This window comes from Peribacillus sp. NPDC097224 (assembly GCF_044761985.1).
GTDB lineage: Bacteria > Bacillota > Bacilli > Bacillales > DSM-1321 > Peribacillus.
Window position 1 is genome coordinate 1 of record NZ_JBIWDK010000007.1, and the last position, 115,343, is coordinate 115,343.

Consider the following 115,343-nt stretch of genomic DNA (forward strand, 5'->3'; position numbering starts at 1 on the left):
GCCACCGGGGCAACAGGAGCAACGGGAGCAACAGGAGCAACAGGGGCAACCGGAGCGACAGGAGCGACAGGGGCAACAGGAGCCACCGGGGCAACAGGAGCAACGGGAGCAACAGGAGCAACAGGGGCAACCGGAGCGACAGGAGCGACAGGGGCAACAGGAGCCACCGGGGCAACCGGAGCCACGGGAGCAACCGGAGCAACAGGGGCAACCGGAGCGACAGGAGCAGGAGCCACCGGGGCAACAGGAGCGACAGGGGCAACAGGAACGATACCTGGCTTCGCTTTTATTTATGACACAACAGCTCAAACTCTTGCTGGAAATGATTCAGTGACGTTTAACACTAACGGAAGCATCGTACCTGCAGGGTTCGTTGATCATACTGAGGGGGACGCAGAGATCACGATTTCGCAAGCAGGCACGTACCTCATCACGTATGAAGTAAATCCACAACAAGGTACGTCAGCATTCGCCTTATTCGCTGGAGATGATCAAATAGCAGGTTCCAATTATGGCAGTGGATCTGGTAACCAAACGTATAGCGGACAAGTTATCGTGACATTGCCTGCGGGCACCGTTCTTACTTTACGTAATATTGACGGGGGTACTTCACTGAATAATACGATAAGCGGTCCGGCATCTGCAGCTGTCCTAAGTGCATCCATCGTGATTGAACAGCTGGCATAAAATCAGACCTTAGAAAAAAATTCTATTCTTTTTGAGGAACTGGAGACAGTTCCCTTTTTTTACATAGGAGAAAATTGTTTGGTGGTTACCCAGAGGTACGGTACATGAAAAGCAGGAGGGTTGGAAAAGCTATCAACGCATTCAGTTGGTTAAAAAACGTTTCCACTATTACTGTGAAACGAATCCTTAATAGGAGGGATAAATATGAAACTTCAAGATAAAGTAGCCGTGGTAACAGGTGCAGCATCGGGTATGGGGAAAGCGATTGCGGAATTGTATGCTAAAGAAGGCGCCAAAGTCATTCTCGCAGACCTTGATATGGATGGTGCGAAAAAGGTCGCAGATGCCATCGAAAGTAATGGCGGAACGGCTAAAGCGATAAAAGTAAATGTTGGGGAACAAGCAGATATTGATCATATGATCGATACGGCCGTATCTGAATACGGCACATTAGATATCCTGGTCAATAACGCAGGGATCATGGATGGTTTCGAACCAGCGGGTGATATCGATGATGATAAGTGGGATCGAATCTTTAACATCAACACAAAAGGGGTCATGCGTGCCACCCGTAAGGCCTTGCCGATCTTCTTGGAAAAAGGACAAGGTGTCATCGTCAATACGGCTTCTACAGGTGGACTGAACGGGGCGCATGCCGGCGCTGCATATACGGCTTCAAAGCATGCAGTGGTCGGATTCACAAAAAATACAGGCTTTATGTATGCCAATAAAGGGATTCGCTGTAATGCCATCGCACCCGGAGCCGTTATGACCAATATTACGGCCGGCATGAAAAATCTGAATGAATTTGGTTCAAGCCGTACGAAGATCCCACAATCTGTCATCCCTCGTGCAGGTCAATCTGAAGAAATTGCAAAAGTGGCCCTATTCCTGGGTTCAGACGACTCAAGCTTCGTAAATGGCACAGTCATAACCGCAGATGCAGGCTGGACCGCAGCTTTTTAGTTGGGGTTATAAAGATCATACAAAGAAGGCCGCCTATTGGCGGCCTTCTTAATCAAGATACAAAAAGTGTATTTATTTAAAGGTAACCAGCCAATTAAGCGTGTTGTCGCCAAAATCAGTTAGCGTATAAACAAACTTTTGTTTTTGCCACTTTGCAAGGCTGCCTGTATCGTTTGCATCGATATGCAATTGCCCATATTTCTTAGGAACAGGCATCATATGCGTTTCCAAAAATTCTACAGTTTCCTTCGCTGTCGCTAAGCTTTCTTCTGACTTTTCTGTTGTGGAACGGGCTATAATGGCCCAGCGTCCTTCATTCCAACTTGTAAATAATGAACCTGCTCCTGCATCCTGATACCCCGTTATGCCATGCCCTAAATCAACAGCTTCACCATCTGAGAAAACGGTTTGATCGATTTCTTCACTTGCTGCTTTTTCCGTTTCATATCGAGTAATGACCAACTTGCCAACTAATTGCCCCGTTTCTTTTATCTTTGGATCGTTGATCTCTAGTTGTTTGTCTGTGTTATAAAATGTAAAAGTCGCTTTATTCTGAGTTGAAGACGCGATAGCCGTTACATGTTTTCCTTTGGTCACAGGGAAATCTGTTGGTAGCTTAATGCCCCAGTCACTTGGAATGATACTTTGGAAATCGGCTTTTTCAGCTTTGCTATCACTTGCTACATTCGTATTTGGTTTATCCACTTCTTTTGTTTCTGTCTTTACCTCTTCCGTTTGCTCCTTATCTGTTTCAGTATTTGGCTCTTCTGTCTGGCTCTTATCTGTTTCAACATCCACCGTTTGTTCAGGATTTTGTTTTTGTACCGCTTCTTTCTCTTCATTTCCGCAAGCAGTCATCATCACCATCATAAAGGTTAGTACGATTAGATATTTCAGCGTCATCCCTCTTTTCATGATTATTGATGTTCTTTACGTAAACCTTACCATGAAATTACCCTTTATTCAGGAACTCTAATCCAACTACCCGGCCAAATAGAGGAAGAATGAAATGAAGTCACTCCCTTAGGTGATTCAGTTTCACATTCGTATGTAGCTGCCTGTGCAAACTCTAAACCTTAAGCGAGCCACGAAACCCTCTGGCAGCATAGTATGATTCAGCTCCATTGTGGTAAATGAAAACGTGCCCGAAACGAAAATCGCAAAAAAGGGCACCGCCAAGTTCTCTAATATCAGAGGGGGTTTGCACCCAACTCGACGTTTTCATATCGAAATTTCCGATTTTTTGCAACGCTCGATATTGTTCTTCTGTTAAAAGTTCAATGCCCATGGTAGTTGCCATATCAATCGCGTTATTTTCCGGTTTATATTTTTTTCTTGTCTCAAGCCCTTCACGATCGTAACAAACACTTCTGCGACCTTTAGGACTTTCCGTTGAACAATCGTAAAAAATGTATTCGTCCTTCTTTTTATCATGACCAACAACATCTGGTTCGCCGCCAGTTCTTTCCATCTCATTGAGCGACCACATCTTTTTAGTATTAGCCTCCAATTTTGCTTGAACGTTAGCCCATTCAAGACCTTTATGGCGGCTCATGTTTTTCTCAAAACGGACTTTCAATGCTTTGAGTAATTCTTCACGTTGTTCTAGTGACAACTCCAAAGCCATATTAGTTTCCCCCTTATTATTTTTACTAATAATGGTTTAAGTATATATAAAATTGCTTTATAACATTAAGTAAGTCGATTCCTCCACAATCTGGCCCATTAGTTGAACAAGGCTCAAAATATCACATGAATACTATATTAATTTCATATCTAGTTCACATAAAGCACCCTACTGAAGCCAAAACACGAGTCAACCCTTGAATTCAGCCGAGATCGGTCAAATCAGGGGTTCTAATGTTAATTAAGGACTTTTTACTTATATTAAATCTTTCTTTTTTTTTTTATGCTTACTTTTGTAAAAAAAAAGGGGAGTCCTTAAAATGATAAAGAAAATACTTACTGTTTTTTTTGTAAGCGTATTATTCATTAGTATATTTTTAACTGAAACATTGAATGTACAAGCTAGTGAATTAAAAGAAAATACAGTACAAGCTCAAAATAATGACGATATAAAAATAAAATTCAATAATTCCGAAAGAAAAAAAATTATTATTGATAGAGAAAATATTATTTCGGAAATCGAAGAAAAAACTAAAACGAGCAGTAAATCTGTTAATTCTATAATCTCGCAGACGTTAAAAGAAAATACTCAAGAAACGTTAAATAAAGGTATTGAAAAGAAATTAAAAACTATAAATCATGATTTACATAAGTCAATAGAATTAGAAACTAATATAGAACCTGAAACTTTTGAGATCAATGAAAATCTTAGTGTAACTTTCGACGATAATTTTGTTATAGTAGATGAATTTAAAGAATCAGCAGAAAGGGAAGTAGATGAAAATACTGACCTTAACTTATTTACATTTGTTGATAATCTATTTGTTGATAAAGCATACGCTGCAACTTCAAAGAAGAAAATAAAAAATGCTTCACACTCAAGAAGTATTTATGATACAGCTATAAAAAGTTTAAAACTAGTTACGGCATATATAGGTGCAGAATTTACTTATGATGGAAAAAAAGTGACTGCCAGAAGAACTGGGAACTATATGAAAACAGAAAATGTTGCAGGAATTCTTATTGATGTAGTTGAAAAGAAAAGTGCAATACAAAAGCCTAGTAGCTCAAGAAGAATTGCTTATCAAGAAGGTAGCGCAATTTTAGGTTTTACAGTTAAAGGGCATGGTCTTAAATTGCAAGAAAAATACTTAAGAGTTAATGTTGAATCGAATGCAAAAGGTAAAATAACCAAAAACTCAATTTTAAGATAGAAAGAAGGAACCTCTATGTCTTTTGTAGTAACAGCAGCGTTTACAGTAGTAATGATATTATTTATCATTTTAATGCTTGTAAAACTTTTTAAAAACTTTAAAAAGAAAAAGACGAACCTTAAATGAGTTCGTCTCAGGCTGTCGACAAAGTCGACAGCTGTTTTTTGTATAAAGCTTCATCAATATATTGTGTTCTTATTTCGAAAATACAACTAATATATGCGAAGGATTATATTCCCATCCTCCATTTTCATTCTCAGGTAACGTTATAACTAGGCGCTTAAGCGCCATTGTTTGGAACGGAATAACATCCTCAGGATTTCTGAATCTAGTGAGTAAGTGAAAAATCAATACAAATCCTTTATAAAGCTCTTCACATAAAAGAACTCCAAATCTTTATGAAGGTCTTTTATGTGAAGAGGGTTCCTTTGGTCCTCTACAGGTCCTTTTCCGGTCTAATGCATCTAAGCTACTATCAGAGAAACATACTGCCCATAATTTTCACTGGAGGTGGAATAATAAGACGATTATTTTAAGGGGGAGATACGTTTGGATCAATAACAAACGATTAATACACTGAACAAATTCTTACAGGTACAATACATGGGCATCCACGCCTATGAAAACTTTTAAAAAAAACTGCAAAATTCCTCCGATTGTAGCTCCTTTTTCTTATGTTAAAGGATTAGCATTCCTCTAAAGAATTCCTCTTCACCAATTCTTCTCCCGGGCATTAAATAATAGGGAGATGCCTGATTAAAAAAGGTTTGACACAGTGGGTCAATCCGACTATACTAGCTAGTAATTACAAAACACAGTAAACAAATAAGAATAATTAGCTGATTGGAAAACCAAAGGCATCGACCCATATCTATGGGTGATTTGCGTTTGGTTTTTTTTATTTTAAAAGGGGGATATAGGCATGGAGGTTTTTTGGTTTTTACCGACGGCGGGAGAAGGCAGGTATTTGGGTACGGAGCATGGAAAGCGTGAGGTCACGTTTGATTATATTGAGCAGGTGGCAAAGGCTGTCGACACGCTCGGATTTGACGGTGCACTGCTGCCTACGGGGGTTGCTTGTGAAGATTCATGGGTGATCGCGTCGAGTCTTGTCCCATTGACGAAACGGATGAAATTCCTGGTTGCGGTCCGCCCCGGATTCGTCGCTCCGCCCGTTGCTGCGCGGATGGCGGCAACTCTTAATAAAATTTCGGGAGGACGCCTCCTGCTGAATATCGTACAGGGTGGGGACCCCAAGGAATTGGCAGGGGACGGTCTCCATTTGACTCATGATGAACGCTATGAAATGAGCGGCGAGTTTTTATCTATATGGAATCAATTATTTAAGCAGGAATCCGTAACCTTTAAAGGGAATTATTTTAATATTGAGAATAGTCAACTCCATCCTTCCACTCCAAAGCAATCTCCGGCCTTATACATTGGCGGGACATCAGCTTCTGCTTATGAAGTGGCGGCGAAGCATGTCGATCATTATCTGACATGGGGTGAACCGGTCGATGTGGTCAAAACAAGAATCGACACGGTAAGGGAGTTGGCGAAACAACAAGGGCGAGAGGTGAAGTTTGGCATAAGGCTTCATGTGATCGTCAGGGAGACGGAGGAGGAAGCGTGGGCCGCAGCGGATGAACTAATCAAGTATGTAGATCAACATACAATTGATGAAATGAGAAAGAAGATGGCTGGCTTCGATTCCAATGCGCAGAACAGGATGAGCGATATCTCGTACAAAAACAGGGATTCGCTTGAAATCAGTCCTGGACTTTGGGCAGGAATCGGTTTGGCCCGGGAAGGGGCAGGAACGGCTTTGGTGGGAAATCCCGACCAAGTGGCTAGCAATATGAAAAAGTACCAGGAAGCGGGTGTAGACACTTTCATTCTATCTGGTTATCCACACCTGGAAGAATCATATAGGGTTGCGGAATTGCTTTTTCCAAAATTAAAGGATTGAAAAGAGAAGAAAGATAGGGGGGAATCACATGAAAAGAAAGTTTTCGGTTTTATTTATATGTATGATGATGGCGGTCCTTGTCATCGGATGTTCTTCGAAAAGCTCTACAGACGACGGCGAGAAAACGACAATCAGCTTCATCCACTGGCGTGGGGAAGACAACAAGGCCTTCAAGGAGCAAATTTCTAAATTCGAAAAAGAAAACCCGGATATCAAAGTCAATATGACGGTATACCCGTCCGAGGAATACCAATCTACTGCCCAGACCATCCTGAAGGACGGCTCGACAGGGGATGTCTTCACGGCGTTCCCGGGATCGCAATTTGAGATTCTGAAGAAAGCCGATCTATTCACGGATCTTAGCGGTGAAGAGTTTGTTGGGAAATTCAATGAAAGCCTGATTGAAGCCGGACAGGATGACGGGAAGCAATTGGCGCTTCCGCTTCAGCTTGTCTTCAACCAGCCCGTTTACAATGTCGGCCTTTTTGAAAAATTGGGACTAGAACCTGCCAAGGACTGGGATGGCTTCCTTGCCCTATGCGAAAAGTTGAAAAAGGCGGGCTACCTGCCCATCGCTTTCCCAGGAGCCGATATTGGCCCAGGTCAGCTGATCAACTCGATGGTCATGAACAATGCGCCGGACGAAGAAGTTTTCACAAAATTAGTTAATGGCGAGAATGAGCTGACTGAAGAATGGTGGGTCAAAACCCTGTCGCAATTTAAGGAGCTAGTTGATAAAGGATACATTTCAAAAGACTCCTTAAGCGTGAAGCATGACGGTGCCATTGCCTTGGTGGCACAGGAAAAAGCGGCGATGCTGGGGACTGGGTCCTTCGCGATGGCGAACATCCAGGCACTCAATCCGGATATCAAGCTGAAGATGCTGGCACCGATTACGGTTTCAGAGGATGAGGCAAAATTCGAAGGCGTCCATACGACAACCTTCATGCTGGCGGTGAACAGCAAATCGAAGAAACAAGAAGCAGCCAAGAAGTTCATCGACTTCTTAACAGAGCCTGAAAACGCGTCGGCCTATGCCAATGAAACGGGCCAGCTTTTAACACTGAACGATGTCGAGTATGAGTCCGATATTCTGAAGGATTCAACAGAATGGATGGATAAAAATACAAGATTCCAGCCAAGATATACCATCACCAACGCGAACGTGGAAAAAGCCGTCCTGTCTTCCATCCAGGCAGTCATCGGCGGCACGGAACCGGATAAAGCGGCAAGTGACGCCCAGAAAATCGTCAAACAAAATATCGATGAATGAAAAGCGTATGGAGGGAGAAGATCTTTCTCTCTCTCTTTCTTTTGTCTGTTAGGGGAGGTTGTGCATCGTGCTGAAGAAGAATAAACGATTGTTCCTGTTTATTGCACCAGGTTTACTTATGTATCTCATCTTTTTCATCTATCCTACGCTTAGCGCGCTTTTCTATTCCTTCACAAACTGGGATGGCATCACACCCGATTATCAGTTCGTCGGGTTCGATAACTATGTGAAGCTAGTGACCGAGGACAGCATTTTTGCGAAGGCCTTTACGAATAACATCAAGTTCATGCTGTTCGTCGTGATTTTCCAGACGATCCTGTCGCTGCTGTTCGCCTTATTTTTGATCAAAAACACGAAGGTCAATGTGTTTCTCCGGGCGTTATACTTTTTCCCGACGATCCTTTCCTCGGTATCGGTCGCGTTCATCTGGACCTTCATTTATGACCCGAACATGGGGTTATTATCAAGCCTGCTTTCTGGCCTGAACCTCGAGTCTCTTTCACAGAATTGGCTGGGGGATGAGGATATCGCCATCTTCTCGATTGCAGCCGTTCAAGTTTGGTTCCATACGGGGCAGATGCTGATCATCTTCGTCGCCGGACTTCAGGCGATTCCAAGCGAATTGTATGAGGTGGCAAAAATTGAAGGGGCCAACCGCTGGCAGACGTTCCTTACTGTCACCTGGCCGCTTGTCGCACCGGCAGCGACCATCGTCATTGCCTATACGACGATTCAGTCGTTCAAGGCGTTCGACTTGATCTTCGCGATGACCAAAGGGGGGCCAAACTACTCGACGGAAATTCTGGCAACCTTCATCTATACCACGGCGTTTCGTAGCTTCAAGTTCGGTTACGCTTCAGCTGAATCGGTCCTGTTCATGATTCTGATGGCAGTTATTACATATATACAATTCAAAGCCTTACGGGCCGATCGAGTAAACTATTAGGGGGGAGACCGCAGCTATGAAACTTTCAAAAACGGTACTGATGCTTCTCTATGCGTCATTGATCATCATTCCGATCCTGACGATCTTCCTGTCGACGTTCAAGCCAATGTCTGAAATGTACAGCAATGTGCTGGGGTTGCCGGAATCCTTTCAGTTCGATAATTATGTCAATGTGTTCATCGACCAGTCGATGGGAACCTACTTTAAGAACAGCTTGACCGTCACGTTGGTATCCGTCATCCTGACCTTGTTTTTTGCCAGCCTGATTGCCTTTTCAATTGTGAGGATGGGTGGCTGGGCCGGTGGACTATTGTTCAGTTTCTTCGCACTCGGAATGATGGTACCCGCCCAAACGAACATGATTCCGCTTTATCAGCTCATGTATGATTTAGGATTGACGAACAGCCTTGTCGGGTTGATGATTGTCAATATAGCGGTGACGATGCCAGTCGGGGTGTTCATCCTGACCGGATTCATGAAGTCCCTGCCGAAGACGATATTCGAGGCAGCCATCATGGACGGTGCTGGCAACTGGCAGATGTATACCCGCATTGTCTTGCCACTATCCCTGCCGTCCTTATCGGCAACGGCCATCTTCCTGTTCGTGATGCACTGGAACGATCTCTTATATCCGCTTCTGTTCATCACGCAAGACGAGTTCAAGACCCTGCCGCTTGCCTTACTGGAATTCCAGGGTGAATACATGACGAATTATCCGCTTCTGTTTACGGGAGTCATCATTGCTTCAGCGCCAATGGTCATTATCTATGTATTTTTGCAAAAGTACTTCATCGCCGGCATGACGGCCGGAGCGGTGAAAGGCTAATAAATAGGAAGAGGTGTCGGTTATGGAACGAGTTACACTGCAAGAAGGATTGTCTTTTTCAAGGATCGTCCACGGGCACTGGAGGGCGGCGGACTGGAATAAGTCCACACAGGAATTCTTAACTCTGACCGAGCAATGTCTCGAGTTGGGAATCACTACCTTCGATAACGCGAATATTTACGGTGATTACACATGCGAAGGGCTTTTCGGCAAGGTGCTGAAAGCGAAACCCGACCTTCGGGACCGAATGGAAATCGTGACGAAGTGCGGCATTAAGCTCGCCAATGGCAAAAATGGCTTCTCTCTCAATCACTATGATTCAAGCAAGGAGCATATCATCGAGTCGGCCGAGCGATCCTTAAAGGAACTGAACACGGACTATATTGATGTCCTCTTGTTGCACCGCCCGGATGTGCTCCTCGATCCCGATGAAGTAGCGGAAGCCTTTACACTTTTGAAGAAGCAAGGGAAAGTCAGGCATTTTGGCGTATCCAACTATCTTCCATCACAAGTGAACATGCTTCAGGCATCCTTGGACATGCCGCTTGTGACGAACCAGGTAGAGCTTTCCGTCATGTACCGAGACAACTTCGAGAATGGCGTACTGGACCAGTGCATCGAGAAGAAGATGCCGCCAATGGCCTGGTCGCCGCTCAATCAAGGACTTATCTTCACCAGTGAAACGGAAAAGGCAATCCGGGTGCGAGACGCGCTGAAGAAAACCGCGGCTGAAATCGGGGCGAACGATATGGACGAAGTCATGTACGCATGGTTGATGAAGCATCCGGCTGGCATCATGCCAATCGTGGGATCCGGACGGATTGAACGCATTCAATCAGCGGTTAATAGCCTATCGCTTAAGCTCGACAGGCAGCAATGGTATGAAATCTGGGTCAGCTCTCGTGGCCGGGATGTGGATTGATGCAAAAAAAGGCAGGCGCCTCAATCGGTGCCTGCCTTTTTATTATTGTTAAAATCTGGTCATCAAGAACCAAGTGCCGATAGCCACAACGACAATGGCTAGTAATAATAACCCGTAGCCGAGTGGAGCGGATTTAAACTGTTTAAGATTTCCTTTATATAAAGATATCTGGTTGATCGTTCCAGCCGGGTCACACTTGATGAATAAGGTTCTGGCCTCTTCCGATTCTTTCATATAGTATCTCAAATACTTCTTATCATCCGTCAACGTAACCTCTATGTCTTTGTAACCCAACGATTCTAGAAAAGAAAGGAGATACTGCTTATTATAAGGCTTGTTTTTAAATTCTTTCACGATTATTTCGCGTCTGTTCATGCTCACTCTTCTCCTATCTAGCTCAATCAAAATACGTATTGAATATATACCCAAGAATAATAGTAAAACTCTTGTTGCCGTTTTTCCATACTTTTTGCAAGAAGTTTGAAATTTTGAGTGTGAAGGTACAAAGAAGTCAGGCAGGAGTGGGGGAATGGTCTTGGTTTCGAGGAGGGACTAACATCCTAAAAAATTCCGTTGACAATCAGTTTTAGTGTATGTTAACTTTAGTACATTAGTAAACTAAAGCATAGAGAACAACAATCAGCCAAAGGTGGTTTTTCTGAAATGAAACGTTCAAGTATATTCATATTAACGATAATCGCAATGTTTTCACTTCTTGCAGCCTGTTCCTCCAATTCCGAGGAAAAAGAAGACAAGCTGGTGATTGGAATCGATGATAAATTTGCCCCGATGGGATTCCGTGATGAGGATAATGAAATTACTGGTTTTGACATCGATTATGCCAAAGCCGCCACTGAAAAAATGGGTGTAGAAGCTGAATTTCAACCAATTGACTGGAAAACGAAAGAATCCGAGTTAAGTAGTGGACGTATCGACCTTATCTGGAACGGGTACACCATTACGGATGAGCGTAAGGAAAAGGTCCTTTTCACAAAACCTTACTTGGAAAATGCACAGGTGGTCGTGACGCTTGAAGATTCCAAGTTGACTAAGCTTGATGATTTAGCAGGTAAAGTCGTCGGTCTTCAATCGCTTTCTTCCGCATCAGATGCATTGAATGCTAATCCGATTAAATCCGAGGTCAAGACGATCACGGAATACTCCGATAACGTCTTGGCCCTAAGTGATTTGAAGGCTGGCCGTTTGGATGCCGTAGTCATTGATGAAGTGGTCATTGATTATTATATGTCCAAAGAAGAAGCTACATTCAAGGTACTGGATGAATCACTTTCTCCGGAGCAATATGGAGTAGGCGTGAAAAAAGGAAAGGAAGATCTTCTGAAAGACCTTCAAAAAGCACTGGATGAAATGAATGAAGATGGCACAGCCGCTAAAATCTCTGAGAAATGGTTTGGCGAAAATAAGGTATTAAAATAAGAACGAACAAATATTAGGCAAACAGGATTTCCTTTTGGGAACCCTGTTTTGTTTTTGGGGGAATCGATTCATGTCTATAGATTATCTTACTTCCATACTGAAGCCCATGCTAGAAGGGGCCCAAATAACGGTCCTCTTGTTTTTGATTGCCATTGTCGTTTCCATTCCACTGGGCTTCCTGCTAACCCTTCTTGTCAGGAGTAAATTCAAGCCTGTCGCCTGGCTTGCTGAGGGTTACATATATTTGATGCGCGGTACGCCGCTATTGCTACAATTGTTATTTATCTGCTTTGGATTGCCGATGCTGCCCGTAATTGGTGAATACATGGTGTTGGATCGTTTCGTTGCGGCTTGTTTAGGTTTCATCTTGAACTACGCAGCTTATTACGCCGAAATCTTCCGCGGCGGTCTGTTGGCAGTTGAAAAAGGTCAATATGAAGCCGCCCAAGTGCTTGGATTGAATAAATGGCAAACGATGAGAAAAATCATCCTGCCGCAAATGTTCCGTGTCGCACTTCCTGCGGTCTCGAATGAATCGGTCACACTGGTCAAAGATACCGCGTTGCTCTATGCCGTGGCTGTACCGGAATTGCTACACTTTGCCCAGACTGCGGTGAACCGTGACTTTACGATCGTTCCGTTCTTCTTGGCAGGAATCATTTATCTGTTGATTACACTCGTATTAACGATGTTCTTTAAATGGCTCGAAAAACGCTACAAAATCGAATAGAAGGAGTGGTGAATGTGGCTATCCTTGAAGTGTCCAACCTCAAAAAGTCATATGGCAAGCTAGATGTACTAAAACGGATAACATTGGATGTGAATAAGAACGATGTCGTCGCCGTGATCGGTCCTTCGGGATCCGGGAAAAGCACGATGCTCCGCAGCCTCGTCCATCTTGAAGAAATAAATGGTGGCAGCATTGCTGTCTCCGGCGAATATATGGTGAAGGATGGGGTTTACTCGAATCCGAAAGAACTCAAGCAAATCACCTCCAAAATGGGGATGGTGTTCCAGCATTTCAACCTTTTCCCGCACTTAACGGTCAAAGAAAATCTTGAAATCGCTCCAAAAATGGCCAAAAAGGAATCTTATGACGTCATCCAGCAACGAAGCACCGAGTTATTGGGGAAAGTGGGGCTCTCGAATCGATCATCGGCACTTCCGGCCCAGCTTTCCGGTGGTCAAAAACAAAGGGTAGCGATTGCCCGGGCTCTGATGATGAATCCTGAAATCCTGCTGTTCGACGAACCGACTTCCGCCTTGGATCCGGAATTGACAGGCGAAGTGTTGAAAGTAATGAAGGACCTGGCTGAAGAGCACATGACGATGGTCGTCGTCACACATGAAATGGAATTCGCCAAAGAAGTGGCCAATCGGGTCATCTTCATGGACAATGGGGAAATCATCGAATCCGGACACCCGGACGACGTCTTGACGAACCCACAGCATGACCGGACGAAAGCCTTCCTGAAACGCAGTTTTAAATAATTCATAGTATCGATCAGGGGCGTTTCCAATGGGGAGCGCCTTTTTCATGAACAATTTGTCCATCTTTCACATGCGATTATGCAGGATTTCTTATTTTTGAGTCGAATGAAACACGGGACAAACATAATAAGGAGCTTTTGCCGATGATCAAAGGGTTATTTGAAGCACATTTACCCGTTCGAGATTTAAATCGTTCCATTGAATTTTATGAAGGACTTGGGTTGGAGTTCGACCATAGAGTCGAAGATAGCTTGGCTTTCTTATGGATCGAAAAGGATAAAAGCTGGTTGGGATTATGGGAAACCGAGAAGGTGGAAGTGGAGTATCATCCTTCCATAAGGCATATCGCTTTTGAGGTATCCTTAGATGGATTAAAAGGATCGGTTGCTTGGCTGAAGAATAAGGGATACGAGCCAAGGGAGGCTTTTGGGTTTGAACCCATCGAACCTTTTGTGATGCCTCATAAAGATTATGCTCATGCCAAAATCCATTTCAATGATCCGGATGGAAACAGCCTGGAGTTTATTTGTAAGATAGGCAATCCCCAAGGAATTATGAAGCGAATGTACCTAAGTGAATGGGAACGGCTAAATTTGAAATAGAAGTACCCCATTCTTTAGTGACGGAAATCATTTTTTGCACATTTCTACATTTTATCTTCCCATCTCGGACTTTTATCTTCGGTTTCTACGATTTATCTACGCAAACCGAACTTTTATCTGTGGATATCGGCAATATATCGATTTTTCGACAAAAAACGATCAACCAGAAGTGTCCTCATATAAGGAGCAGTCCAAACAAAAGGTCATATCAACGACAATGGTATCCACTTGTCGTTGACATGACCTTTCCTTATCCATTATTCCTTTCCTCCACTATCATACGCAATCCACTCTTCGCCCTGAGTGTTAGCAATGGCAGGGGTTTTACTTCATGATGGTCGGGCGCGAGCTTTATTCGATATCGTTGAGCGATGCAGGCCAGGACCAGAACAGCTTCCATAACAGCAAAGTGATTGCCAATACACACCCTCGGCCCTCCGCCAAATGGAAAGTAAGCAAACGGGGGAATCGTTTTCAAATAGTTGTTTTCAAAACGCTCAGGAATAAAGGATTCGGGTTGATCGAAATATTCTGGTTTATGATGCATCACATAGGAACTTAACAAAAACATCTCGCCTTTTTTAAAATGGTAGTTTCCGATGGACACATCTTCTGCAGCTTTCCGTGATATGACGTAGAGTGGTGGATAGATGCGAAGCGATTCCCAGATAATATTCTGAGTGTATGTTAATTTCATGAAATCATCAGGAGTGGGGGTGCGGTTTCCGATTACGGTATCTATTTCATGGAAAAGCTTAGCTTCCACTTCAGGATTCTGCGATAGTAAGTAGAGTGTCCAGGAAAGTAAGGTAGCGGTCGTATCGTGACCGGCAAGGAAGATCGTCATTACTTCATCGCGTACTTGCTGATCTGACATCCCTAAACCATCCACTTCATCTCGGGCTTCCATCAGGATTCCCAACATATCTTCATGACTCTTTGCATCTTCTCTACGTCCTTCAATTATGCTATATATCACGGTATCCAGTCGTTCGAGCACCTTTTTATATTCCCGGTTGCTTTTTGTTGGAATCCATAGAGGCAATTGAAAGAGATTCCTCATTCTTTTGACAGCAACCTTCATCACTTCATCTATCGGCTCCCCAATCAGGTTATATCCATCTTTGAGTTCCGTGCTGAACATGGTCTTGCTGACTATACCAAGAGCAAGGCTCATCGTGTCCTCGGTGATTATTCTTTCTTCCCCGTTTTTCCAGGTTGAGATATATTCCTTGGTTATATCAATCATATCTTGTGCGTAATTGCTAATATGGGTCTTTTTGAAAGATGGTTGAATAAGCCTTCTCTGGCGCATGTGAAAATCTTTATCACTCGTAATGAGCCCTTCTCCAATGAGCGGCTTTAAGCTATCGAAGTCTTTTGATTTCAAAAACGACTTTTGTTTGGTTACAAGGATTTGTTTAATTAAATCCGGATCTGAAATGAGGTAAACGTTTTGGAAAGGCCCCAACCGAAGTTTTGCAACGTCCCCATATTCTTTAGCTAGCCGTGTAAGAAAACCAATTGTGTCTGATTGAAACTCCTTTGTATGACCAGTTATTATTTTCCCTTTTGGGCCAGTGGGAGAATCATGAGCATCTTTATCCAACAATGATTTGTTTCATTCCTTTCTATATAAGTAGTTATAATCATTCTATGTGGATTGCGTATATTGGTTTGGACAAGTATGCGAGAGGGCTAGCGTTTTTTACATATTAATAGAAGGAAAACCGTTAAAAATCGCGATCATAGGCTCTTCATTCCTTTTTTTAAACTCTAATTGTTTAATATTGGTAAAATAAGGGTAAAAAGACTGGAAATTGAAATGAAATGAGTGCATCCATTTTCCTAACGGGAGCTATAAATAGCATACTTATCCCTATTTATCTCTCGGACTATATTCCTTATAATAAAAAAATATGAAAAATATGACAAATGGTAAAGCCGTTAACGAATGATGAGGTGATCCTGTTGGGACTTGTAGATGTAATAAGCGATTATAGCTCGGCATTTTCTAGTGGAATAGCTAATTTGGAAGAGCAAATTAGCCGATTGAAGCAGGCGAAAACGCAAATCAAAAATGAACAGGAAGCAAGCCTGGTGGAAATCAAAGAAATAAAAAAACCGGAGCTAGGAAAAAGTTGGACTGGAAATCGTGCAACGGATTTTAAAGAGTCAAGAAGTGGTGCATACAAGGTCATGCTGACAATCGTTCGGGATGAGTATGATGATTATCAAGCGAAAATTGAAGAGAAAATCAATTCCCTGGAGAGGCAAAAAGCCATACTGGAAGCAGCCGTAGCTGCTGCCCGTGAAGCGAGCAACCTGTTGAGTAAAGGGGAAGAATTCCTTGACCAAGTGGAAAGTAAAGTATCGGATTTAAAGAAGTGGGTGTTTTAAATGACGACAATTAAACTGAATCATGCAGTCGTGACAAAACAAGTAAGCCAGGTAAAAACGGCCGTGGATGGGACGACAATCGGAGCACTGCCGGCCGACCAGCTCGGCAATAACGATCTGAGCTTCACATCGAAATGGGAAGAACGGGAGACCAATCTGGAAAAGACCTTCAATCAATACCTGACGATCGTCAAAAAGAACCTGGAAGACACCCAGGCGAACGTGGATTTACTGAAAGAGCAGGATGAAGCCATCACCCATACTGCACAGGGGTATCAGCCATTATGACAATCTTCGAAGCCAAACCTCTGAAGTCAGCAGTCAAGTCACGGGCCAAGCAATATGAAGACCTATTGGGGCAAGTAGAGACACTGAAAAAGGAATTTCAGGGAATCGTCGATTTGGATGAAGAGCTGGCCGGAGCCGGGGCGACGGCTATCAAGAACTTTTATCGAGCACAAGTAGAGGTGGCCAATGCCTGGATCGAATTATTCACGACCCAAATCAGCTTTCTGAAAGGCATTCCGGCCATATTGGAAGACGCCGACCTATCCGGTGAAACCGTGGTCGAGGTGCCGTTTTTAGAGGGGGAAGTGACCCACGGTCTCTCCAACGCCAAATCGATGGTGAACCAGCAGTCCACCGATCTCCAAAAGATTTTCCAGAACATTGATGATATCCTCTCACTACAGGTGTTCGACCAAGGCGATTTCCATGAGAAAATGGAAAAGGCCGAAAAAGAAAAGAACGATACCATCAAGAAAGTGCACGAAGTAGATAATAAATTAGTAGAAGAATACCAAGTGACCGAAGCCCAGGAAAGTGTAGCCATTAGCCTTTTCCAGGCCTTACTTGAAGCCACCAGTCAGGATGGCACCGTTTCCCCGATGAACTTCAACCAAAGTGCCTTTCAAGCGAGCCAAGCTTATCAAGTGAAGGATGAAGTGGCCGAGAATATGCAAGGATACCGGGACTTCAAGAAGCAAGAAGAGGAAGCGCGGAAACTCGAACAGGAAATGGAAGAACTCGAGAACCGCCCATGGTATGAAAAAGCCTGGGACACGACAAAAACCTTTACAGGGGAAATCACGGGGTATTATGATTCAGTAAGAGCGACAACGGGAGTCGATCCCGTAACAGGTCGTAAACTTTCCGAAGCTGAACGAATCGCCGCGGGCGCGATGGCTGCCGCCGGATTCATCCCCATCGTCGGCTGGGCAGGGCGTGCGGTCAAGGGTGGAAGTGCCGTCTACAAAACCGTGAAGGGGCTCAACGCTGCAGACCATGCATTGGACGCCTATAAATCTAGTAAAGGGCTGGATGTCCTCAAGCAAACCGAATACGGATTATATGGATTAACCGCCGCCAACGGTCTCGGTGAAGCCGTGACCGGCAAGGACATGTTCGGAAACGAACTCACTGATGAACAGCGTCAAAACAGCCTGATGAACGCCCTTGGTATCGCCGGAGTTGCGGGGGCAGCCAAGGTCGCAGACAAAATGGCAAGCGGGACAAAGTTCATCCCCTACAGCAAGGAATTTGTGCAAAACCAAGTCCAGAAAGCCCAAGGCACAATCAAGGATATGGGCAAGGCCCTCGGGAAAGTGGAAGTGCCAACTGGAGTTAAGGTTAGGACAGTAGCGGATACGACTGGAAATACTTATAAAGCTATTGGTGTGGATAAGACGTCGATAAAGGATCTTGCGCAGAGGATTACGGCGAAGGGTGAAGGTAGTAAGGGTACGGGTAAAACTACTAAAAATGTAGATCAAATTGATTACGGAGCTTATTTGAAAAAGAATAAAGGAAATCCACCAAGTGATATGTATGATCCTCATGCACATCATATTGTTTTTAAGAAAGGAAATGGGGAAGCCCAAAAAGAACTAGTGAAAGAAGGTCAAGAAGTATTAAAAGAATATGATATTGACCCGATTTTGGGACTTGAAAACTTGGTTTGGGCTCCAAATAGAGTTAAAGGTCAACATGGTATTGAAGCACTTAGAAATGTTGTTGATAATATAAAAAAAGTAAGGGATGCTGGTGGAGACAGAGATGATATGGTGGAAATGCTTAATAAACTTGGGGATATTGCAAAAAGGAGGAAATAGTTGAGAGATGGAAAATAAACAAGTTGCAAAAGAAATTCGTACGGCTATAAAAAAAAGCGAGACTCAAAAAGTAGCTCAATTAATAGGAACTAATACAGAATTATTAAATATGATGACTCCATTTGGTACGTGGCTTCATGTCGCAGCTTCTAGAGGGGAGTTAAATATAGTTAAAAAATTAATAGAACTTGGTGCAAATATTAATAATCTTGGTGGAGTATACGGTGGTGGGGCATTGAACGAAGCTGCTTCTGCAGGACATATTGATATAGTAAGTTATTTATTATCTTGTGGAGCTGATATGGACATAAGTGAACCGGAAAGAAATCCATTATTTGGTGCAATTAGTAATGGCCATGTTGATATAGCAAAACGATTAATTGAAAGTGGTATAGATATAGATGTTAAATATAGTGGTGAATCTATGAAAGGAATGGACGCATTGGCTTTTGCAAGGGAACAAGGGCAAGAGGAAATCGTTAAGTTGATAGAAAATCAAAAAGGGGGGGTTACTAATGTAACTGAAACAAAAGATAGCAATCAAAACAATCATGATGTGATTTTAGAGCATGTGACTAGATCTTTTGGGCCTATTAAAAATACTATAAGTGAAACTGTTCCTGGTAGTAGAGTGTCGGTCAATGTTCACCTAATTCCTCCTTCAATGAATAATGATTTTGTAACTCTTGTAACTACAGGTATGAGTGATGAGCCTATGGAATATTCAGATAAAGAAAGTATGTTTAAATATGCAGAGTTATTACTAAAATTACCTTCAAGTTGGTTAGTTGAAGAAGAAAATATGAAAGATCAAAACCATTATTGGCCTCTTGGTTGGCTAAGGAAAGTAGCTCATATTCCACATATTTATGAAGGATGGATTGAAGAAGGAGTTATTCTTCCAAATGGAGAACCCCCTCAGCCATTTGCGTCAAATACAAAGCTATCAAGCATAATGGTATGTCGCTCCCAAGAATCTGGGCTGAATAACGTTCTTACTAAACAGGGAAACATACACATTTATACACTCGTTCCTATTTATGAAGAAGAAAGAAATCTAGCTTTGGAAAAAGGGCATGAGTATCTACTTAAAAGAATGAGTGAGAAAGGTATTTCAGATGTTTTAGACCTAGATAGGGAAAATGTTGGTATATAGTAACAGTTGCCAGTGGCTATACCACTTGAATTTTTGTTATAGGAAAATAACAAAATAAAGTGCTTCAATGTCTTGAACCATATCCCGAATAACGGACACTAATAAAAAAGTGCCTCGTTGTTCGGGATTTTTTATATTGGAAAATAATTTTATAAAAGTAGGCGACCACGCCTGCTTTCACAACGCTGCGGACCATGCGCTGGATGCCTTTAAATCGACAAAAGCCATGGACATCCTCAAGCAAACCGAAACCGGCCTCTATGGACTAACCGCCGCCAACGGTCTCGGCGAAGCGGTCACCGGCAAGGACATGTTTGGCAACGAACTCACAGAAGAACAGCGCCAAACCAGCCTGATGACAGCCCTTGGCATCACCGGTATAGCCGGGGCAGCCAAGGTCGCAGACAAAATGGCAAACGGGACAAAGTTCATCCCCTACAGCAAGGAATTTGTGCAAAACCAAGTCCAGAAAGCCCAAGGCACAATCAAGGATATGGGCAAGGCCCTCGGGAAAGTGGAAGTGCCAACAGGAGTTAAGGTTAGAGAAGTAGCCGATACGACTGGAAATACTTATAAATCTATTGGTGTGGATAAGACGACGATGAAGGATCTTGCGCAGAAGGTTACTGCGAAGGGTGACGGTAGTAGGGGTGCGGTTGAAAAAGATGATTACTTTATAGGGACATTAAAAGGAGAGAAAATTCATTTAAAAGGTGTCAAGGTAGAAGAAATTATTTACACTAAGAGACTTCCAGAAGAAACAGCTAAACTTAGAAAAGAATTTAATAGTTCTGTTAGGAAGAATTTTCTTAAAGAATTTGTTAACGACCCCGTAAGAGTAGAATATCTTAGTAAAGCTGGTTTAGGTGAAGGTGATATTGATAGAATGAAAGATGGGCTTAATCCTAAAGGGTGGCAGGTTCATCACAATTTACCCTTAGATGATGGTGGTACAAATGCTATCACTAACTTAGTATTGATAAATAATGACCCTTATCATAAAGCTGTTACTAACGAACAAAACTCTTTAACAAGAGGATTAGCTCCTAAACAAAGTAAAACAATTAATTGGCCCATGTTTGAGGATGATGTTTATCCACCAAAACCTTTTAAATGAAGGGAAGAGTTGATATGCCACAATGGAAAGACTTGTTGATAGAAATAGAAAAAATTGAAGGGAAATATGGTAGTTCACTTAGAAAACCAGCATCAGATACAGAAATTATAAAAGCGAATCATAAAATTCAGCAGACATTAGGAAACATTGAACTACCTAAATCGTATATTGAATTTCTCAAGAAAATAAATGGGTTAAACTTTAATGGATTAGTAATCTATGGAGTTGATGACGTACTACTTGATAAGGATGTAGATGAAGACATTCATGGGTTTATTGAGACGAATGAGCTTTGGTATGAAAATGAATGGCAAAAACAATATGTATTTTATGGTGATTCTGATACCGCATGGTATTGTTTTGATTTAAAAGAGAATGTATATGTAGAACTCGATAAACCCTCAGGAACACTAATTCAGTCATTTGAAAGTTTTGATTCGATGTTGAGTGATGCACTTGAAACATGTCTAATGTAATGAAGTTAGTAAGAAAATAACTATTAAAATGTAACCTTGATTGGCTAACTACCTTTCAAGGTTCTTTTTTTATAGTTACCTAGTGAAGAATCACGGGATATAATTACTATTTAATAGGGAAACAAGGCGAATCAGGTGACAGAGCCGCAAGCTTTCCAAAGCCGAACGAATCGCTGCGGCTGCGATGGCCGCCGGTATCATCCCCGTATTCGGTTGGGGAGTAAAAGCTGCTAAAGCAGGTGTCGTTGCCTACAAAGCAACAAAGGGGCTCAATGCTGCAGACCATGCATTGGATGCCTATAAATCAAGTAAAGGGCTGGATGTCCTCAAGCAAACCGAATACGGTCTATACGGATTAACAACCGCCAACGGACTCAGCGAAGCCGTCACCGGCAAAGATATGTTTGGAAACGAACTCACGGATGAACAGCGCCAAAACAGCCTGATGAACGCCCTTGGTATCGCCGGAGTTGCGGGGGCAGCCAAGGTCGCAGACAAAATGGCAAGCGGAACAAAACTCATCCCCTACAGCAAGGAATTTGTGCAAAATCAAGTCCAGAAAGCCCAAGACTCGATCAAGGATATGGGCAAGGCCATCGGGAAAGTGGAAGTGCCAACTGGAGTTAAGGTTAGGACAGTCGCGGATACAACTGGAAATACTTACAAAAATATCTCGGTTGATAAGACGACGATAAAGGATCTTGCGCAGAAGATAACGGCGAAGGGTGAAGGTAGTAAGGGTACGGGTAATATTGGTAAGATAACTGAAATAAAAGAGAAGGATCTTGGGAAGCAAATTATCAAAGGGAAAAATGGAAGGAAAGAACTTGCGCCCAACGTACGCTATGTTACAGAGGATGGTTATAAATATACAACAGATGAAATTGGTAGAATAGTAGATGTTGAGGCAGAAGGATTGATACTTCAAAAAGGTACACGAAATCCGGGAATGCAAGTGGCAGCAGGCCGGGAAGATAGGTTAATGGATGATGATGGTGGGCACTTGATTGGAACCCAATTTCATGGCTCTGGGGATATTGACAATTTAGTAGCTCAAAATAGACAAATTAATCGCTCGGGTGGAGAGTGGTATAAAATGGAGAATGAGTGGGCAACTGCTTTGAAAGAAATTCCACCGAAAAAAGTATCTGTAAAAATTGAGCCAATTTATTCAGGAGAGTCACTAAGACCAAGTTACTTTGAGATATTATATGAAATTGAAGGAAAAGGGATATTTGAGAAAACGATTAGAAATAGTGCTGGGAGTTGATTGAAAGTGGAAAAAGAAATGAATAAATTATATAGAGAAATAGCAGAAACAGTTAATGAAATGATTCCAGAAGAATGGGATAAATTTTATTTTTATTCACAGATATCAGAAACCGGTGGAGGAACTTATTTTTTTTATAATACTCCTGAAAATAAAGAATTTTTTAATTATAGTGTGGAAATTCCATTTAACTATTCTATTGATAAAGAAGAATTCAAAAAGAATAAACGAAAGCTGTTTGAGTTGTGCGATGAACTAAGGAATATCTTTAAAAATAATCAGCAAGAGCTTTGGTACTCTTTTACAATGTCTCTTGAGAATAGTGGGAAATTTAAAATGCATTATGATTATACAAATTGGTTCGATACTGAATATAGTTTTAGTGACCAAATGATTATTTGGAAAAATAAATACTTAGATGAGGTGCCAAATGATGAAAATTATAAAGCATTAATCGAGAAGTACCATAATGAATTTCCAGATAATCCGATTTAATTAGAGAAGGATAGTAATACATCAGGAAGAGAAATGGCAGAATTTAAAAAAGAAATTAATTGCAAGAAAATTAGCTTGAGATGATGAAATGCTTATAAGTTCTACTATCGATTCAAACAGGCATACAATTAATTGTAATTGTATGCCTGTTTAGAGTTAGGGAAGTACCGGATACGAAATACTTACAAACATATCTCGGTTGATAAGATGCCGATAAAGGATCTTGCGCAGAAGATTACGGCGAAGGGTGAAGGTAGTAAGGGTATTACAAAAGGTGAATATAAAAATTTGAGGAAAAAGACACCAAGTAACGAAATAAGAAAAATGGTTAATCCAGATGGTCCTAAAGTAGACCCAGTATACGGGTATGAAGTTGATAAGTTTGAAGCAGACCATATTGTTTCAATGAAAGAAATAACTGAAATGGATGGATTCAGTGGGTTAACTCGAGAACAACAAATAGAAATTCTAAATCTAAAAGATAATTTTGTTGGTCTTGGAAAATCTTCGAATGCATCTAAGGGGGCTCATAGTTGGGCTGAATGGAAAGGGCATTCTAAGATGGGAGAGGTTCCTGTTAATGTTAGAATGGAAATGATAGAAAAAGAGGAACAAGCTAGAGAAGCTCTAAAAGTAGCTATAGAAGAGAGGTTGAAGTAATGAACAAATTTGAAAAGATTATTATGGGTAAAATCATTATAGTGACTGCCGAAAAAGAATTAGAACCTCAAGTAGAAACTTTGTTTGCTATATTAGAACAGGTAGATCGTAATAAATTAATTCATGGTTTCTCTCTACAAGTAGGTTGGTCCGTCTTTTATTTACATGAGAGAGAAACCGGGAGTTTTATATTGACTTCTCCTGATTATACTAGAAATCCATTTGAAGATATAACAGAAGATTTAACTTTAGCATTGTGGGTACAACTAGAACAAGGTCATTTTTTGAGAAAGATAAATGTCGAAGGTTTATCAATAAAATTTAGTGATAAAATCATACTTTCTAAAGGTGTACTAGAACTCGAGAAAATATATTTACAAAGAAATGGAGATGTAGAAAAAGGAGATTCAGGTTGGTATATAGGTCCTGTAGAAGATAATAATAACACGGAGTTGTATGCTCTATATGCTTATCAACTACTAAAAATTAAACCAGAAATCATTCAAGTGCTTGCTTTACCAAATGACTATATGGTTGTTTTTGAAGGTAATGAAATAAAAGCAGTATTAAACGAAAACGATGTAGATGTTTTTTAAAGGCTCCATATAGATTTTATATACGAAAAGGTATCTCTGTTCCGTATGATTTCCTTCGCGATGAACGTGATATAAGAGTATCATTCGATTGTACGTGGGATGATAAAACTGGTTTAGGGGTTCGTCTCATAAATGAAAAAGTAAAAAGTAGGGTATCAAGATGTCGCAATTTAAATTCACTAGTTGTTAGGTGAAATTTCTATGAGTAACAGCAAAACAGCAGATTTAATATTGGAGATATATTGTATTAATATTTGAAAATATTAATCATAAAGTTTTTGGAGAATAAGAATAGATTTTTGATGAGCCAGAAAGAGAATGTAAGACCTTAATATCAGTTAAGGTCTTTTTGCCGTAAAGAAGATAGATGTAATGAGTTCGTAGGCGGGCAGCCAAGGCCGCAGACAAAATGGCAAACGGGACGAAATTCATCCCCTACAGCAAAGAATATGTACATAATAAAGTCCAGAAAGCCCAAGGCACAATCAAAGATATGGGCAAGTCCCTCGGGAAAGTGGAAGTGCCAACTGGAGTTAATGTTAGGACAGTAGCCGATACGACTGGAAATACTTATAAAGCTATTGGTGTGGATAAGACGACGATAAAGGATCTTGCGCAGAAGATAACGGCGAAGAGTGAAGGTAGTAAGGGTACGGGGAATGGTAAATCAGGAGAAAAGAGTTCTCTTGCACCTGGTGGAGGATTGGCTGCACATGAGGTAAAAGGTGGGCATTTGATTGAAAGACATGTTGGAAAAACTGATGAAGAGTTATTAGAGAGAATAAAGAATAATCCTAGAATTAATGGGTCTTCTACTTTTAAAGATAGGGCTATTGCTGAGAAAGTTGTTAGTACAGCCTTAAGCGAAATTAATAACAAAAATGCGATTAAATCTTGGATGAGTAATTCACAAAGTAAGTCAAACTTAGTTTTGACTTATGAAGGAACCGAAGTTATTGGGCGTGGAGTAAAAAGAGGTTCTACCACTGTTGAAAATATGTCAAATGCTAGAATTATTTTGAAAAAGGATGGAGAAGGAAATTACATTTTAACTGGCTATCCAAATTAATACTCAAGAGGTGAGATGTTATGTTGTCTTCTAACAAACTAGAAGAATCAGTTTTTCAGTTCTTGGCCGGAACTTTTCATCAAGATATTGATTCTTCAGAAGTGGCATTACAAGAATTATTAACAGAAGAAAGTATAGAATATCTAGAATCTGCTATTGTCTTTTTAACAGATTTTATTAGAAGTAGTAAGTATTCAGATATTCAAAAGAATGAATATATTCAAAGTTGTGCAGATGGTGTATACTTTCCTGCTCTTGATTTACAACCACTTCAGTGGCTCTATCAAGTAATTGAACAAATAAAAGAAGCTGTTAAAGAAAAATAACAACTATATCCCGGATAACGGACACTAATAAAAAAGTGCCTAGTTGTTCGGGATTTTCTATATCGAAAGAGAACTCTTTATAAATTAATTTATGTACGAAAAGTGGGCGCAAATAAAAAAAGTCTCATTATCATATCCATTCGATCTTCCTAAACTTTTAATGCCGAACGAATAGCCGCGAGCACGAAGGTCGCAGACAAAATGGCAAACGGGACAAAGTTCATCCCCTACAGCAAGGAATTTGTGCAAAATAAAGTCCAGAAAGTCCAAGGCTCAATCAAGGATATGAGCAAGGCCATCGGGAAAGTGGAAGTGCCAATTGGGGTTAAGGTTAGGACAGTAGCCGATACGACTGGAAATACTTATAAAGTTATTGGTGTGGATAAGACGTCGGTAAAGGATCTTGCGCAGAAGATTACGGCGAAGGGTGAGGGTAGTAAGGCTGTTGCTGTAACTAAATATGGTAGTCATTTTTTAGAAGAATTCAAATTGAAACCTAATGTACAATATGAAACGAATGGATATTTATATCAAACAGATGATTTAGGAAGAATTAAGAGAGTTTCCGGAGAATTAACTTTAGAGATGGGAGAGCGTAATACTAAACATCAGTTAGCTGCTGGGGGGGAAGATAGAGTTAAAGCTCCTAGTACTCAAGGAGATCATGGCGGACATTTAATTGGTACGCAATTTAATGGGTCTCCGCTTATTGATAACATAGTTGCAATGAACGAGTCGAACAATAGAGGAACAAGAAGATGATGACTATTTTGCCAATGCGGTTAACATACAAACCGTGGTGGTTTTGGGTACCTGGTGGCCACTAGAGCCTTTCACCAAATGACTTATGAAGTAAACTTCCCCCTCTATTGAATCAGTCGAATATATATAATTGACATTGAGAATCATTTTCATTTATAGTGAAGGTATAGTGAAAAAAGTTCTCAATTAGGAAGGTGAGAGGAAGAAGGTACTTATCGGTTTTTTATCCGGTACTACCGAGAATATGGCCGTAATTATGAAGAATTGCCTGACAACTGTAGGCTGAAAGTATATACGGAGAGGCTGGATACCGGAGAAGTAGATACTTTAAAGGAGTTTGATTTGACCCTTTATCGGTGTATATACATGGAATAAAGAGGAATGCCCTTATGAAGCAATCGAGTAAATCTTGCGCGAAATGAAGATTATATGTTTGAGTTCGGGCGATTTGGGTTATAGAAATCCTTGTGACGCGATACAGATTTTTTTAGAAAAAATGAAAGAATGCTGTGGTCATAAATTGTGATTGGATTCTTAAAGCCCATCATGAACCTACTACATATAATCAAGTAAAGAAATGCGAAGATTTTGCAGATCATGCTCTTATATGGGGAAGAGAAAGTGGAGATTTTTCCGTTCAATCGAATATGATGTATCCCAACCTAGGAGAGAGTCTGTTTATTTATGAAGGAGGGTTTTCATGAGAACCCAAATAGATAAAAAGGGAGAAGCCATCAAAGATCAGCTTATCCAAGAACTATTGAAATTCGGCATTTTCAAGAAAAACGATAAACAATTATATGAGTTACCAGTTATTGTACTTCAAAAAGAATTCAATCAGCTAAGAGGTGAATGGAAGAATGCCTAGAAGAACAAAATCATTTAATCAACTACTTAAAGAGAACCGAAATACTTTGCTTCAAGACAAACGTGAATTGGAACGAATCTTTATCAAAATCGATCAAAAAGCAACGGGTGAGGTTAAAAGCGATCGACAAGTACACTCGTCATGATATCCTTTGCTCACATATATAAGGAAACCGATAACAGTCTATGTTTCGGTTTTTCATATGCTAGACACCATATTTCTGATTTTGATAGTTGATGTCCAAATCAAAACAAACAGTGTCATGAAAAATGGCGCTTCTGCAGCAGCTGCATCCGGTTCATCCCTTGTATTTACGATAGGGACATAGTAATGGTTCTAAAAGGAATAATGAAAGCATATAAAAAAGGAACGGGTTCTACTCATGTGTAGAGTCCGTTCTTTTTTGTCGCGTGCTCCCATCACATCCAGGCATTATGGCAGAATCTCAATGGACAGTACGTAGGAGGGATACCATGTTAGTCGGTCATATCAAGGAAATCGTGCGGCACCCTGTTAAATCGTTTCGTGGGGAGAGCGTCCAAAAAACGAATGTCATGCAGTACGGGGTATATGGGGATCGCAGTCATGCGTTTTTGGATGAAACCAGGCCAGGTAAATTTTTGACCATCACTCAACACCAGAAAATGGTTCAATATCAAGCGCGATTTGTCGGGGAAGAGTCGATGTTTGCTTATCCCACAGTGGAAATTACCTCACCGGAAGGAAAGGTCATGGCTTGGGGTGATGAGGATTTACTTAGGACCATGGAAATGGAATCGAAACGGAAGATTTCTTTCATTGAGTATTCACCTACCCATGTACCATTGGGAGCGATAGAAGCGGAGCCTATTCAACTGGTGACGGACGCGTCCCTGAACGAATTACAAACGATATGGGGGAAAGACCATCTCGACCACCGACGGTTTCGGCCCAATTTCGTCATCTCGTTAACCGATAAAATCCCATTCATTGAACAAACCTGGTTCGGAAAACGGATGAGGATAGGCCGGGATGTGGAAATCGAATTAAGAAGGCCCTGTGAAAGGTGCATGATCATCACGGTCAGTCCTGACGATGCCGAGCGAGACCCAACTTTGCAAAAAACGGTCCAAAAGAATTGTGATAACCATTTTGGCGTGTATGCCTCTGTCACTCGAACAGGGGAAATAGGGGTCGGAGATGAAGTATTCCTTCTAGACTGAAAATAGGAACACTGCCTACTAATGATAAAAGGCAGTGTTATTTGGTTTTATCTCCAATTAACACATTACAATATTGGGAAAAATGGTAAAATAAAGGTGACTTATGCGGGGAGTTGTTTAGATGCGTCCTTATCCTACTTGGTTTACTTATGTGGTGAAATTACTTTGGTTGGCGGGGTTATTTGTCCTGCTTGTTGTCAGTTATACCCTTGGATTGACCATTCAGAAGAAAGTTGAAGCCACTTTTATCATCGAGCCACTTTTCTGGTTCGATAGCATGGTCCCCCTTGTGTTTGGTCTATACGTGTCCCTGCTTTTCGTGAAGGGATGGACATTCAAGCTTCATATGCCTCTTTTTATCTGCGTCACCCTTCCATGTCTGATTCTATCCTTATACGTACCAATCGTGTACACCTTTCTTCCAAGCGCAGCCTATTTTCCCGACCCATATTGGCTGCTTACAAGAGATAGCTTCAGGATCATACCGGTCGTAGCTGGTTTGACACTATTCACCAGCCTGTTCGGAGTGAAGCGAGATTCCATGTTTTATAAATGATGTTTAGGTGAGTGGTTGAATTATCGCGTTGGGCGGTTGAATAAATGGAATCTGTGGTTGAATTATTTACGTTGTGTGGTCGAATTATCACCTAGCATGGTTGAATTCCTACCCTTTGGAACGATTTCTCAGCTATAATTAGCACGGTTGGCTAGTTATCTAACTAGTAGCTTAAGGGGAATTGGAAAGAAGGAAAAAGATGAAGTTTAAACCAGCTTTTTATTACTTTTTAATCATGTTGATACTTTTAAATGCTAAAGCCATTACATTTCATAATACGCATCTTTTTTCACTAATGATTATCATGGTGTCGATCTTGCTTATTTTAATGAGTAGATTGAGGGTCTTGGAGGAAGATGGTCCTAAATCTAGACATATAATTTTAGGCTTTGTATGTGCCCAAGGAGTTTATTATATGGAAAATTTTTTAATGAATTAAATGTAATAACGCTTACGAAAAAGGTACACCTATATGCCATGTGAAAAATGAGCTTGGAGCTAGAGAACCAAGCTTATTTTTTTGTATCTAATTCTATTGATTAACATGTTCTTCTCATCTTCTTCCTCAGCTTCTGTAGGTTCGTTAATAGTATGTTTGCTCGGTTTGTAAAAATGAGCCACAAAAATCCCATTAATGGTAAAATTATTAAATAACCGACTTTTTTACTTACATAGAGGAGGAACAAAATTGAAAAGCAGAATTCTAGTTGTGGGCATGCTGTGCTTACTCTTTCTAATTGGCTGTTCAAAGTCGGAAGAACCTTCATTCGAGGATTTTTTTCACACCGAAATGGAAAAAACGAAGGATGAGTATGGGGATGAATTTGATTATGCCTATTCTCTCGTATATACAAAAGTCCATACAATGAACCAACATGATGATGCTATCGCCATTTTTACGGAGCATAATCCAAATGGAGACCAAATCTTTATTGCCTATTTAGAAAAAGAAAATGGGAAGTGGGAGTGGAAGCAAACAAGAGGCGCAGAATTTAACGATCCAGTCCAATGGTCTGCGATGAACGAAGAACCCTACATATACTCAGGGACGCTTACCGATGACTCCATTTCACATATGTTTGCAGGAGATGAACCTGCTGAAATCATCGAAGTGGAGAAGGGGAAAAGATTCTGGTACGCCATTAGCGATATTAAGGACGTAAAAGTAAAAGCGGTCAAAGAAGACGGAACCGAAGAAAATGTGGAAGAAATAGATGAAGGGAGAGTGAAAAAAGTTGAGTGAGGATCAATGCCCGAAATGTAACTCATACTCGATTAAGAAAGGGATACTTGGGACAGGGTTCAAATTTGTTCAAATGTTCTCCTATGATCATTTAAAGAATAAGCCGTCCAAGATTACCTCTCATTATTGTTCGAATTGCGGGTTCATCCTTGGTTCTTATGTGGATAACCCGTCCAATTTAGAACCAAAGGGGGATAAGTGAAGCTGGATTGCTTATGTGCACGACGGAAACCGTCCATATTGAAATTGGAAGCAGATATCGGCGCAGATCCGATATGGTGCCATCTCTGTGGCTGTAACCTGGATTTAGATGAAGTCCCCATTTCAGATGAACTGAAAATGGAGCTATCAGATTGGGTGAGAGAGTATGGAGACTGGATAGATTGGGAAACGGATATCATGCTTCCAGACGGAATGACTCTTGAAAAAGAACATAATGAAAAGGGATTACGATTAACGGAAAAAATCAAAGAAGAGCTGGATGGAAACTATAGAATTGTATTTTTTCCATCCAAAACGACCTGTATGGATACTCCCTGATCAACATGCTCCTTTAAGGGAGTATGGATTGACTGTTCTTTACTAAGAACAATTTGTCTGGCATCTTTACTGTTCCTTCTTGATAAGGTATGTTCCATTCGTACTTTTGAAAAGATAGTGGTAGGAGGAGATCATAGTGGAGGAAGCAAGGATTTCGAAAGAGAAGATGAAGAATATGCTCGTATGGATTTTCGTACTATGTCTGTTCGATGCTGTGGTAACCGATTTTGGCATCCAGGCAGGATACATAAGAGAACTGAACCCCCTCATGAAAGAAGTGTATCATTGGAATCGCTCCTTCTTCTACGGATGCAAACTGTTCCTTCCTTTGCTTCTCTTGTGGATCTATCCGCAGTTAAAACGTAGAAAAGTGGTGAATGGCGGAATCTTGCTTTGTTTGGTAGCGTATGCCGCCGTCACGGTATACCATTTCTTCTGGATGTTACTGGTGATGAAAGGCAGTTAGACTGATAAAAAGCCGGAATTGACCGATATATCATGTGAATTGACCGATAAAAGCAATAAATGACCGATAAATACCAAGAATCGACCGATAAAAACAAAACAAACAAAAAAAACGAATAATTGTCCGTTAAGACAATTACTCGTTTTATGGAATGGTTTAATTGTTATTGTTATCGCTGCGAGCTTTTCCGCCCTTTTCACCGATTTCTTGGTAAAACTCTTTGTCATGATTCTCGGAGGTCGCTTCTCCGCCTTTTTCACCAATCTCTTGATAAAACTCTTTGTCGTGATTTTTTGAAGTTGCTTCTCCACCTTTGCGACCTGCTTCTTCCCGACTCATTTTGTTATTGTCAGCTATGTTAATCACTCCTATAAAAGTTTTTTGTGTTGCTTACAGTATCATGTATATCCTAATCCACACTCTAGTAAACTAGTATTTTGAAAAAAATACATATTATATTGAAAGGAGAGTCGATTTTTTAAATAGAAACGTTTAAATGGCGCTCATTTGAGCGCCATTGTCATTTGTCAGATTAAAACTAATTGTATGCTAGTCCAGTTCGTATAAGTGAAAAAGATGACCAGTACATTCTTGGTCATGTTGATCAGAATCCGATTATTCCTGAACTCCATTTCCTTATTCTCTTGAAGAAAAAAAGGTAAGGTAATGCGATGTGGGAATCTTTCAAGGACCGTCAAGCCAATCCAGATGATCAGACCAAATAGTGGAAGGGCAAGTACGCTTTCCTTTGAACCCAAAATACTCACTTTCCCGAACGAATTAAATTGAAAGGGTATTTGACTTGGTAGAGAAGACCATTCCGTCATTATGTATACAACACTTGAAATAAGAAATAAGAGCGAAATGATATCTAATATCATTTCTATTAGCGTTCTTTTGCGTTTAACTACTAACCGCTGCTGTTTAATCTCCCTCATCTCCGTTTCAAAATAATAAACTTCCCGGCGTCTTACTTAAAAGTGGAATGTAGCGGACCACTCTCCTATTTTAGCACGGGGGAAGGGACGAAGTATGATGTAAACCTCCCAATCAAAAAAATAAAGGGACCATACGGCAACCTTGTTCAATTTAAAAAAACAAAAAACCTTAGGAGAGGGGGCCTAAAAAGGCGGTCACCTAAGGGATCGTGAGCAGGTAAATACCTGACTCTTTTTCCATTATACTCCTTTTGAATCGGAAGATAAACACCCCTTCCTCTAGGTTACAATAAAAAATATATTTTCTGTATGTTCATCACTCCATTTATATCTGTTATGGTGCGAATGGATGGTATTTTTGATGCCTGTGTTTTTCATGGAAAAAAGGACTTGGAATTAATTTGGGAAAAATGATAAACTAGCTATATCAGTGTGTAGAGATATTGGTCTTTCTTTTGGGGGGCCAAAAATATATGTCTCATGATACGTCTGCCATCTGAAATATTTTTTTATATGGGAGATGGATCGATATGCACGGGGAAACAAGATTACCAAGAGGCGGAAAAGAATTTATATTGTTTTTAGTCATCATTTCCATTCTTTCTGTCAACATTATCGCACCACTTATTATGGCATTTAAATTTGGATTCACGAAGGACGTGTATGTTGATACGTTAAAAGTGATTCCGTTTGTTTGGGTTTGTGTCATTATATTGGTACCATTTGTGGTAAATCCACTTGTTACTAAGCTTGTACAAAAGTTTGCTGGACCGACGGACGGCTTTAATGCACGGGTGCTGTTCACGATATTATTTAGCGTGACCATCTTGTCCGTTTTACTGACAGTTATCGGATCTTGGATTGGCATGGGGGAAATTAGCTGGAAGCCGATTTATACGTTCTTTTATGACTGGCCACGTAACTTCTTTATCGCATTCTGGGTTGAAACGTTGATCGCTCAACCAGTAGCCAGGTTTGCCATGAAGAAATTGCATGAAAGTCAAGCACGTAAAGCCGTAAATGCTTAAATCCCATACAGTACCACTCATATAAGCCGATTGATTTTATTTTAAAATCAGTCGGCTTTTTTGATGGGGTCTTTAGAAAAGGTATGGAGAACCCGTCCATCGAGCGTATAATAATAGAAGGTATTGTGTAGAGTACAAGCTATCCATACAGGGATTGCAAGAGTGATTGGGGGAGGCAGATCATCATGGAATTGTTGATTACCATGACGGAACGGCTCGGGATCATCGTGACGATTGCCTTTATCGTGACCCGTTTTCGTTTCTTTCGACAAATGTTGAATGAGGATCATTTTAACCGGAAGCAACAGGTCAAAGCCATTTTGTTCTTTGGGGTGTTCGGCATCATTGGCACCTATACCGGACTGACATTGAGTCCCGAATCACTTGAGTTCAACCGATGGGTCGGGTCTGTCGGGGAAGATGAGGCCATTGCCAACTCCCGCGTGATCGGCGTTGTACTTGCCGGTTTATTCGGGGGATGGCGCATCGGACTTGGTGCTGGGATCGTCGCGGGGATTCATCGTTTTGCATTGGGAGGATTCACGGCGCTTTCCTGTGGGGTCGCCACGATTCTTGCCGGGCTGCTTGCGGGTCTTTTTTATAAGAAAAACAAACATGTTAAACTTTCCAAGGCTTTAATGATTGGGGCTCTCGCCGAAGCGATGCAGATGTTCATCATTCTTCTTCTGTCGAAACCGACCGAACAGGCCTTTTCCCTTGTCGGGCATATTGGTATTCCGATGATTATCGCCAATGGCCTAGGCAGTGCCTTGTTTCTATTAATCATCCGAAGTGTTCTGAATGAAGAGGAGAAGGCTGCTGCTTTGCAGGCACAGAAGTCATTGAGGATTGCAAGGCAAACCCTCGGGTACATGCGCCAAGGTATGAACGAAAAGTCGGCTGCCGCGGTATGCCGGATTTTGTTTGATGAAGTGAAGGCAAGTGCCATCGCGATAACCAATGAAACGAAGATCCTCGCCCATATCGGTTTGGGGGATGACCATCACTCGCCGGGACGGCCGCTCCAGACAGAAATCACGCGCCAGGTGATCGAAGGTGGGGAACTGATCGTAGTGGGAAAACGGGATATTCATTGCCAGGTTTCCGATTGTCCGCTAGGGGCGGTCATCATTGGTCCTTTAAAGAAAGGGAATCAGACAGTCGGGACGTTAAAGTTATATTTTCGCCATGAAAAAGAAATCAACAATGTGGATGTCGAGTTGATGTCAGGGTTGAGTATGCTCCTCAGCTATCAACTGGAAGTGTCACAGCTCGATGATGCACAAAAATTGGCACAAGAAGCGGAGATTAGAGCCCTTCAGGCGCAAATCAATCCGCACTTCCTATTCAATGCTTTAAATACGATCAACTCGTTAATAAGGATTGATCCAAACAAGGCAAGGAAAATGCTGCTTCACTTATCCCAGTATTTCAGAAAGAACCTAGCCAGTACGACGGTGGAGTGGACGACCTTATCGGAGGAACTTTCACATCTTCAAGCGTATGCGAATATCGAAAAAATGCGGTTTGTCGATAAGCTGCACATTCATTATGAAGTGGGTGAAGATGTTCTCCATGCGAAGATCCCGCCGCTCATCCTCCAGCCATTAATCGAGAACAGCATCCATCATGGGTTTAAAAACAAAACGGAAAACTGTTCGATACATATTCTTCTTGAAAAAGAAACGGAAGCCTCGATTAGAATCGTCATAAGGGATAATGGGGCTGGTATCGAGCCAGGTCAGTTACAAAAGCTTGGCCAAGAAATCGTTGAATCCAAAAGCGGGACAGGCCTTGCCCTTTATAATGTGAACAAACGGCTTACGATGATGATGGGGCAGCAATCGGCCTTGAAGATTCGGAGTGAACCAGGAAAAGGCACGGAAATATCCTTTCGCATTCCAAAGTAAATGAAGAAAGTGGGGAAGAACATGAAATCGGTCATTCGGACACTTGTCATAGATGATGAACGTTATAGCCGCGAGGAATTGATTCATCTGTTGAAGCAGCATCCCTCCATCGATATAATCGGCGAGGGTGAATCTGGGGAACAGGCCATCGTCTTGGCGATGCAGCTGCAGCCTGATGTGATTTTCCTCGATGTGGAGATGCCGCTCATGAATGGGATGGAGGCAGCGAAGGCCCTCCAGGAATTGAAGAACGTCCCGAGAATCGTCTTTGCGACTGCCTATCCTCAGTTCGGTGTGGAAGCCTTTCGTGTGGATGCGGTGGATTATCTATTGAAACCGTATGATGAAGAACAATTGGCAGAGACGGTCAGCCGCCTTGAAAAACTATTCTTAAAGAAAGAGGAGAATAGGCCTGTCAAAAGCGCCGGAAGACTGGCTGTCGAAGTGGAGGGGGAAATCCTCTATGTTCATCCTCATGACATCATGTACATTTCACGGGAAGAAAAGGTATCGAAGATCGTCACGGTCGACCATGAATATGAAGTGAAAACGACGATGAAGGAATTAGAAGAACGGTTACATGAATTCCCATTTTTCAGAATTCATAAAAGTTATCTGGTGCATTTGAATTATGTATTGCGTCTTACCCCCTGGTTCAATGGGGCGTACCAGCTTGAATTGAAAGGACGGGACGAAATGCTGTCCGTCAGCCGGACGTATGCCAAAGCTTTTCGAGCGGCCTTGGAGTTATGATAGGTAAGAAAGAATCTGATATGAATCCAAGCGTGACTCTCAGATTCTTTCTCGTATACATGTGACAAAATTTTGAACATTTTACACGTTAATTCGACATATGAACCTCTTACCCTCCGAAATCGACATGATAATAAGAATTCAATCTTTTCTGTCAATTCATCGTTTATACTATATGTAAGCGATTCCAAGGAGGGCATAGACAGATGTATACATTTTTAGGTGGAGTCATTCTATTACTAATCGGATATTTTACATATGGTAAATTCATAGAGAGAATGTTTGGTGTCAAAGCGGACCGACCGACACCGGCATATGCGAATCAGGACGGCGTCGATTATTTGCCGATGAGCACGAGTAAGAATTCATTGATCCAATTATTGAACATCGCAGGGGTCGGACCCATTTTCGGTCCAATCATGGGAGCTTTATATGGACCTGTTGCGTTTATCTGGATCGTGCTTGGCTGTATCTTTGCAGGGGCGGTTCATGATTACCTAACTGGCATGATTTCAATCCGGAACCGTGGAGCGCATTTACCGGAACTTGCGGGTAAATTCCTCGGCAGAGTGATGAAGCATGTTGTCAATGCATTCGCCATCCTGTTATTAATTTTGGTGGGTACGGTGTTTGTCACGTCCCCAGCATCCTTGCTTCATAACTTGATGAATGGCACGGTGAGCCTGACGCTCATCACGGTAGCCATTTTCCTATATTATATTCTGGCGACACTTCTGCCCATCGATAAAATCATCGGACGCTTTTATCCGATATTCGGGGCTTTATTATTAATCAGTTCCGTCGGAGTGGGTGGAGCCTTGATCATCCAACAAGCGCCGATACCGGAACTAACGTTATCCAATCTACATCCTGATAACCTGCCGATTTTCCCGTTATTGTTCCTAACGATTTCATGTGGGGCACTATCAGGCTTCCATGCAACACAATCACCGATCATTTCACGTACGACTCAAAATGAAAAACAAGGCCGGAAAATCTTCTATGGAATGATGATTGCAGAAGGAATCATCGCCATGATCTGGGCCGCGGCTGCCATGAGCTTATTCGATGGACCAGTCGGATTGAACGAACTACTTGCAACAGGTGGAACGGGATTAATCGTAAGTGAAGCGGCAAAAGTAACACTTGGAGCGTTATTCGGCACCATCGCCGTACTTGGAGTCATCGTCTTGCCGATCACGTCCGGAGATACGGCTTTCCGAAGTGCACGGATGATCATTGCCGATTATGTGAAGTTTCCGCAACTGAAAATGAGCAGCCGCTTAGTCATCGCGGTTCCGCTGTTCGTCATTTCCATTGCCTTAACGCAAATCGACTTCAACATCCTATGGCGCTACTTCTCATGGGCTAACCAAGCAACAGCCGTCATCGCCCTATTCGTAGGAGCCATGTACCTGTACATCGCGAAGAAGAATTACTGGGTGTCCTTATTGCCAGGAACCTTCATGCTATATACGGTTTTGGTCTATATCCTAAACGCCCAAATCGGTTTCCGATTATCGATGGATACCTCCTATATCATCGGAGCCATCGTCAGCGTCATCCTGGTCATCACCTTCTTCGTCGCAGCGAAAAAACAACGAGCCGCCAACATCCCGCTCGAAGAAGACCTTTCGTATTATAAGAAAACTGCTTAAAGAAAAAACGCCACTTTGGCGTTTTTTTTATATTCAGGTAGGATTTTCGAGATAGAATAGATTGACAAAAATATTTATTTATGCTATAATTTACAGTTAAAATTTTTGTGTGTATAATGAGGTTCTCCTGGCCAGGGGAATCTTATTTTTGTTATACGGGGGATGAATGTATGAAGAAGAACGAATCAAGTATGACTTCCTTAATATCAGCCTTTGGTCGGGCTTACCATAGTCAATACGACACACCCAAAATTTTTGATGATTTTATTGTAAAAGATTTAATTAGCCAAAAAGAATTTACGGATATTCAAGAGAACATGATTAAAGGCATTCCATTCTTTAATGATAGCATAGCAAAGAAATTTCAAGATGATCCAGATGAAATTTTAAAATGGATTACACAAGTTCAACTTTCTCCAACTCCTTTAGCACGTGCTGCCTATTGCGAAAATGTAGTACGCCATGAAATCGTGCTGGGCGTTCAACAGTATGTCATCTTAGGAGCGGGATTAGATACCTTTTGTTTCCGACACCCGGAATTAAACGAAAGCATCGATATATTTGAAGTGGATTATCCAGCTACACAAGACTTTAAAAAGATCAGGCTAGAAAATGCAAATTATCAAATCCCGGATACCCTTCATTTTGTTCCAATGGATTTCACCCGACCATTTGCCATTCAAGATCTTATTGGAAAAGGTTTCATGCCTAACAAAAAAACCTTTCTTAGTCTTTTAGGTGTTTCATATTATTTAACAAAAGAAGAACATGCCAATTTGATTAATGAATGGTTTGCCAAGCTACCTTCAGGGAGTTCGATCGTATTTGATTATGCAGATGACAACCTTTTTGAAGAAAAAGGGCTGTCCAATCGAGTGCAAAATATGGTTCAAATGGCATCAGCTAGTGGCGAGCCCATGAAATCATGTTTTACTTATGAAGAAATGGAGAAAATGTTAGAAAACTCAGGTTTACTCATCTATGAACATTTATCACCTGTTGCCATTCAAAATAAATTCTTTGGTGGTCGAACAGATTATTTGTCTGCATTCGAAACCATTCATTACATCCATGCTGTGAAAAAATAGTATGTCGCAAGAACTAGAACCTCCCAATCTCTCTATGATGGGGAGGTTCTTAGCATTTATATCTGATATTCCTTTGACATTCTTTTTTTGAATATCATAACCTTCTGCGGTTCCTGCCGGTATTTACTTTTACCCAAGGAAGTTTTGTATTTGATGGATGGTCAAAATCGTGGTAAACAAGCACCCGAAGGAAGTTAAGATTATAATTTTTCTATTGTTTTGCTTTTCTTCAGGTTTAATGAATTCATGAATTTGTACAATCCATAACGCCATAGTGACAAGGGCAAGAATTCCAATGGACAAAACACTCACCTCCTAAAGACTGTTCATACGTATGTTTATCTTTAGTCTAAAATTCATTTCACAGTGTGACAAGTTACTGAAATTCCAGTTAACGTGTATTTCTTTCCTTGTCATTAATTTAACATAAATATCCATTCGTTGCTAAGCCTATTTAAATCAATCTTTTCCTTGAACCTAGCCTTAAAAATTGTTTAGCAAATTAAAAACTATTCATTTTAATTTGGATAAAGTTTACAATCGTTATAACGATGAATGGCAAGTGAATGGGGATGGGGGAATGATGATGAAACAAGTTTTATACCTAGGGGCAATACTAGGAACGGTGCTTTTAACGGGATGTAGTACAAATCAGGAAGCGAATCAGACAAAGAGTGAAGAGGCGTCTAAAGTGTTAGGGGGTGAACAAACTATAGAGGGTGCACCTTTATCCAATCCTCCAATTGATGTTGTGGAAACAACGGGTCCCCTTCAATTGACGCAGGAACAAAAGGAAGAGTACCACAAGCAGTATGAGGAAATTGTCCATCAGGCGAATGAGACCAAAATAGGGATTAATCTGGGCGTACCTTCGATTGAGGAGTTTGAACCCCAAGATTGGGCTGAGCCAAAAGACTATAAGCAGAGGATCCAAGAACATATGGATTTCTTCTTGGCAAGTGAACGTGAGGCATTAAGTAATCTACCTTCACAAACTAGTGAAGTCGTTATGGGTTCGAATGGAGAAAGGAAAAAAACGGCCCACCTTTATGTTAGCGATAAGATTTTTTCAGTAGAGGTTTCAGGTATGTTTGAGACACAATATAATGAAAATCGGGAAGGCCAAATGTTTTCAAAGGTAGATCAGATTACATCACATATAGCCAGTTCTTCTAATGGAGAATGGAAGCAAACCTTCTCGGAGGCCAAACTTGTGGATAATGGCCGTACATATAGCCTTTTGATTGAAGGGGTGTATACTTTACATCGTATAGCCACAAAGAAAGCCTTCACGATTGAATTCAGTTGCAATGAATTTGGTGCTATTCTTTGATCAAGCATTATTTTACACGACACCAAGCTTATAAAAGAAGGGATCAACACTCATGAGTATCGTACAATTTTCGAAATTCGAGCAATACAAGGATCTGCTGTATAGCTTGCCGGCCTCGTATACAGTGGACATGATCCGAAACGAGCAATTTCTGCTGGATCGGGATGAGAAGAAAAACCTCGAAATCTATTATGCTCCTTTTGAATATGTGAATGAACATGCCAAGGTCGTGATCGCCGGAATCACACCAGGATTACATCAGATGAAGAAATCCTTTTCAACCGTCATTGAAGTCAAGGATTACATAGAAAGTGAGGAAGAAATCCTCCACGAAGTAAAGAAACAATCCAGCTTTGAAGGGCCGATGCGAAAGAACCTCGTCAAGATGCTGGATGAGCTGGGTTTACATGAATACTTGGGGCTATCCTCCACGATCGAGCTTTTCGCCGAGGCCAATTCCTTGGTCCATACAGGATCCGTCCTGAACTATCCGGTGTTTTATAAGGGAAAAAACTACAGCGGGACGACGCCGGACATCTTAAAGACGGAGCTCCTAAGGAAGCATATCATGGAAGGGTTTGCGACCGAAATCAGCAACATGGACCAGCCACTCATCATTCCGCTAGGCATCAACGTCTCCAAGGTCCTCACCTACTTGGCGGAACAGAATCACCTCGATGCTAGCAATCTGCTACTAGGATTCCCGCATCCTTCCGGGGGCAATGGACATAGGCACAGGCAATTCGCGGAGAATAAAGAACAGATGAAAGAGATGATCCGGGATTACTTCTCGAATCATCCAATCCAGTGAAGCTGTAAGTTTGTGATTGTTCCGTGATCAATGGAATGAGAGATTCAAGGGCAGCCAGAGAATTTGTAGAATCATGATAAAAGCCACCTGAGGAGGGAGTCCCTTCAAACAGGCGGCTTTTATTGGTTTGCATTTTACACAGATACATTAAAAATGTGAGGAGTTCGATGTCGCGATGGCCCTACTAATTTTGGCTGCCGTGTCTAATAGCAATGGAAGAAATTCTTCTTGGAGAACTTCTTCACTGATTCTTCCAGCATGTGCGGAACAATTGATGGCGGCAATGACTTGTCCTTCAGAATTTTTTATGGGTACAGCGATGGATCGGAGTCCTTCTTCGAATTGCTGATCAACCCCTCCCCAGCCCATTTCACGGACCTGATCCAAGGTGCTCAGTAATTGCTGCTTGTCCGCAATCGTTTTTTCTGTAAACGACTGAAGCGTAATTTGATCCAACCGTTTCTCTAGTTCATCTTTCTGAAGATTAGCTAGAAGCACGTGTCCCATGGACGTCGCATAAGCAGGGAGGCGGGATCCGACATCCAGATTAATCGACATGATTCTTTTCGTAGGAACACGGGCAACATAGATGATTTCCGTGCCGTCCAAGACAGAAATGGAACTGGACTCACCTATTTGGGCAACAAATTCCCGCATGATGGGATAGGCCATATTCCAAATGTTCTTCGAAGAAATATAGGCATAGCCTAATGTCAGGGTTCGGGCTGTTAAGGAAAAGGATCCATTTATCGACTCTGCAAACCCTAGGTGAACCAAAGTAAGTAAGATCCTGCGTACAGTCGGTCTGCTTAAACCGGTTATTTTCGCCGCTTCACTTATGGTCAGTGTCGGAGTTTCCTGTGAAAATGCCTGAATAACAAGCAGCCCACGTTCTAGGGATTGGATATAGTCGCCACTTTTTATATTTTCTGAATATTCAGTTGACATGAATGATACCCCCTGTGTAAAATAAAGTTGTACGAATAGAAAATTTATGTACGGTTATCGTACAATTTGTTCATTCATTTTGCAAGTCCTCCAAGAAAAGATTACCTATACGATTCACTTGCAAATGTATGCGGTTACAAAGTGTAAATATAGTTGGCCATTTAAAATCTGAGGGGGAAACAATGATGTCAGAAACAATTGTACAAAATAAGCGTGTATTAGAAGCGTATGAAAGCTTTGCTAAGCATCTGAAGAATTTTTTAGATGAACAACAATTTAATCATGAAGAGTATACGAATTTCGTGAATTGGGCAGATCGTCTGGGTAAAAGTGGAGAAATCCCGCTGTTTTTGGATGTCTTCATCGAGACCTATGTATTGGAAGCTAAATATAAAGGGTTGCCTGGTACAGAGCCTTCCCTTCTTGGACCTTACTTTGTGGAAGGTTCGCCGTTACTAGAAAAGCAACCGTTCATTATACCGGAAAGACCGGATGAAGCAGGAGATAAGTTGGTGTTTTATGGAAATGCAAGTTCTGTTAACGGACAACCATTGGCCAATACAAAAGTGGAATGGTGGCAGGATGACAGCGACGGCCTATACTCGAACTTTGATTCAAAAGCACCTGACTTTAACCTAAGAGGTCATTTCTATACGGACGAGAACGGAGACTTCGAGGTGCATGCGAGAGTTCCTATTCCTTACCAAATCCCTACGAGTGGTCCAACAGGTGAATTTGTAAGAGCGGCTGGGTACCATGCATACCGTCCTGCCCACATCCATATGAAACTCGAGCATGAAGGTCATGAAACACTGATCACTCAAGTCTTTTTTGAAGGGGATGAGTGGTTAGAAACGGATGTAGCCAAAGGCGTTCGAACTTCCTTGTTAACGAAACTTGAACAAGTGGGGGACCATAAAGAGGCATCCTTGAATTTTGTATTGAGAACCCTCTAATACTTGATGAATCGAATTCCTAGGCTGTCGAGAGCATTTCGGCAGCCTTTATTTCATAACACTAAAGATTCCTTCCATACGTATAACGGATAAAGGTGAGGTGCCAATACATGAACTCTTATAAAAAAATGATCAACGGGAACGAAATCCAAGTGGTGGATTACCCGGGGGAAAAAGGTCCGATTATCGCAATTCATGGACTAACAGGTACACATAAAAACATGCACCATTACGCGGATGCCTATAAAGGGGAATACAGATTCATTTCGGTCGACCTGCGGGGACGGGGAAATAGTGCGGATACAGATCCCGAGCCTTCCATCTTTCGTCATGCCGAAGATATCCTGGCATTAATAGAAGAAATGAATATCGAAAACCCTATCCTCTTGGGTCACTCCATGGGAGCTTTTATATCGGCCATTGTGGCCAGTAAATTAAATACAGTAAAAGCCGTCATTTTGCTGGATGGTGCTGCTACAATGTCCGAACACCAAAAAAGGATTGTTCAGCCTTCGTTGGGACGATTGAGTAAAGAATACGAATCTCAAGAACATTATGTCGAAGAAATCAAAAGGATTTACGGAAACCTAGGAATCACGTGGACAGAAACACTGGAGGATGCCGTCGAGTATGAAGTGGCTCCAGTAGCTGACCATTGGGAGAATAAATCAACCGAATCAAGAATCCTCGCTGACTTTGAAAGCTTTTATACCTTTAGTCCAAAAGAGATTTGTTCACAGATCCAATGCCCCGTATTGCTTGTGTATGCTGAGGGCGACATCGGGTCCATGCCTCCGTTATTCCTTCTGTCCGACTATGAGGAAACGCAGAAGTATACGGAACGAATCGAAACGGTCGTTTCGGACTGCAATCACTACACCATGGTTTTTGAAAAGCGTGATGACATCAATCGGGATATTAAATCCTTTTTGAAGAGGGTCGAACAAACACCTTTTACGTTTTTGAAGCAGTAAAGAAGTGAGGAGACCTACCTGATGCGAGTGGGGGATAACCATCAAACTATAAAAATGGCAATCTACATAAGAAGGGAGAATGATGAATGAGTAAAGGGTTGGATTATTTTAAGGAAGTTTATGATGAGGTGCCGGGCTGGGTGCAAAAAATGCATGATTACAGTCCGGTTGTCTTAGACCACTATACGGGGTTGCGCGGTGAAATTATGCAGGATGGCGCGTTATCACGTAAAGAGAAGGATGTACTCGTGGCCAGCATGAACGCAGCAAGACTATATCCACGTAGCATGGTGTATCACACCAAGGGCGCCATGGATTATGGTTCAACGATTCCGGAACTAGTCGAATACCTACTAGTTTCCTATTTATATAAGGGGCTTCCGTCACTTAAAGTGTCGCTTGAGTCTTTGGCATATGCCCTGGAATTATCGGGTACACCAGTTGAACAGCCAGCAAATGATCCTGAAACGATTGAAGACGTGATTTCTACGATGATTGCCTGGATGGGAGAGCTGGATACACGTTTTTTAGTAGATACATGGAACGTCATTCAAACGAATGAAGCCGAGAGGATCGAGGAGAAAATCCTTAGTGAGGGAACCGTGTCTTCTAGATTGAAATACCTGAACATGGTGGGCAATTACATTACCGAATTGAGGGGTGAGGAGGCCATTGCCTGGATAGAAAGAGCGAGACAGGCCGGAGCTTCAGAGGCGGATCTAGCTGATGTGGGATACATATGCATTCTGACGGCCGGCATTCCAGCCTGGTTTGAAATCAGCGATTCCCTGAAACGGGCAAGGGAGGGACAGGCATGACGAAAGTGACACAAGATTTGCAAGAAGCCTTATCATACGTCAAAAGCGGTCAAACGATTTTGGTGGGGGGCTTTGGATTAGTGGGTGCACCACTTACGCTAATTGAAGGATTGACTAAAAAAGACGTGAAGGATTTGACGATTGTCAGTAATAATCTCGGGGAAGCAGGAAAGGGTTTGGGAATCCTGCTCAACCAAAACAAAATCAAAAAGGGGATTGGCTCTTATTTTACAAGCAACCGTGATGTGGGTGCCAAATATCAAAGAGGGGAAATTGAACTGGAAATTCTGCCACAAGGGACATTGGCAGAATCCTTGCGTGCGGGTGGGGCGGGCCTCGGCGGGTATTACACGACTACAGGTGTCGGCACCGAGCTTGCAATCGGAAAAGAAGAGCGCAATATTGATGGCGTGAATTATATTCTGGAAAAAGCGATCCGCGCGGATGTTGCCATTATCCGGGCGCATAAAGCTGATACCCTAGGGAATCTCGTTTACTACAAAACGGCTCGTAATTTCAACCCATTGATGGCAACCGCTGCGAAAAGAGTCATCGTAGAAGTGGATGAGATCGTCGAATCTGGTGAATTGGATCCAGAGGAAATCGTCACACCCCATCTTTATATCGATACCATTATCCAAGCACAGCAAATCTTGACAAAGGTAGGGGTAGTGAGCAAATGAATAAACAAATGAGCAAACATGAGGTGCAGCATCTGATTGCGAAGCGTGTGGCCAAGGAATTGCACGGTCCTTGTACCGTCAATTTAGGAATCGGCATCCCCACACTAGTAGCCGAATATCTCGAGGATGAGAACGTATTCCTGCACACCGAGAATGGCATGTTGGGTGTAACGGATGTTGAAGAGGAAGATATCGATCCGAACCTTGTCAATGCAGGCAAACTACCAGTCGGTGAAGCGGTGGGGACCTCCTTCTTCGATAGTTCCGATTCATTCGCGATGATCCGCGGCGGTCATGTCGATGTGGCGATACTTGGTGCCTTACAGGTTGCACAGTCAGGAATCATTGCGAATTGGGCAGTTCCAGGTAAGAATATCTTGGGGGTAGGCGGTGCCATGGATCTATTGGTCGGTGCGAAAAAAGTCATTATAACGATGAGCCACACTTCGAAAGACGGCCAAAGCAAAATTCTGAAAGCATGCACCTACCCGATAACATCGACCAGAAGCGTGGATATGATCGTGACAGAGTTGGCGGTATTCGAAGTGGTCGATCAACAATTAAAGCTGGTTGAACTGATGCCAGGTGTAACGCTTGCAGAAGTAAAGGAAAAAACAGAAGCCGATTTTATTGTGTAAAAAGGTGAGAGTGAGGTAACTATGAAAATACGTTCAGTAGATATATATATACTAGATTTACCGACGATCCGTCCGCATCAATTGGCGATGCATACCATTGTTGAACAGACCCTTGTTGTGGCCTGCCTAACGGACGAAGCGGGAAATGAAGGATGGTCGGAAGTCGCGACGATAGGCGGTGCTTCATACGGGGAATCCACGCCGGAAGCGATTAAGGTCAATATTGACCGTTATATATCCCCTTTGATCATCGGTAAGGAACCCGTACACTTTGACAAAATCATGTATGACATCTCGAAACACGTAAGAGGCAACTACTTTGCCAAATCCTTGATAGAGGCGGCGATGGTCGATTTAACGGCTAGAAGCAAAGAGGTGCCTGCCTTTGAATTATTTGGCGGCCAGATTCATAAATCGCTGCCAGTCGCCTGGACTTTGGCGAGCGGTGATACGGATAGAGATATTGAAGAAGCGAAGGAACTCTTACACCAGAAACGTCATAATATCTTCAAATTGAAAATCGGTAAAGGCGATCCGAGTAAAAACGTTGAACATGTATTGGAGATTAAAAAAGCCGTCGGGGATGAAGCACGTCTTACTGTAGATGTGAATCAGGCGTGGGATGAAGATACAGCGAATGCCTGCATTGCACGCTTAGAAGACGGTGGAGTCTCCATGATCGAACAGCCACTCCCAACATGGAACAACGAAGGAATGGCACGCTTGACGAGCCGATTCAAGGTGCCAATCATGGCGGATGAATCGGCGAACTCCATACAAGATTGCTTCCAAATCGCGAAACATAGAGCAGGCAATTCCATCGCCCTGAAAGTGTGCAAAGCGGGCGGAATGACTCAAACGAAAAAAGTGGCAGCCATTGCCGAAGCGGCTGGAATCGGCTTATACGGGGGGACGATGATCGAATCCAGCTTAGGGACGGCCATCTGTGCACAATTATATGCAACGATACCGGAAATGAAATTCGGCACGGAATTATTTGGCCCATTATTGTTCAAAGATACTATCACTGTGAATGACATCCAATATGAAAACTTTGAAATCATCATTCCAGATGGAGTTGGATTCGGGGTGGAAATCGATAAAGAGAAAGTACAGCACTATTCGAGAGAAATTTGATAGATAAATGTGACTTTGACTGAGGCCCACCTTGATGAAGGGGGCCTTATTTTTGACTAAACAATTCATAGTTGTAGGAAAATGCCGATTGTATAGATGGATGGTCATATTTTTAGAGGGACTATTGCTTTAGAATAAAGGGAAAAATGGCAACCATGGAGAAAGTAAAACAGGGACATATCATATCAATGACGACGCGTTATGGTAAACGAAAACTCGCAGAGAAAGGGATCCTTCCTATGAAGAAACTTTGGTATGGCGGCACAATTTACACAATGGAGAAAGAACATGAAACGGTAGAAGCCGTCCTTGTCGAGGGTGACAACATACTCGCTACGGGATCATTCAATGAATTGAACGTCCAGGCAGACGAATTAGTGGACTTAAAAGGGGCCGTCATGTATCCGGGGTTCGTTGACAGCCATCTTCATATGCTGTTCCAAGGCGAAAAGTTAATTCGTCTTGATTTAACGAAAGCCAATTCGGCAACCGAGATGCTGGAGATGGTGAGCGAGGCAGCGAAGACAGCCCCGACCGATAGCTGGTTATACGGGGAAGGCTGGAATGAAAATAACTTCGCTGACCAGCGCATTCCGACGATCGGGGAACTGGATGCGATTCGAAAAGAACCGATCCTGTTGACGCGGGTTTGCCATCACGTCGTGTTGGGCAATTCAGCTGCGCTTGAAGCAGGCGGCATCACATCAGACAGCCAACCTCCAGCAGGTGGGGAAATCGGGAGAGGTGCGGATGGCAGGTTAAATGGCCTGTTGTTCGACCAAGCGATGAACCCTGTTACGGAAGCTGTGCCAAAAGAAGGGGAAGCGTACATAGAATCATTGACGAACACACTGAACCTTGCTGTGGATAACATGCTTTCTTATGGCCTGACGGGTGGGCACACAGAGGAAATGAACTATTTCGGAGACTTTCGGAACCCACTCACGGCGTTTCACCGCGTCGTTGGCAAGAAGAAGCATTTCCGCGTGAATATATTGCGGCATAACGCCGTTTTTGAAAAAATGATCGAAGCGAATGCAGAGTTTGACGAGCCCTATGTAGAACCGGGCGCGATGAAGATCTTTGCCGACGGGGCCCTTGGCGGGTCGACGGCGGCCCTATCCGAGTCATATGCCGATCAACCGGATAACAAAGGACTCTTCATCCAAACCGATGAAGAGTTGGAGACGTTGGTGAAATTGGCACGCAAGCATAACGAAGTCGTTGCCGTCCATATGATTGGGGACGCGGCGACGGAACAAGTCCTTCGGGTCATTGAAAAATACCCGGCACCAAGCGGCAAGCGGGACCGCTTCATCCACTGTTGCATATTGCGAGAGGACCTAGTCGAAAGAATGGCCAAACTACCACTTGTCGTGGACATCCAACCGGCATTCGTCCCATCGGACTTCCCGTGGGTCATCGATCGCCTAGGTGAAGAGCGCCTTTCCTTAGCCTATCCATGGAAAACGTTGCTGGACCGGGGCATCATGTGTGCAGCGGGAACGGATGCACCGGTAGAGGACATCGATCCACTCGTAACCATCTATGCAGCAGTCGAACGGAAAAAACCAGGCACCGAGCATGATGGCTACATACCGGAACAAAAGCTATCCCGTTTCGAAGCCATCCGACTGTACACGATCGGCAGTAGCCAGGCGATCAACAAAGAGCATGAGCGTGGCTACATCAAACCAGGCTACGTCGCAGACTTCACGATATTCGACCGTGACCTATTCGTTGGCACGACAGACGAGATGCTGACAGCCAAAGCCGTGAAAACGGTCGTGGCGGGAAGGGTCGTATTCGAAAGGGGAAAATGAGACGAGAGGGAGATGCTTCGGTTATGGAGCATCTTCTTTTTACAAGATTGCGAGCGATTTTCAAAACTTATAATTATTGTTTTACAATAATCCTTTATTGTTTTATAATAAAAAGGAAATAAATGTAAAGTGATAAAGGAGGGCTATATCTAATGAGTCTTTTTACCAAGTCTGTTTTGAAATTCTTATCAATTATGTCTCTGATTGCTCAATTTTTTTGTGCGTTTGCCGGATTAATGCTACTATTTGGGACTGGAGCTGTATTGTTAGTTCCGAATGGAGTTAAAAAACAATTACTACAGTATGTAGATGTTAACTCAAACTTAAACACAAACCCATCAGTATGGTTTTTAGTACTTTCTTGCTTAGTGGCGCTAGCAATCATTGCTTGTTTGTTTATCATTATGTATGCGCTACGTAAAATGATCGGTAATATTTATATACAAGACTTCTTTGTTTACCAAAATCTTACGTGCCTCAAACAAATCCTAATCGCAATCACAAGCTTCACTATTTTGCAGTTCATCAGTCAGCTGTTCTTTGCAAAACTACACGCTTACAATGTCAGTAATGTTTTTTCGAATTCCAGTCCAGGTTTACTAGGAAACATTCTTCTATTAGCTATCGTATATACGCTTTATGTGGTTTTTAAATACGGAATATCCTTGCAAGACGATTCTAACAACGTGATTTAAGTGGGAGATCCTCATGATAAAAATTAATCTAGATCGAGTCATGCTAGAAAGAAAAATTTCTTCAAAAGTGTTAGCGGAAAAAGTTGGAATTACCCAAGCTAACTTATCCATACTAAAAACAGGTAAAGCGCGTGGTATTCGCTTTGACACATTAGAAAAAATCTGCCAGACATTACATTGTCAACCTGGTGACATACTCGAATATGAAGAAAAAACTGGCATATAACAATGGTTATATGCCAGTTTACAACTATTCATTAATATGGACTGAAAGTTAACTACGCCACACGTCTCTAAAATATTCGGATAGGACACCTTCTCCTTGAAATCTATCTTCAAGAACCGCTTTCACCTGATCTTTCACCTGATGAAATTTCCCTTTAAGTTTTTGACCAGTATTGGGGAAAGATGCTAAGTATGAATATGCATATACGGGGTCATCAGGGCATCGTTCATAGGCACTTTTGTTCATCGAAATGCCTTTCTCCTCCCAATATTCATAGTCACCGAAATAATAGGGAAACAGCGAAATCATATAACCAAAACACCAAAGAAAATCCTCATTTGTAATAAAATTAGCCAGTCCAAAATGCGTAACTTCCTTTAACACAGCTTCTAATTCATTAAAATCTATATCTTTAATCCCTAAAGGTCCCTCTTGGACTAAGACATACCAGCAAAAGAAACCAAGTCGAATAGCCACTTTCAAGTCTTGGGGATTCTGCCGCCAACTCTTTATCAGGAGCGATTTTGCTTCATTCCATTTTTCTTGACTTTCTAATGTATCAACTTCCATCCATCGCCAATCAATCACAATGGTTCACCACCTAACTTGGATATGTACGAACTTCAGTGGAACAAGGCTCAGGCATTGAACATGGACGACGACTGTATGACTGATTTCGCTAAAGCTCCGTTACTTGAATAACTTATACCAGTATAAAGTGGTTTCGATATCAGGATTATAGGACTGCTTGAGTGTGTCCACTCCACCTAGCATGAATCCTTGTTTCACATAAAATCTGCAGGCGCCAAGATTATCATCTTGGGTTTCCAAGGACATGCCTATCAGGTTTCTTTGTTTGGACCACTCTTCTGCTTGATGTAAGAGCAACGTTCCGACGCCACTGCCTCTATACTCTTTCTTAGTCGCAATGTTTTCAATATAACAGAAGCGGTTCCAATCCTGAATGATTCTAATTTGTCCTATGCACGTATCATTCAGATAAGCTAAAAACAAAGCTTTATCCTCTTGGTTTATATAGTGGCTCCAATCCAGTTCGTCATCTGGAAAACGTGTTTCTCTAGATTTATCAAAAAGAACTTTTTCATAAGACCACTTTCCTGCTTGTAAACGGGGGACAACTCTACCATATAACGTAAAATAATCATTTGTCAGATTGATATCCTCTATTAAGTCATTAGTTAATGGAGCAATAATGAGTTTATCTTCACTACCCAATCTCAAACACTTCCTTTTATGATGTTTTTGAAAATATTTAAGAATCATTAAACCCTATATCATTCACCTCACGGCCCGCTAGCTGAATAAGCCTCTCTTTATATACTACCAAAAAAAGTAAATTAGATTATGTAAATTTATGCTAAAGCGGGATAGGATTGTTAAAGTTTGAATGGGTCAAGTAAGTGGCAGAACGTAAAGGATTTTTGCAAGGTAATGGGGGAAGAAGCATGAAGATTGAACAAAGACTGTATCAAGCAGCAATCGAATTGATCACAAGTAGATACCCTTCTGGATGGGGCGGTGCCGCAGCAATGTATACGGAAGATGGTATGGTCTTGACAAGTGTTGCGCCAGAGGTCATAAATGCTTCGACAGAATTATGTATGGAAACGGGTGCGATTCTTGAAGCACATAAGCTGAATACAAAGATTACACATTCTGTTTGTGTTGCAAGAGATAACGAAAAGGCTGAATTTAAAGTCTTAACTCCTTGTGGGGTATGCCAAGAAAGACTTTGGTATTGGGGTCCTCATGTAAAAGCAGCTATTACTAACCCAGATGAAAGACTTGTATATAAAACACTGGAGGAAATCCAACCATTTCATTGGTCTAGAGCCTATGATAATCAAGATCCTTCCTGAACCAATGGGGTCTTTGAAAAAGATGAACAGTAAGCACATTATAGTTGGTGAATAAATGTTAGGTAAAAAATATGAATTAGTAAAAGCGTTTCCACCTGAATTAGAGGAAGATGCGATGAGGGTGTTGAGAATGATTACCCAAACAAATAGGTTAGACGTCTCTTCCTGTTTTGAGATTAACTTTAAGGGAAGTAGGTTGATGATCCCTGAACGCATTTACAATAATGAACTTTCCTTATCGCACTATCAATCCTTAACAGATCGACAACAAATAGTAGTAGATTGTTTATTCACAAGACATCACGATGGTTTTATTAGAGAAAAGCACTTAAAAAAGATCATTCATCAATGCAGTGACTACAATGGGTGGATCCTTCCCTATATCATTCGGCTGACGGGGGAGTATGTAATTGAAATCTTACAAGTGATAAAAGAAAATGTAGGTCATATTGATAAGGGTATAATAAAAGATTTCATTACAGAAAATCCAAGATTTTATCATACAATCGAAAGTCGAGTAGAAAGCTATTGGAATTGTTATTATCGAGAGGAATATCCAGACAAAACAGATTATGTAGGTTTTGAAATCATTGAGTATTTCGGTTCGTGAATCTTCTTTACATATAGCTTAAGTGTTGGGAGTCCAAACATTAGTAATATGAATATTGAACAAGAAAAGGATAAAAATCCTATACAAGTAATAATGAACCATGTATCATGTGTCTTGAATGAAAATATGAACGTATAGGAAGTGCAAACAATGGGGAAAAGCATCTGGTTAGAAGATGTAGAAATAGAGAAGTTAGCACCATTAACAGATGAAATGGTCAAAATGGCAGAAAAACAGCTGAAAGTAAAATTACCGAAAGCTTATATAACGCTCCTTAAAGAACAGAACGGTGGCTATATTGAATGCAATGCCTATCCAACTGATGTTCCGACATCATGGGCGGATGACCATGTGAACGTGGACTATATTAACGGAATTGCCGAAGAAGACGGCATCCTGGATAGCGAATATTTAATCGAAGAATGGGACTTGCCGAAAAACCTTGTCCTTATCTCCGGCGATGGACATACATGGACGGCCCTCGATTACAGAAAGACGAAAGATAACCCGCCTGTTATATTCGTTGATGTGGAAGATGAGAAGATCATTAAATTAGCTCCCGACTTCGAAACGTTCTTAAGCGGATTAACCGTGTGGGAAGACGAAGACGAGTGACAGCCACACCAGCTGAAACGAAAAACAAAGCCTCACTACATGCGACATGTAGTGAGGCTTTTACGTTTATAGTTATTAACATCATCCTCATCCCTATTAAACCTTAATGGCCACCCTTTTAGTAAATTGCCGAATGATACAAAGGATTATTCCTACTATCACCAACACCACGAAGACCGATACATACAAAGGCATCGTGAAGGTGTAGTTATACATCCCAATTGCGAGTCCGGCATGCATGAGAACGTCTTCTATATAAAGAACTAAGCCCCCCAATGCAATACTGCCAAGGCCGGCAATGGTTTCAAACCGGTAGAAGGCCGCCCCGATGAGCCATCCTACTATATAAGTGGTGAGGATATTTAATGAGAAGATCAATAGGGCTAATAGCGGGTCACTGTGAAGTTCTACAATCGGTGTTAAAATAACGGATTGGATCATATCACTAATGAGGTTTCCGCCATCATCTATATGCTCCGACTTATACCCTTGAAAAACGATCGGTAAATCAGCAAGCTTGATGATAAACGAAATCACCTGAGTAATGATTGCTGACATTAAGGGAATGATGATCGACAAGGTGACGGAAGCGATAGTGGCACCATAAAAGAAATCTTTCCTTGTGATTCCATGGCCTACATAGTGTTTGATGAAACTAGATGAGGAGATAATCCCGATGACAAGCATAAATATATTGGAAGTAATGGAAGACGAGGCGAAAAATGTACTTACTTCATCCTCGCTAAACTGAGAAGTGGTTATTTTAATTCCATGGATAAGCAACATGACGCCAAAGAAGCTGAGTGTCCAAACAAACTGCATCCAAAACATATCCCTCGTTACTTGTAAGTAAGGCTTTTGATTCATTTCAGACATCCTCTCCAGTCAAGTGAATGAATAAATCTTGAAGCGAAACGGGTCCAAGTTCGAGTCCCCTTTGCTGCGCCTCTTTTCGTTTGGTTTCACTGAGTTCCCCGAAAACCATTACAGACTTGGTGCCGCCCAATTGCTGTACACTTAACTGCTTCAATTCAAGGCCCCGCACAAAATCATCTACCTCTTCAGTTTCTCCGGTGATCGAAGCGCCCTTCGTGATGAACGATTCATACTCTTCCTGAAGTAACAGCTTTCCTTCATGCAGAATCAATACTTCATCAAACAAATAATCCATTTCCGAAACTAAATGAGTGGAAAGGATGATAATCCTCGGATGGTGAGCTTGATCCTCTAACACTTCCCGGTAAAATATTTCACGTGTCGGCGCATCCATCCCTTGATAGGCTTCATCGAAAATGGTGATAGGTGCCCTGCTAGCCAATCCAGTCACGACATCAAAGGCGGATTGCATCCCTTTTGAGAATTTCTTCAAAGGTTTATTTGCCGGTAAATTGAATTTCCTGAGGAGACTCTCCGCATAGTCACGATCAAAATTGGCTCGATACCTTTCGACGTCCTTGAGAAGGTTTTTGGCGTTTTCGGATTCTTCCTTATAATCCTTACTGTAAATGAAATTAACCAAAGACATGACCTTTGCATTCTCAAAAGGCTCTTCACCATTGATTGTAAGCATACCTTCCGTTTGAGAGCGGAATGAGGAGAGAATGGACAATAAGGACGTTTTTCCTGCCCCGTTTCTTCCGAGAAGACCGTAAATCTTCGGTCCAGAAAGCTTGAAATCAATATGCTGCAGGGCATGGTGCTCCCCGTAGCGTAAACCAAGATTATTCACAATAACCTCTACCGTCAATGCAACCCACGTCCTTTCACCTGTCTAATGAACTCCACTATTTCACGTTCACTGATGCCTAGATTATCTGCTTCCTGGACCAATCCGATGACATACTGATCGACGAACGCCTCTCTCCGTTTTTGAACAAGCTTGCTTTTAGCACCTTCCGCTACAAACATGCCAATCCCCCTTTTTTTATAAAGAATCCCTTCTTCCACCAACTGATTAACCCCTTTGGACACCGTAGCATGATTGATTTTATAAAAGCTGACGAGTTGGTTCGTGGAAGGAGCCTGGTCGCCTTCCTTTAACTGATCATTCACAATCTGATCCTCGATTTTCTCGCGTATCTGTAAATAAATCGGTTTATCCTGATGGAACGGTTTCATTTCCCTCACCACTTTTCAGAATCACCATAATAAAACTTATATGGTTATATACTTATGTGTATAACCATAAAGGGTTAACCAATATTTGTCAATAATTAAGTGGAGGGAGCTCCATGTCTGCAAATTTCATGAAATTGTCATTTTCAAAGAGACCGGACCTAAAAGTTCTAATGAACTTCACAAAATGACAAGAAAATCAGTAAAAATGAACGAATCTTCATTGAGAAAATGTAAAAATTATGCCTTTGTGGGTCTGTTTTGTAAAGGGTAAGTTCATTTAACTGGAATATGAATCAAAAAGAACAAGTTTTTATAGGTGTAAAATATTAGGTTTATTTTACAAAAAATACATAAAATAGGATAATGGTCTCGGTGGTGTTGGGCAAAATACATACTAGATAGTCAACAAGATTGGACACTGAACCGGATTCAGGGGTTAGTCACTATAGAGCATATAGGGTGATGGAAGAAGAGTAAAAATCTACTTTAGAAAGCGTAGGGAATCATTACATAAGGGCATCTAACAGGAATACACCTGATCCTATGTCCAGTAAATCTTGTTATAGAAAAAATTATTAGATGGGGGCAGATGAAGTGGTTATACGAAAAAGGTACCTAATAAACCAGAAAACAGAAGCAATGGTAGGGGAATACCACGTAAACGGAGAAGAAATGACTAGAGTAATAGAAGGAAAAGAGATGTTTCTGGTGAAAGAAAGTCCTCTGAACATCTTAAATAATACATTCATCTATTTAGGCTAAAATCTGGAGGGCGCCCTTAAAGGGGCCAAGTCTGTTCTTGGAGAAAAATACCGGCTACCAGTCTGCATTAACGCCGAACTTGGGATGGTCTGGTTCTCATCCAACTCTTTCAGGAAAACCGGAGGCATCTGGTTTTCCTATATACACATACGTGACTTAATACCAATTAGTAAAAAAGAGACCATGGTCCTTACAAATTATGGTCACCGTATATCCGTACCAATGAGTCTCAATCAAATCGATTTCAAGAAAAATCAATCTGCCTTCCTGCATACAACCTTAGCTGCACGCACGCAAAGAATAAAGACCTTTTTATTTGAACCGGAAAGTGGCTTTACCTTATGTAAGGATCCTGGTGATATTAATTACAGAGTGAAGGAAAAGGAGGAGAAATAAGATGGAGAGCAGCTGACCTTGGGTTGGCTGTTTTTTGGTATGAATTGTATGATATCATATAAAATTTGACTAGCTCCTGACCTTAAAATTTTTAATCAATTAAATATTTAGAGGTCACAAATTAGAATATCCATAGCCTCTTAAGTGATAACTTACTTGATTATTCTTTTACTACCTTCAAAAGCTTCATCAATAAATAAAATTTTCAAGTTGATACGAACTGTTATTACCAATTCTCGACATGGGGATTTCAGCAGGTGTCGTTTATTTTCTATTTATTGATAAGTACTCCTTTTATGAATTAAGTCAAGTGAAAATGTGATAAAATTGAGTAAGATTAGATTTTTTTACAAAATATAGATTTACACTAAAATAGAGTGAATTATTTAGAATCTGGAGGCAGGATTATGGAACAAAATAAATTTTTTCCTAAGATTCCAAATGATATCCAAGTGAGAGAATATCAACAAGAAGCAATCCGAAGTTGGTTTAAGAATAAATGCCAAGGTTTACTAGAAATGGCTACTGGAACTGGGAAGACAATAACCGCCTTAACGGCAGCTACAAAACTCGCAGAGGTAACTAATCGATTAGGGATTATAATTGTATGTCCCTATACACATTTAGTTGATCAATGGGTAGAAGATATTAAACGGTTTAATATCTCACCTATTGTTGCATATCACTCTAGAAAAATATGGGAAGAAGATTTATTTAGAGAGGTTAATGGCTTTCAGTTAGGTTTTATAAATCATTTTTGTGTTATTACGACGGTTACTACATTTACCTCAGAGGCAATGCAAGATATATTTAGTACCTTAAATTCAGAGGTTCTATTTATTGCGGATGAGGCTCACCATTTAGGTGCAACAAACAATCGAGAATTTTTACTTCCTTCATTTCCTTATCGCTTAGCATTATCTGCAACTCCTAATAGATGGCACGACGAAGATGGGACAGATCAACTTATTAGATATTTTGGAAATTCTATCGTTTATCAATATGGGTTAGATAAAGCTATAGGAACATTTCTAACAGAATATTATTATTACCCCCATATTGTGTATTTAGATCAGGATGAAAGTGAATATTATTATGAGATTACAAAGAAAATTTCAAAAATGGCTCATCAGACAGAGGATTTAAAGAAAAAGGAAACATTACATTCACTTCTCATTGAGCGCTCTAGAATTTTAAGTAGAGCTCGCAATAAATTAGTATTGCTTAAAGAACTAATGGAAGATCGGAAAGATACAAAATTTAATATTTTCTATTGTGGTGATAGTACGTTAGATGGAGAAAAACAAATTGATTCTGTGGTAAAGCTCCTGGGGAATGATTTAGATATGAAAGTGCATACTTTTACATCTAGGGAGGATAAAGAACAAAGAAAACAACTTCTTAATATGTTCGAAAAAGGAGATCTTCAAGGGTTAGTTGCTATCAGATGTCTAGATGAAGGGGTAGATGTACCGGCTACCCAGACTGCCTATATTTTATCGAGTAGTACGAATCCTAGAGAATTTATACAAAGAAGGGGTAGGGTATTAAGGAAGCATAAATCAAAAAAATATTCACACATACATGACTTTATTGTGGTACCAAGAAAATTAGATGATATAGATAAAGTCGGGCCATCAGTATTTAATATAGAAAGAAATCTGATTAAAAGGGAACTTCTTAGATTTTCAGAGTTTGCCAATTTAGCAATTAATGGACCCATAGCACATGAGGAATTAAATAAACTTAAGCAAGATTATAATTTATTAAATATATAAAGGAGTGAATTTTAGTGAGTATAGAAAGAGAAGAAGTGCAGAATATACTAGCTGCACTACCAGAAGAGTATGTTTTTATTCTTAAAGATATTTTAGAAGCCGAAAAGGAGATATTACATCGTAAGAATCTACAAGGTACAAATATTACTGGTGTGATAATGGATATTGTTAAGGAACGGGTGAAATAAATGTTAATTGAAGAAATTGAATTAAAGAACTTCAGGCAGTATCTTGATACTCAAACTATTATATTTTCAAAGTCTCCAACAAGAAACGTAACAGTTATCCATGGAGAAAATGGATCGGGTAAGACAGCTTTATTAAATGCTTTTAGCTGGTGCTTTTATGGAAAGATAGATTTGCCAAATGAAAAAAATATTATTAATGAACATGCTATTAAAAGTGCAGATCCGAGAGAAGAGGTAGAGGGCTCCGTAACCATTAAATTTAGTGACCATGAAAAATTGTATATATTGAGTCGTAAAATTACTGCTCGAATAGGTAATGGTGGAGAGATTACTTATACAGAACCTGAACTCCAATTAGATTATAAAAATAACGGTAATTTAGAAAATATTTCAAATCCTACAAATGAGATAAATAGAATTCTACCTGAAAACTTAAGAAGCTATTTCTTCTTTGACGGAGAAAGAATTGATAATTTATCAAAGGATAATAGTACTAATGAAGTTAAGGATGCAATTAAAAATATTATGGGTTTAGAAATACTGGAACGTGCTGTAAAACATACTAAAGATGCAAGCACAAAATTCAGATCTGAATTGAAAAATTACGGGGATCCTCAGACTGTTCATTTGATTGAAGAAATAGAAGAATTAGAACTTAAGAAAAGGGATTTAGAAGATAGAAAAAAACTGTTATTTAGCAATTTAGATGCAACAAAAAAACAAGTAAAAGAAATAGAAAATAAGTTGAAATTAATAGAAGGATCTCAAAAATTGCAAGAGGAGAAAGAAAAGAAAGATATAGAATTTGAAAATATTCAAACCGAATTGAATAAGCTAACAAAGGAAATCACAGAATTTGTTAGTAGGAGTGGTTATATAGCATTTAGTTATACGCCTATTAATAAATCTGAAAGTATAATTAATGAAAAAGAATTTGAAAGTGGAGGATTACCTGGGATACGTTCTTCTGTATTAATTGATGAATTAGTTGAACGCGGAGAATGTATGTGCGGAACAGAAATAAAAGAAAATTCTTCCTCTTATGCACACTTAATGAGAGTGAAAGAGACATTACCACCGCAAAGTTTGGATAGTGCAATTGTAAACTTTAGATCAAATATAAAGACTATTAAAAGTGAACGATCGCGGTTTTATGTGCTTTTGAAGGAAATGAAACAAAAAGAGATAAGTTTACAAGGCGTTAAGCGTAGAATTAATGAAGAAATCCTAGAGATTAAGTCAAAACTAAATGAAAAAGATTCGGAAGAAATTTCTGACTTATTAATAAAATTAGAAAAACTTGAGATAAACCATAGTTCAATAGAAAGGGATATTGGCGGAGTTGAAATTAAATTGGGTCAGGTAACAACACAACTTCACGAAAAAGAAAAAGAACAGAAAAAAATAAATTCTATAGCTGATAAAGCTCAACTAGCACAGAAGAGGATTGATGCTTGTCAGGTACTGGTACAGTCAATGGATAGTATTTATCAAATCCGTGAAAAACTGGTTAGAATACAATTACAAGAAAAAATTTCTGATGTATATAAGCAATTTCTAAGAAAAGGCTATCATATAAGACTATCAGAACAATATGCATTAAACGTTTTTAATCAAGATGACAACAAGGTAGGGATGTCTCAAGGTGAGAGACAAATTACTAGTCTTTCTTTTATAGGAGCTATTGTAGATCTTGCTAGAGATCAATTTAACAAAGAAATTAAAAACTCATTTGAAGAAGGAGGTATTTATCCTCTTGTAATGGATTCACCCTTTGGTGCGCTAGATTCAGATCATAGAGAAAGAATTGCTAAGGGAATTCATAAATTGTCGGATCAAGTGATTGTAATTGTCTCAACTTCACAATGGCGAGGAGAAGTTGAAGGACAAATGAAAGAATTTATTGGTAAGGAATATCACTTAAAATATAATGATCCAAGAATAAATAAGCATGAGCCATTTGAATATACTAAAGCAATTGAGGTGGATTAAGATTGTATAGAAGATTAAGAAGACCAAAAGATCAAGAAGAGTATTATATAAAATTAACTGATCAAGAAGAATTTGGAATATTCACTACGTACAAAGATGTCTTTATGGCAGCTGGAATCTTAGGATTCATGGAAAAAAAGAAAAGAGAATTCACTGCGTCATTAGAAGGTTTAAATTGGAATGTTTTCAATCTTGAAACCGATGAGACTGTAATTAATGCTATTGCAGTCAGTGAGACAAACGATCCTAAGCTTATTAATACTGACGAAGAAACTTTCGATAAAAAAGTTCAAATATTTGAGGAATATGCAGCAGGAGGAATAGAGATTTTATATAAAAGGGTTATGGAAGATCCAAAAAAGGCATTGAATCTTTATATAGATTATATTATGTCAATGGAATCAGAAACAACAGCACAAGAAAGAAATTTGAGGGATATTGCTGACTTATTAACATTTTAAATTAAAGGCGGTATATCCGCCTTTTTTATTATTAGAAGTACTTTTTGAGAGCCTTTTCAATAATTTTGGAACGACTTAATCCTTCTATTTCCGAAGTATTTGTTAATTGAGTTAATAAACTTTGATTAATAAAAATACTAAGTTCTAGCTGCTCATTATTATTTGAGGCATGTTTTTGAACATTCCAATTATGAATGAGCTCCTTTAATGTGTTAATTTCTTCTGTATTGAAAATAAGCTTTTCATTTTTAATTAATCTATACTTTTTATTTGGTGTTTCAATAGGTATGTTTAAATATGAATGTGGTTCTTTATTATCAGCATTAAGAGAATTATTAAATGATTCTTGGGAATAAATAAAATCATGTTTATCAAGTTCGTTTAATAAACTTTTAATATTTATTTCTCTTTTTTTAAGTTCTTCGATGGTAGTGGTTCCTTCAAGAAGTTCAGCTGCAACATTTTTTAATAAGTCAATCTGATTTTGTTTAGTCCAAATATTCAATAGATGATTATAATGATAATTTTCCTTTTTAAGAGTAAAACGCAATGCACTTGGTTGTGTTTTAAAGATTACAGCAACATCCTTCATTGATTTACCGCTATTTATTAGTTCAATGATTTTAGGGATATTTTCAAAAACATCCTCCTTTTCCCACTTTTTATTTTTTGAGTTATAATTATAATTATAGTTGTTTAATAATTTCTCTAGAGTTGAAACAAACCTTATCCTATTTTTAGAGCCCCTAACGTACTTACCTGATAAATCATAAATAGTAAGTCCCGTGTCTAATAAATGTATTAATTCTTCAAAGAGTTCTTTTTCCTCAAGTTTAGACCAATAATTCATAAAATCATAATAATAATATTGATTAGCTATTAATAAGTTTTTTAAGTCGGATACTGTCATATTATTTTGTTTACTAATAAAATCAATTGAAATACCCTCGTTGATTGAATTACATATTTTTTCTAAATCCAAATTTTCATACTGCTCATTTTTATTAGTACCAGGAATGCCTTTTTCTTGGGTATTAACAGAAGCACTGTCAGAGAAAAAAACTTGGTTTTGTTCTAGAAAGTTCTTTTTTTTATCAGTTAGTGAAGAATCGTAATTTTGTAACTCCCATAAACCTGTTACTTTATCACAAAAGTAATTAGATTCCTCTAAAATTTCAACAATCTTTTCAGAAGGATAACCATATTGGGATGATATTGTTTCAATTGCTTTTCCGCCATTTAACAAGTCAGCAATTTCTGAAGAGGGGTGTTTATAATCATCTTTCTTTTTTTCTATATATCCATTAATTATATTTAGAATATCCATATTTTTATAGACCTCCTTTTATCTAGAATGGTATTTTATGTTATTGTATCAATTTTTTGAAGACTTTTATACCTTAAACTAAGACTCTGTTATGAGGAAGGGGAAAAGATAAGCATAAAAAAACAATTGTAGGGAACCCTACAATTGTTTAAATACATTTAGCTCTTCTTCCATAATAGAGCTAGACAGGGAAAAGCGAATAGTAGATCTAACTTCGTCGATGGTTAACCCTATTGCAGATAATACGTGAGATGGTTTAGTTGAGCTGCATGCAGATCCTGTAGATACAGCCATTAGTGGAGCTAACTTCTTCACTAATAATTCGTTATTTATTCCTTTGAATTGAACACTTATGACACCAGGTATTTTATTTTTTGAATCGTTATTAAAATGAATTTGTTCTTGGAATTTTTCTGAAAGGATACCAACTAATTTTTTTTCCAAATTAATAAGCTTCGTATAATTGCTTGTTAATGAGTTGTAGGCTATTTCTGCTGCTTTGCCTATTCCTACAATATTGTGAACAGCTAAAGTACCACTTCGAAGACCCTGCTCTTGTCCACCCCCATGTAATAAGGGTGTGATTTTGGTCAATATATCATACTGATCTTTTTTTATATAAACTGCACCGATTCCTTTTGGTCCATGGAATTTATGTCCAGAACATGATAAAAAAGTGATACCTGGATAGTCAGTTAAATTAATGTCTATCTTTCCAGTCACCTGTGTTGCATCTGTGTGTAAAAAAATTTTCTTTTCTTCACATAATTGAGAGATTGAAAGAAGATCATTTAATGAGCCTAGTTCATTATTCCCCCAAATAACCGAAACGAGTATTGTGGACGTTTTAATCTCTTTCCTAAGTTCTTCTAATGAAATTCTTCCATACTGATCAACTTCTAGGTATGTAACTTCATACCCCTTTTTTTCTAGGTATTTACATGTTTCTAATACTGATGGATGTTCTACTGCTGTAGTAATAATATGATTACCTTTATCGGAATAATAATCAGCTACTCCTTTAATAATCATATTATTACTTTCAGTTGAACCACTAGTAAAGATCACTTCTGAATCAGAACACCCCAGTAAAGAGGCAAGAGATTGCCGAGCCTCTTTGACAGATGTTTTTGCGTTTTCAGCTACGGAATAATATTTACTAGAAGGGTTACCGAACTCTTCCATTAAATAGGGAAGCATCGCATCTTTTACTTCTGGATGGAGCTTGGTTGTTGCACTATTATCCAAATAAAGCATACTTATCACCTAGTTTTCCATTTTTAATAGATTAATTAAAAGCTTCTCATAATTACCGGCGTGTTTATATTCGCTATCTAGAATTTTTATGCCTCTTTCTAAATGAGCATTAAACAGTTCAGGAAAGTACTCTTCATCTGGAATATTTCTTTTTGCGTGCTGTTTTATTAAGGCTTTAAATAAGTAATCATTCTCCCCAGTTAATGCATTGCGGTGAATATCTACACCCGATTTATTTTCCACTGCATTAGGAAGACAGGGGTCTTTTAGAGAAAGCATTATTGCTATACGGGCCAATACATTCCAGGTTAATCCTGTACTAGCTTGTAAGTCTATTAATGTATCTCCAGTATATTTGGAAGTCTTTAATCGGAAGTTCATACACTTTCTCCAATCTTTTTAAAAGAAAAATAATGATCAATGATTTTGGTCTTTTTATATTCAACATTAAATTCCAGCATATATTCTTTGGAAACGAAAGGTTTCAATATTTCATAATGCTCTGTATCAATTTCACTATCCGTTGACAGGATAATAGCTTGTTGTCCACAATTAGGAATGAAATACTGTAGAACAGCAGTTTTATGGGTCTTGTCTAAACGACCAAGTAATGTATCAAAGATAAATGGAACCTTTCTTCCAGAGCTCTTGAAAATGGCCCAGATTAATGATATTAGAAGGATTTGTTTCTCTCCGGCCGATAGTGTCGTTTTTTCAATCGAATCCTTATTAGAATCTAATAGAATAATGTCGTAGGTGTTTTCATCAATATGGATAGATGAAATATAGTTCTGTTTTCTTAATATTTTTCTTAACATTGTGGTGGCTGCAATTTGTACTTCTTGCAGTTTTTTCTTTAATTGTATTTGCCTAAAACGTTTACTTAAAGTAATGATTTTTTGTGATTCTAAGAAAGAACTTTGTGTCTTTTCATTATCTTTAAGTTGAGAATGGATTTTTTGTAAAGCATTAGATGTAGATTCATAAGAACGATTTAACTCTACTAACTTTTCTTCGGATTCTGTGACCTTTGTATCTAATTCAAAAATAACTTTTTGTAATTTCTCCATTTTTTCTATCATTTCACTAAACTCGTTTGTAGTGTCATTAATTTTTAGTGCTGATCTCAGCTCATATAAAGATTTTAATTTAACTTTATTATCTTCAATAATGTTTAAAATATCCTGTTTATTATAATGACTTATCTTGGTGTACATACTTTCTATCAAGCTACTCTCAGAAAATGAAGCATCATGTATCAGGATTAAATTTTCCTCTGGTTGAACTATATTTAGTATTTTTTTCTTGAGTATTTCCTGATTATTTTCGGGGCTTGAGATAGAATTTAGAATGTCAGTTAGAGCCTCAACTGATAGCTTTGAATCCAATTGAGCATGAAGGTGAAGAGATTCTTCGTCAGCTAACTGTTTTCTTGTTTCACCTAGTAAATTTGCACCTAATACAAAGGGAAGAAGTGAGGATACAAACTCTTTAATTTGTTCTCCATTTTGTTTTCTCTCTTGTTCCAAAGTGTGAATTTGATTTAAGATGCGTTCTCTTTCTGCTTTAACCAACCCACCATTAGTATCAAAAAGTTGTTTTTCATTATTATAGCTATCTTGGTATTCTTGTCTCTTCACTTTATATTCGTTAAGCTGAGTAGTTAAATCATTTATATTCTTCTTAATCATTTTTTCTGTGTTATTTAATTCGTATAAATCTTTTTCAATCGATTCCATTTTTTTGAGGTCAATATTTTGATTGGAATAGGATTCTAAATCAAGTTCTAATACTTCGAATAAATCCAAATTGAATACGACTTTTGACAGATTTCTTAGATAATCAGACAAAAGGTCTTCATTCACGATTCTTGAGATATCTTCTCCGTCAAATAAACATAAATCTAATAACTGTGGAGGCATGACTTCTTTTAACTTGGCGTGAAAAAGCTCTTTATCATAAGTGGATAAATGCTTTCCATTAGCTATGATTTCGAATGTTTCTTTTAAACTTTCATTTTTAAAATTCCAGTGCCTATAAAGGATGTAATCAGTTTTTTCGTAACCATCCACTAATGTAAACTCCAGCTTTATACGAAAGTTATTTTCATTTATTTTCTTTGCCTCATTGTTAAGAATGTTTTTAACTCTTTTATAATAATCGTTACTCTCCGTTTTAAACCCAAAAGAGTATGCCCCAAAAAGCCCAAGTTTAATGGCATTTAAAAGAGTCGTCTTGCCTGCACCATTTTCCCCACCAATCAAGATGACATTTTTATCATGTTGGGTGCGGAAATCGAATGTATTGCTTCCCCTATATGCGCCTATATTAGTTAATTGAATTTCATTTATTCTCATGTGTTGCTCCTTTATTTCTCTATAAGATGTAAGTAGTCTTGTTTTAGTGCTTTGCTTATATCGTCCATTAACCCACGTCTTACTCTTAAACCGGAATATTCTTTTTCAATAGCAACAAGCTTTTTGACAACATTTATATCAACTTTATATTGGTCGCATAATAGTTCAAGGTCAGATACTTGTTCTTTATCAAATAGCGGTCGATCATCTAACTCCCATTCAATTTCGTTACCGATAATCTTTTTGTGCATTTCTGGAATTGGATCATCCCACTCGCCATTATCAAACCAAATTTTTCGAATTGCCTTTAATTCATCGATGCTTATCAACTCATAGTAAGGATCATCAGGATGAGTTAATTGGCTTTGTACTGTAAGAAGATTTTTTAGTATTTCTTTTCTTGTTTGTATAGTAAATGGTCCAAGCCCAAGTTGTGCGTATTTTTCAACGATTTGTCCGTCGAGTAATTCTTCTTCATAGGTCACTAAAATTTTATGGTCGCTTGCTTCGCTAAGATCTATATTATGTTCTGAAATATATTCTTTAAGATTTTCTTTTTTTACATGATTGTATTCGTTTAAAGGGACAAGTTGTTTTGCTCTACTTGATTTTTTAGGGATTAAGACATGAGGTACACCTTCAATGTCTTCAATTTTTACTTCATTATAATAGATTTGACCATTCATTCTATACTTCATCCTACGCGTACGATCATCTCTAATTGTAGTTAGCCAGTTTCTAAATTCAAGTAGAGGTTTCATCCAGTCATGACCGCTTTGAATAAATCCAGTTAATGCTTTATCTTCATTTACTACTGTACAAACCCAGCAGCCAAAACGGCTATTTCCACATGATCCAGCATTTTCTTTAATCGTTTTATCTATGATAAGCGGGCATTCTCCACTATTTGAATCTTGATATAGTCTATGAAGTTCGTGATTATCATCTCCCCAAGGGCATGGATGGTTAAGTAAGTAATCCCAAACGTCATCTAGAGAAAAACTTCTAATTGGTGCATAGACATAAGCGTTTGAAAGAGTAGAATGACGCATAAATAACTTTCCATCAACTGTATGGGACCGTATAACATTCCCCCTAGTAACACTTTCATCTTCCCTGACGCCTAATACCATGATTACTTCTCCAAATGATGATACTTTATCCATGATAAACTGATTAGCAGGATCGATTTTTAAACGGTCCGTACACCATCTGAATTGCTGGTTAGGAGTTGGATAGCCCTTACCTATAATATTGACCCAGAAGGACTGTTTAATGATGGGCTTTACTTTATGTGTTTCAATAGGTAAGTCGCGTGAGAGTGCTTCATCTTGTATACGTCTCAAAGTTTGATTAATAGAATTAATGATTAATGGTGTTTCAACTAGTGTATCGGAAGAAATGACATATACCTTTTTATGCAACTCTTCTTTATTTAGCTCGCTTAATGCTTCGAAAATAAGTTGTACCACTACGGTAGAATCTTTTCCTCCACTATAACCGACTACCCAGGGACGGTTGTCCATTTTGTAGGCTAGTTTAATTTGTTTTTTTGCATCTTCAACAATTGGCATTTCTTTTGAAAATAAACTACTAATAATTCCTTCTGCCATTAAACTTTCACTCCTTTAAAAAATTTATTTTCTAATGCTTGCTCTTGCTCTGTTAGAGGAATATCAATTAATTGTTTTATTTTATTAGCGGTTAACTGTATGGTTGAGCTGTTTTTTTGAATTCTGCCATTTTGATTAAAGGCTCGTCCTAACCAGTCATTTGTATTAACCCGTGTCCAATCAATTTTTGAAAGTCTCTTAATATATTGTGGCCAATTATTTTCATGATATTTACGAAGATAACGACCTACAAGACCCACAGCTTCTATAAATACACCATGTCCTACAATATAATTAGCTCTAAGTTCACGTGTAGTTAATTCTTTATTTAAGACCATGTTCCATTCTATTATTGATTCACATAATGTACTCCAAAACTTAACCAAGAAATCTTCATCTTCCTGGTTAATATTTTCTCCTTTACTTTTTCCAAGTAGGCGCAAGTTCGTATTAAAAATGTGATTTAGCGCAAGAATTTTAGGTGAGTTTTGTGACAGAGAAACTCTCTCTTTATCTGTGTATCTAGTTAATAATGGGACACTAGTAATGATATCTTTTGTAATCATAGCCAATCGGTCTCGATGATCGTATAAAATGCCAATAGAAGATGTAGTATTTACTGCATGTCGATTTAAATCGGAAAACATCTGCTGAGATTTTTTTAATCCTTCATCATGAAAAAAAACGACTGAAATTGTTTCATTAGCGATTTCGGGTGAAAGTTTTAAAGCTTCTTCTATAGCTGCACGTCTATGCTGTCCATCATTAATTAAGAATCTAGATTCTAAAGAGATCTTTAATTGTCCAAGATCATTAAATCCAACTTCATTTTTAAAAGGGATAAAAGCAATATCCCCATCGATAGAGGCTGTAATGGAAGAGAACACATAATCTTTGGGGTTCTCAACAATGTAATTTGTGATATCTGGAATCCTAGCCTTATTTAAGATACGTTGTGAGCGATGTTCTGGTGGAATTTCTTCTTCATCAAAAAGAAAAATTTTTGGGATTATTCTAAGAGGGCACATCACAACGTAATATTCTTTATCACCTTGTTTCCCTCGAATAGCAGGGAAATTATAACTGAATATGGCGTCCATAAACAAACCTCCTAATTACGTACGTAATAATTAATTAAAGTATAAACGGAATAGTAGTAAATTACAATAATCTACTACGAACCTTTATTCGTTTTCGTTAAATATTTGGATCGAATTGGAAGGAATTGGGTGACCTTACTTATTAATTACCTATATGTTAAAATGTATCGTAAATGATTAATACTATCGGAGTTGAAAAAATGAATCTACAAGAAGGTTATTTCCTAAGTTTCTTAGAAAATATAAACCCTGTAGCAGCTTACAATGCAAAAAAAATGGATGAATTAATATTTGAAGATCCTAGCAGTGCTATTGTGAAAGCAAGACTATTTGCAGAAGAAATTTTAAATCAAGTTTTTAAAATAGATAACATTCAAGCACCCTATCTTTCTTCGTTACATGAGAAGATTAACTACCTATCCAAGGAAGGATATATAAAAAGGGAAATTCAACAATCTTTTGATGTTATTCGTCTTTCAGGAAATAAAGCAGCGCATGATGGTAAGTTTAACGATATAACTGAGGCATTCAAATTACACAAAGAAATGTACAAAATTGCGGTTTGGTTTGCTGAAGTCTATTCTTCGGATCATTTGAAATTTCCGGTTTATGACATACCGAAACCCCGAGATAATATTGAGGACATTGTACAGAAAAAGATATTAGAACTTTTAGGCATGGGTACAATTAAGCCAGCTCAAGAAAATATTGAGCCTTTGACAGCCACAGATATATTAAAGGAAAAAGAGAAGACTAATTCTATTACGTTGACTAAAGACTTAGGACCGGGACAAAGTTATTTATTAAGGGAGTTAATTCGATTAAAGGACTCATCCCAGGAAGCTGTTGAAAATGCTAGTCAATTTAGCGAATTTAAGGATTATTTGCACGTTACCCGTAAGATTCAAGAGGATTTAGAGAATATTCTTGAGGAAAATCACAGGAGAGAAAAGGGAAATCTCATTTTACTATGCGGAAGTGTAGGAGATGGAAAATCTCATTTACTGGCTTATTTAAAAGAGAAAAAGCCGGAAATCATTAATGAATATATCATTTTAAATGATGCGACTGAAAGTTTCTCACCAAATAAGAATGCTATGGAAACACTGGAAGAAGTATTGAAGAATTTCTCTGATGAAAAAATCGAGAAAACTACGGAGAAAATTATTTTAGCTATAAATATGGGGGTTTTGCATAATTTTATTAATATGCAGCACAAAGAATTCTCTTATAACAAGTTAAGATCATTTGTTAATGGTAGTGATCTATTTACTCAAAATATAACAAGTCATTTCAGTGACCAAACTTTTGATTTACTTAGTTTTGCAGATTATCACTCGTTTGAACTGACTGAATCAGGACCTTTATCTTCTTTCTACTCTACTTTATTAGAACGAATCTTTTTACCATCTCAGAATAATCCGTTTTATTTAGCTCAAATGGAAGACGAAAAGAATAATATTGATACCATGGTTCATGAAAACTACCGATTCATGCAAAGTCCAGCAGTTCAATTTCAGGTTGTACAAATAATAATCAAAACAATTATTAAACAAAAATTAGTTATTTCTGCGCGTGCCTTTCTAAACTTCATTGCAGATATCTTAATACCAGATGAAAATTTAAACATCAATTTATTAACTCAAATACAATTACTTGAGTTTTCAGTACCTAATTTAATGTTTAATAGGGCAGAGAGATCGTCTATTTTAGAAGCGGTAAGCCAGTTAGATCCAATCCATAATCGATCGAAGCATATCGATCAACTTGTAGTTGAATTAAATACGCTTAATGATTGGTCAAAAATCATCAATGAATATATTGAGGATGATACTTCAAAAGCCTGGCTTAAACCGTTCGATAAAAATAGTTTAACTGACCAAACGGCTAATTTGTTTTTTGAAGCATTTATTCGAATAACATTTTTAACTAATAAAAAATTCTCTTTAAAAGTAGAAGAAAGTAGTTACAAAAAATACCTAGAGCATCTATTCTACTTTAATATAGGAAGTAAAAAGAAAATCAAACATTTTTATGATGAAGTTAAAACCATAATTTTCAAATGGAAAGGCAGCCCAGAAAAAGATTATATCTTCTTAAATAGACCTAATAAAAACTATCGTTTAGCCCAAAAAATGAATTTAAAACCAACCATTGAACACCTTGAAGAGAATAAAAAAGATATTTTAGAAGCGTTTAAATCGTCTATCTTATTGGCTTATGAAGGAATAAATGATCAGAAAATCTTTTTAGATATTGATTATCCCCTTTTTCAATTGTTAACAAAAGTGTACGAAGGGTACCGTCCAAATAAAAAAGATGAAGAAGACGCAATTAAGTTTGTAGAAATAGTGGAAAAGCTTATGAGTCTCGGAGACAAGAAGAAGGAAATGCTTGTATATTTCCCTAGTGATAATAGATCTTATAAGATTAAGCGTGATGATTTTGGTGCTATTGTATTTGAAAGGGAGTAATAATGAATGGTTCAAACCTTGGATCGAGATCACTTGAGAAATCTATTAATAGAACAGAAAGTAAAAAAACATGTTACTGGGAAGGTCCTCGACATTCTCCCGTTCTTAACAAAGAGAACGAAAGCAATAAAAGATGGATTTAACAGTGTATTGGGAGAGTATATACGAAATATTTCAGAGATTAATGTAAAAGATCTTAAAAATAAAAAAGGCAATGAGTTTTACATGGTATCAGAAGAAGATGATATTAGTCAGTTAATTGCCAATGAAGTAGAATTCGATTCGGAGGATGATGAATTCGATTTTATAAGGTTTTTAAATCAATACTTGTTCAATCAAGATAAAATTCAGCCAGTTCATCCTTTTTTATTTAATTATATTAAATTAAATAAAGATCTTCAAAATGAATTTGGAAAATACGCCAAATTCATGAGTGAGGTGTTGGTCGCTGATCACCCAGCGATTAAGTCAATCTTTACTAACAAAGATTCAGAGGATATATTAACAGAGCTTATTTTAAGTAAGTTAGATACATTAGAGTATGAGAAAGATAAACAGCAGGATAAGGTGAAAAAGAAGAATCAGTATCAGCAACTCCTGCCTTCAATGGCTAAATTATATCAAGAGGATATGATCTATTTAAGTAAATATAAGGACTACTTTTTAACCTCATTCCCTCAGTTAACTCATTTTTATGCTTTCATGTATGCTTGTCAATTGATCTTTAAGTTTGAACAATTTACTGAAGCTGACTTTGAATCAACACAACCGCTTTACTTTGCATTGGAATGGGAGTCGATCAGCAAAAGACGAAAAGCAGCCGATGATCTAGATGGGTTTAAGTACATTAAAGGAAAATCCAATCATCTATTTCCGCATATCAATACTATTTCACAATTAAGTTACAACTCATTTACGAACTCTTTTGATGAGGAAATTGAAAGTCTTCCTTTTATTCCTTACAGTGAACTAATTAAGCTGATTTATGGTCAAGGGGAAGAATATCAAAAAGATTTTTTGATAGAATTAAATCAGTGGATTAATGATTATGCTAATTGGTTTGAAATAGAAGTTCCGGATCCTTCTATAGATATTCCAGATGCATTTAAAGTATTATTTGATTGTATTAAAGAAGGAACAAGTTCTGAAGTAGCTAAAAAATACGGAGAAAACATTGAGGACTTAGGCGCCCCATTTCTAAAAAGTAGAGGAAGCTTAGGCCAGGTTTATAATATTAAACATGATTTCCTTTTGCTGCTAACAGCAGTTTCTGTAAAGGACCAGAGGATGCCACTAAATGAACTCTTTACAGAGTTTGAAAAAAGAGGCGTAGCCTTTGATAGATATTCTAGAAAAGAAATCATAACGTTATTTGATAATCATAATATTCTCGACAAAAAAAGTGATAGTGGTGATGCTCAGTATGTCAAACCAATTTTATTATAAAATTGCTTCTTTATTAACTGATTTTTATAAGAATTCCAAGGTGAAAGCAGGAGAACGTTTTTACCTACAATTAGATAAGCACACTGATGTTTTAAACCTTGTTCAAGCTTTAGAGAGCTCTAATGAAGCTTCTCCGTTTACTTATAAGCATGAATTGGGTGTCGAGTATAAGACATTTAGCCTTTCCTTTGAATCAGTTAAGTTAGTTGTAGCCTATACATCAGAGTTTGTCACACCTGATTTTCTAGTGAAAATCAGAAACTTGGTGGGAGAACAAAGGGGTGAATGGAACAATACTGCATTACTAAGTATTGTTTCTGAACAACTCGACTCTATTCAAGGAGGTAGCAGTGATTTACAAAAGCAAGGTATGCCGCTACATTCTGCTTCTCTGTTCGCCAGTCTTAAAAAGGATATTGAAAATAAGGATATGGATAAGGTTGATAAAATAATTTTGTTAGATAACTTAGACAATCTCATTCAGGAACAATCTTATCAGCAAGTAACTTTTTTTGAATTCGAAGACATTTTTAATACGTTAAAAAAAGGGAAGATTGACGATGAAGAATATTATAGATTTTCTTTATTTAAAGATCCCGATTTATACACTTATACCGGAAAAGAGCAAAAGGAAAGAATAAAAGAAAATCGGGAATTATTTAATTATGTCAAGAGGATTCATGATTATGGATTAGATCAAGACGAATTAGAAAAGAAGTTTTCTCCTGTAGGAGCAAAAGAACTGATTGGAGAAGAGTGGAAGGAAACTTTGTATCAAAAAGTCCACAAATACCGTCAGGATTATATTAATAATAATAAGAAGAAAAAGGTTGATTTAGATAAAGTAGAAGTTACAGGTGAACTTATATATTGGGATAAGCCATTTAAAGAAACGGCTGCAGGTCAAAGAAAAAGGCTTTTGATTATTTTTAATCCTGATGGCAAAGAAGAAGTAGAACTGCAATGTAGTTTTAATATGAGTGCAAATGTTAAGAGTCTCTTGTCAGACTTTCTTAAAATCCCTAACTCTTTCGTAAATCAGTTAAAGGTTGATATTAAAAAGACAAAAATAACTGCTAAGATTAATACGGAAGAAAAGAAACCGATATTCGCTAGATTTTCATATAAACATGACAATAAAGCTTCTTTGGGAGCAGAGTTCTATATAGCTGTGTTACCAATTTCTCCAATCTATTTGGATCCTTATAAGTCAAAGTATTCTATTGATCCAGGAAGTGGATTAATTGAGCTTCAGTATGAAGAGGAAACATTAAAGTTTGGTGACGGATTAATTGGAAAGACAGTTGAAATCAGTCAAGAAAATCAGTTGGTAACAGTTTCAGAAGATGAAAAATTAACGGTGGCTCCTTTGTCAGAAGCATTCAATGATAATGATGAACTTATAGTTAATATTAAGTTCGACGAAGTTACCATACCTTTTCGATTAAGGAATGAATTGCCGGAGTCATTGCCTATTACTGGACAGCGTATTTGGAAACTTATAAGAGAAACGGGAAAAGATATTCAGTGGAATGATAACAATCGCTTAATTCTAGGAAATCGTGAATTTTACACTCACTCAGAATACCGTGAGTTTTTCGAATGGGAAAAAAAGTGGGTTGAAAATGGTTTTAAATCAGCCATACATGAGTCAGGCCAAATATTACCAAGAAATTTAAATATAAGTGAAGATTTGAGAGAAGCATATAGTCGTTTTATAACCTACTTTAATATTAGCGGCTCTATCCCTAGCCTCTCATCTCTTACTGATGAGCTCAAAGAGCGGTCGCTGACATATATAAAGGAATATCAAAAGGAAATTAAGATCTTTAAGGATGGAGTCCCAGCTGGTACTAAAGGAATGGACTTATTAAAACTAGGCACTATTCATGGGAAAGAAATGGTCTACTTTACTCCTTTTCACCCTCTCATGGTTGCATTTAAATTAAAGACGTATGAACTTCTCCATTCTGAAGAAGTAGATAATAGTATTTTAAATCGATTGACGCCAGAATCTCTGATCCCTTTTTTATATGATGAAAATGAGTCTCTGTTTAAACCAGATCATCAACAGGCAGCAAAGGAATGGATGATATTTAAACCGGTGAGTAAGGTCTCAGTCACAGATGCTAATCAATACTTGGCAAAAGTAGTAAGTGATAAGATTTCACAATTCAAGGAGCACTTTTCTTACTTATTCATACAGAGATCACAAGCTCCTCTGCATATTAATGTAATTAATATAGCTAATGACCATGAGGTAATCCGTGGAATTTTGCAATGGATTCTTAAAGAGATAACGGGTAAGGGGGCAGACAATCTTATGCCCGTGGAGGTTACTCTTTATAAGGAAGGTAACACAGAAAGTTCATTTGATTTGTATGCACAGACTGAAACTGTAGAACAGTTTGAAAATCTGTTTGACCTTAAACTAAAATCTAAGGATTTGGACGCTGAAGATACCTTGCGAATTATAAGGGAAAAGCTTTTCTTTTATAAGCAAACTCTTGAGTCAGAGTTAAGGTATGCTCATATTTCTTTTTATAAAATGCATGCACAAGAACATCATGCGGTACAGCCAATTGGGGAAATGGTTTCTGGGATAGCGCTAGAAGGTTTATATTCCAGTGTCCCTTCTATGAAGGATGAGGAGACCTATAAAACAGGATTCGGAACAAAGGGATATCGTATAAAAGAAGAAAATATACTTACGAGTACAGCCTATTACGTAAATGAATTAGCAGCTAACATGAGAAATGGCGGTAATGATAGTTATAGAAAAGGAGAAGCAATTCTATCCAGAACCACAACAGCCGATGAACGAACATTAGAAAAAATATTTGAATCATCTTATTGGGTTACATTTGTAGATCCTTCAGTTGATCTAGAATTTTTCAATAACTATAATCGAAACTTAGTTGTGATTCACTATAGCGACCAGTATTCTTCTTCTAGCCGTTACGATGCCATTACTGTTACTGACAAGTCTCAACAGTACTTCGCTGTAATAAGGGAATTCCTTGAACACAAGGAGGTAAAAGGAACGAAAGAAAATGTCCATAATACAATCAAGGCCTTCAACACATTTAATGGTGAATGGCTATTACGTATCATTGGAAGCAAGGGACATTATGACAGAGAGAAGTTAAGTATTATATCAGCTATTAAATACTCAGTATCATATTTTGATCATCCTGATATCTTATGGGTACCTATTTCTTTGGAAGAGATTTTACGCGTAGCTGGAGCAGTAAGTTTAAATAAGTCAGATGGAGTATTTACCGCGAAAAACCTCCAAGTTACGGGAAGTAAAAGTGATGATTTATTGTTAATAGGGTTAGAAAGATCGGAGAAGGAGCTTTGTCTTCACTTTTATCCAGTAGAAGTGAAAATTGGGTATAACAAAAGTAATGTCCTAGATAAAGCAAGAAGCCAAGTCATCAATACAAAGAGAGTATTTAATGATACTTTGATGGGAGAAATGGGTCAAACATTTACAGGGAAGTTTTATCGTAATTTCTTTGCCCAATTGTTTATATCGAATGCAAAAAAATTAGAACAGAGTGAGTTCTGGAAAAGTAAAAATTATTCTTTATCTGATGAGATTATTGAGAAACTGTTAAATGAAGAGTACACAGTTTCCAATGATTTAACGAAGTTTATTGGAGAAGGAGCTATATTATCTTTCCAAAAAGATTCTTTCCATCGTAGCGCACACTTAGAAGAGGGAGTATTACTTTTAAATCTAACAGAAAAAGATGGATATGAAGGGTTAGTAGCTCCGATTGAAGATATGAGAATGTGGATACAAGAAAGATCTAGTGATTTTGTAAAAGAAGATTTGCTTTCCTATCAATTTCAAAAGGATGGTAAAGAAGAAATAACTTCTTCACGTGTAATTCCTCAAACTACTGCTGATCAAACAGGTGAGGATGAACTGTATAGGCCAACTTTGCCCATTAAAGATAATCTCCCAGAGGGTAATACCAGTGAAGTTAAGCCGGAACAAGATTTAACAGATACTAGAGAAAAAGAAGCCTCTGAATACACAGATTTAAAGGGAATAAATGATCAGGAGCAAACAAAGAAACCTACTTTGTTAGAAGATGTAAGGATCAAAATAGGAAGAGCTGAAAATTCAAACAGAGAAATTTTTTGGGAGTATGGCAATAAAGGTTTAGCTAATAGGCATTTATTAATTTCGGGGAAATCGGGACAAGGTAAAACCTATTTCATGCAGTGTCTATTATTAGAGAAGGCTAAATTAGGAATACCAAGTATCGTTATAGATTATACGGAAGGCTTTTTGCCCAATCAGCTAGAGCCAGAGTTTGTTGAGTATTTAGGTGATAAACTCAAACAAAAAATTGTATATAGTGATAAGCTCCCTATTAATCCTTTCCAAAGAAATGTACGAGATATCGGAGGAATACAATTACCTGAATCTAATACGGATGTCGCAGAACGTATTAAAAGTGTATTTTCTGCAGTGTATAAATCCCTTGGAATACAACAACAAAATGCAATTTATGAGGCTGTATTAAAAGGACTGGAACGTTATGATACTAAATTGAGCTTGAGTCACTTAAAAGGACTACTCGAAGAAGAGGGAACTAATTACGCTAAGACTGCGCTATCACAAATTCGGCCTCTAATTGACCGAGATCCTTTTAGTGTAGAGGATGTAATTAATTGGAGTGACATAATTGAAAGTGATGGCGAAGTATATATTATTCAGCTTACTGCGTTTCCTAGAGATGTACAGCTAATTATTACTGAGTTTATCCTTTGGGACTTGTGGAATTACTCTGTGAGGTTTGGTAATAAGAATAAACCAATGCCTGTAATTATGGATGAAGCACAAAATCTTGATCATACTGAAAAATCTCCTTCTGCAAGAATTTTAACAGAAGGAAGAAAGTTTGGTTGGTCTGCATGGTATGCTACTCAATTCTTAAAATCCCAACTAGATACGGATGAATTAGCCAGACTACAAAACTCTGCACAAAAGGTCTATTTTGCACCACCTGAACAAGAGCTTTCTAATATAGCTGGTAGTCTTTCAAAAGATGCTCAAGAGAAGAAGTTTTGGGAGAATAAATTAAGTTCATTGAAAAAAGGACAATGTATTGTTCACGGCCCTGTTAAACAAGATCGTGATTTATCCACACCTACAACTACAGTAGTAGACATTATTCCATTGTCGGAAAGAATATAAAAAATCATCCCATCTGCTTAAGGTGGGATGATTTTTTTTAGAGGATTGTAATTCTATAATCCTCAATTGAAGTTTTTTCTTCTAGTTCTTTTTTTAGGATTCTTAAACCCTTTTCAATGAAGGCAATCATATGCTTGTGAAGATTTTCATCATCCAATGAAGTTTTTACTTCATTAATAATAAGATGTTTAAATAAAAGAAATTCTTTATCCTTAATAATATTATCTGGGATTGTCCATTTATTTTTTCCACCGCTATATTCTTCTGTTATCATACTATCAGATTTGGATATTCCTTTCGCTAGAGCAATTTTAACTGCAAAAGGTCTTTCAACTTCTAAGGAATCCATTATTTGATCCAATATTATTTTTCCTTCTTCAGATAACGACATTCTACGATTTGACATTTAATCACCCTTTAACAAAATCAAAATATCCGTCTCTAATGATGGTATATTTCTTCTTTTCATTATAATCTAACATATATTGTTTATAAGAATTTTTCTCCATTACTTTTTCATACTCTTGTGTGATTTCTGTATCAGTAGAAAGAATGATGACTTGATCACTGAGTTCTTTGTAATAATGATTAATAAGGTGGTTTCTATGGAAGCTATCTAGCCTTCCAAGAGGTGTATCAATTACAACAGGTAAGGATAAATCAGATGCTTTTGTTAATGCCCATATCAAAGCGGAAGAAATCATCTGCATTTCACCTGCTGAGCGATCTTGAATGCTGATTTCCTGCATACGATCATTATAAAGTCGAATAGAATAAGTATTTATATCAAATTCAATTTTTCCAAACTCGTCTTGTTTCCTGAATAATTTTTGTAGCATACTTGAGAACTCATCTTTAATGAAGGTAGCTTTCATAGTCGTCAACTCCGTGACGTATTGTTGCATAGTATTAATTGTTTTCTGAACCTGAATACTTTGCGTTTGGATTTGTTCTAAAGATCCATCTTGGTTAGCCATACGGGTAATTAAGTTCATTAAATCCGTTTTTTCCTCATTTGCGGTAGTTAATCTCTTATTAATTTTCTGGAGTGTACTATTATGTTTACCAATATTCTGTGTTAAGATATCAATCTTTTTGTTTTCTTCACTAATATCTACAGACTCGGGTGCATTTCGAATTTCATGTTCTGAAGCTTCTAATTCTTGCTGTAATTTCTCTATCTTATTTATAAGACTAACTGCTTGACTTTTATCCTTAGTAGACTGATTTAGAAGAATGTTATAGTCATTATTTGAAATATCATGAATTTCATTAAAATCAGTTGGTACTGTAAGCTTAATATTATTATTTTTAATCCATACCTCTTCGCCTAGGTCTTCGATCTGTCTTAATTGTTCAGGTGTTAAGGCTGGAGTGATGCTTTTACTAAGTAATTGTTTCATGAACTTTTGATAAGGGGCTAATGAAGCATTTTGTAAAATACGCTTATGATTAATTTCATTTTCTAATTTTAACTGATTTTTTAATTTAGAGATTTTTTCAGCTAAAATAATATTTAGAGTGTTTTGTTCTAAGAATGTACTTAATTCCTGTTTAGCATGCTCTAATTCTGTAGCCACTTTGGATTGCTGTTTTACAATTACTTCACGAGATTTTGAGTTTAAAGATATTTTATTTGTTCGAGCTTGTTTTGCTTCATTGATGGAAGTGTTGTATTTTTTAATTATGGTTAGGAGCTCTTCTTTTTTAGATTCGAATCTTGTAATGACTTCCATTACTTCATCAAGCTCTATTTGAGTGTTTTTTAGTTTTGTATGACTTACTGATTTAGTCAACTTATTATCTAATGATTTTCTTAAAGTCTGTAGATCGCTTAATAATTGGTTGTATGCTTCCATGCCAGTTATTTTATGAATTGCTTCTTTCATTTCTGTACTATTTTGCCGTAGGATAATATCTTTAATTTCTTCGCCATCAAAGATAAAGAAAGGAGCTGCATAATATGGAATGATCTTATCAATAAATTTATTATAAACTTCCAGATTATCAATTCGTACATGCTTGGCATGAGTTGAGCCAGACTTTCTTACCTCAAGTTCACGTTGTTCAAGAGTCACTCTTTTTAATTGGTCAAAAAACCATTTAATTTTGAGATTCCATTCTTCACCAGAATCTGTTTCTAAAGATAGGGAAACACTGCATTCTCTTCCGCCTTCTTCAAAGAATGTATTATTAATAACGTTAGAAAATAATCTTTTATATTCAGTTTCACTCATTCCTCTTTTACCGAATAAAGTATAGAGGATAGCTTTTAAAATTGTAGTTTTTCCTGCACCATTAAGCCCCCCAAGAAGAATTATATTTTTACCTTCTTCTTCTCTTACTTTTTTAGGGATATACATATCTACTTCTTGAATACCATAATACGTTTTATAATTGTTTAAAGTCAGTTTTTTTAAAAGCATTTATTTATCACCTTACTAATTATTTTTATAGCGGTAGGCTATTATTTCTTGATATTCATTCACTCTTTTGGATGAACTAACATTTTCATAAGATAACTTTCTTGCTGTACTAATTAATTCGGTAGCTAGGTTGAAAGGAACATCATTTTGTTTGCAAATTTTAGCTAGAAGTTCTATTTCTCTTTTTTTTATATCTTTCATGGCAATTCACCTTTATATTAAATTGAATATAACTAAAGTAAATATATTCAATTTAAGTTTATCACACAATTACGGAATAGTTTATATTATCCGGGTAAACTAATAATTTCCATTTTATAGTACTTAAGATAATAGGTCATTTATCTTATAGTTCATGTCATAATACATCTTTAACATATGGAAGGATGTGGTATCATATACAGTGGGGTGATAGAATGGCTAAGCCTATAGCAAGCAAGGGAGTTAAATGGATTGAGCAAATCCCAAAGCATATATTAGAAAAGCTTGATCAAGATAACATCGACTATAGTCTAAAGGATGTAATTAATATCTGTGAAGAAATTATCACATTATATGATAATGGTATAGAAACAGAGTCTACCTGGAACGGTTCACCTGTTCCAAATCTTATGATGAGTACAGTCACTTTCAGGAACAAGTTTAAAAGGTATATTGAGATAGATAAGTGAAAATGATAAAGACTTTCAATTAATAAAATAGTGAATAAATCCTACTGAATTTGATAACTCGAGTAGGATTTTTAGTGTCTAAATTAACTTCATTTTCCTGAGAAATATATAAAAGTGTCGTACTAAATGTATATGATAATACTGATGAGTAAGTCGTTTTTAATATTATAAAATCAAACCTAAGTAGGTATACAAGTTAATTTATTTTAAGATATGTGTATAAGAAGCTTCATTCAATAAGGGGTTGCAAAAAGTGGACAGTAAACTTCGAGAATGTTTTTTGAAAATATCAAATGAATACCTATCAGCAAGAAGTGGTAATTTTGGTGGGCATACTTTGGCAAGATTTATAAGACATGATGTACCGAGTGAGATTAGCAAATTACCTTTTCTTAATGAAGTAAATTACTCTGTTGCTGCTTCTGCGGGTAAAGGAAACTGGGCAACGGTACCTTGGATATCGATTCTAAATAATGCAGTCACTAATTCTACGCAAAGAGGCTATTATCTGGTTTATTTATTCAGTGAAGATATGAAGAGACTGTATTTGTCTTTCAGTCAGGGTGTTACGGAAACCTCTAAAGAAGATATGGAGCGGACCAAGAGAGATATTCGTGGACACATTACTATGGATTCTTCGGTGAAGCAAGATGATTACTTATTTTTAGGGGAGAGTAGCAGAGCGAAACAATATGTAAATTCTACAGCTGCTTATATTGAATATAACCTGGATGACCTACCGTCGGAATCTGAGCTTATTCAGGACCTTGAAATGATGGTTGGCTATTATGAAGAGTATATCGAATTCAAGAAAGATCCGCAGATCGATCCTTTATATACACCACCTATGGGTAGTGAAATGACATACGAAAAAGAAAAATGGTTAGCGACTAGTAAAGACCTCATCACCCACATCCATTCCTACATAACAGCCAAAGGTTTCTTCTATACGAGAGAAGAAGTCACGAACTTGTTTCTCTCTCTTAAAACAAAACCGTTTGTAATTCTTTCGGGTATTTCCGGTACGGGGAAGACGAAGATTGTTCAGTGGTTTGCTGAGAGTGTGGGGGCGACGGAGGAGAATGGGCAGTTTACGTTGATTCCGATTCGTCCGGATTGGAATGATGGTTCGGATTTGCTTGGATATGTAGATATTAAGGGCGACTTCAAGCAGGGTCCGTTTACGAGGGTGATTGAAAAGGCGGAGCAGAATCCGGACGATCCTTATTTTGTGCTGCTGGATGAGATGAATCTGGCACGGGTGGAGCATTATTTCAGTGATGTGTTGAGTGTGATGGAGAGCCGGAAGTGGGAGGACGGAAAGATGGTTACGTCGACCCTTCTATCAGCGGAAATCGCACAAAGGGATATCAGGCTGCCTGTGAATCTGTATGTCATCGGGACGGTCAATATGGATGAAACGACCCATCCTTTTAGCAAAAAGGTGCTCGACCGGGCGAATACGATTGAATTCAATCGGGTGGCGTTATCGAATCTTTCCTTTTTGGAAGATCAAGAAGAAGTGGAGCCAAAGCTGGTTCAGGACCATATGTTCAGGTCGAGATATTTGCACCTAAAAGATCTATATCTCGGAAATCAGGATTTGGTTCAGAAGGTCACGGCGGAACTGGAAGAGATCAATAAATCGTTGATCTTAACAAATGCCCATATCGGGTACCGGGTTCGCGACGAGATTTGTTTTTATCTTGCTTATAATGAAGAAAGTGACTTGATGGATTTCAATACCGCGTTCGATCACTGCATTTTACAGAAGATCCTGCCGCGTATTTCCGGAAGTGACAGCCGTGTAGATCGGCTGTTAAGAGGGTTATATCAATTATTTACGAACAAAGAATATAGCGATGATCCGGCATGGAATGAAAGTAGTACGGCAAGGTATCCAAAGAGTGCGGCTAAGGTAGTCGAGATGTTAGGGAGGTTAGTAGAAGATGGCTTCACTTCCTTCTGGATCTCCTGATGATGTCACGTTGGTCAAAATCGAGACAGATAGCCTGTCCCTTGCGATCAAGGGAAAGCCATTTCATCACCGGTATGAGGGATTAAAACAGTACCGCAAGATGGATTTTCATGATGTGATGCAATTTTCCGTACAGGGTGAGAAGATACAACGTGTTGAAGTCTATGATATTGAATCGGGGAAGTTAACCGAGTCACAGGACGTACGCCCGATCTTCTTCGAGAATGGGACCTATCAAGTGATTGTGGTTTCCAAACAAAATCAAGAACTGGAATTCTACCATGAGCATCCTATCTTGCGCCAGGCGGTATCACGAGTAGACCTAGCGGAAATTCCGATGTTGATGGGGAATCTTCAGTTTCAAAATGAGGTCGGGTATACGACCTTTGAAATTCGTTCCGAAGTGCGCGTTCTAGTGGAAGTGACACTTGAGATATTTCCTGTCAAATTGGATTATCAGAAGGATTACCGCCAGTTGCTGGATGAGGTGAATGATGAGATTTATAACCTGGCATTTCACTTTATCCGGAAGACCTATTTAGGTGCGAGCATTAAGCTGGATGGCAAACCAAGCCGGGCGGAATTTTACCGATTGATGACGAAACACTTCAAGCAGTTTATCCAGGCAGTCAGCCGAGTGGAGCGGCAGCCACACCACAAGTTGGAAACGACATATGTAAAAGCACGTGGCGATCAAATGAGTAAGGCTGATTCCTATACCCGGAAGTATCTGCAAAAGCGCAGTCAGTCGTTCGTCGAAGTGGAAAAAGGGATTTACATTCACGGGAAAATGATGATGCCACGCGATGGCATGAAGCCAAAAAAAGAGCTACGTTACGATACAAACGAAAATCGGTATGTGAAATGGATGATGGAACGATTGATTCATAAGTTCGATGATCTGCTGGGAGCGTTGACGAACCAAAATAAACGGTTCAAGGAAAAGCCGGATCCCGAACTGTTACTGCGTTTGAATGAGATGAAACGGCAGCTGGAATTAATAAAGAAGAATGGATTTTGGCGAAGGATCGGCCGGCTTGATCGTTCGGTGATGAGTTTGGTACTCCAAATGGCACCGGGTTATCGAGATGCGTTTCAAATTTTCTTAACGGTTTCAAAAGGACTCATGCTGCAAGGGAAGCTCTATCAAATGTCGGTGAAGGACGTCGCCACCTTATATGAATACTGGACTTTTTTGAAGCTAGGCCAGATTTTGAACAGGAAGTATACGCTAATTAGCCAGGATATTGTCAGTGTCAGCAGAGAGGGCCTCTTCGTAAACTTGGAAGCCAATCGTACGGCAAGGCGAATTTTTCAGCATCCAGTGACAAAGGAAAGAATCGAACTCACGTATCAAAAGTATGTAGGGAAGTTGCCGACCGTATCACAAAAGCCTGATACGATGTTGACGATTGCGAAAAAAGGCAAGAGCCATAGCTATAACTATGTATTCGATGCGAAGTACCGGATTGATTATGCCCAGCCGGACAGCTATTACCAAAGTCGTTATCAAACACCTGGACCCCTAGAAGAGGACATTAATACGATGCACCGGTACCGGGATTCTATTGTCTCGATGAATGACGGTCCATACGAGCGGACGGCCTTCGGGGCTTATGTGTTATTTCCCTGGTCTGATGAACAAAGCTATAAAGACCACCATTTTTATAAAAGTATCGATTCGGTCAATATCGGCGGACTTCCCTTTTTGCCACAGGCCACGGATCTGGTCGAACAATTCATCGAGCACCTCATTGAAAAAAGCCCTGAGGAAATCCAAGCGGAAGGGATCTTACCTAGGGGAACGAAAGAAGAATGGACATCCACGTTAGAGGAAAAAGTACTTGTCGGAACGGTTTCTTATGAAGGGGATTATCGAGATTTTATCCAACAAGGATCCTATCAAATCCCGGTTACTAGTTTGAGAAAAGGGTGGCAGGAAGCGAAATATGTAGCCCTCTATAAGACCTCGGGCATCGAAGAGAACGGCATTACGGAGTATGGTGAAATCAAGAGGTTATCAACGGATGAGCATTTCGTGACGTTCTATGTGGGAGTCTGGAAGAATACGAAGCAGGCGATCCGTCCGGTTAAATACGGAATCGCAACCTATATGATGACCACATTAACCCAACTAAATGACGCGAAAGAGCTGCCAGAACTTTATATGAAAAATAAACAGGAAACGACTCTTTGGAGGATGCTTAGAAGGATATCGGATCAGGTTCAAATCAGCCTGGATAGTCAGGTCGTCGATCAGGCCTCCAAGATTGGAACGTTTTCATTTAAAGATATCGAAATTCGATTGAACCAAGAAGAACAAACCTTATCGATAAGTAAGAATAGCGAGACAGAGGTATTAAGTACAGAGTTATTGATTCACCAGCCATCGAAGGTATTTAGGGAAGTGCTTAGATTGCTTTAATAAGATGCAAATCCATTTTACTATCTGTGAAATGGATTTTTTTTTATTGGAATATAGTGTATGGTGGATTTATAGTTAAATAGAAAATTATGGGGAACTAAGACTCAAGAAACAAGTGTAAACCAAAGGAGAAATGAAATGCAGCATATAATCAGTAGAAAAATTAAATCGGTCATAGTTGTCAGCGTTATCCTCGGTGGGTTCTTTCTTCTATTTGAACCTTGGATGGTTATACCCGTATTGATCTATGCTTTCATCGGATGTGCAGTCTACGGGCTACCGGTTTCGTTTTTATCGGATTTTGTCACGAGAAAGGCTGGAAGATATCGTTTTGTTTTGGCTTCTTTGATCTATTCGGTTTTTGGGTTTTTATCCTTCATCGTTTTACGAGATCTAGGAGTCTTTGCGGTTGTCTGCTCTTTGCTCTTCTTTCTTTCAGAAGAATGGCAGAGAGCGAGAGGAAACGATAGAGGGCTAAAGACAGCCAACAAGATGATCTTCATGAATGCGCTATCTACCGTACTTCTATTCTCTTTAGCTGCATGGGGATCGATGTTAATCCCGAATTCATTGTTTGAAGAGCAAACCAATGAATTGTTCCTCATTCCAAAAGGGTATGAGGGGGAAGTGAGGGTGGTATACAATATCGAAGACGCGCCACCGCCTGAAAAAAGTGAAGGCTTTGATGTGTACCGAATCAATGATAAAGGCTACACACTCAGTCCATTTCCTGAAAGCGAAGGCATAATCAATAATCAATATTATTATGTAGATGCAGAAGGAAATAAAGAGAAGATTGATGATAGCTGCATCCATAGTGGAGGTTCTGATGGCGGGAACGAAGAATATGAATACTCCAGTTCCTACTTTTTTGTCACACAGACACAATGTGGTGATACGTTTGGTGAAAATGCATTCCCACCCGATATGCCCCGTGGCATGTCGGTAGACCAAATTATCGATGAAGAAGGATTGGATAAGCTTGCATACTAGATTGAAATATAGGGACGCTTTGATATATGATCAGATCAACACCGCCGTCCTTACTATTGAGCGGACTTTTTCCCTTGGAGGTTTTTTCTTATGAACGATGCGAACTATTATGTGACCAAGCTCGGGATGGAACCACATCCAGAGGGTGGGTTTTATAAACGGACATTTGAATCCGAGGAGCAGACTTCAGATCAGGAGTTATCGGTAGAGTTTGAAGGAAAGAGAAAGCTATATACAAGTATCTTCTTTCTATTGGGCTCGAAAGACATTTCCCATCTACATCGTTTGAAATCCGATGAATTATGGTATTACCATGCGGGAAGCCCTTTAACGATTCATGTGATTGATGAGAATGGGGACTACAAAGAACGTAAGCTGGGGATTAACCTGGACGAAGGGGAAGTCCCACAAGTGTTGGTCCCGAAAAACTCCATCTTCGGATCTTCCGTCATGGATGAGGATACGTTCTCATTAGTTGGATGCATGGTCTCGCCCGGTTTTGAGTTCCAGGACTTCGAGTTGTTCACTCAAGAAGAGCTATTGTCGAAATATCCGCAACATAGGGAAGTAATCATGAAGCTGGCTTATGAAGAGATCCCTAAATGATTGAGCGGTCTTACACACGATAAAAAAGAGAAGTGGATCCTCTACACACTAGTAGGAGATCCACTTCTCTTTATCACTATATAGACTTTTTACGTCTTTATACTCCGACCGTGTTCCGTTTGTCTTTAGGCCGGTCCGTCATACTGAAATACACGGCCCCGATGATAATGAGAACAATGATGATTCCTGCGAGAGTGAAGGACGTATTTAATAATAAAATGAATCCTAATCCTGATAAAGAAGTGATAGTGGATAGTACGGTCCATGTTGAGAATGTTTCTTTCATGCTTAGTCCAAAGTATTCTTTAATCATCCAAAATCCCGCGTCATTCACATGTGAGCAAATGGAACTTCCTGCTCCCGTTGCGAGCGTTACCAAGGCTAGATTCACATCGTATTGAGCCAGGATGGGGATGACTAATCCTGCCGTGGAAATGGCGGCAACTGTGGCTGATCCTAAAGAAACCCGTAATATGGCAGCAACTAACCAGGCAAGGATGATCGGTGACATGGCACTGCCTGTAAATAATTCGGCTACGTAATCTCCTACACCCCCAGTGATGAGTACTTGCTTGAAGGCACCGCCGCCTCCAATGATCAAGAGCATCATCCCGATTGCGGCAATGGATGAGGTACAGGAAGCCATCACATCCCTGATTGGAGTCTTTCTTGCGATTCCCATTGTATAGAAGGCAAGAAATAAAGATAATAACATGGCAGTCGAAGCGTTTCCTACAAGACGAACGATTTCTATTAATGTATTATCCTCAAATCCTACTGATTTTTGAACCATATCAAGGATGGTAGCTATGGCCATTAATAAGACAGGGAACATGGCAGTCAAAACACTTATTCCGAAACCAGGCGTTTCTTCCAGCTTGAATGTTTTTTGTTCGCCCAAAGAAGCGATATTACCCGTTTTCTGGAATGCATCCGGAACAATTTTTTTAGCAAACTTCGTATATAGGGGACCTGCAAGGATGACGGTCGGTATGGCGACGATGATCCCATAAAGTAAAACCAATCCAATATCTGCACCATATTCACCAGCTATGACGGTTGGACCTGGATGCGGGGGTAAGAAACTATGCGTGGCTAATAAGGCTGCAGCCATGGGAATACCTAGGTGTAGAATCGAAACTTTCAGTTCTTTGGCCATGGTGAATACAATCGGAATCAATAACACCAATCCTACTTCAAAGAATAGGGCGATCCCGACGATAAAAGAAGCAACGACAACAGCCCATTGAATTTTATCCTCGCCAAATTTGTTAATTAAGGTCATGGCAATACGCTGGGCTCCCCCTGCATCGGCAATTAATCGACCAAGCATGGCACCAAGCCCAAATATTAAAGCGATATGACCAAGTGTACCGCCTAATCCACCTTCAATGGTTGTAACAATTTCCTTTAAAGGCGTCCCTAGCGCTAAAGAGACGACAAAAGATACAACAATCAATGAAACGAATGTATTTAACTTGAATCCAGTAATCAAAATGAGCAACAGGATAATCCCAAACGCTACTATAAGTAATGGCATAATAAACCTCCCATAAAATAATGAAAATATTTCGGTTTGCTCAAACTTACTACAATCGTTCGTAACTCTAGGATGGCTTATGCTATTTTGTTTACTAGTTATAAAAAGTGGGTAGTTTAAAAATTATATAGAAAACGCTTTCATTTTCATTCTGAAAGTGGTCGCCATATTCTACCCACTGTAATTCATCAATTCTGAACGAGCGTTTTTTCTTCACCCAATGCTTTTACTCCGGCTTTTAGAACTTCGATGATTCGATCGGTATCATAGATATTCCCACGCCAAGTTCCTCCACTCACTGATTGAAGTGCAGCCCATAAACGAGTATCATCTGGAAGTTTGGGATCCGGTCTAAGCTCCGGGTGAAGGTCACGTGCTTCCAAGACTGTAGTGGCCTCCTCTATAGAAAGTCTTTCATTCTCGGTACCGACGAAATTAACGGAACCCGCTAATTGATTGCGGTCGACGATGATTTCAATGATATCTCCATCACGTAATTTTCCGATTGCTCCGCCAGACAAGGCCTCGGGTCCAATGTGTCCAATACATGCGCCAGTAGAGACACCAGAAAAACGTGCATCCGTAATCAAGGAGACATGTTTTCCGTAAGACAGATGTTTTAAGGCCGATGTTAGTTGATAGGTTTCCTCCATGCCCGTTCCTGAAGGACCGCCGCCCATAACGACCATTACATCTCCGGCTTGTATGCCTCCTGTTTTAATCGCTTTTATAGCGGACTTTTCTGAAGTGAACACTTTGGCTTTTCCTGTATGGCGATATACTCCATCTTCTCCCACCACGGATGGATCGATGGACGTGGATTTAATGACGGATCCTTCAGGAGCAATATTTCCTTTCGGGAAGGTCACGGTGGACGTAAGCCCTTTTTCTTTTGCTATGGCTGGGTCCATGATCACGTCATCAGGGTTGATCCCATCATTTTCCAACAATTGTTTCTTCATCATAACCCGTCGTTCTGATTGTTCCCACCAATCGAGGTTGGCACCAAGGGTTTCGCCGGTAACGGTTAGTACATCTTCATGCAAGACACCTAGTTTTCTTAAATGAAGCATAACTTCTGGAACTCCGCCTGCCAGGAATACCTTGACCGTCGTATGGCCAGTCGGACCATTTGGCAGTACATCGACTAAGCGGGGGACTTTCTTGTTGATCCTGGTCCAATCTTCAACAGTTGGTAACTTGCATTTAGCTGCATGGGCAATGGCTGGAATATGAAGTAATAAGTTTGTGGAACCTCCGAAAGCTGCGTGAATCACCATCGCATTTTCGATTGCTTTATCCGTAATAATATCCTTGGTGGATATTTTCTTCTTCTCCAATTCTAAGGCTGCACGTGCTGATTGCTTTGCCATCTCCACCCATACTGGTTGACCTGATGGGGCTAGTGCCGAGTGAGGTAGTGCCATGCCAAGGGCTTCTGCCACGACTTGGGAGGTTCCGGCTGTTCCAAGGAATTGACAGCCTCCGCCTGGTGTTGCACACGCACGGCAACCAAGGTCGGCAGCTTCTTGCAACGTGATTTCGTTGTTTGCGTATCGTGCCCCGATGGTTTGGATCTTTCCTGCATCTTCTCCATTGGTAGGTGGAAGTGTCACACCTCCAGGGACGATGACAGTTGGCAAGTCGTGCATGGATGCTAAAGCGACCATCATGGCTGGAAGACCTTTATCACATGTTGCCACTCCAATAACTGCCCGACCCGTAGGCAATGATCGGATTAATCTTCGATAAACGATGGCTGCATCGTTTCGATACGGAAGGGAATCAAACATCCCGGTCGTTCCTTGAGTACGGCCATCACATGGGTCACTTACGAATCCTGCAAAGGGAACGCCGCCTTGTTTACTGATCTCTTCGGCTGCCGCCTTCATTAATAGACCGATTTCCCAATGGCCGGTATGATAGCCTAATGCAATAGGCGTACCATCATGATCCCTAATTCCGCCTTGAGTACCAAGGATGAGCACTTGTTTTCCAAGGAGGTTTGAAGCTGACCATCCCATTCCAACATTTTGGGATAATCCAAAAAGGTCACCACTTGGTGATTCTAACAACATTTCGGAAGTAAGGGGGAGGGAACCATCTGCCCCTTTTGCATGCGTTTGAATTTTGTAAAGAGAGACATCCTCATCGCCAAATATTGATTGAAATGACATATATATAAACCTCCGCAATTAGATTTTCGCTTTCATCGCAAGTAAATCACGCAATATTCCGGCAATTCATTCCCTACAAATCTATATTTATCTTCGAAGTTCTCTGAGAAACCTCCTTTTGTTTTATAATATAAAACAACGTTCATCTATAAAAAACTTATGATGTAATCTAAAGTAATCATATATTTTCTGAAAAGTCAATTAATTTTTTCGTAGGTAAAAACCGTATATTTATAAGAAGTTTTACCTAGATAATAATGACGTAATCCAGGAGGGGTCATCTGAAGAATAATCCGGATCATCATAATTTTACGTAGGTACATAAATGGATTCAATCCAATTATTTATGGGTCGAAAAAAATTCCATGTAAGTAATATTGCTTCTTGACTTTTCAAAAAATCTAGTATTATATTGAATTATGAGAAAATTTTGTCATTATAAAACCAAGTTTCATAATTTAAAACAAGTAGGTGACAATCATGCCTGTTATTCAATCAGTAGATCGCGCTCTTCGCATTCTCGATTTGTTTGACGAACATACAACAGAATTGAAGATAACAGATATCAGTAATCAAATGGGACTTCACAAGAGTACCATCCATTCTTTATTGAAAACGCTTTTAAATCATGGCTATATCAGCCAGAATCCTGAGAATGGGAAGTATGGATTGGGAATGAAGCTTTTTGAAAGAGGGAACTATGTCATACAGTCTTTGGACGTTAGAGATTTATCAAAAAAATACTTAATGGATTTATCGGCGAAAACCGGACAGACAACCCACTTGGTTATATTGGACGGAAAAGAAGGGGTATATATTGATAAAGTGGAAGGCCCAATGGCCGTTATTCTTTATTCAAAAATAGGAAAACGAATTCCACTTCACTGCTCCGCTGTCGGTAAAGCGTTAATCGCCTTTAAAGATCCGGAAGAAATTAAAAAAATTCTACATGAATATGTCTATTTAAAACAAACGGAGCTTACCATTACGGATGAATCTACATTCATGCGTGAGCTTGAACAAGTTCGATCTCAAGGGTACGCCATCGATAACCAGGAAAATGAGCCTGGCGTTCGCTGTATTGCAGCGCCTATTCGAAATCATGAGAATAAGGTTATTGCAGCGATTAGTCTTTCTACACTCGTTGGTCGCATAAATGATTCTCAGTTAGACATTTTCATCGAACAACTGAAACAGGCGGCCTTAGAATTATCAGAGCAAATGGGGAATGGGATACCAATTTCATAGAAGGTGGTTCCCTTCTCTTTTGTCTATATATAGAAACCGTGTTTTATATTATAAAACAAAAGGAGGCTATTTAATGCGGATTATCCGATATATCAATGAGCACTCAAATGCAACGCTAGCAGCTGTAACCAATGGGGGAGAAGTATATCCCCTTCCTCAAGAAGGCTTGATTGAACTAATCCAACAGGCAAACGAACAACAAGTATCCCCACTCTCTTTCATAGAAAATTTCCTTTCTACATCAATGCCTATTCAACAATCATTAGAAGATTTATCACTACTCGTTCCGATTGTAGCGGAAGAAGTATGGGCGTCTGGCGTTACATATGAGCGTAGCCGCGATGCCCGTAACTATGAAGCGACAGATGGAAGGCTTGATGCCACTACTTTCTATGACAAGATCTATGAGGCGGAACGTCCGGAAATTTTCTTTAAGTCCACGGCTGCCCGTACAGTCGGCCCAGGGAAGGACGTTTATTTACGCAGTGACTCCAATTGGCAGATCCCCGAGCCAGAATTGGGCCTTGTCATCGACCGGGAAGGTGGCATTCTTGGATATACGATTGGGAATGACATGAGCTGTCGTGACATTGAAGGAGAGAACCCTCTTTATCTCCCACAAGCGAAAATGTGGAAAAACTCCTGTTCCATCGGGCCAGCCATCCTCCTTGCCGAGTCCGTGAAAGATCCTTATGATTTCGACATCACCTGTAGAATCTACCGGAATGACGAGCTTAAAGTAGAGGGACAGGCGAATACCAGCCAGTTAAAAAGAAAATATCATGAATTAGTCTCGTTCCTCATTCGCGACAATCAAATTTTTGACGGCACTGTATTGTTGACGGGAACGTGCATCATTCCGGAAAATGACTTTACCTTATTGGATGGAGACCGGATTGAAATTGAAGTCTCTGGCATTGGTGTCTTGAAAAATAATGTAAAGCTGCCGAAGAACATTTTAGTCTGAGTAAAGCAGATGGTGTACTGATTTTGTAAAAAAACCTTATGCAATGATAATAAACTTACTATTCATTCAATTTGTTTCGCGATTAAACCATTACAAGGAATATGGGGGTATATATGATGAACGTAAAAACGGATGAAAAAACGTATTTAAACTATATCAATGGTAAATGGGTATCGGCTTCTATTCAAAAGGTCGATACGAGTATCAATCCAGCCAATCGTCATGAAGTTGTCGGGTATGTTCAGCAGTCTGGGAAAGAAGACTTGGATGATGCGGTGCTTGCCGCGAAGAAAGCACAAGTGTATTGGAAGAAACTATCCGGTGCTGCCCGTGGGGAGTTTTTGTATAAGGCCGCGAATGCAATCGAGCGACGTATCGATGAAATTGCGGAAACGATGACGCGTGAAATGGGAAAAACGCTCCCCGAAGCGAAAGGGGAAACAGCTAGGGGTGTCGCCATCCTACGTTATTATGCAGGAGAGGGAATGAGGAAGGTGGGTGATGTGATTCCTCCATCGGATTCCGAAGCCCTGATGTTCACCACTCGTGTTCCCCTAGGAGTTGTAGGTGTGATCACGCCTTGGAATTTCCCAGTGGCCATCCCTATCTGGAAAATGGCGCCGGCACTCATCTATGGAAATGCGGTTATTCTGAAACCAGCTCAAGAAGCGGCCGTAACCGCCGCCAAGGTAATAGAATGTTTTGACGAGGCAGGGCTTCCGGTAGGGACGGTCAATATGGTAACGGGACCGGGGTCTGTCATTGGTCAGGCGATTACCGATCACCCGGATATCCATGCGGTTACATTCACGGGATCTGATTCGGTCGGTAAAACGATTGGACTGGGGGCTTTCAAGCGTGGTGCCAAATATCAGTTGGAAATGGGCGGGAAGAACCCGGTCATCGTGGCCAATGACGCCGATTTAACACAGGCCGTAGAAGCAACGATTAGCGGAGGTCTCCGTTCCACAGGTCAGAAATGTACGGCCACAAGCCGGGTAATCGTCCAAAGTGAAGTGTATGAGGCGTTTAAAGATAAACTGATCGAGAAGATAAAGGAAATAAAAATTGGCAATGGCTTGAATGAAGATGTATGGATGGGTCCATGTGCAAGTGAGAATCAGCTTAATACAGCCCTATCCTACGTTAGGAAAGGAATCGAAGAAGGCGCAACATTGATTCATGGTGGTAAACGGATAGAGGATGGGGAATTAGCCGATGGATTCTTTATGGAACCCGCTGTCTTCGAAAACGTTAGTAACAGCATGACGATTGCCCAAGAGGAAATCTTCGGACCCGTGCTTGCCCTGATTAAAGTGGAGACGTTGGAAGAAGCAGTACACATTGCAAACGACGTGAAGTTTGGGCTAAGTGCTTCTATTTTCACCAAAAATATCGGTCACATGCTTTCCTTCATTAATGAGATGGATGCTGGTCTCGTACGGATTAACGCCGAATCAGCTGGAGTTGAACTACAAGCCCCATTCGGGGGGATGAAACAATCCAGTTCCCATTCCCGTGAGCAGGGGGAAGCGGCAAAAGAGTTTTACACGTCTATTAAGACCGTATTCGTAAAGGCATGAATGAAAATAGGGTCTGATTAAATGAATGGATCCTCGAAATTCATAATTTCTTAGAAAGGGTAAGCCCCAAAAGTCAGACAATGACTTTTGGGCTTGCCTTTTTTTCGTTAGTCTATGTTAAAGGTAAGGGTTGATTTTTAGTAAGGTGGTATTGCTTGTGAAATGTTACACTTCAACTAACGGGGCAGGATAGCTGAAGACTGCTGTTTGACCTTCATTCAATAATTGGTCCATTATCTGGAATATAAAGGATTGTCTGAATTCTATAAGTTTGTAATAATTGGTGGTAAGCAAACTCTCCACTTTATTAGTTTGGTTAATTGCATTTATAGCTTCATTTTGATGTAAATTCATCATTATTTTTATATAAAGGTTAATTAATACAATCTTAAATGGGCGATAAATATGTTAATTGGAGGATAGTCAAAAATGAAGAAATTAGTTAGTGTTCTTATTGCCTGTATTTTTGTTATTGCATTAGCGGGATGTGGTGGAAATTCGAATGAACATGAAGGTGAAGCAAAAACGCCGTCAGGTTCAAGTATCCAAGAAGGTAGAAATCACCAAGATGTTATTAATGATTTTGAAGAACAAGGTTTCACGAATATTAAAACAGAAAAACTGGAGGATTTAATTACAGGGTGGCTAACAAAAGATGAAGAGGTTGAAGAAGTATCTGTTGGTGGCGATGTTGATTATTCTCCAGATGAATGGGTATCTTCGGATACAGAAGTCATTATTAAGTATCACACATTCAAAAAAGAAGAAACTGAGAGTGTAGCAGAATCTGAGGTAAAAGATAATTCAAGTGCGGAAAAGACGGAAGAAGAAATCTTAACAGTAGATAGCAACAAAGAATTAGCGGAAATACTTAGCACAAAAGACGAGTCTAGTCCTCTTTTTAAAGAATTTGCTCAGAAGTATGCTGGAAGAACCATTGAGTTTGATGGGAATACCGCTAATGTGAGTAAACACGGAAATAATGAAACAAGATTTAATTATTTAATTTTTGCTGGAGATTATAGTACAACAACTTTCTCAGGACCTCAATTCCAATTTAAAGATGTTAATTATTATGATTTACATCTTACAGGAGATAATATCCCTGATCCTTTTGGAGTAGGTCTTAATATTCGTATCATTGCTACGGTTGGAGAATTTGATGAAAATACTGGTCTTTTTCTACTCAAACCAGTTTCTATCAAAATGAGATAAATATCTTTAACACGTAGCTTTATAGGTTAATAAGATATCATTTGAGTCAACTTTGGCATTCACTTTACAAAAATCTAAAGATATAGATACTCACCTTCTGAAAAAAGAAGATGAATATTGTTATCTCTTTTCATTGTTTACATACCGTATTTCTTATAGAAATAACGGGGCAGATTAGTTGAATAAAAAAGCCAAAAACAATAAGACAGTAGGTGAATTCAATGTATGTTAGAGCCTTTTTTATAAAGGGAAAATGGGAAATATTATTTTTTGCGTTATTATTTATAGCGGGATTTATTTCAAGTTTTATCTTTATTGGTGGGCCTGTTACCTATTCAGCTCCTTTTGGTGTGTTATGCGGATTTTTATTATTGCTTTTTATCGAGTACAGAAGGTTTAAAAAGACATTTACTACTCAAAGTTAAGATAAAAAAATACTTCAATCAAAGCCTTGCTTAGTAAGAATCGGGATTTATACCTGTAATAAATAAAATGAGCTTGGAGATACATTTTCCTGCTCATTTTTTTGAGCATTATTAAATCACCATTACCTTTAACATAGCCTAAAAAATAAAAAGATTCCTGGGAGGTCCAGATGAATATTGAGTTTAAGGTAATTGATCAATCAAATTATAACGAGTGCATAGAACTTCGCTTACATAAAGAACAGGAGAACTTTGTCGCCCCTAATATTTTTTCATTAGTACAAAGTGCATATGAACCAGATCTATACCCATTAGGGGTTTATTGTGATAATAAAATGGTTGGTTTTATTTTATATGATTTTGATTATGAACTTAACGGATGGTCAATGAGCAGATTTATGATTGATGTGAACGATCAAAACAAAGGAATAGGGAAAATGGTCATACAAAGGTTTATAGAGTTTTTTATTAATAAATATGGTCATGTACCACTTTATACAAGTGCTTCTGTCGATAATCAAATTGCAATTGCATTATATGAACAATTTGGTTTTGAAAGAAAAGAAGTAATAGAATATGAAGCGGGCGGAAGAAAACACAAAGACTTTAAAATGCTTGTACAACTTTAACGTTTTTTTAAGGGTAATAATGAGTAGAGGTAATCAAAGGTATAGAGGGGCTGTATAATCTTATTCCAGTGGATTTTCAAGAGGCAGAAATGTTGTTAAATCAACGTTTCTGCCTTTGTTTTACGATAAAAATCGTGTTAGGTTCAATGGACATTAAAACAAATGAGGTGCTTTTCTATGAAACGAAGTTCGACACTCTTTTTGAAGGTGGCTGTGATTTTCATTGGCACTCCAGTTCTTGCTTTGTGCCTATTTGTGTTGCCTCAGATTGCGAATGAAGCCAATGAAGCAGCAAATCGAGGATGGGACTTGGCCTATGTGGTATATGGAATTCTAGTAGTGATGTATCTGTCAGTCATTCCATTCTACTTCGCTCTTTATCAATCGTTTACCCTTTTGCGTTATATTGACAAGAACCAAGCTTTCTCGGAGTTATCTGTAAGAGCTCTAAAGAAAATCAAAAACTGTGCCCTCATAATCAGTGGTCTTTATGTAATCGGCTTACCATTTGTCTTTATCTTAGCGGAGAATGATGATGCACCGGGTCTTATCCTAGTTGGAATGGTGATGATTTTTGCGCCGATGGTGATTGCTGTCTTTGCGGCTCTTCTTCAAAGACTTCTACAAGAGGCCATCGAGATAAAATCAGAGAACGACTTACTGAGGTGAGTGATGTGGCAATAATAAATAGGCTCTTTTCTAAAAGATTGTTGCTATTGAATAAGGCCTTTTTAATAAAAGGCGGTGTTAAAGATAAAGGTTGTTTTTCGTAAAGGTAATATTGTTTGTGAGACGTTATACTTTTAACTAACAAGGTAGGATAGTGAAAGGAGTAATATGGAATTTATGGTATCATAAAGGTAATAATATTTTGGGATTACTTGGGAGGTTAAATGCAGGGTGCCAAAAATGAAACAAAATATATGGGAGAAAGAATATAAAAATGTCGATATTTTATGGGGATTCAATCCTAATAGTATCTTATCTCAATATGTTGAGTTGCTTCCTGAAAACGGAGAGGTTTTAGACTTAGGTATGGGAGAAGGACGGAATGCCCTTTTTTTCGCTAAAAAGGGATTTGCTGTTGAGGGTATCGATATTTCTGAAACAGCAGTAGAACGTTGTTTGGAACTTTCGAAAGAGCAAAATCTGAATATTAACGCTAAAGTTCAAGATATTACTTCTTTTGAGATTGAACCAAATAAATATTCTTTAATTATACTTTCTAATGTACTTAATTTTTTTCCTGATAAGGATATTAAAATTATTATCGAAAAGGTGAAAAATGGGCTGATTAAAAATGGGTTGGTATATATTAATGCCTTTGATGATAAAGAACCAGGTAGAAAAAAAGCTCTAGAGAAGTATGAGCAATTAGCAGAGCATACGTTTTATAATACAAGTTCAAATATGTTTCTTCATTATTTTACAAGAAGTGAGTTAGAAAGCTTTTTTACCGATTATAAAACGATAAGCTTGTCTCAGTCCTACTCTATGGACATTTCGCACGGTCATCCTCATTTCCATAGTACATTAGAAATAATGTCACAAAAGTCTTGAAAAAGTTATCATTCTTCTAACACTAATAACTGTGTAGTTCTTGAAAAATGGCATCATTTGATGGCATTTAGAATGTAAAAAAGTATCCTTAATTCATTACCAGGAGCTAATCAGCATATTTTTCTTTAAAGAGATAGCGTTGGCGAGAGTGATATTTACCATTACGTTTAAAGGACATACTTCCGCAGTGAAGACAAGCTAATCCCTTTGAAAACCGTGTTTCCCGAACTTCTTCTACCATTTTTGATATATCGGATTTCGGTTCAGGGAACAAGTCTTGTTGAAGTGCTCTAAATAGCTCCAACTGCTCTTTTTTGTAAGGGAATTAAAGTCTTTATAAACATCGTGCCAAGCCATCACCATTTAAAGGAAAAGGAGCGTAACAGAACTGTCGAGACTGCCATCCCGAAGACCTTTTGGAATGCTTCTGCCCCGCATCCCCCCATCTAAATTGAAAGGAAGCGTTAAAAGATAGTCGGTACCATTCCCCCATCCATACGGATTGGAGAACCTTTAAAGGAGGAGGCATAAGGACTACATACAAATGCAGTTAGTCGGCCTATTTCACTTGGCTTGATAAATCGCTGTATTTCAGATTGGGGTAGGTTTGTAGTCATGAACTCTTTCTCCTTTTCTGAAAACGTCATATCTTCATCAGAGTAGATACCGTCAATGATTTGCTGCACATTTTCTGAGAGTGATGGCCCCGGTAAGATTGTATTTACTGTAACTTCTGTTCCAATTGTTAATTTCGATAAGCTTTTTGACAAGGACAATAGCATTGATTTTGTCATGCAATACTGTGGCATTTGTCCCGAAGGCATAATGGCTTCTTCACTCGCAATAAAGATAATGCGACCATCATTATTTTTCAGCATTTTGGGTAAATAGAATTTAGATAACCCATTTGCAGCAAGAACGTTGGTGCGAAAGTATATTTCCCATACTTCATCGTCCACGTCCTCATAGTCCATCACTTCATAAATACCCATACTGTTAACCAAAATATCAATAGTGGGATATTCCTTGAATAAAGCTTCTCTTTGTTGAATTTCCACAATATCTGCTGTAGCATTTCGAGGAAAGGTATTTGGGAAATCCGATTTGATTTCATTAACCGTACGCTCTACATCTTCAAAATTTCTTCCATTGATTAGTACATTCACGCCTTCTCTGGCCAGTTCTATGGCAATTGCTTTACCTATGCCCTTTGTTGATCCTGTAACTAGAGCTGTTTTGTTGTTTAATCCCATATCCATCATACATTTCCCCTTTTTATATGAAAAAACTCACTATTAAGGCCCATCCATTTATTGAGTCTGTGTACCTAAATGTTCAGTGCGCCAATGGGATGGAGTAACACCTTCCCATTGGCGGAAGGCGCGGTAGAACGAGTTTTGGTCCTCATATCCCATCAGGAAGGCCACTTCTTTAATATCGAGCGAGATGTCGGTTAAATACATTCGTGCCTGCTCTTGACGGACTTCTGCCAAGAGGTGCTTGAAGCTCCTGCCCTCATCAGTAAGCCGGCGCTGTAGAGTACGATCGCTCATCCCCATCTCCTTCGCGATCGTCTGTATGTCGGGGCGCCCTCCTGTTAGACTGCGCTTTATGATCCACTTCACGATCTCTGTAATGGGGGTGATACGTTGATGCTCACCCAACGATCGGTCCAGAACGGGAGTCAGGATCTCCAACAAATCTGCGTTGTACGAGACAAAGGGACGGTCCAGGTCTCTTCGATGTAGCGTCAACCGATTACCATTTGCACCGATCTGTATCGGGCAACCGAAGTAAGCTTCAAGTGCCTGTACATCGCCCATCGGTTGCGTGAATTCTACAGAACTTGCCATCAAGGGTTGGCCTGTTCCCCGACGCCCTAGCTCCAGAAGAAATGCCAGCGTGATCCCAACTAGCAAGGGCGGACCGGATTGCTCGGTATTCAACCAATCCAGTTCAATTGTGCAGTGTTCATCTTCCTCGTTTATGCGCAAAATTTCGGGGGGACAAAGTTGTTTGTATCGGGCCATTCGTTTGAGAGCGTCGCGGTAGTCACGAGCGTGATACGTCGCTAAGACGGACGGTGGATATTGAGCAGGTTCGAAGACGGTCGCGAGCTTGATGATCCCCTTGGCAGTGTCATCCATGATATCGGAATAAGCCTGCCAGATTGCTAAGTATTGGGCGGTGGGGACAACTGGTGCAGTAAGGATGGTGAGTGGCAGTTGTGCTTGTTGAACTACGTCGTTGGCGGTTATTCCTAGTTGGCGTAATCCTTCCCAAAATCCTGCCGGAATCTTAATTCGAGTCGGAGGTGTCATACTATGAGCCTTCTTTCTTTTATCTATGTAAACATTCACTAGATTAATTGTGCTTATAATCTATCTAATTGGTGGGACAGTTATATATTACCTGTCCCATGTCTCTCTGTAACTAGTAAAGAGAGACAAGTTACTTGCCGATTGCGCCAAATGGCGATGCGTGGTTCCATGCAAGCCAACTATCGAAACAGGTTTAATCAAGCGAAGTACATCACAATTATCTTTTTAAAAGCTATGTTACCGTCTAGGGTTATTTTTCGTGAGGTGGTTTCGTTCTTATAGGGTTACTGCCAACTTTACGTCATAAAACTCATGCTGATACAATAAAATGGAAAATAGAGGTGATTTCTCTAAGCTAAGAGAAATCACCTCTATTTTTATCTATCTTTTTAGATGTAATTTTACCAATTGCTTTAGGGGTAGTAAGCTTCTTTGGAATAACATCCTCGGTGGTTTTCAGCAGGAAAATCTGGCGCTGGACCACTTGTTATGAAATGGATCTTGAGAATCACTTTTTAGGCACTTGTTTTGGAATTACTACCTAAATTGTCTTTCACTAAATCTTAATTGCTTTCCAGCAAGCTTCAAGCGTCTGCTGAATTTGATATTCATCAAGAGAATATTTTCCTGCTAAATAGCCTTGTATGACAGAGTTAATCATTCCAGTCACGAGTTGGCAACATAATATGATGTCCATTTCACGGATCATACCCTGTTTTTGACCCTGTTCAATGATTGAGAAAATTTCGATGGCTGAGGGATCTAGCCTGTTCCTCACTTCTTCGGAGATATAGGGTGACTGGCAATAGTTCTCAATAAATGAAAGTTCTTTGGGATAGTTGAGCGCATAATCCGCCGTGCTTTTTAAAATACCTTTTAATCTTTCATAAACAGTCTGACTGGGATCATACCCAATCATAACTGATTCTCCCATATGAGTACGAGCATTCTCAAAGAGCTCACTAACCAGTTCCTCTTTGTTTTTATAATAATTATAAAAGGTGCTAGAACCCACATTTGCCCTCTTGAAAATTTTCGAAAAGGTAACGGACTGCAAGCCCTCTTCTGTAATTAAATCAAGGGTTGCAGACAAAATGTCTTCACGTTTACTCATTATGCACCTCGCTAAGGAATAAATATTCTATTCAATCATACAATTTGATTACTAACATGTCAATTAAGCGAATGAAAATTCCAAATAAACATGATCATTATGTTTAAAATTTGCTGAAAAACGTATGAATCTATTTATTTAGAATATTTATGCTAATTTTATTGACTTTTTCATGGAAAATACATACAGTAGAGTAGAATAAATATTCCATTCCAAGTGATAAGTAACACAGAAACTCAAATTCTAACCAGGAGGCTCTAACATGGTCGATTATAAAGGAAAGGTGGCACTGGTTACCGGTGCTTCTGCAGGGATCGGCAAGGCATACGCTACGGAACTGGCAGCTAAGGGCTGTCATGTGATTGTGGTAGCGCGATCGAAGGACAAATTGGAGACGCTGGCGAAGGAATTATCATCCACATACGGCATTAGGGCGTATGCTATACCAGCTGATTTATCCAAAACAGGCGCGACACGTCTGTTGGCTAAACAAATTGAAGAGCTTGGCCTAAACGTGAACATTTTGATCAATAATGCAGGTTTCGGTACCCACGGGCGTTTCGAGGAGATTTCAAGTGAGCGCGAACAGGAAATGATTAACCTAAATATTGCTGCCCTCGTGGATATTACCCATCAATTTTTGCCCTACATGCAGCAGCAAAAGAATGGAATTGTTGTAAATATAGCTTCCCTTGGCTCCTTTCAGTCCATCCCATATATGGCTACTTATGCAGCTACCAAAGCGTTTGTTCTTTCGTTCACTGAGTCAATCTTTGCAGAAAATCGCCATCTTGGGGTGCGAGTCCTTGCATTATGCCCGGGAACAACCAAGACAGAATTTTTCGATGTGATTGGCACAACGGAAATGCCAGGAGGAATTAAAGGCACTCCCGAGTCAGTTGTGAAAGCTGGCTTCCGAGGGATTGAGAAAGGACGAAGCTATATCATAGATGGTACCTCCAATTATTGGATGGCTCAAAGCGCTCGCTTTCTCACACGAAAATTTACGGCCATCATGACCGAGCGACTGACGCGTCCTGCGTCATCTAAGGCTGCGGCTTCAATACCAGCTTCGGATAAGTCTAAATAAGAGGTGGGGCAAGTGGAATCCCAAAAAATGAATGCCATCAATATTATTTCTAGGAGGTAGAATAGATGAGGTCGGAAGCTATACAAAAAAGGACGCTTGGACGCGAGGGGTTAGAGGTTTCAGCTTTAGGTCTTGGAACCATGATGATGCCGAATAATGAGGAATCGGTTCGCGTGATTCAGGAAGCGCTGGATAGCGGTGTCACCATGTTTGACACAGCTGATATTTATGGTGAATTTGCACAGCAACGATTCGGAGAAAACGAGAAGTTGGTAGGTCGGGCGCTTAAGGATAGAAGGGATAAAGCGGTGATCGCCACGAAATTTGGTATAACACATACCCAGGGGCCCAAAGGTGATCGGGCGTATATTAAAAAATCCGTGGATGCTAGCTTATACCATCTCGGATTGGATTACATTGACCTTTATTATCAACATCGCTACGATCCGAATACCCCTATTGAAGAAACGATTGGAACGATGGCCGACTTGGTTAAGGAGGGGAAAATTCGCTTTATCGGTCTTTCTGAAGCACCTGCTGATATCATCCGTCGTGCGCACACCGTTCATCCCATTACGGCAGTGGAAACGGAGTATTCTTTATGGAGTAGAGAAGTGGAAGATGAAGTACTTCCGGTTCTCAAAGAATTAGGAATTGGTTTTGTACCTTATAGCCCACTGGGACGGGGGTTCCTGACAGGACAAATTAAAAAGTTTGAGGATTTGGCTGAGGATGATTATAGGCGAAATTATGAGCGGTTCCAAGGCGATAACTTCATTAAAAATGTGGAAGTCGCAGGGCTGATAGAAGAGATGGCTTCAAAAAAAATGTGTACATCTGCTCAACTTGCATTGGCGTGGCTGCTCGCTCAAGGAGACTTCATTACGCCAATCCCTGGTACAACGCGAATAGACCGGGTGAAGGAGAATCTTGGCGCTCTACAGGTTCAACTTACTCCAGCGGATTTCGAAGAAATTGAACGTATCTCTCCAAAAGGCCTCGCTGCCGGTGGGCGTTTCTAAATTTACAGTAGCCATTCACACGCTAACATTGAGTATCAAAAAAACTCCTATATAGGAGTTTTTTTGATTTTTACAATCAAGTTCAAGATGAGTCCCAATTACTGTAGAGGCAGCTCCGAAGTATTGATAATAGGATCATCGTGAGAAAGAATAATATCGTCATTATTCCAACTATCTTAATGACGTTATTTTGTTTACAGGTTTGTTGCTTTACGTATTAATTCACAGTTTTTTTTCAACTCTCGGCCAAAAAATGTGTTTGTTGAACCTAGTAAATCTTAACGAAAGACACTGAATTTTTTCAACACGTTATTCGTTTCTTCTTCGGTAACGCCGATATAACGCAAAGTGACAGAAGGGTGAGAATGATGCAGGATCCGTTGCAACATCGCAATATCCTTTAATAAAAAAGCTATGTTAAAGGTAAGGGTTGATTTTTCGTAAGATTGTTTTGCTTGTGAAATGTTACACTTCAACTAACGGGGCAGGATAGCTCAAAACAATGCAGAACTATACTATTTAAAGGAGTGATAACTAAGTGGAGAAAACCATCGAGCCAGAGGTGGAGACATCAGCGTTTGTAGAGGTTTTTACAGCTGTTCTACCATTTGTTCTTTTAGCGGTACTAGTTGTACTCATTGTCTTCATTGTATATGTCGTAAAGATTGCTAATCGTTATCTAGCTAATGGCAAAATAGCTGAACAAAAATTCAAAAGGGAAGAAACAGATATACAGGAGATTAAAAAACAACTTGACCGAATTGAAAAAATCCTAAAAGAAGCAAAATGATTTTTCTTATTGTGCTAATAGGGCATTGATCTTAGAAGGATTAATGCCCTTTTCTGTTGAACTTCTTATTGTAGAAAAGGGGCAGGTTAGTGGTATTTTTTAGGTAATTAAAGGAAATAAACTTTGCGTAATTTTCCACTTTTTTTTTATAATAAATAATGGAATGTTAATTTTCTGTTAATTGAGGAGTTACGGTGTGAAGAATCGACTGGGGTAAATTAGGAAGTAGCGAGGATAAAACAGGGGGAATTTTATGATATGTCTTATCAATGATAAAGAACACAAAGAAAAAATAGCAAGAAATATATTGTGTGATCTACCAGATTGGTTTGGACTCCCAGAAAGCACGGACGAATATATACGTTACAGCAAGGATATGCCTTTTTGGGCCGATATTGAAGATGAAAAAACAAGAGGGTTTGCTGTATTGAAAGAGACAAGCCCCTATACTGTTGAAATATATGTTATGGGAGTGCTAAAAGAATTTCATAGGAAAAAAATAGGTAAGCAACTATTCCAATATTGTTATGAGTATTCTAAGGAACAAGGTTACTTATATATGCAAGTAAAAACAGTAAAAGAAGGGTGCTATGAAAATTATGATAGAACAATAGCCTTCTATAAGAATCTTGGGTTTAAAGAATTTGAATGTTTGCCTACCCTTTGGGATGAGTGGAATCCTTGTCAAATTTACGTAATGGCTCTTTAGTTAATTTTCATTTGGGGGCGTTGATCCAAGAAGAAGGATTAACGCTCTTTTAAAGCTCTTATTGGACAAACGGGCAGCATTTCTGAAATGAAGGAAATGAATTATGTATGCTAGAGCGACTAAGTTTGTGAATTAATGTACTTATACTAACGGGGGCTTTAGTTAAGAAGGCATCAAGAATGATGATTCGTCTAATCAAGAACATTTGGTGAAGGGGTTATTCTTGATTGATCAATTGAATAAAAAGTAAAAGTATCCTTTGAATGCCTTTCAGAGTGTAGACAAACCCCTTTTTCAAAAAGCTGTTGATATTCTTTTAATTAGTATTCACTCCCAAATTTTAAACTATAATAATTTTAACAATGCTTTGATATGGACGCAAAGAAAACGAGGGGATGGCTTGTATAAAATTGTAATTAAATTACTTTTAGTTTTGGGAGTGGTATTTTTAATGACCGGTTGCGGAGAAGATAAAAAAGAAATCACAGAAAAAGCAAATGAAGCAGCTATTAATTATTTAAAAGAAGAAAAAGATATAGTATTTAAACCTGAAAGTATCGAATTTACATCTGCTATAGGCGGAGGCACTGTCAGCGTAAATGGTTATGACAAAACTACATTGGAAAAATACAATGTATATGTTAATTATGGCGATGAAAAAGGGTATTGGGTTAGTGGTTATAGTACGGGAGAAGAAGTGGAAACCAAAGAGGTGAATTAAGAACAAGGCTGTTTTCGTATAGATTGTTGCTAAGAAGGACATACTGTATAGTAGAATAAAAGACTGAATCGGAGTGTTCCTAATGGCAATGGTTTGGTTTGGAGAGTGACAAAGGCAAAAAACATATCCATCACAGGAAACCTCGTAAACGGGGTGGTGTCGCTAAAAAACGGGGAATTTCCAAAGAACAAATTTGTGTAGTAGTTGCACACGATAGAAATGGTCAAATTCTTTCTCAAACAGCAGGATTAGGACGTATAACGGCTATTGAATTAGACTCGGTGTTAGGAAAACATATAGACTCCTCTGCTTTGTTATGCACTGATACAGCCACAAACTATAAGAAGTTTGCAACAATGAAAAAGTTGCAACACGAAGCAATCAACGTTAGTAAAAAACAGTACAAAAATAAGGGCATTTACCATATTCAACACGTTAATGGGTATCATAAACGCTTAAAAAAATGGATGGATAGATTTCAAGGAGTAGCCACTAAATATCTTGATAATTACCTTTTCTGGCATCGTTACCTTGAACTTAATAAGAAAATGCCTTTTCAAGAACGTGTGAAGAATTTGCTATAGCTTCCTGTAAACGTGTGAACTATACAACCGTTGAAAGTATTAGAAAAAGTGTGTAAAACACTCCCTCTATGGCGATAACTTTACTTTTAGAGTGCAAAACATATCGCATTTCTTACAAATTTCAAAGTTATATTCACGATGGTCTGTCTTTCTGAGATTTATTGCTTTATAATTTCTCTCAATTCCTGCGTTATTTCTTTGGATGTGAAATATACTCTGTCTTCGTGACCGATATAGAAAAATGCACTTTGTTCTCCCTCTTCGCCTAAATAACATTGTAACAACCAATTGTCGCCTTTATAGTCTGTAATGAGTAAATCATAATTCACACCTTCCAGCTTGTCCTTCTCTTGTTTAGCAGTTATGAAGGCGTTTTTTAAAGTATCCAATTCTTTCGAGTCTTCAAAAGTTACAAAGAATTCATTGTTAAGTTTTCCAAAAGCAGTCGATTTGGAAATAGCGATTTCTTTTATATCGCTGACATCAACCATCAACATTCCATTTTCCTTTTCGGATTGACAGCCTGTTAATGCTAAAGTTATGAAAATAGATGTCAAGATTGTAAATATTAATTTGCAATTCATTCTCATCACCTCCAAATTCAATTACTGCAATAATTATCCTACCAAGAACTATTATACTATTGTTTCTGGAAAATTTTCCAATCCCTTTGTTATCCATTAGCAACAATCATTTAGAAAAGAGCCAAGAACAAAGACCATCTCTATTAGAATAGAAGAATAGGAATAGAAGAAGGGGCTGTCTAATCGACTTTGTCGACAGCCTGAGGAGCTGATCATCAGCTCCTTTTTTCTTTGTGTAACGAATGTGGCAGAATCGATTGTTTAAATTAGGAGGAGAATATGGGTCTTTTGTTGAAGTGTAATTAAAAGTGGAGGTGCACAATGCAAGAATATATATATCATATGGTTCCTAAAGAGATGATTGGCGACAAACTTATACCATTACATGCATTAGGTAAAACCTTTCCTCATTTGTATGAGAAATATAGGAGAAAGTATTTGGATCACCCTGAGAGACCAAAATTGCTAACAAAACAAATTCCAAAACTTAATTGTTTATGGAATGATGTCCTTCATTTTCTACCTCTACATCCTTACTTTGTTTATGAAGCTCTCACAAGCTTAGGAATAAAAACTAAAGAAGAACAAAATTTTTTTAAAATCCCCATTGAAAGACTAACACATAATAGAAATGCTATATATCTATACACAAAAGAGAAATATAAAGGTCCAGCGGAAGATATTGAAGAAGATGAAATTAAGCTATTGAACATTGAGACTTATAAAGAACTTAAAGAAATACCCGCTGCATCAGTAGAATATTACAAAACTGAAAATGAAAAGGGTAACAGATTTGGTCTCTTTCCATACATTCCCCATTTATTAAGTCTGGGAGAGGTTGAAATAAATAATGTGGAGATTATATCTTGGAACCAATTAAAATGAATCGCCTTTTGGTGAGGAAATGAAATATATACTTTGATCTTTATATTTTCATAAGAGGTGAATTCAATGGTTATAAGAAGAGCAACATTAGCAGATGCGATAGATATTGCGAAGGTACACGTTGATAGTTGGAGATCTACTTATAAAAACATCATTCCAGATGAACTTTTAAAGAAATTATCATATGATCAGCGGACTGACTTGTGGATCCGTAATATTTCTAAAGAAGGAAATTATGTCTTTGTAGCAGAAAATAATGAAGGAGAAATCGTAGGCTTTGCCGATTGCGGTAAAAAAGAAAAGAATACTGTCACTGAATCTGGTGATTTAACTTCTATTTATCTCCTTGAAGAGTATCAAGGAAAAGGGATTGGAAAGCAACTATTGAAACAGCTTTTTCTTCAATTTCAAGCACTTGGTTTCAATAGAGTATTTGTTGAAGTATTGGAAGATAATAATACCCGTTATTTCTATGAGTATTATGATGCAAACCTACTTAAATCAGAAAAAATAACAATCGCAGGTGCTGAAATGAATCTTTTGATATACGAGTGGAATAACCTTAACCAAGTCTTATCTAAGTTCTGACCACTTTAGTTGGATCAATACCTTCCAACAAATAGAGTGATAGGAAAACTAAGTACATTCCGTTTATTATAATTAATTTCAATTGTAGAGTTAGTAGGAGAAAGAAGATGAAATTTAGAAAAAGGAAAAGAGATAGGCTGAAAGGCTTTTTTAAAGATATCTTAGAGGAGCTAAGTGCGTCCATTATATTTGAAGTGGTTTGGTACATCATTATGCTTATTCCTAGAATGATGATTCGCATAGTCAAGAATATTTGGTGAATATAATTACATAAAAAGAAACCCACTTGAATCAATCTACAAAATGGGTTCTTCTCATATACGCTACTATAATCGTTGATTAAGGTTCCAAAACTTCATGCCTTTATCTGTATGAAGTTTTTTTTGTGATACACACTTAAAATTAAACCGAACAAGAAGGCGTTAATCATGGCAGATAATGCACCATAGCTCATAAATGGAAGGGATAGGCTTATGATCGGTAATAAGCCGAGAGACATTCCGATGCTGATGGTTACTTGTGCAGTGAATATGGCAAAACAGCCGGAAACAAGCATTTTCCCAAAAGGGTCTTTCACAGTTTGGAATATACGAGAAATTCGCCAAATCATCCATAAAAATAGGAGACCTATGAGCAAGGCCCCAACCCAGCCAAGATTATAGGTAATGGTGACAAAGATAAAATCCGTCATCATTTCATTAGAAAAATCAAACGCTCCAAGGGAACCAAAATGACCAAACCATCCGGCATCCTCAATTAGCCTTTCTAGTTTCAAATAGGTATACCCTGATGTCTCACTGAATTTTTCAGGCGTAACGAAGGCAGTAAGTCGTTGAAATTGATAGATCTTTATATCTTTCAAGGATATCGAGACTAGTATAAGGGAAACACATGCAGTAAACAGGACCCCAGCCGTGATAAGGAGTTTCTTTTTACTTAGGCCGCTTCGCCAGACCATTACAGCAACCATCAATGAGTAAAGCCCCACCGCCTGCACGTTGACTGTATTCATAAACAAATAGACCGAACAAATGTATAAAAAGGCAGCCAAATAAACATTCATCTTTTTCGATTGCAGTATTCCGGCCCAGGCCAGGAGGAAAATAGGCAGAACTACAATAGAATCGACCGACATTAAGCCCAGAATATTCAGTTGAGGACGCCCGTGCACGATTACATTGGAAAATATGAACTGAACAAGAATCAGACATCCCACCGTAAAGAAAACCCAGCCCCATCTTTGTAATTTACGATAATCGAAAAAAAGTAGGAGGCAGGCCAAAATGACACTTCCTGTTACAGAATATACCTGTTTCAGTACGGAAAAGGTATGACCATCCTTAAATAAGAAGGATAATAAAAACAGACCCGTAGCGGACATGAACAGAAACATGCTCATTAGCTTCCAATCGATTTTTGGTCTGTGCAGCTTGTCCATCTTCAGTCCAATGTCAGAGGGGTTACCCATATTCCTAACAGCCATTTCCTCTGCTTCGTCCTCTTGATAACCTTTTTTGATCCATTCGGTTTTGGATTGATGCAAATGGTTCTTAAATTCAGCTTCTATATACTTTTTGGCTTCTTTTGATCGGATATACGACGAAACCTCATCTAAAAATTGATTGCTTCTCAATCGCCTCTTCCTCCTTCAAACGCTGTCCTCCAAAGAGCTGAGGCAGAACCACTTTTTGATTCCTTTTTCTTTAGCCACTTTTTCGCACGTTCATCCAAGGAATAGAGTTTCCTTTCATCCGTTTCCCAAAAAGACAGGAGCCAGCCTTCCTTCTCAAGCTCATGCAAGACAGTATACAAGGAACCATCTTTACCTTCAAAATTCCGGATGCCTTTCTGGTAGAGCGATTCATTAATTTGATAACCACTTTTCTCCTTATCCAATGATCTGAAAATGGCAATCATGATGTCTTCCATGCTCGCATCCTGCTTTTTGATAGAAGAATGGATGGAACTTCTATGGTCATCCGTGAATTTCAATTCAGGAAATGTATGTTTTTTCATAGCCGATTTCAAGCGTGTTAATTTATCTTCCATCGGTAGATTCCTCCCAATAGGTTTTTAGCCTTCTTTTCGCCTGGCGCATACGGGTCTTCACAGTGCCGAGTTTGACCCCGGTAATTTCAGAGATCTCCTTGAGCTTCATTTCCTGAAAATAATGAAGGTAAATCAGCTCGCGATACTGAATCGGCAGGGCCATGACTGCATCAGCCAGTTTTCTATCTTCATCCTGCTGAATGACATCATCTTCCACATTATTGGTAGAAGTCCATTCAAGCTCCTGATCCGCAGTCGAAACGTTTCGGAAGTACCAGCTTTTCCTATAATCCTTACAATGATTAATAGCGATTTTCCAAAGCCACGTCCGTATACTAGATTGTTGGTTATATGTAGGCAAAGCTTTATAAGATTTGATGAAGATCTCCTGTGTCAGGTCCTCGGCGACAACTGCATCTTTTACATAGGAATAGACCAATTGCAAAATATCCTGACCATAAAGGGACATCATTTCATCAAATAAGGCTTCATCATCTTTCAATTGAGACCACTTCAACACAAACTCCTCCAAAACAGTTCACACTTCCTTTCCTAGATATATAGACGATAGTACTTATAAGAAGGTTTTCTATTTTTATAAAATTATCCCATTTGTTGTGATGGCAGTTGAAAATAAGAAATATTGATTGATTTATAATGAAGTATTCTGTATATCCGATTGTTGAATACTATAAGTAAAAATAGTGTAGGAGGGGTTACAATTTGGAGATGGAAGGAATAAAGACCATATTAAGTGAAACATTTGAGGGCCCGGAAGGCAACTCGAGTTGGTTCACTGAATCGAAGCCAGGGAGTGGATTGTTCGGCACTATTGATCCATTAAGCTCTGAGGAGGCTTCGGTACTAATCGAAGGCGTGACGATCGCGGCTCATACGGATCACACACGTTACCACTTATGGGCGAATAACCAATCATTGGAGGGCAAGGAGCAGGATTTCAATTGGGATGAAAGTTGGGAAATCGGAGCAGTGACAAGCGGTGAATGGGAGGACATAAAGAATGGGCTTCATCATGAATACATGAAGATGGATGAATACATCAGTCAGGAACGAGATATGAATTCTTCTACGGCCACTATTCTCTTAGGGGCATTGGCCCATGCTGCATATCATTTAGGAGCAATCAGGCAGATGGTCAAGGGTATAAATAACTTATAAGGGGTGTGAGTTGGTTGAAGATTGTGGCTATCTTTAACGGGACAGGTTAGTGGAAGAACATATTGAGGACGTACTCTCAATAAGCAATACACACCTGATAATTTTATAGGGTGAATACTTCGACTATTATTACTATCGTCCCTAAAAATAAAGCCACAGTTAAAAAGAACCACACTAATAGGTTTACTGGATTATGAAGTCCCATAACCTCTTGCCACGTAGCTTTATGAGCCCTGTCATTTACCTGATATCTTTTAAGCTGAATGTATAAATAAATATTTATTACAATTGAAATTATTATTAAAATAACTAAAAATGAAGTGAAAGTTATATCCATATTAAATTCATTCCCTTCTGCTCTTAGAATTTAAGTGGAAATTATAACATCATTATTTTATTTTAACATATATAACCAAATCCTTTGCGTGTTTTCAATCAACCTTAAACATAGCCTGATATAAACATTGTTTAAAAGAAATAATACACTGTTTTGTGATGTTTCTAATTTAAACTAACGGGGCAGGTTAGTGAAACTTTAGTATCTAGTTCGTAAAAATACGATATGGAACCATTTAAGTCTAAAAGGAGGGATTGAATTGAGTTTCGCTACTTGGTTTGCTGTCGGCATTGGCACAGCTATTGCAATAGGTTTATTCGGAAAATTGAAAAGGAAAGAATAAAACTGTTTCTTCATATTGAAGAAAGGTTCATTTTTTACTAATGGGTGCGTTAGTTGAAGATATAAAAATCATAGTACGTTATAGAGGAGATCGTTGCTATCCCTTTTATCTTCTTTACATCAACTAAGGGACTTAAAAATAGCCCATAAAAAAAGAGAGCAGCTGTATAATTTACAGCTGCTCTCCTGATTTTAAAGCCCCAATATTAATCTCGTAATCTCCTGTACAATGCAATACTTAGTCTACAGGACGGTCCTCAAAGTCATAGTCCACCGTGACAGGAGCGACCCGTGCATTTTTTAATGCCGGCGTTTCCGGACGGGCAATTTGATACACGCTGGCACCGACAATTTCAGCTGCTTGCTGTAATTTTTCTTTCGAGATCTTATCCAGTGTATCTGTAGGCTGGTGATACCAAGGCTCTACAGGGGAGTGGATGAACAGGGCGGATGGAATGCCAAGCTCATGGAATGGTTGGTGGTCACTTCTGCCAAGCTGTCCAAAAGGAATCGCCACATCCATTGTTCTTGCTCCTGCTGAGGAACCCAGGTCCGTTACAAGGTTTTTCTTTCCATCGATGGTATACATGATCAAACCGCCTGCTGGATTATCCGCTCCTGCATCACGTCCACCTATCATATCCATTTGGAAGTGAGCCACCATGCGGTCTACATCCGATTTGGGAAGGGAATTCGCATAGAAGGATGATCCAACGAGCCCTCTTTCCTCCGCTCCGAACGTCATGAAGCGAATTTCCGTGTCAATTGGCGTTTTGGCCAGGATTCTTGCCAATTCCAGCACAGCCGATACACCCGAAGCATCATCGTTTGCGCCAGGGCCGCCTGGGACAGAATCATGGTGGGCCCCAACCGTGATGATTTGACCATTATCCTTATTAGGTTTTGGCTTTAGGGAAGCGATGACATTGTAGGATGTCTTTTCGATTCTTTCGACTTTACCCACTTCCAGAGTGGCTGTGACCGGTTTCGTTTTAAGCTGTTCGACCAGTTCTACCCCTTGGGCTTGGGTAATGGCTACAGCAGGTATATTTTGCCCGGCTGATACTTGTCCAAAGTTATTTCCTGAAGGGGAGTTGTTGTACATCAAGACGCCAACCGCTCCCTTATTTAGGACATTCTGAACCTTATCAACAAAGTTAATGTCCCCACGTTCGATTAGGGCAATTTTCCCGGATACATCGCCAATCTCCTCTGGTTTTGCTTTTCCAACATAAACAAGTTCAGCCGTGACCTTCCCGCTGATACTGCCGCTAAAGGCACGCGGTGTTCCTCCTAAATCGCTGTCACCAAGTTTAACTTTTACAATCTGTACCGTATCATAGATGGGAAAAGGCTGAATCTTTGTTTCAAAACCTAGACTCTTAAACTGGCTTTCTATGTATTTGACTGCACGGATCTCGCCTTCTGTACCAGCTGCCCTCGGTTCCTCTGAAAGATAGGCAATCGTGTTATACATGTTGTCCGCACTGATTTTTTTAATTACTTTGTTATCAAAAGCTGTGCTGGACTGGGCATTTGGTGCCCCGTTTCCGTTTGGTTGTGCCAATGCTGTACCAGATGATAGAACCATCCCCGTAGCTAATAGAACTGTTAATGATTTTCTATACATAAAATCCCACCTTCGTCATATTATCCCTAATTATGTAATTTACTGAATAGTTTGTAAATGAGTCGTTAGTCTGTAAAATCCAACAATCAGTCGGTATCTGACCCCTACTTTTATCCTGATAGCTAGGGAAATCCGGGTAGGGAAAAAGGTATCCATCTATCTTTTGCCGAAAAGATAAGGGACTAGTAGAAATGCTTTTTAGTAGGGAATAGATTTAGGAGGGAAAGGATTGAAACAAACCTTATTGATCATTGATGCACAACAGGATTTAATGGAAGGGAACTCAGAGGAACAAGGGGTTTTTGAGAAAGAAAGGCTCATTCATACGATTAATACTGTCATTGAAAAAGCGATACGTGAAGGGATTCCCGTTGTTTTCATCAGGGATTTAGATGTGGCAAATGGTGAAGACCTGGATTTCAGATACATAGAGATATTAACGTTCCATCAACGGCTACTATCTTGGACAAAGCGGCCACCAATTCGTTTTATGGCACACCGTTGAACGAACATTTACGTGAAAACCATGTGGAGCACCTTGTGATAATGGGATGCAAGACCGAGCATTGTATTGATACGGCCGTACGTACAGCAACGATCAATCAGTATGATGTCACGTTAGTGGGGGATGGACACTCCACGACTGACTCGAAAATCCTATCGGCCAAACAAATCATCCTCCATCACAACGAGACCCTCCATGGTCACTATAATGTAGATAACTTTTCCCTTGTTAGACAATCTACTGAAGATGTATTTAACCCAGGCCATAGTGAATACCGATCATCCAATTAAAACGGATAAGGAAATGGCGATAAAAGAAACAACCAAAAAGATGTGGACCTATAACAGATCCACAGCTCTTTATCTTTCATTCCTTCATTTTCGGATTTTTTCCATTTCATCTGCTACAAATTGTACTTGCGTTCCAACAATCACTTGAATGCTTTGTGGCCCGACAATATTGATTCCTGGTACTCCTGTTGATTTAATCTTATCTTGGTCAACGGCATCCATGTTTTTGACTTCAATTCTTAAGCGTGTTACACAATTATCAATAGACGTCACATTAGCGTCCCCGCCTAGACCATCATAAATTTTGGCCGCCATGACAGCGAATTTATTTCCTACTGGTGTATTGTTTGCATCTACTTCAATATCGTCATCTGTATCGGCTTCCCTACCAGGAGTCGCTAAGTTGAACTTCGTAATCAAGAAACGGAATAATACATAATAAATGACGGCAAAGATTAGACCTTGAAGTAGTAACATATATGGCTGATTAGCCAATGGTAGTCTTGAACTTAAAACGAAGTCGACTAGTCCCGCACTAAAACCAAATCCTGCTGTCCAATGGAAAAATGCTGCAATGGCTAATGAAATACCTGTTAAGGCTGCATGAACTACATAAAGAGCCGGAGCTAAAAACATAAATGAAAATTCAAGTGGTTCTGTAACCCCTGTAAAGAATGAAGCAAATCCTGCTGCTAACATTAACGATGCCGCTTGTTTTTTTCTTTTCGTTTTTGCAGTATGATACATGGCTAAAGCAGCGGCCGGTAAACCGAACATCATGATTGGGAAGAACCCTGCTTGATACATCCCTGTAGTTCCCTTTGTTCCCGTTCCTGCCCAGAAATTTCCGATATCATTAATTCCAGCTACATCAAACCA

At 39.1% G+C, this 115,343-nt stretch carries 109 protein-coding genes and 7 pseudogenes (1 of these 116 running past the window's edge); 82 read left to right on the top strand and 34 right to left on the bottom strand.

Annotated features, from left to right (window positions below):
- Together ACIQXR_RS13900 and ACIQXR_RS13905 are read left to right on the top strand one after the other, a co-directional pair.
- Positions 1–687, top strand: a pseudogene (locus tag ACIQXR_RS13900) (collagen-like protein); the annotation flags it as partial.
- Positions 688–891: 204 nt separating this feature from the next.
- Entirely contained in the window at positions 892–1,653 is a 762-nt protein-coding gene (locus ACIQXR_RS13905; RefSeq protein WP_402957365.1) for an SDR family oxidoreductase, read from the top strand.
- Positions 1,654–1,725: 72 nt separating this feature from the next.
- Here the strand turns inward: ACIQXR_RS13905 and ACIQXR_RS13910 are convergent, their stop codons facing one another.
- Complete coding sequence (locus tag ACIQXR_RS13910) at positions 1,726–2,556, bottom strand: hypothetical protein (RefSeq protein WP_402987084.1); 831 nt, start codon at positions 2,554–2,556, stop codon at positions 1,726–1,728.
- 166 nt (positions 2,557–2,722) lie between these two features.
- Complete coding sequence (locus ACIQXR_RS13915) at positions 2,723–3,280, bottom strand: DUF4256 domain-containing protein (RefSeq protein WP_402874235.1); 558 nt, start codon at positions 3,278–3,280, stop codon at positions 2,723–2,725.
- 319 nt (positions 3,281–3,599) lie between these two features.
- Here ACIQXR_RS13915 and ACIQXR_RS13920 point away from each other — a divergent pair, with 319 nt between their 5' ends.
- From ACIQXR_RS13920 to ACIQXR_RS13945, 6 genes are all read left to right on the top strand, one after another.
- Positions 3,600–4,493, top strand: a complete 894-nt coding sequence (locus ACIQXR_RS13920; protein WP_403080189.1) for a hypothetical protein — start codon at positions 3,600–3,602, stop codon at positions 4,491–4,493.
- Positions 4,494–5,415: 922 nt separating this feature from the next.
- Positions 5,416–6,462 (top strand): FMNH2-dependent alkanesulfonate monooxygenase, encoded by a 1,047-nt coding sequence (gene ssuD / locus ACIQXR_RS13925; protein WP_402957371.1) that lies wholly within the window; start codon positions 5,416–5,418, stop codon positions 6,460–6,462.
- A 28-nt stretch (positions 6,463–6,490) separates the two neighbouring features.
- The gene (locus tag ACIQXR_RS13930) at positions 6,491–7,735 is read left to right on the top strand and encodes an ABC transporter substrate-binding protein (RefSeq protein ID WP_402987078.1); all 1,245 of its coding nucleotides are present in this window, start codon (positions 6,491–6,493) and stop codon (positions 7,733–7,735) included.
- 70 nt (positions 7,736–7,805) lie between these two features.
- Positions 7,806–8,681 (top strand): carbohydrate ABC transporter permease, encoded by an 876-nt coding sequence (locus ACIQXR_RS13935; protein ID WP_402987402.1) that lies wholly within the window; start codon positions 7,806–7,808, stop codon positions 8,679–8,681.
- A gap of 127 nt (positions 8,682–8,808) precedes the next feature.
- Positions 8,809–9,507, top strand: coding sequence for a carbohydrate ABC transporter permease (locus ACIQXR_RS13940; protein ID WP_402957375.1), 699 nt, complete (start codon positions 8,809–8,811; stop codon positions 9,505–9,507).
- A 22-nt stretch (positions 9,508–9,529) separates the two neighbouring features.
- The gene (locus tag ACIQXR_RS13945; RefSeq protein WP_402874244.1) at positions 9,530–10,429 is read left to right on the top strand and encodes an aldo/keto reductase; all 900 of its coding nucleotides are present in this window, start codon (positions 9,530–9,532) and stop codon (positions 10,427–10,429) included.
- Positions 10,430–10,477: 48 nt separating this feature from the next.
- Here ACIQXR_RS13945 and ACIQXR_RS13950 read toward each other — a convergent pair whose 3' ends face one another.
- Positions 10,478–10,804, bottom strand: a complete 327-nt coding sequence (locus ACIQXR_RS13950; protein ID WP_402874247.1) for a hypothetical protein — start codon at positions 10,802–10,804, stop codon at positions 10,478–10,480.
- Positions 10,805–11,092: 288 nt separating this feature from the next.
- Here ACIQXR_RS13950 and ACIQXR_RS13955 point away from each other — a divergent pair, with 288 nt between their 5' ends.
- The 4 genes from ACIQXR_RS13955 (at position 11,093) to ACIQXR_RS13970 (ending at position 13,959) form a co-directional block, all read left to right on the top strand.
- Entirely contained in the window at positions 11,093–11,866 is a 774-nt protein-coding gene (locus ACIQXR_RS13955; RefSeq protein ID WP_402987076.1) for an amino acid ABC transporter substrate-binding protein, read from the top strand.
- Between the two features lie 70 nt (positions 11,867–11,936).
- Entirely contained in the window at positions 11,937–12,596 is a 660-nt protein-coding gene (locus tag ACIQXR_RS13960; protein ID WP_402874253.1) for an amino acid ABC transporter permease, read from the top strand.
- A gap of 14 nt (positions 12,597–12,610) precedes the next feature.
- Complete coding sequence (locus ACIQXR_RS13965; RefSeq protein WP_402957679.1) at positions 12,611–13,357, top strand: amino acid ABC transporter ATP-binding protein; 747 nt, start codon at positions 12,611–12,613, stop codon at positions 13,355–13,357.
- A 143-nt stretch (positions 13,358–13,500) separates the two neighbouring features.
- Positions 13,501–13,959, top strand: a complete 459-nt coding sequence (locus tag ACIQXR_RS13970; protein ID WP_402987074.1) for a VOC family protein — start codon at positions 13,501–13,503, stop codon at positions 13,957–13,959.
- Between the two features lie 250 nt (positions 13,960–14,209).
- On the opposite strand, the gene ACIQXR_RS13975 is transcribed toward ACIQXR_RS13970, so the two are convergent.
- The gene (locus ACIQXR_RS13975; RefSeq protein WP_402987072.1) at positions 14,210–15,571 is read right to left on the bottom strand and encodes a cytochrome P450; all 1,362 of its coding nucleotides are present in this window, start codon (positions 15,569–15,571) and stop codon (positions 14,210–14,212) included.
- A 323-nt stretch (positions 15,572–15,894) separates the two neighbouring features.
- Between ACIQXR_RS13975 and ACIQXR_RS13980 the strand changes: the two genes are divergently transcribed.
- From ACIQXR_RS13980 to ACIQXR_RS14080, 21 genes and pseudogenes are all read left to right on the top strand, one after another.
- Positions 15,895–16,359, top strand: a complete 465-nt coding sequence (locus ACIQXR_RS13980; protein ID WP_402987071.1) for a YwqH-like family protein — start codon at positions 15,895–15,897, stop codon at positions 16,357–16,359.
- Positions 16,360–16,647, top strand: coding sequence for a YwqI/YxiC family protein (locus ACIQXR_RS13985; protein ID WP_402874275.1), 288 nt, complete (start codon positions 16,360–16,362; stop codon positions 16,645–16,647).
- Positions 16,644–18,470, top strand: coding sequence for a T7SS effector LXG polymorphic toxin (locus ACIQXR_RS13990; protein ID WP_403080192.1), 1,827 nt, complete (start codon positions 16,644–16,646; stop codon positions 18,468–18,470). The genes ACIQXR_RS13985 and ACIQXR_RS13990 overlap by 4 nt, the downstream gene beginning before the upstream one ends.
- 7 nt (positions 18,471–18,477) lie before the next feature.
- Entirely contained in the window at positions 18,478–19,626 is a 1,149-nt protein-coding gene (locus ACIQXR_RS13995; protein WP_403080193.1) for a suppressor of fused domain protein, read from the top strand.
- Positions 19,627–19,762: 136 nt separating this feature from the next.
- On the top strand, positions 19,763–20,743 hold the full coding sequence (locus tag ACIQXR_RS14000; RefSeq protein ID WP_403080195.1) for an HNH endonuclease signature motif containing protein: 981 nt from the start codon (positions 19,763–19,765) through the stop codon (positions 20,741–20,743).
- Positions 20,744–20,757: 14 nt separating this feature from the next.
- A complete protein-coding gene (locus ACIQXR_RS14005; protein WP_403080197.1) occupies positions 20,758–21,219 on the top strand; it encodes a YrhA family protein in 462 nt (153 codons plus the stop codon).
- 583 nt (positions 21,220–21,802) lie between these two features.
- Complete coding sequence (locus ACIQXR_RS14010) at positions 21,803–22,489, top strand: DNA/RNA non-specific endonuclease (protein ID WP_403080320.1); 687 nt, start codon at positions 21,803–21,805, stop codon at positions 22,487–22,489.
- Positions 22,490–22,495: 6 nt separating this feature from the next.
- Entirely contained in the window at positions 22,496–22,984 is a 489-nt protein-coding gene (locus tag ACIQXR_RS14015; protein ID WP_402876146.1) for an antitoxin YezG family protein, read from the top strand.
- Positions 22,985–23,191: 207 nt separating this feature from the next.
- Positions 23,192–23,644, top strand: coding sequence for a hypothetical protein (locus ACIQXR_RS14020; protein ID WP_402987068.1), 453 nt, complete (start codon positions 23,192–23,194; stop codon positions 23,642–23,644).
- A complete protein-coding gene (locus ACIQXR_RS14025; RefSeq protein ID WP_402876156.1) occupies positions 23,644–24,240 on the top strand; it encodes an immunity protein Imm33 domain-containing protein in 597 nt (198 codons plus the stop codon). The genes ACIQXR_RS14020 and ACIQXR_RS14025 overlap by 1 nt, the downstream gene beginning before the upstream one ends.
- A gap of 29 nt (positions 24,241–24,269) precedes the next feature.
- Positions 24,270–24,414: pseudogene (locus ACIQXR_RS14030) on the top strand (DUF6985 domain-containing protein); the annotation flags it as partial.
- A gap of 235 nt (positions 24,415–24,649) precedes the next feature.
- On the top strand, positions 24,650–25,309 hold the full coding sequence (locus tag ACIQXR_RS14035) for an RNase A-like domain-containing protein (protein ID WP_402873253.1): 660 nt from the start codon (positions 24,650–24,652) through the stop codon (positions 25,307–25,309).
- Between the two features lie 20 nt (positions 25,310–25,329).
- Positions 25,330–25,635: a contact-dependent growth inhibition system immunity protein gene (locus tag ACIQXR_RS14040; RefSeq protein ID WP_402873258.1), complete on the top strand. Its 306-nt coding sequence runs from the start codon at positions 25,330–25,332 to the stop codon at positions 25,633–25,635.
- 201 nt (positions 25,636–25,836) lie between these two features.
- Positions 25,837–26,397, top strand: a complete 561-nt coding sequence (locus ACIQXR_RS14045) for a DNA/RNA non-specific endonuclease (RefSeq protein WP_402873261.1) — start codon at positions 25,837–25,839, stop codon at positions 26,395–26,397.
- A gap of 700 nt (positions 26,398–27,097) precedes the next feature.
- Positions 27,098–27,265, top strand: a complete 168-nt coding sequence (locus ACIQXR_RS14050) for a Fur-regulated basic protein FbpA (RefSeq protein WP_402957416.1) — start codon at positions 27,098–27,100, stop codon at positions 27,263–27,265.
- Positions 27,258–27,410, top strand: coding sequence for an FbpB family small basic protein (locus ACIQXR_RS14055; protein WP_402873267.1), 153 nt, complete (start codon positions 27,258–27,260; stop codon positions 27,408–27,410). The genes ACIQXR_RS14050 and ACIQXR_RS14055 overlap by 8 nt, the downstream gene beginning before the upstream one ends.
- 328 nt (positions 27,411–27,738) lie before the next feature.
- Positions 27,739–28,467, top strand: a complete 729-nt coding sequence (locus tag ACIQXR_RS14060) for an MOSC domain-containing protein (RefSeq protein WP_403080199.1) — start codon at positions 27,739–27,741, stop codon at positions 28,465–28,467.
- Between the two features lie 121 nt (positions 28,468–28,588).
- Positions 28,589–29,023 carry a hypothetical protein gene (locus tag ACIQXR_RS14065; protein WP_403080200.1) on the top strand — a complete coding sequence of 145 codons (435 nt, stop codon included), beginning with the start codon at positions 28,589–28,591 and terminating at the stop codon, positions 29,021–29,023.
- 688 nt (positions 29,024–29,711) lie between these two features.
- Positions 29,712–30,266, top strand: coding sequence for a hypothetical protein (locus tag ACIQXR_RS14070; protein WP_403080202.1), 555 nt, complete (start codon positions 29,712–29,714; stop codon positions 30,264–30,266).
- Between the two features lie 198 nt (positions 30,267–30,464).
- On the top strand, positions 30,465–30,806 hold the full coding sequence (locus tag ACIQXR_RS14075) for a hypothetical protein (protein ID WP_402987060.1): 342 nt from the start codon (positions 30,465–30,467) through the stop codon (positions 30,804–30,806).
- Between the two features lie 136 nt (positions 30,807–30,942).
- A complete protein-coding gene (locus tag ACIQXR_RS14080; protein WP_403080204.1) occupies positions 30,943–31,272 on the top strand; it encodes a DUF5658 family protein in 330 nt (109 codons plus the stop codon).
- A gap of 162 nt (positions 31,273–31,434) precedes the next feature.
- Here the strand turns inward: ACIQXR_RS14080 and gsiB are convergent.
- Both gsiB and ACIQXR_RS14090 read right to left on the bottom strand, forming a co-directional pair.
- A pseudogene (gsiB, locus tag ACIQXR_RS14085) lies at positions 31,435–31,629 on the bottom strand (glucose starvation-inducible protein GsiB); the annotation flags it as partial.
- A 170-nt stretch (positions 31,630–31,799) separates the two neighbouring features.
- Positions 31,800–32,099 carry a hypothetical protein gene (locus tag ACIQXR_RS14090; RefSeq protein WP_483878327.1) on the bottom strand — a complete coding sequence of 100 codons (300 nt, stop codon included), beginning with the start codon at positions 32,097–32,099 and terminating at the stop codon, positions 31,800–31,802.
- Between the two features lie 641 nt (positions 32,100–32,740).
- Here ACIQXR_RS14090 and ACIQXR_RS14095 point away from each other — a divergent pair.
- The 5 genes from ACIQXR_RS14095 (at position 32,741) to ACIQXR_RS14115 (ending at position 38,647) form a co-directional block, all read left to right on the top strand.
- Positions 32,741–33,238: a hypothetical protein gene (locus tag ACIQXR_RS14095; RefSeq protein WP_403080206.1), complete on the top strand. Its 498-nt coding sequence runs from the start codon at positions 32,741–32,743 to the stop codon at positions 33,236–33,238.
- 182 nt (positions 33,239–33,420) lie between these two features.
- Positions 33,421–35,148, top strand: a complete 1,728-nt coding sequence (locus ACIQXR_RS14100; protein WP_402873913.1) for a LytS/YhcK type 5TM receptor domain-containing protein — start codon at positions 33,421–33,423, stop codon at positions 35,146–35,148.
- 21 nt (positions 35,149–35,169) lie between these two features.
- Positions 35,170–35,901 (top strand): LytR/AlgR family response regulator transcription factor, encoded by a 732-nt coding sequence (locus ACIQXR_RS14105; RefSeq protein ID WP_402987052.1) that lies wholly within the window; start codon positions 35,170–35,172, stop codon positions 35,899–35,901.
- 206 nt (positions 35,902–36,107) lie between these two features.
- Complete coding sequence (locus ACIQXR_RS14110) at positions 36,108–37,559, top strand: carbon starvation CstA family protein (RefSeq protein WP_403080207.1); 1,452 nt, start codon at positions 36,108–36,110, stop codon at positions 37,557–37,559.
- Positions 37,560–37,729: 170 nt separating this feature from the next.
- Positions 37,730–38,647, top strand: coding sequence for a class I SAM-dependent methyltransferase (locus tag ACIQXR_RS14115; RefSeq protein ID WP_403080209.1), 918 nt, complete (start codon positions 37,730–37,732; stop codon positions 38,645–38,647).
- A 129-nt stretch (positions 38,648–38,776) separates the two neighbouring features.
- Here the strand turns inward: ACIQXR_RS14115 and ACIQXR_RS14120 are convergent, their stop codons facing one another.
- Positions 38,777–38,950: a hypothetical protein gene (locus ACIQXR_RS14120; protein ID WP_403080210.1), complete on the bottom strand. Its 174-nt coding sequence runs from the start codon at positions 38,948–38,950 to the stop codon at positions 38,777–38,779.
- Positions 38,951–39,233: 283 nt separating this feature from the next.
- On the opposite strand from ACIQXR_RS14120, the gene ACIQXR_RS14125 reads away from it, so the two are divergent.
- Together ACIQXR_RS14125 and ACIQXR_RS14130 are read left to right on the top strand one after the other, a co-directional pair.
- Entirely contained in the window at positions 39,234–39,980 is a 747-nt protein-coding gene (locus ACIQXR_RS14125; RefSeq protein ID WP_402873297.1) for a hypothetical protein, read from the top strand.
- Between the two features lie 52 nt (positions 39,981–40,032).
- On the top strand, positions 40,033–40,791 hold the full coding sequence (locus ACIQXR_RS14130; RefSeq protein WP_402873299.1) for a uracil-DNA glycosylase family protein: 759 nt from the start codon (positions 40,033–40,035) through the stop codon (positions 40,789–40,791).
- Positions 40,792–40,938: 147 nt separating this feature from the next.
- On the opposite strand, the gene ACIQXR_RS14135 is transcribed toward ACIQXR_RS14130, so the two are convergent.
- Positions 40,939–41,739 carry an IclR family transcriptional regulator domain-containing protein gene (locus tag ACIQXR_RS14135; protein ID WP_402873301.1) on the bottom strand — a complete coding sequence of 267 codons (801 nt, stop codon included), beginning with the start codon at positions 41,737–41,739 and terminating at the stop codon, positions 40,939–40,941.
- Positions 41,740–41,924: 185 nt separating this feature from the next.
- On the opposite strand from ACIQXR_RS14135, the gene ACIQXR_RS14140 reads away from it, so the two are divergent.
- The 9 genes from ACIQXR_RS14140 to ACIQXR_RS14180 all read left to right on the top strand — a co-directional run bounded on the left by ACIQXR_RS14140 (position 41,925) and on the right by ACIQXR_RS14180 (position 49,689).
- Positions 41,925–42,695, top strand: coding sequence for a dioxygenase family protein (locus ACIQXR_RS14140; protein ID WP_402873304.1), 771 nt, complete (start codon positions 41,925–41,927; stop codon positions 42,693–42,695).
- 110 nt (positions 42,696–42,805) lie between these two features.
- Positions 42,806–43,669 carry an alpha/beta fold hydrolase gene (locus ACIQXR_RS14145; RefSeq protein ID WP_403080211.1) on the top strand — a complete coding sequence of 288 codons (864 nt, stop codon included), beginning with the start codon at positions 42,806–42,808 and terminating at the stop codon, positions 43,667–43,669.
- An 86-nt stretch (positions 43,670–43,755) separates the two neighbouring features.
- Positions 43,756–44,487, top strand: a complete 732-nt coding sequence (locus ACIQXR_RS14150; RefSeq protein WP_402873309.1) for a carboxymuconolactone decarboxylase family protein — start codon at positions 43,756–43,758, stop codon at positions 44,485–44,487.
- Positions 44,484–45,170, top strand: coding sequence for a CoA transferase subunit A (locus tag ACIQXR_RS14155; protein ID WP_403080212.1), 687 nt, complete (start codon positions 44,484–44,486; stop codon positions 45,168–45,170). Before ACIQXR_RS14150 ends, ACIQXR_RS14155 begins: the two co-directional genes overlap by 4 nt.
- Positions 45,167–45,808, top strand: a complete 642-nt coding sequence (locus tag ACIQXR_RS14160) for a 3-oxoacid CoA-transferase subunit B (protein WP_403080214.1) — start codon at positions 45,167–45,169, stop codon at positions 45,806–45,808. The genes ACIQXR_RS14155 and ACIQXR_RS14160 overlap by 4 nt, the downstream gene beginning before the upstream one ends.
- A 21-nt stretch (positions 45,809–45,829) precedes the next feature.
- The gene (locus ACIQXR_RS14165; RefSeq protein ID WP_403080215.1) at positions 45,830–46,945 is read left to right on the top strand and encodes a muconate cycloisomerase family protein; all 1,116 of its coding nucleotides are present in this window, start codon (positions 45,830–45,832) and stop codon (positions 46,943–46,945) included.
- 155 nt (positions 46,946–47,100) lie between these two features.
- On the top strand, positions 47,101–48,768 hold the full coding sequence (locus tag ACIQXR_RS14170; RefSeq protein ID WP_402873320.1) for an amidohydrolase: 1,668 nt from the start codon (positions 47,101–47,103) through the stop codon (positions 48,766–48,768).
- A 152-nt stretch (positions 48,769–48,920) separates the two neighbouring features.
- Positions 48,921–49,463 (top strand): DUF2975 domain-containing protein, encoded by a 543-nt coding sequence (locus tag ACIQXR_RS14175; protein ID WP_402873321.1) that lies wholly within the window; start codon positions 48,921–48,923, stop codon positions 49,461–49,463.
- A 13-nt stretch (positions 49,464–49,476) separates the two neighbouring features.
- Positions 49,477–49,689 (top strand): helix-turn-helix domain-containing protein, encoded by a 213-nt coding sequence (locus tag ACIQXR_RS14180; protein ID WP_402873324.1) that lies wholly within the window; start codon positions 49,477–49,479, stop codon positions 49,687–49,689.
- Between the two features lie 48 nt (positions 49,690–49,737).
- On the opposite strand, the gene ACIQXR_RS14185 is transcribed toward ACIQXR_RS14180, so the two are convergent.
- The gene (locus ACIQXR_RS14185) at positions 49,738–50,259 is read right to left on the bottom strand and encodes a hypothetical protein (RefSeq protein WP_402873327.1); all 522 of its coding nucleotides are present in this window, start codon (positions 50,257–50,259) and stop codon (positions 49,738–49,740) included.
- A gap of 120 nt (positions 50,260–50,379) precedes the next feature.
- Entirely contained in the window at positions 50,380–50,925 is a 546-nt protein-coding gene (locus ACIQXR_RS14190) for a GNAT family N-acetyltransferase (protein WP_402873329.1), read from the bottom strand.
- Positions 50,926–51,155: 230 nt separating this feature from the next.
- Between ACIQXR_RS14190 and ACIQXR_RS14195 the strand changes: the two genes are divergently transcribed.
- The 3 genes from ACIQXR_RS14195 (at position 51,156) to ACIQXR_RS14205 (ending at position 52,794) form a co-directional block, all read left to right on the top strand.
- Entirely contained in the window at positions 51,156–51,569 is a 414-nt protein-coding gene (locus tag ACIQXR_RS14195) for a cytidine deaminase (protein ID WP_402873331.1), read from the top strand.
- 55 nt (positions 51,570–51,624) lie between these two features.
- Positions 51,625–52,179 carry a hypothetical protein gene (locus ACIQXR_RS14200; protein ID WP_402873334.1) on the top strand — a complete coding sequence of 185 codons (555 nt, stop codon included), beginning with the start codon at positions 51,625–51,627 and terminating at the stop codon, positions 52,177–52,179.
- Positions 52,180–52,329: 150 nt separating this feature from the next.
- Complete coding sequence (locus ACIQXR_RS14205; protein WP_402873336.1) at positions 52,330–52,794, top strand: SMI1/KNR4 family protein; 465 nt, start codon at positions 52,330–52,332, stop codon at positions 52,792–52,794.
- A 96-nt stretch (positions 52,795–52,890) separates the two neighbouring features.
- On the opposite strand, the gene ACIQXR_RS14210 is transcribed toward ACIQXR_RS14205, so the two are convergent.
- The 3 genes from ACIQXR_RS14210 to ACIQXR_RS14220 are packed head-to-tail and all read right to left on the bottom strand — an operon-like array spanning position 52,891 to position 54,912.
- On the bottom strand, positions 52,891–53,661 hold the full coding sequence (locus ACIQXR_RS14210) for a hypothetical protein (protein ID WP_403080216.1): 771 nt from the start codon (positions 53,659–53,661) through the stop codon (positions 52,891–52,893).
- 1 nt (position 53,662) lies between these two features.
- The gene (locus ACIQXR_RS14215; RefSeq protein WP_402873342.1) at positions 53,663–54,541 is read right to left on the bottom strand and encodes an ATP-binding cassette domain-containing protein; all 879 of its coding nucleotides are present in this window, start codon (positions 54,539–54,541) and stop codon (positions 53,663–53,665) included.
- Positions 54,538–54,912 (bottom strand): GntR family transcriptional regulator, encoded by a 375-nt coding sequence (locus ACIQXR_RS14220; RefSeq protein ID WP_402873345.1) that lies wholly within the window; start codon positions 54,910–54,912, stop codon positions 54,538–54,540. The genes ACIQXR_RS14215 and ACIQXR_RS14220 overlap by 4 nt, the downstream gene beginning before the upstream one ends.
- A 594-nt stretch (positions 54,913–55,506) precedes the next feature.
- Between ACIQXR_RS14220 and ACIQXR_RS14225 the strand changes: the two are divergent.
- The 5 genes and pseudogenes from ACIQXR_RS14225 (at position 55,507) to ACIQXR_RS14245 (ending at position 60,489) form a co-directional block, all read left to right on the top strand.
- A pseudogene (locus tag ACIQXR_RS14225) lies at positions 55,507–56,070 on the top strand (competence protein ComK).
- Positions 56,071–56,477: 407 nt separating this feature from the next.
- Positions 56,478–57,848 carry a DEAD/DEAH box helicase family protein gene (locus ACIQXR_RS14230; protein WP_402873348.1) on the top strand — a complete coding sequence of 457 codons (1,371 nt, stop codon included), beginning with the start codon at positions 56,478–56,480 and terminating at the stop codon, positions 57,846–57,848.
- A gap of 14 nt (positions 57,849–57,862) precedes the next feature.
- Positions 57,863–58,036: a hypothetical protein gene (locus ACIQXR_RS14235; protein ID WP_402873352.1), complete on the top strand. Its 174-nt coding sequence runs from the start codon at positions 57,863–57,865 to the stop codon at positions 58,034–58,036.
- Positions 58,037–60,028 carry an AAA family ATPase gene (locus ACIQXR_RS14240; protein WP_402873355.1) on the top strand — a complete coding sequence of 664 codons (1,992 nt, stop codon included), beginning with the start codon at positions 58,037–58,039 and terminating at the stop codon, positions 60,026–60,028. It abuts the gene before it with no gap.
- Between the two features lie 2 nt (positions 60,029–60,030).
- Positions 60,031–60,489, top strand: a complete 459-nt coding sequence (locus ACIQXR_RS14245; RefSeq protein ID WP_402873358.1) for a DNA phosphorothioation-associated protein 4 — start codon at positions 60,031–60,033, stop codon at positions 60,487–60,489.
- Positions 60,490–60,520: 31 nt separating this feature from the next.
- On the opposite strand, the gene ACIQXR_RS14250 is transcribed toward ACIQXR_RS14245, so the two are convergent.
- From ACIQXR_RS14250 to dndB, 6 genes are all read right to left on the bottom strand, one after another.
- Positions 60,521–61,816, bottom strand: a complete 1,296-nt coding sequence (locus tag ACIQXR_RS14250) for a hypothetical protein (RefSeq protein ID WP_402873361.1) — start codon at positions 61,814–61,816, stop codon at positions 60,521–60,523.
- 138 nt (positions 61,817–61,954) lie between these two features.
- Positions 61,955–63,073 carry a cysteine desulfurase family protein gene (locus ACIQXR_RS14255; protein WP_402873364.1) on the bottom strand — a complete coding sequence of 373 codons (1,119 nt, stop codon included), beginning with the start codon at positions 63,071–63,073 and terminating at the stop codon, positions 61,955–61,957.
- 9 nt (positions 63,074–63,082) lie between these two features.
- A complete protein-coding gene (gene dndE, locus ACIQXR_RS14260; protein ID WP_402873367.1) occupies positions 63,083–63,454 on the bottom strand; it encodes a DNA sulfur modification protein DndE in 372 nt (123 codons plus the stop codon).
- Positions 63,451–65,430 (bottom strand): DNA sulfur modification protein DndD, encoded by a 1,980-nt coding sequence (gene dndD / locus ACIQXR_RS14265; RefSeq protein WP_402873370.1) that lies wholly within the window; start codon positions 65,428–65,430, stop codon positions 63,451–63,453. Before dndD (ACIQXR_RS14265) ends, dndE begins: the two co-directional genes overlap by 4 nt.
- Before the next feature lie 11 nt (positions 65,431–65,441).
- Positions 65,442–67,043: a DNA phosphorothioation system sulfurtransferase DndC gene (dndC, locus tag ACIQXR_RS14270; RefSeq protein WP_402873373.1), complete on the bottom strand. Its 1,602-nt coding sequence runs from the start codon at positions 67,041–67,043 to the stop codon at positions 65,442–65,444.
- Positions 67,043–68,143: a DNA sulfur modification protein DndB gene (gene dndB, locus ACIQXR_RS14275; RefSeq protein ID WP_402873376.1), complete on the bottom strand. Its 1,101-nt coding sequence runs from the start codon at positions 68,141–68,143 to the stop codon at positions 67,043–67,045. Before dndB ends, dndC begins: the two co-directional genes overlap by 1 nt.
- A 200-nt stretch (positions 68,144–68,343) precedes the next feature.
- Between dndB and dptF the strand changes: the two genes are divergently transcribed.
- Genes dptF through dptH form a run of 3 tightly spaced genes read left to right on the top strand, consistent with a single transcriptional unit; the run spans position 68,344 to position 77,281 of the window.
- Positions 68,344–70,617: a DNA phosphorothioation-dependent restriction protein DptF gene (dptF, locus tag ACIQXR_RS14280; protein WP_402873379.1), complete on the top strand. Its 2,274-nt coding sequence runs from the start codon at positions 68,344–68,346 to the stop codon at positions 70,615–70,617.
- Positions 70,618–70,623: 6 nt separating this feature from the next.
- A complete protein-coding gene (dptG, locus tag ACIQXR_RS14285; RefSeq protein WP_402873381.1) occupies positions 70,624–72,063 on the top strand; it encodes a DNA phosphorothioation-dependent restriction protein DptG in 1,440 nt (479 codons plus the stop codon).
- A complete protein-coding gene (gene dptH, locus ACIQXR_RS14290) occupies positions 72,041–77,281 on the top strand; it encodes a DNA phosphorothioation-dependent restriction protein DptH (protein WP_402873384.1) in 5,241 nt (1,746 codons plus the stop codon). The genes dptG and dptH overlap by 23 nt, the downstream gene beginning before the upstream one ends.
- A gap of 37 nt (positions 77,282–77,318) precedes the next feature.
- Here dptH and ACIQXR_RS14295 read toward each other — a convergent pair whose 3' ends face one another.
- Genes ACIQXR_RS14295 through ACIQXR_RS14305 form a run of 3 tightly spaced genes read right to left on the bottom strand, consistent with a single transcriptional unit; the run spans position 77,319 to position 79,908 of the window.
- Positions 77,319–77,687 carry a hypothetical protein gene (locus tag ACIQXR_RS14295; RefSeq protein ID WP_403080219.1) on the bottom strand — a complete coding sequence of 123 codons (369 nt, stop codon included), beginning with the start codon at positions 77,685–77,687 and terminating at the stop codon, positions 77,319–77,321.
- A gap of 4 nt (positions 77,688–77,691) precedes the next feature.
- Positions 77,692–79,707, bottom strand: a complete 2,016-nt coding sequence (dndD, locus tag ACIQXR_RS14300) for a DNA sulfur modification protein DndD (RefSeq protein WP_402873389.1) — start codon at positions 79,705–79,707, stop codon at positions 77,692–77,694.
- 15 nt (positions 79,708–79,722) lie between these two features.
- Entirely contained in the window at positions 79,723–79,908 is a 186-nt protein-coding gene (locus ACIQXR_RS14305; protein WP_402873392.1) for a DNA modification system-associated small protein, read from the bottom strand.
- Positions 79,909–80,123: 215 nt separating this feature from the next.
- Between ACIQXR_RS14305 and ACIQXR_RS14310 the strand changes: the two genes are divergently transcribed.
- From ACIQXR_RS14310 to ACIQXR_RS14330, 5 genes are all read left to right on the top strand, one after another.
- Positions 80,124–80,378, top strand: a complete 255-nt coding sequence (locus ACIQXR_RS14310; protein ID WP_402873395.1) for a hypothetical protein — start codon at positions 80,124–80,126, stop codon at positions 80,376–80,378.
- Positions 80,379–80,631: 253 nt separating this feature from the next.
- Positions 80,632–82,356 carry an McrB family protein gene (locus ACIQXR_RS14315; protein ID WP_403080220.1) on the top strand — a complete coding sequence of 575 codons (1,725 nt, stop codon included), beginning with the start codon at positions 80,632–80,634 and terminating at the stop codon, positions 82,354–82,356.
- Positions 82,328–84,781, top strand: coding sequence for a DUF2357 domain-containing protein (locus ACIQXR_RS14320; RefSeq protein ID WP_402873401.1), 2,454 nt, complete (start codon positions 82,328–82,330; stop codon positions 84,779–84,781). Before ACIQXR_RS14315 ends, ACIQXR_RS14320 begins: the two co-directional genes overlap by 29 nt.
- 138 nt (positions 84,782–84,919) lie before the next feature.
- A complete protein-coding gene (locus ACIQXR_RS14325; protein ID WP_402873403.1) occupies positions 84,920–85,774 on the top strand; it encodes a DUF6843 domain-containing protein in 855 nt (284 codons plus the stop codon).
- A gap of 90 nt (positions 85,775–85,864) precedes the next feature.
- Positions 85,865–86,380, top strand: coding sequence for a cupin domain-containing protein (locus ACIQXR_RS14330; RefSeq protein ID WP_402873406.1), 516 nt, complete (start codon positions 85,865–85,867; stop codon positions 86,378–86,380).
- A gap of 97 nt (positions 86,381–86,477) precedes the next feature.
- Here the strand turns inward: ACIQXR_RS14330 and ACIQXR_RS14335 are convergent, their stop codons facing one another.
- Positions 86,478–87,920 (bottom strand): GntP family permease, encoded by a 1,443-nt coding sequence (locus ACIQXR_RS14335; protein ID WP_402873409.1) that lies wholly within the window; start codon positions 87,918–87,920, stop codon positions 86,478–86,480.
- A 188-nt stretch (positions 87,921–88,108) separates the two neighbouring features.
- Positions 88,109–90,097, bottom strand: a complete 1,989-nt coding sequence (locus ACIQXR_RS14340; RefSeq protein ID WP_402873411.1) for a YjhG/YagF family D-xylonate dehydratase — start codon at positions 90,095–90,097, stop codon at positions 88,109–88,111.
- 480 nt (positions 90,098–90,577) lie between these two features.
- On the opposite strand from ACIQXR_RS14340, the gene ACIQXR_RS14345 reads away from it, so the two are divergent.
- From ACIQXR_RS14345 to ACIQXR_RS14375, 7 genes are all read left to right on the top strand, one after another.
- Positions 90,578–91,345, top strand: a complete 768-nt coding sequence (locus ACIQXR_RS14345; RefSeq protein ID WP_402873413.1) for an IclR family transcriptional regulator — start codon at positions 90,578–90,580, stop codon at positions 91,343–91,345.
- Positions 91,346–91,418: 73 nt separating this feature from the next.
- A complete protein-coding gene (locus tag ACIQXR_RS14350; RefSeq protein WP_402873416.1) occupies positions 91,419–92,312 on the top strand; it encodes a fumarylacetoacetate hydrolase family protein in 894 nt (297 codons plus the stop codon).
- A gap of 116 nt (positions 92,313–92,428) precedes the next feature.
- Positions 92,429–93,895 carry an alpha-ketoglutaric semialdehyde dehydrogenase GucD gene (gene gucD / locus ACIQXR_RS14355; RefSeq protein ID WP_402873419.1) on the top strand — a complete coding sequence of 489 codons (1,467 nt, stop codon included), beginning with the start codon at positions 92,429–92,431 and terminating at the stop codon, positions 93,893–93,895.
- A gap of 429 nt (positions 93,896–94,324) precedes the next feature.
- Positions 94,325–95,110: a DUF4839 domain-containing protein gene (locus ACIQXR_RS14360; RefSeq protein ID WP_402873423.1), complete on the top strand. Its 786-nt coding sequence runs from the start codon at positions 94,325–94,327 to the stop codon at positions 95,108–95,110.
- A gap of 595 nt (positions 95,111–95,705) precedes the next feature.
- Positions 95,706–96,164 (top strand): GNAT family N-acetyltransferase, encoded by a 459-nt coding sequence (locus tag ACIQXR_RS14365; RefSeq protein WP_402873426.1) that lies wholly within the window; start codon positions 95,706–95,708, stop codon positions 96,162–96,164.
- Between the two features lie 177 nt (positions 96,165–96,341).
- Positions 96,342–96,833: a DUF2975 domain-containing protein gene (locus ACIQXR_RS14370; protein WP_402873429.1), complete on the top strand. Its 492-nt coding sequence runs from the start codon at positions 96,342–96,344 to the stop codon at positions 96,831–96,833.
- Between the two features lie 240 nt (positions 96,834–97,073).
- A complete protein-coding gene (locus ACIQXR_RS14375; RefSeq protein WP_402873916.1) occupies positions 97,074–97,724 on the top strand; it encodes a class I SAM-dependent methyltransferase in 651 nt (216 codons plus the stop codon).
- Between the two features lie 121 nt (positions 97,725–97,845).
- Here ACIQXR_RS14375 and ACIQXR_RS14380 read toward each other — a convergent pair.
- The 4 genes and pseudogenes from ACIQXR_RS14380 to ACIQXR_RS14395 all read right to left on the bottom strand — a co-directional run.
- Positions 97,846–98,087 (bottom strand): annotated as a pseudogene (locus ACIQXR_RS14380) (transposase-like zinc-binding domain-containing protein); the annotation flags it as partial.
- Between the two features lie 101 nt (positions 98,088–98,188).
- Entirely contained in the window at positions 98,189–98,983 is a 795-nt protein-coding gene (locus ACIQXR_RS14385) for an SDR family NAD(P)-dependent oxidoreductase (protein WP_402873432.1), read from the bottom strand.
- A gap of 51 nt (positions 98,984–99,034) precedes the next feature.
- A complete protein-coding gene (locus tag ACIQXR_RS14390; protein WP_402873435.1) occupies positions 99,035–100,045 on the bottom strand; it encodes an AraC family transcriptional regulator in 1,011 nt (336 codons plus the stop codon).
- 556 nt (positions 100,046–100,601) lie between these two features.
- On the bottom strand, positions 100,602–101,159 hold the full coding sequence (locus tag ACIQXR_RS14395; RefSeq protein WP_402873438.1) for a TetR/AcrR family transcriptional regulator: 558 nt from the start codon (positions 101,157–101,159) through the stop codon (positions 100,602–100,604).
- Between the two features lie 262 nt (positions 101,160–101,421).
- Here ACIQXR_RS14395 and ACIQXR_RS14400 point away from each other — a divergent pair, with 262 nt between their 5' ends.
- The 6 genes and pseudogenes from ACIQXR_RS14400 to ACIQXR_RS14425 all read left to right on the top strand — a co-directional run.
- On the top strand, positions 101,422–102,249 hold the full coding sequence (locus ACIQXR_RS14400; RefSeq protein ID WP_402873440.1) for an SDR family NAD(P)-dependent oxidoreductase: 828 nt from the start codon (positions 101,422–101,424) through the stop codon (positions 102,247–102,249).
- 80 nt (positions 102,250–102,329) lie between these two features.
- On the top strand, positions 102,330–103,271 hold the full coding sequence (locus ACIQXR_RS14405) for an aldo/keto reductase (protein ID WP_402873919.1): 942 nt from the start codon (positions 102,330–102,332) through the stop codon (positions 103,269–103,271).
- 538 nt (positions 103,272–103,809) lie between these two features.
- Positions 103,810–104,061 (top strand): hypothetical protein, encoded by a 252-nt coding sequence (locus tag ACIQXR_RS14410; RefSeq protein ID WP_402873443.1) that lies wholly within the window; start codon positions 103,810–103,812, stop codon positions 104,059–104,061.
- 253 nt (positions 104,062–104,314) lie between these two features.
- On the top strand, positions 104,315–104,770 hold the full coding sequence (locus ACIQXR_RS14415) for a GNAT family N-acetyltransferase (protein ID WP_402873445.1): 456 nt from the start codon (positions 104,315–104,317) through the stop codon (positions 104,768–104,770).
- 400 nt (positions 104,771–105,170) lie between these two features.
- Positions 105,171–105,491 carry a hypothetical protein gene (locus ACIQXR_RS14420; RefSeq protein WP_403080222.1) on the top strand — a complete coding sequence of 107 codons (321 nt, stop codon included), beginning with the start codon at positions 105,171–105,173 and terminating at the stop codon, positions 105,489–105,491.
- Between the two features lie 92 nt (positions 105,492–105,583).
- Positions 105,584–106,131: pseudogene (locus ACIQXR_RS14425) on the top strand (IS1595 family transposase); the annotation flags it as partial.
- A 102-nt stretch (positions 106,132–106,233) separates the two neighbouring features.
- Here ACIQXR_RS14425 and ACIQXR_RS14430 read toward each other — a convergent pair.
- Positions 106,234–106,659, bottom strand: coding sequence for a type 1 periplasmic-binding domain-containing protein (locus ACIQXR_RS14430; protein ID WP_402873451.1), 426 nt, complete (start codon positions 106,657–106,659; stop codon positions 106,234–106,236).
- A gap of 321 nt (positions 106,660–106,980) precedes the next feature.
- On the opposite strand from ACIQXR_RS14430, the gene ACIQXR_RS14435 reads away from it, so the two are divergent.
- Both ACIQXR_RS14435 and ACIQXR_RS14440 read left to right on the top strand, forming a co-directional pair.
- On the top strand, positions 106,981–107,544 hold the full coding sequence (locus ACIQXR_RS14435) for a group-specific protein (RefSeq protein ID WP_402873453.1): 564 nt from the start codon (positions 106,981–106,983) through the stop codon (positions 107,542–107,544).
- 66 nt (positions 107,545–107,610) lie between these two features.
- Positions 107,611–108,132, top strand: coding sequence for a GNAT family N-acetyltransferase (locus tag ACIQXR_RS14440; protein WP_402873456.1), 522 nt, complete (start codon positions 107,611–107,613; stop codon positions 108,130–108,132).
- Between the two features lie 355 nt (positions 108,133–108,487).
- On the opposite strand, the gene ACIQXR_RS14445 is transcribed toward ACIQXR_RS14440, so the two are convergent.
- The 3 genes from ACIQXR_RS14445 to ACIQXR_RS14455 are packed head-to-tail and all read right to left on the bottom strand — an operon-like array spanning position 108,488 to position 110,713.
- The gene (locus ACIQXR_RS14445; RefSeq protein ID WP_402873458.1) at positions 108,488–109,765 is read right to left on the bottom strand and encodes an FtsW/RodA/SpoVE family cell cycle protein; all 1,278 of its coding nucleotides are present in this window, start codon (positions 109,763–109,765) and stop codon (positions 108,488–108,490) included.
- Positions 109,762–110,181 carry a PadR family transcriptional regulator gene (locus ACIQXR_RS14450; RefSeq protein WP_402873460.1) on the bottom strand — a complete coding sequence of 140 codons (420 nt, stop codon included), beginning with the start codon at positions 110,179–110,181 and terminating at the stop codon, positions 109,762–109,764. The genes ACIQXR_RS14445 and ACIQXR_RS14450 overlap by 4 nt, the downstream gene beginning before the upstream one ends.
- Positions 110,171–110,713, bottom strand: coding sequence for a sigma-70 family RNA polymerase sigma factor (locus ACIQXR_RS14455; protein WP_402873463.1), 543 nt, complete (start codon positions 110,711–110,713; stop codon positions 110,171–110,173). The genes ACIQXR_RS14450 and ACIQXR_RS14455 overlap by 11 nt, the downstream gene beginning before the upstream one ends.
- A 191-nt stretch (positions 110,714–110,904) precedes the next feature.
- Between ACIQXR_RS14455 and ACIQXR_RS14460 the strand changes: the two genes are divergently transcribed.
- Positions 110,905–111,360, top strand: coding sequence for a hypothetical protein (locus ACIQXR_RS14460; RefSeq protein WP_402873466.1), 456 nt, complete (start codon positions 110,905–110,907; stop codon positions 111,358–111,360).
- A gap of 917 nt (positions 111,361–112,277) precedes the next feature.
- Here ACIQXR_RS14460 and ACIQXR_RS14465 read toward each other — a convergent pair.
- Positions 112,278–113,669, bottom strand: a complete 1,392-nt coding sequence (locus ACIQXR_RS14465) for a M28 family peptidase (RefSeq protein ID WP_403080224.1) — start codon at positions 113,667–113,669, stop codon at positions 112,278–112,280.
- Between the two features lie 229 nt (positions 113,670–113,898).
- On the opposite strand from ACIQXR_RS14465, the pseudogene ACIQXR_RS14470 reads away from it, so the two are divergent.
- Positions 113,899–114,464 (top strand): annotated as a pseudogene (locus ACIQXR_RS14470) (cysteine hydrolase family protein).
- An 84-nt stretch (positions 114,465–114,548) separates the two neighbouring features.
- On the opposite strand, the gene nagE reads toward ACIQXR_RS14470, so the two are convergent.
- Positions 114,549–115,343, bottom strand: the 3' portion of a protein-coding gene (gene nagE / locus ACIQXR_RS14475) for an N-acetylglucosamine-specific PTS transporter subunit IIBC (protein WP_403080226.1). 654 nt of this gene lie beyond the right edge of the window; only the last 795 of its 1,449 coding nucleotides appear in the window; its start codon lies off the right edge, out of view; the stop codon is at positions 114,549–114,551.

Bases quoted from the DNA above. Each gene is read 5' to 3' on its own strand.
- ACIQXR_RS13955 (WP_402987076.1), top strand. From the start codon at position 11,093: ATGAAACGTTCAAGTATATTCATATTAACGATAATCGCAATGTTTTCA.
- ACIQXR_RS13985 (WP_402874275.1), top strand. From the start codon at position 16,360: ATGACGACAATTAAACTGAATCATGCAGTCGTGACAAAACAAGTAAGC.
- ACIQXR_RS14375 (WP_402873916.1), top strand. From the start codon at position 97,074: ATGAAACAAAATATATGGGAGAAAGAATATAAAAATGTCGATATTTTA.
- ACIQXR_RS14105 (WP_402987052.1), top strand. From the start codon at position 35,170: ATGAAATCGGTCATTCGGACACTTGTCATAGATGATGAACGTTATAGC.
- gucD (WP_402873419.1), top strand. From the start codon at position 92,429: ATGAACGTAAAAACGGATGAAAAAACGTATTTAAACTATATCAATGGT.
- ACIQXR_RS14140 (WP_402873304.1), top strand. From the start codon at position 41,925: ATGTCAGAAACAATTGTACAAAATAAGCGTGTATTAGAAGCGTATGAA.
- ACIQXR_RS14185 (WP_402873327.1), bottom strand. From the start codon at position 50,259: ATGGAAGTTGATACATTAGAAAGTCAAGAAAAATGGAATGAAGCAAAA.
- ACIQXR_RS14210 (WP_403080216.1), bottom strand. From the start codon at position 53,661: ATGAATCAAAAGCCTTACTTACAAGTAACGAGGGATATGTTTTGGATG.
- ACIQXR_RS14025 (WP_402876156.1), top strand. From the start codon at position 23,644: ATGAACAAATTTGAAAAGATTATTATGGGTAAAATCATTATAGTGACT.
- ACIQXR_RS14205 (WP_402873336.1), top strand. From the start codon at position 52,330: ATGGGGAAAAGCATCTGGTTAGAAGATGTAGAAATAGAGAAGTTAGCA.
- ACIQXR_RS14240 (WP_402873355.1), top strand. From the start codon at position 58,037: ATGTTAATTGAAGAAATTGAATTAAAGAACTTCAGGCAGTATCTTGAT.
- ACIQXR_RS14045 (WP_402873261.1), top strand. From the start codon at position 25,837: ATGGCAAACGGGACAAAGTTCATCCCCTACAGCAAGGAATTTGTGCAA.
- ACIQXR_RS14395 (WP_402873438.1), bottom strand. From the start codon at position 101,159: ATGAGTAAACGTGAAGACATTTTGTCTGCAACCCTTGATTTAATTACA.
- ACIQXR_RS14115 (WP_403080209.1), top strand. From the start codon at position 37,730: ATGAAGAAGAACGAATCAAGTATGACTTCCTTAATATCAGCCTTTGGT.
- ACIQXR_RS13960 (WP_402874253.1), top strand. From the start codon at position 11,937: ATGTCTATAGATTATCTTACTTCCATACTGAAGCCCATGCTAGAAGGG.
- ACIQXR_RS14345 (WP_402873413.1), top strand. From the start codon at position 90,578: ATGCCTGTTATTCAATCAGTAGATCGCGCTCTTCGCATTCTCGATTTG.
- ACIQXR_RS14035 (WP_402873253.1), top strand. From the start codon at position 24,650: ATGGCAAACGGGACGAAATTCATCCCCTACAGCAAAGAATATGTACAT.
- ACIQXR_RS14050 (WP_402957416.1), top strand. From the start codon at position 27,098: ATGAGAACCCAAATAGATAAAAAGGGAGAAGCCATCAAAGATCAGCTT.
- ACIQXR_RS14060 (WP_403080199.1), top strand. From the start codon at position 27,739: ATGTTAGTCGGTCATATCAAGGAAATCGTGCGGCACCCTGTTAAATCG.
- ACIQXR_RS14255 (WP_402873364.1), bottom strand. From the start codon at position 63,073: ATGCTTTATTTGGATAATAGTGCAACAACCAAGCTCCATCCAGAAGTA.
- ACIQXR_RS13950 (WP_402874247.1), bottom strand. From the start codon at position 10,804: ATGAACAGACGCGAAATAATCGTGAAAGAATTTAAAAACAAGCCTTAT.
- ACIQXR_RS14440 (WP_402873456.1), top strand. From the start codon at position 107,611: ATGGTTATAAGAAGAGCAACATTAGCAGATGCGATAGATATTGCGAAG.
- ACIQXR_RS14465 (WP_403080224.1), bottom strand. From the start codon at position 113,669: ATGTATAGAAAATCATTAACAGTTCTATTAGCTACGGGGATGGTTCTA.
- ACIQXR_RS13930 (WP_402987078.1), top strand. From the start codon at position 6,491: ATGAAAAGAAAGTTTTCGGTTTTATTTATATGTATGATGATGGCGGTC.
- ACIQXR_RS14195 (WP_402873331.1), top strand. From the start codon at position 51,156: ATGAAGATTGAACAAAGACTGTATCAAGCAGCAATCGAATTGATCACA.
- ACIQXR_RS14335 (WP_402873409.1), bottom strand. From the start codon at position 87,920: ATGCCATTACTTATAGTAGCGTTTGGGATTATCCTGTTGCTCATTTTG.
- ACIQXR_RS14365 (WP_402873426.1), top strand. From the start codon at position 95,706: ATGAATATTGAGTTTAAGGTAATTGATCAATCAAATTATAACGAGTGC.
- ACIQXR_RS13970 (WP_402987074.1), top strand. From the start codon at position 13,501: ATGATCAAAGGGTTATTTGAAGCACATTTACCCGTTCGAGATTTAAAT.
- dndC (WP_402873373.1), bottom strand. From the start codon at position 67,043: ATGGCAGAAGGAATTATTAGTAGTTTATTTTCAAAAGAAATGCCAATT.
- ACIQXR_RS14180 (WP_402873324.1), top strand. From the start codon at position 49,477: ATGATAAAAATTAATCTAGATCGAGTCATGCTAGAAAGAAAAATTTCT.
- ACIQXR_RS14145 (WP_403080211.1), top strand. From the start codon at position 42,806: ATGAACTCTTATAAAAAAATGATCAACGGGAACGAAATCCAAGTGGTG.
- ACIQXR_RS14305 (WP_402873392.1), bottom strand. From the start codon at position 79,908: ATGAAAGATATAAAAAAAAGAGAAATAGAACTTCTAGCTAAAATTTGC.
- dndD (WP_402873370.1), bottom strand. From the start codon at position 65,430: ATGAGAATAAATGAAATTCAATTAACTAATATAGGCGCATATAGGGGA.
- ACIQXR_RS14040 (WP_402873258.1), top strand. From the start codon at position 25,330: ATGTTGTCTTCTAACAAACTAGAAGAATCAGTTTTTCAGTTCTTGGCC.
- ACIQXR_RS14220 (WP_402873345.1), bottom strand. From the start codon at position 54,912: ATGAAACCGTTCCATCAGGATAAACCGATTTATTTACAGATACGCGAG.
- ACIQXR_RS14390 (WP_402873435.1), bottom strand. From the start codon at position 100,045: ATGACACCTCCGACTCGAATTAAGATTCCGGCAGGATTTTGGGAAGGA.
- ACIQXR_RS13945 (WP_402874244.1), top strand. From the start codon at position 9,530: ATGGAACGAGTTACACTGCAAGAAGGATTGTCTTTTTCAAGGATCGTC.
- ACIQXR_RS14310 (WP_402873395.1), top strand. From the start codon at position 80,124: ATGGCTAAGCCTATAGCAAGCAAGGGAGTTAAATGGATTGAGCAAATC.
- ACIQXR_RS14160 (WP_403080214.1), top strand. From the start codon at position 45,167: ATGAATAAACAAATGAGCAAACATGAGGTGCAGCATCTGATTGCGAAG.
- ACIQXR_RS14360 (WP_402873423.1), top strand. From the start codon at position 94,325: ATGAAGAAATTAGTTAGTGTTCTTATTGCCTGTATTTTTGTTATTGCA.
- ACIQXR_RS14295 (WP_403080219.1), bottom strand. From the start codon at position 77,687: ATGTCAAATCGTAGAATGTCGTTATCTGAAGAAGGAAAAATAATATTG.
- ACIQXR_RS14435 (WP_402873453.1), top strand. From the start codon at position 106,981: ATGCAAGAATATATATATCATATGGTTCCTAAAGAGATGATTGGCGAC.
- dndB (WP_402873376.1), bottom strand. From the start codon at position 68,143: ATGGACGCCATATTCAGTTATAATTTCCCTGCTATTCGAGGGAAACAA.
- ACIQXR_RS13915 (WP_402874235.1), bottom strand. From the start codon at position 3,280: ATGGCTTTGGAGTTGTCACTAGAACAACGTGAAGAATTACTCAAAGCA.
- ACIQXR_RS14200 (WP_402873334.1), top strand. From the start codon at position 51,625: ATGTTAGGTAAAAAATATGAATTAGTAAAAGCGTTTCCACCTGAATTA.
- dptH (WP_402873384.1), top strand. From the start codon at position 72,041: ATGTCAAACCAATTTTATTATAAAATTGCTTCTTTATTAACTGATTTT.
- ACIQXR_RS14350 (WP_402873416.1), top strand. From the start codon at position 91,419: ATGCGGATTATCCGATATATCAATGAGCACTCAAATGCAACGCTAGCA.
- ACIQXR_RS13995 (WP_403080193.1), top strand. From the start codon at position 18,478: ATGGAAAATAAACAAGTTGCAAAAGAAATTCGTACGGCTATAAAAAAA.
- dndD (WP_402873389.1), bottom strand. From the start codon at position 79,707: ATGCTTTTAAAAAAACTGACTTTAAACAATTATAAAACGTATTATGGT.
- ACIQXR_RS14400 (WP_402873440.1), top strand. From the start codon at position 101,422: ATGGTCGATTATAAAGGAAAGGTGGCACTGGTTACCGGTGCTTCTGCA.
- ACIQXR_RS14020 (WP_402987068.1), top strand. From the start codon at position 23,192: ATGCCGATAAAGGATCTTGCGCAGAAGATTACGGCGAAGGGTGAAGGT.
- dndE (WP_402873367.1), bottom strand. From the start codon at position 63,454: ATGAACTTCCGATTAAAGACTTCCAAATATACTGGAGATACATTAATA.
- ACIQXR_RS13980 (WP_402987071.1), top strand. From the start codon at position 15,895: ATGGTAAAGCCGTTAACGAATGATGAGGTGATCCTGTTGGGACTTGTA.
- ACIQXR_RS14340 (WP_402873411.1), bottom strand. From the start codon at position 90,097: ATGTCATTTCAATCAATATTTGGCGATGAGGATGTCTCTCTTTACAAA.
- ACIQXR_RS14150 (WP_402873309.1), top strand. From the start codon at position 43,756: ATGAGTAAAGGGTTGGATTATTTTAAGGAAGTTTATGATGAGGTGCCG.
- ACIQXR_RS14165 (WP_403080215.1), top strand. From the start codon at position 45,830: ATGAAAATACGTTCAGTAGATATATATATACTAGATTTACCGACGATC.
- ACIQXR_RS14155 (WP_403080212.1), top strand. From the start codon at position 44,484: ATGACGAAAGTGACACAAGATTTGCAAGAAGCCTTATCATACGTCAAA.
- ACIQXR_RS14090 (WP_483878327.1), bottom strand. From the start codon at position 32,099: ATGACGGAATGGTCTTCTCTACCAAGTCAAATACCCTTTCAATTTAAT.
- ACIQXR_RS14250 (WP_402873361.1), bottom strand. From the start codon at position 61,816: ATGGATATTCTAAATATAATTAATGGATATATAGAAAAAAAGAAAGAT.
- ACIQXR_RS14010 (WP_403080320.1), top strand. From the start codon at position 21,803: ATGGGCAAGGCCATCGGGAAAGTGGAAGTGCCAACTGGAGTTAAGGTT.
- ACIQXR_RS14430 (WP_402873451.1), bottom strand. From the start codon at position 106,659: ATGAATTGCAAATTAATATTTACAATCTTGACATCTATTTTCATAACT.
- dptG (WP_402873381.1), top strand. From the start codon at position 70,624: ATGGTTCAAACCTTGGATCGAGATCACTTGAGAAATCTATTAATAGAA.
- ACIQXR_RS14320 (WP_402873401.1), top strand. From the start codon at position 82,328: ATGGCTTCACTTCCTTCTGGATCTCCTGATGATGTCACGTTGGTCAAA.
- ACIQXR_RS14110 (WP_403080207.1), top strand. From the start codon at position 36,108: ATGTATACATTTTTAGGTGGAGTCATTCTATTACTAATCGGATATTTT.
- ACIQXR_RS14065 (WP_403080200.1), top strand. From the start codon at position 28,589: ATGCGTCCTTATCCTACTTGGTTTACTTATGTGGTGAAATTACTTTGG.
- ACIQXR_RS13920 (WP_403080189.1), top strand. From the start codon at position 3,600: ATGATAAAGAAAATACTTACTGTTTTTTTTGTAAGCGTATTATTCATT.
- ACIQXR_RS14415 (WP_402873445.1), top strand. From the start codon at position 104,315: ATGATATGTCTTATCAATGATAAAGAACACAAAGAAAAAATAGCAAGA.
- ssuD (WP_402957371.1), top strand. From the start codon at position 5,416: ATGGAGGTTTTTTGGTTTTTACCGACGGCGGGAGAAGGCAGGTATTTG.
- dptF (WP_402873379.1), top strand. From the start codon at position 68,344: ATGAATCTACAAGAAGGTTATTTCCTAAGTTTCTTAGAAAATATAAAC.
- ACIQXR_RS14385 (WP_402873432.1), bottom strand. From the start codon at position 98,983: ATGGATATGGGATTAAACAACAAAACAGCTCTAGTTACAGGATCAACA.
- ACIQXR_RS14055 (WP_402873267.1), top strand. From the start codon at position 27,258: ATGCCTAGAAGAACAAAATCATTTAATCAACTACTTAAAGAGAACCGA.
- ACIQXR_RS14130 (WP_402873299.1), top strand. From the start codon at position 40,033: ATGAGTATCGTACAATTTTCGAAATTCGAGCAATACAAGGATCTGCTG.
- ACIQXR_RS14125 (WP_402873297.1), top strand. From the start codon at position 39,234: ATGAAACAAGTTTTATACCTAGGGGCAATACTAGGAACGGTGCTTTTA.
- ACIQXR_RS14230 (WP_402873348.1), top strand. From the start codon at position 56,478: ATGGAACAAAATAAATTTTTTCCTAAGATTCCAAATGATATCCAAGTG.
- ACIQXR_RS14005 (WP_403080197.1), top strand. From the start codon at position 20,758: ATGCCACAATGGAAAGACTTGTTGATAGAAATAGAAAAAATTGAAGGG.
- ACIQXR_RS14325 (WP_402873403.1), top strand. From the start codon at position 84,920: ATGCAGCATATAATCAGTAGAAAAATTAAATCGGTCATAGTTGTCAGC.
- ACIQXR_RS14330 (WP_402873406.1), top strand. From the start codon at position 85,865: ATGAACGATGCGAACTATTATGTGACCAAGCTCGGGATGGAACCACAT.
- ACIQXR_RS14450 (WP_402873460.1), bottom strand. From the start codon at position 110,181: ATGGAAGATAAATTAACACGCTTGAAATCGGCTATGAAAAAACATACA.
- ACIQXR_RS13990 (WP_403080192.1), top strand. From the start codon at position 16,644: ATGACAATCTTCGAAGCCAAACCTCTGAAGTCAGCAGTCAAGTCACGG.
- ACIQXR_RS14370 (WP_402873429.1), top strand. From the start codon at position 96,342: ATGAAACGAAGTTCGACACTCTTTTTGAAGGTGGCTGTGATTTTCATT.
- ACIQXR_RS14170 (WP_402873320.1), top strand. From the start codon at position 47,101: ATGGAGAAAGTAAAACAGGGACATATCATATCAATGACGACGCGTTAT.
- ACIQXR_RS13905 (WP_402957365.1), top strand. From the start codon at position 892: ATGAAACTTCAAGATAAAGTAGCCGTGGTAACAGGTGCAGCATCGGGT.
- ACIQXR_RS14135 (WP_402873301.1), bottom strand. From the start codon at position 41,739: ATGTCAACTGAATATTCAGAAAATATAAAAAGTGGCGACTATATCCAA.
- ACIQXR_RS14095 (WP_403080206.1), top strand. From the start codon at position 32,741: ATGCACGGGGAAACAAGATTACCAAGAGGCGGAAAAGAATTTATATTG.
- ACIQXR_RS13910 (WP_402987084.1), bottom strand. From the start codon at position 2,556: ATGACGCTGAAATATCTAATCGTACTAACCTTTATGATGGTGATGATG.
- ACIQXR_RS14175 (WP_402873321.1), top strand. From the start codon at position 48,921: ATGAGTCTTTTTACCAAGTCTGTTTTGAAATTCTTATCAATTATGTCT.